86 protein-coding genes and 1 pseudogene (1 of these 87 only partly in view) are annotated in these 97,588 nt (G+C 74.4%); 48 read left to right on the top strand and 39 right to left on the bottom strand.

The features are described from left to right. Nucleotides 1-148: 148 nt before the first annotated feature. Nucleotides 149-829 carry a pyridoxamine 5'-phosphate oxidase family protein gene (locus ACZ4VF_RS16420; RefSeq protein WP_467926527.1) on the bottom strand — a complete coding sequence of 227 codons (681 nt, stop codon included), beginning with the start codon at nucleotides 827-829 and terminating at the stop codon, nucleotides 149-151. 61 nt (nucleotides 830-890) lie between these two features. Here ACZ4VF_RS16420 and ACZ4VF_RS16415 point away from each other — a divergent pair, with 61 nt between their 5' ends. Then, complete coding sequence (locus ACZ4VF_RS16415; RefSeq protein WP_467926526.1) at nucleotides 891-2,222, top strand: aminotransferase class I/II-fold pyridoxal phosphate-dependent enzyme; 1,332 nt, start codon at nucleotides 891-893, stop codon at nucleotides 2,220-2,222. A gap of 25 nt (nucleotides 2,223-2,247) precedes the next feature. On the opposite strand, the pseudogene ACZ4VF_RS16410 reads toward ACZ4VF_RS16415, so the two are convergent. Beyond that, nucleotides 2,248-2,611: pseudogene (locus ACZ4VF_RS16410) on the bottom strand (VOC family protein); the annotation flags it as partial. A gap of 10 nt (nucleotides 2,612-2,621) precedes the next feature. Beyond that, nucleotides 2,622-3,563, bottom strand: a complete 942-nt coding sequence (locus tag ACZ4VF_RS16405) for a DMT family transporter (protein ID WP_467926524.1) — start codon at nucleotides 3,561-3,563, stop codon at nucleotides 2,622-2,624. Between the two features lie 74 nt (nucleotides 3,564-3,637). Here ACZ4VF_RS16405 and ACZ4VF_RS16400 point away from each other — a divergent pair, with 74 nt between their 5' ends. Further along, nucleotides 3,638-4,540 carry a LysR family transcriptional regulator gene (locus tag ACZ4VF_RS16400; protein WP_467926523.1) on the top strand — a complete coding sequence of 301 codons (903 nt, stop codon included), beginning with the start codon at nucleotides 3,638-3,640 and terminating at the stop codon, nucleotides 4,538-4,540. Nucleotides 4,541-4,546: 6 nt separating this feature from the next. Here ACZ4VF_RS16400 and ACZ4VF_RS16395 read toward each other — a convergent pair whose 3' ends face one another. After that, nucleotides 4,547-5,017, bottom strand: a complete 471-nt coding sequence (locus tag ACZ4VF_RS16395) for a pyridoxamine 5'-phosphate oxidase family protein (protein WP_467926522.1) — start codon at nucleotides 5,015-5,017, stop codon at nucleotides 4,547-4,549. Between the two features lie 98 nt (nucleotides 5,018-5,115). Here ACZ4VF_RS16395 and ACZ4VF_RS16390 point away from each other — a divergent pair, with 98 nt between their 5' ends. Next, nucleotides 5,116-5,781, top strand: a complete 666-nt coding sequence (locus ACZ4VF_RS16390; RefSeq protein WP_467926520.1) for a cysteine hydrolase family protein — start codon at nucleotides 5,116-5,118, stop codon at nucleotides 5,779-5,781. On the opposite strand, the gene ACZ4VF_RS16385 is transcribed toward ACZ4VF_RS16390, so the two are convergent. Beyond that, nucleotides 5,768-6,244 (bottom strand): Rieske (2Fe-2S) protein, encoded by a 477-nt coding sequence (locus ACZ4VF_RS16385; protein WP_467926519.1) that lies wholly within the window; start codon nucleotides 6,242-6,244, stop codon nucleotides 5,768-5,770. The genes ACZ4VF_RS16390 and ACZ4VF_RS16385 overlap by 14 nt on opposite strands. Before the next feature lie 680 nt (nucleotides 6,245-6,924). On the opposite strand from ACZ4VF_RS16385, the gene ACZ4VF_RS16380 reads away from it, so the two are divergent. After that, the gene (locus ACZ4VF_RS16380) at nucleotides 6,925-7,530 is read left to right on the top strand and encodes a response regulator transcription factor (protein WP_467926518.1); all 606 of its coding nucleotides are present in this window, start codon (nucleotides 6,925-6,927) and stop codon (nucleotides 7,528-7,530) included. Between the two features lie 64 nt (nucleotides 7,531-7,594). Here the strand turns inward: ACZ4VF_RS16380 and ACZ4VF_RS16375 are convergent, their stop codons facing one another. Next, nucleotides 7,595-8,965: a TrpB-like pyridoxal phosphate-dependent enzyme gene (locus ACZ4VF_RS16375; protein WP_467926516.1), complete on the bottom strand. Its 1,371-nt coding sequence runs from the start codon at nucleotides 8,963-8,965 to the stop codon at nucleotides 7,595-7,597. A gap of 138 nt (nucleotides 8,966-9,103) precedes the next feature. After that, nucleotides 9,104-10,054, bottom strand: coding sequence for a DMT family transporter (locus ACZ4VF_RS16370; RefSeq protein ID WP_467926515.1), 951 nt, complete (start codon nucleotides 10,052-10,054; stop codon nucleotides 9,104-9,106). Nucleotides 10,055-10,306: 252 nt separating this feature from the next. Here ACZ4VF_RS16370 and ACZ4VF_RS16365 point away from each other — a divergent pair, with 252 nt between their 5' ends. The 12 genes from ACZ4VF_RS16365 (at nucleotide 10,307) to ACZ4VF_RS16310 (ending at nucleotide 20,763) form a co-directional block, all read left to right on the top strand. Next, nucleotides 10,307-11,473: an aminotransferase class I/II-fold pyridoxal phosphate-dependent enzyme gene (locus ACZ4VF_RS16365; RefSeq protein WP_467926514.1), complete on the top strand. Its 1,167-nt coding sequence runs from the start codon at nucleotides 10,307-10,309 to the stop codon at nucleotides 11,471-11,473. Beyond that, nucleotides 11,463-12,044, top strand: a complete 582-nt coding sequence (locus ACZ4VF_RS16360) for a DUF6190 family protein (RefSeq protein WP_467926512.1) — start codon at nucleotides 11,463-11,465, stop codon at nucleotides 12,042-12,044. The genes ACZ4VF_RS16365 and ACZ4VF_RS16360 overlap by 11 nt, the downstream gene beginning before the upstream one ends. Further along, a complete protein-coding gene (locus ACZ4VF_RS16355) occupies nucleotides 12,041-12,973 on the top strand; it encodes a dihydrodipicolinate synthase family protein (protein ID WP_467926511.1) in 933 nt (310 codons plus the stop codon). The genes ACZ4VF_RS16360 and ACZ4VF_RS16355 overlap by 4 nt, the downstream gene beginning before the upstream one ends. Further along, nucleotides 12,970-13,833: an iron-containing redox enzyme family protein gene (locus ACZ4VF_RS16350; protein ID WP_467926510.1), complete on the top strand. Its 864-nt coding sequence runs from the start codon at nucleotides 12,970-12,972 to the stop codon at nucleotides 13,831-13,833. Before ACZ4VF_RS16355 ends, ACZ4VF_RS16350 begins: the two co-directional genes overlap by 4 nt. Then, the gene (locus tag ACZ4VF_RS16345) at nucleotides 13,830-14,108 is read left to right on the top strand and encodes a Rieske 2Fe-2S domain-containing protein (RefSeq protein ID WP_467926508.1); all 279 of its coding nucleotides are present in this window, start codon (nucleotides 13,830-13,832) and stop codon (nucleotides 14,106-14,108) included. Before ACZ4VF_RS16350 ends, ACZ4VF_RS16345 begins: the two co-directional genes overlap by 4 nt. A gap of 604 nt (nucleotides 14,109-14,712) precedes the next feature. Beyond that, nucleotides 14,713-15,489 carry a HipA family kinase gene (locus tag ACZ4VF_RS16340; RefSeq protein ID WP_467926507.1) on the top strand — a complete coding sequence of 259 codons (777 nt, stop codon included), beginning with the start codon at nucleotides 14,713-14,715 and terminating at the stop codon, nucleotides 15,487-15,489. Then, a complete protein-coding gene (locus tag ACZ4VF_RS16335; protein WP_392825528.1) occupies nucleotides 15,486-15,935 on the top strand; it encodes a DUF3037 domain-containing protein in 450 nt (149 codons plus the stop codon). The genes ACZ4VF_RS16340 and ACZ4VF_RS16335 overlap by 4 nt, the downstream gene beginning before the upstream one ends. Before the next feature lie 159 nt (nucleotides 15,936-16,094). After that, nucleotides 16,095-16,856, top strand: coding sequence for a 3-oxoacyl-ACP reductase FabG (gene fabG / locus ACZ4VF_RS16330; protein WP_467926506.1), 762 nt, complete (start codon nucleotides 16,095-16,097; stop codon nucleotides 16,854-16,856). Between the two features lie 22 nt (nucleotides 16,857-16,878). Then, nucleotides 16,879-17,640 carry an SDR family oxidoreductase gene (locus ACZ4VF_RS16325; protein ID WP_467926504.1) on the top strand — a complete coding sequence of 254 codons (762 nt, stop codon included), beginning with the start codon at nucleotides 16,879-16,881 and terminating at the stop codon, nucleotides 17,638-17,640. Between the two features lie 194 nt (nucleotides 17,641-17,834). Further along, nucleotides 17,835-19,412 (top strand): ABC transporter substrate-binding protein, encoded by a 1,578-nt coding sequence (locus ACZ4VF_RS16320; protein WP_467926503.1) that lies wholly within the window; start codon nucleotides 17,835-17,837, stop codon nucleotides 19,410-19,412. 96 nt (nucleotides 19,413-19,508) lie between these two features. Continuing rightward, nucleotides 19,509-20,192, top strand: a complete 684-nt coding sequence (gene ung / locus ACZ4VF_RS16315) for a uracil-DNA glycosylase (RefSeq protein WP_467926502.1) — start codon at nucleotides 19,509-19,511, stop codon at nucleotides 20,190-20,192. 97 nt (nucleotides 20,193-20,289) lie between these two features. After that, a complete protein-coding gene (locus ACZ4VF_RS16310; RefSeq protein WP_467926501.1) occupies nucleotides 20,290-20,763 on the top strand; it encodes a hypothetical protein in 474 nt (157 codons plus the stop codon). Between the two features lie 114 nt (nucleotides 20,764-20,877). Here ACZ4VF_RS16310 and ACZ4VF_RS16305 read toward each other — a convergent pair whose 3' ends face one another. Both ACZ4VF_RS16305 and ACZ4VF_RS16300 read right to left on the bottom strand, forming a co-directional pair. Further along, on the bottom strand, nucleotides 20,878-21,339 hold the full coding sequence (locus tag ACZ4VF_RS16305) for a hypothetical protein (protein ID WP_467926499.1): 462 nt from the start codon (nucleotides 21,337-21,339) through the stop codon (nucleotides 20,878-20,880). Nucleotides 21,340-21,453: 114 nt separating this feature from the next. Further along, entirely contained in the window at nucleotides 21,454-22,077 is a 624-nt protein-coding gene (locus ACZ4VF_RS16300; RefSeq protein WP_467926498.1) for a TetR/AcrR family transcriptional regulator, read from the bottom strand. A 75-nt stretch (nucleotides 22,078-22,152) separates the two neighbouring features. On the opposite strand from ACZ4VF_RS16300, the gene ACZ4VF_RS16295 reads away from it, so the two are divergent. Then, nucleotides 22,153-23,331, top strand: coding sequence for an FAD-dependent monooxygenase (locus tag ACZ4VF_RS16295; RefSeq protein ID WP_467926497.1), 1,179 nt, complete (start codon nucleotides 22,153-22,155; stop codon nucleotides 23,329-23,331). A gap of 9 nt (nucleotides 23,332-23,340) precedes the next feature. Then, nucleotides 23,341-24,252: a Gfo/Idh/MocA family protein gene (locus tag ACZ4VF_RS16290; protein WP_467926496.1), complete on the top strand. Its 912-nt coding sequence runs from the start codon at nucleotides 23,341-23,343 to the stop codon at nucleotides 24,250-24,252. On the opposite strand, the gene lnt is transcribed toward ACZ4VF_RS16290, so the two are convergent. Further along, entirely contained in the window at nucleotides 24,170-25,744 is a 1,575-nt protein-coding gene (gene lnt / locus ACZ4VF_RS16285; RefSeq protein ID WP_467926494.1) for an apolipoprotein N-acyltransferase, read from the bottom strand. The genes ACZ4VF_RS16290 and lnt overlap by 83 nt on opposite strands. Nucleotides 25,745-25,805: 61 nt before the next feature. Then, on the bottom strand, nucleotides 25,806-26,300 hold the full coding sequence (locus ACZ4VF_RS16280) for a nuclear transport factor 2 family protein (protein ID WP_467926493.1): 495 nt from the start codon (nucleotides 26,298-26,300) through the stop codon (nucleotides 25,806-25,808). A gap of 95 nt (nucleotides 26,301-26,395) precedes the next feature. On the opposite strand from ACZ4VF_RS16280, the gene ACZ4VF_RS16275 reads away from it, so the two are divergent. Next, entirely contained in the window at nucleotides 26,396-27,007 is a 612-nt protein-coding gene (locus ACZ4VF_RS16275; RefSeq protein ID WP_467926492.1) for a DUF4291 domain-containing protein, read from the top strand. A 20-nt stretch (nucleotides 27,008-27,027) separates the two neighbouring features. On the opposite strand, the gene ACZ4VF_RS16270 is transcribed toward ACZ4VF_RS16275, so the two are convergent. From ACZ4VF_RS16270 to ACZ4VF_RS16260, 3 genes are all read right to left on the bottom strand, one after another. Continuing rightward, entirely contained in the window at nucleotides 27,028-27,207 is a 180-nt protein-coding gene (locus ACZ4VF_RS16270; RefSeq protein WP_467926490.1) for a hypothetical protein, read from the bottom strand. Nucleotides 27,208-27,402: 195 nt separating this feature from the next. Further along, the gene (locus ACZ4VF_RS16265; protein ID WP_467926489.1) at nucleotides 27,403-28,278 is read right to left on the bottom strand and encodes an undecaprenyl-diphosphate phosphatase; all 876 of its coding nucleotides are present in this window, start codon (nucleotides 28,276-28,278) and stop codon (nucleotides 27,403-27,405) included. Nucleotides 28,279-28,417: 139 nt separating this feature from the next. Then, on the bottom strand, nucleotides 28,418-28,888 hold the full coding sequence (locus ACZ4VF_RS16260) for a winged helix-turn-helix transcriptional regulator (protein WP_467926488.1): 471 nt from the start codon (nucleotides 28,886-28,888) through the stop codon (nucleotides 28,418-28,420). A 135-nt stretch (nucleotides 28,889-29,023) separates the two neighbouring features. Between ACZ4VF_RS16260 and ACZ4VF_RS16255 the strand changes: the two genes are divergently transcribed. Next, complete coding sequence (locus ACZ4VF_RS16255; RefSeq protein WP_467926487.1) at nucleotides 29,024-30,193, top strand: thiolase family protein; 1,170 nt, start codon at nucleotides 29,024-29,026, stop codon at nucleotides 30,191-30,193. Nucleotides 30,194-30,219: 26 nt separating this feature from the next. Here ACZ4VF_RS16255 and ACZ4VF_RS16250 read toward each other — a convergent pair whose 3' ends face one another. The 3 genes from ACZ4VF_RS16250 to ACZ4VF_RS16240 all read right to left on the bottom strand — a co-directional run bounded on the left by ACZ4VF_RS16250 (nucleotide 30,220) and on the right by ACZ4VF_RS16240 (nucleotide 32,908). Continuing rightward, nucleotides 30,220-30,825 (bottom strand): protein kilB, encoded by a 606-nt coding sequence (locus tag ACZ4VF_RS16250; protein WP_467926485.1) that lies wholly within the window; start codon nucleotides 30,823-30,825, stop codon nucleotides 30,220-30,222. A 3-nt stretch (nucleotides 30,826-30,828) separates the two neighbouring features. Beyond that, nucleotides 30,829-31,599 carry a TVP38/TMEM64 family protein gene (locus tag ACZ4VF_RS16245; RefSeq protein WP_467926484.1) on the bottom strand — a complete coding sequence of 257 codons (771 nt, stop codon included), beginning with the start codon at nucleotides 31,597-31,599 and terminating at the stop codon, nucleotides 30,829-30,831. A gap of 157 nt (nucleotides 31,600-31,756) precedes the next feature. Beyond that, nucleotides 31,757-32,908: a glutathione-independent formaldehyde dehydrogenase gene (locus tag ACZ4VF_RS16240; protein WP_467926483.1), complete on the bottom strand. Its 1,152-nt coding sequence runs from the start codon at nucleotides 32,906-32,908 to the stop codon at nucleotides 31,757-31,759. A gap of 366 nt (nucleotides 32,909-33,274) precedes the next feature. Between ACZ4VF_RS16240 and tuf the strand changes: the two genes are divergently transcribed. Then, entirely contained in the window at nucleotides 33,275-34,444 is a 1,170-nt protein-coding gene (gene tuf, locus ACZ4VF_RS16235; protein ID WP_467926481.1) for an elongation factor Tu, read from the top strand. 80 nt (nucleotides 34,445-34,524) lie between these two features. Next, nucleotides 34,525-35,370 (top strand): spermidine synthase, encoded by an 846-nt coding sequence (locus ACZ4VF_RS16230; protein ID WP_467926480.1) that lies wholly within the window; start codon nucleotides 34,525-34,527, stop codon nucleotides 35,368-35,370. A gap of 348 nt (nucleotides 35,371-35,718) precedes the next feature. Here ACZ4VF_RS16230 and ACZ4VF_RS16225 read toward each other — a convergent pair whose 3' ends face one another. Together ACZ4VF_RS16225 and ACZ4VF_RS16220 are read right to left on the bottom strand one after the other, a co-directional pair. Next, a complete protein-coding gene (locus ACZ4VF_RS16225) occupies nucleotides 35,719-37,017 on the bottom strand; it encodes an MFS transporter (RefSeq protein WP_467926479.1) in 1,299 nt (432 codons plus the stop codon). A gap of 49 nt (nucleotides 37,018-37,066) precedes the next feature. Beyond that, nucleotides 37,067-38,149, bottom strand: a complete 1,083-nt coding sequence (locus tag ACZ4VF_RS16220) for a DUF8017 domain-containing protein (protein ID WP_467926477.1) — start codon at nucleotides 38,147-38,149, stop codon at nucleotides 37,067-37,069. A 62-nt stretch (nucleotides 38,150-38,211) separates the two neighbouring features. Between ACZ4VF_RS16220 and ACZ4VF_RS16215 the strand changes: the two genes are divergently transcribed. From ACZ4VF_RS16215 to ACZ4VF_RS16180, 8 genes are all read left to right on the top strand, one after another. After that, entirely contained in the window at nucleotides 38,212-38,673 is a 462-nt protein-coding gene (locus ACZ4VF_RS16215; RefSeq protein WP_467926476.1) for a DUF4442 domain-containing protein, read from the top strand. 1,072 nt (nucleotides 38,674-39,745) lie between these two features. Next, nucleotides 39,746-41,704, top strand: a complete 1,959-nt coding sequence (locus ACZ4VF_RS16210; RefSeq protein ID WP_467926475.1) for an RICIN domain-containing protein — start codon at nucleotides 39,746-39,748, stop codon at nucleotides 41,702-41,704. 1,003 nt (nucleotides 41,705-42,707) lie between these two features. Beyond that, complete coding sequence (locus tag ACZ4VF_RS16205; RefSeq protein ID WP_467926473.1) at nucleotides 42,708-50,426, top strand: SDR family oxidoreductase; 7,719 nt, start codon at nucleotides 42,708-42,710, stop codon at nucleotides 50,424-50,426. Between the two features lies 1 nt (nucleotide 50,427). Then, nucleotides 50,428-55,188, top strand: coding sequence for a type I polyketide synthase (locus ACZ4VF_RS16200; RefSeq protein WP_467926472.1), 4,761 nt, complete (start codon nucleotides 50,428-50,430; stop codon nucleotides 55,186-55,188). Further along, complete coding sequence (locus ACZ4VF_RS16195; RefSeq protein WP_467926471.1) at nucleotides 55,185-55,505, top strand: acyl carrier protein; 321 nt, start codon at nucleotides 55,185-55,187, stop codon at nucleotides 55,503-55,505. Before ACZ4VF_RS16200 ends, ACZ4VF_RS16195 begins: the two co-directional genes overlap by 4 nt. Before the next feature lie 3 nt (nucleotides 55,506-55,508). Next, on the top strand, nucleotides 55,509-56,309 hold the full coding sequence (locus ACZ4VF_RS16190) for an alpha/beta fold hydrolase (RefSeq protein WP_467926470.1): 801 nt from the start codon (nucleotides 55,509-55,511) through the stop codon (nucleotides 56,307-56,309). Continuing rightward, nucleotides 56,306-57,487: a glycosyltransferase gene (locus tag ACZ4VF_RS16185; protein WP_467926468.1), complete on the top strand. Its 1,182-nt coding sequence runs from the start codon at nucleotides 56,306-56,308 to the stop codon at nucleotides 57,485-57,487. The genes ACZ4VF_RS16190 and ACZ4VF_RS16185 overlap by 4 nt, the downstream gene beginning before the upstream one ends. Then, the gene (locus tag ACZ4VF_RS16180) at nucleotides 57,484-58,566 is read left to right on the top strand and encodes a class I SAM-dependent methyltransferase (RefSeq protein WP_467926467.1); all 1,083 of its coding nucleotides are present in this window, start codon (nucleotides 57,484-57,486) and stop codon (nucleotides 58,564-58,566) included. Before ACZ4VF_RS16185 ends, ACZ4VF_RS16180 begins: the two co-directional genes overlap by 4 nt. A 22-nt stretch (nucleotides 58,567-58,588) precedes the next feature. Here the strand turns inward: ACZ4VF_RS16180 and ACZ4VF_RS16175 are convergent, their stop codons facing one another. After that, the gene (locus tag ACZ4VF_RS16175) at nucleotides 58,589-59,629 is read right to left on the bottom strand and encodes a lysylphosphatidylglycerol synthase transmembrane domain-containing protein (RefSeq protein ID WP_467926588.1); all 1,041 of its coding nucleotides are present in this window, start codon (nucleotides 59,627-59,629) and stop codon (nucleotides 58,589-58,591) included. 285 nt (nucleotides 59,630-59,914) lie between these two features. Between ACZ4VF_RS16175 and ACZ4VF_RS16170 the strand changes: the two genes are divergently transcribed. Beyond that, entirely contained in the window at nucleotides 59,915-60,559 is a 645-nt protein-coding gene (locus tag ACZ4VF_RS16170) for a DedA family protein (protein WP_467926466.1), read from the top strand. Between the two features lie 17 nt (nucleotides 60,560-60,576). On the opposite strand, the gene ACZ4VF_RS16165 is transcribed toward ACZ4VF_RS16170, so the two are convergent. After that, nucleotides 60,577-61,104 carry a gamma carbonic anhydrase family protein gene (locus ACZ4VF_RS16165; protein ID WP_467926464.1) on the bottom strand — a complete coding sequence of 176 codons (528 nt, stop codon included), beginning with the start codon at nucleotides 61,102-61,104 and terminating at the stop codon, nucleotides 60,577-60,579. 109 nt (nucleotides 61,105-61,213) lie between these two features. On the opposite strand from ACZ4VF_RS16165, the gene ACZ4VF_RS16160 reads away from it, so the two are divergent. Further along, entirely contained in the window at nucleotides 61,214-61,978 is a 765-nt protein-coding gene (locus tag ACZ4VF_RS16160) for an acyltransferase (RefSeq protein ID WP_467926463.1), read from the top strand. A gap of 329 nt (nucleotides 61,979-62,307) precedes the next feature. Here ACZ4VF_RS16160 and ACZ4VF_RS16155 read toward each other — a convergent pair whose 3' ends face one another. Further along, nucleotides 62,308-63,165, bottom strand: coding sequence for an EamA family transporter (locus ACZ4VF_RS16155; RefSeq protein WP_467926462.1), 858 nt, complete (start codon nucleotides 63,163-63,165; stop codon nucleotides 62,308-62,310). Between the two features lie 109 nt (nucleotides 63,166-63,274). On the opposite strand from ACZ4VF_RS16155, the gene ACZ4VF_RS16150 reads away from it, so the two are divergent. Further along, nucleotides 63,275-63,847, top strand: coding sequence for a helix-turn-helix domain-containing protein (locus tag ACZ4VF_RS16150; protein WP_467926461.1), 573 nt, complete (start codon nucleotides 63,275-63,277; stop codon nucleotides 63,845-63,847). A gap of 43 nt (nucleotides 63,848-63,890) precedes the next feature. After that, complete coding sequence (locus tag ACZ4VF_RS16145; protein WP_467926459.1) at nucleotides 63,891-64,451, top strand: YbaK/EbsC family protein; 561 nt, start codon at nucleotides 63,891-63,893, stop codon at nucleotides 64,449-64,451. A gap of 130 nt (nucleotides 64,452-64,581) precedes the next feature. On the opposite strand, the gene ACZ4VF_RS16140 is transcribed toward ACZ4VF_RS16145, so the two are convergent. Beyond that, complete coding sequence (locus tag ACZ4VF_RS16140) at nucleotides 64,582-65,637, bottom strand: cation diffusion facilitator family transporter (protein ID WP_467926458.1); 1,056 nt, start codon at nucleotides 65,635-65,637, stop codon at nucleotides 64,582-64,584. A gap of 61 nt (nucleotides 65,638-65,698) precedes the next feature. Between ACZ4VF_RS16140 and ACZ4VF_RS16135 the strand changes: the two genes are divergently transcribed. Then, on the top strand, nucleotides 65,699-66,064 hold the full coding sequence (locus tag ACZ4VF_RS16135; RefSeq protein WP_467926456.1) for an ArsR/SmtB family transcription factor: 366 nt from the start codon (nucleotides 65,699-65,701) through the stop codon (nucleotides 66,062-66,064). Between the two features lie 5 nt (nucleotides 66,065-66,069). Here the strand turns inward: ACZ4VF_RS16135 and ACZ4VF_RS16130 are convergent, their stop codons facing one another. The 3 genes from ACZ4VF_RS16130 to ACZ4VF_RS16120 form a co-directional block, all read right to left on the bottom strand. Further along, nucleotides 66,070-67,290, bottom strand: coding sequence for a 4-hydroxybenzoate 3-monooxygenase (locus ACZ4VF_RS16130; RefSeq protein WP_467926455.1), 1,221 nt, complete (start codon nucleotides 67,288-67,290; stop codon nucleotides 66,070-66,072). A gap of 66 nt (nucleotides 67,291-67,356) precedes the next feature. Then, on the bottom strand, nucleotides 67,357-68,991 hold the full coding sequence (locus ACZ4VF_RS16125; protein ID WP_467926454.1) for an APC family permease: 1,635 nt from the start codon (nucleotides 68,989-68,991) through the stop codon (nucleotides 67,357-67,359). A gap of 226 nt (nucleotides 68,992-69,217) precedes the next feature. Next, nucleotides 69,218-69,625 carry a CoA-binding protein gene (locus tag ACZ4VF_RS16120; RefSeq protein WP_467926453.1) on the bottom strand — a complete coding sequence of 136 codons (408 nt, stop codon included), beginning with the start codon at nucleotides 69,623-69,625 and terminating at the stop codon, nucleotides 69,218-69,220. Nucleotides 69,626-69,766: 141 nt separating this feature from the next. Here ACZ4VF_RS16120 and ACZ4VF_RS16115 point away from each other — a divergent pair, with 141 nt between their 5' ends. From ACZ4VF_RS16115 to ACZ4VF_RS16095, 5 genes are all read left to right on the top strand, one after another. Beyond that, nucleotides 69,767-70,768 carry a hypothetical protein gene (locus ACZ4VF_RS16115; RefSeq protein WP_467926451.1) on the top strand — a complete coding sequence of 334 codons (1,002 nt, stop codon included), beginning with the start codon at nucleotides 69,767-69,769 and terminating at the stop codon, nucleotides 70,766-70,768. After that, nucleotides 70,765-71,310 carry a SixA phosphatase family protein gene (locus ACZ4VF_RS16110; RefSeq protein WP_467926450.1) on the top strand — a complete coding sequence of 182 codons (546 nt, stop codon included), beginning with the start codon at nucleotides 70,765-70,767 and terminating at the stop codon, nucleotides 71,308-71,310. Before ACZ4VF_RS16115 ends, ACZ4VF_RS16110 begins: the two co-directional genes overlap by 4 nt. A gap of 34 nt (nucleotides 71,311-71,344) precedes the next feature. After that, the gene (locus ACZ4VF_RS16105; RefSeq protein WP_467926449.1) at nucleotides 71,345-71,974 is read left to right on the top strand and encodes a YigZ family protein; all 630 of its coding nucleotides are present in this window, start codon (nucleotides 71,345-71,347) and stop codon (nucleotides 71,972-71,974) included. Between the two features lie 104 nt (nucleotides 71,975-72,078). Further along, nucleotides 72,079-73,242: an exonuclease SbcCD subunit D gene (locus ACZ4VF_RS16100; protein WP_467926447.1), complete on the top strand. Its 1,164-nt coding sequence runs from the start codon at nucleotides 72,079-72,081 to the stop codon at nucleotides 73,240-73,242. Beyond that, entirely contained in the window at nucleotides 73,239-76,232 is a 2,994-nt protein-coding gene (locus ACZ4VF_RS16095; protein ID WP_467926446.1) for an AAA family ATPase, read from the top strand. Before ACZ4VF_RS16100 ends, ACZ4VF_RS16095 begins: the two co-directional genes overlap by 4 nt. A gap of 58 nt (nucleotides 76,233-76,290) precedes the next feature. Here ACZ4VF_RS16095 and ACZ4VF_RS16090 read toward each other — a convergent pair whose 3' ends face one another. Together ACZ4VF_RS16090 and ACZ4VF_RS16085 are read right to left on the bottom strand one after the other, a co-directional pair. Next, nucleotides 76,291-77,028 carry an alpha/beta fold hydrolase gene (locus ACZ4VF_RS16090; protein WP_467926445.1) on the bottom strand — a complete coding sequence of 246 codons (738 nt, stop codon included), beginning with the start codon at nucleotides 77,026-77,028 and terminating at the stop codon, nucleotides 76,291-76,293. A 117-nt stretch (nucleotides 77,029-77,145) separates the two neighbouring features. Beyond that, nucleotides 77,146-77,592, bottom strand: a complete 447-nt coding sequence (locus ACZ4VF_RS16085; protein WP_467926443.1) for an Lrp/AsnC family transcriptional regulator — start codon at nucleotides 77,590-77,592, stop codon at nucleotides 77,146-77,148. A 94-nt stretch (nucleotides 77,593-77,686) separates the two neighbouring features. On the opposite strand from ACZ4VF_RS16085, the gene ACZ4VF_RS16080 reads away from it, so the two are divergent. The 5 genes from ACZ4VF_RS16080 to ACZ4VF_RS16060 all read left to right on the top strand — a co-directional run bounded on the left by ACZ4VF_RS16080 (nucleotide 77,687) and on the right by ACZ4VF_RS16060 (nucleotide 81,363). Beyond that, complete coding sequence (locus ACZ4VF_RS16080) at nucleotides 77,687-78,163, top strand: rhodanese-like domain-containing protein (RefSeq protein WP_467926442.1); 477 nt, start codon at nucleotides 77,687-77,689, stop codon at nucleotides 78,161-78,163. Nucleotides 78,164-78,243: 80 nt separating this feature from the next. Next, entirely contained in the window at nucleotides 78,244-78,780 is a 537-nt protein-coding gene (locus tag ACZ4VF_RS16075) for a GNAT family N-acetyltransferase (RefSeq protein WP_467926441.1), read from the top strand. Nucleotides 78,781-78,862: 82 nt separating this feature from the next. Beyond that, the gene (locus ACZ4VF_RS16070; protein ID WP_467926439.1) at nucleotides 78,863-79,507 is read left to right on the top strand and encodes a histidine phosphatase family protein; all 645 of its coding nucleotides are present in this window, start codon (nucleotides 78,863-78,865) and stop codon (nucleotides 79,505-79,507) included. Nucleotides 79,508-79,612: 105 nt separating this feature from the next. Then, nucleotides 79,613-80,266 carry a response regulator gene (locus tag ACZ4VF_RS16065; RefSeq protein WP_467926438.1) on the top strand — a complete coding sequence of 218 codons (654 nt, stop codon included), beginning with the start codon at nucleotides 79,613-79,615 and terminating at the stop codon, nucleotides 80,264-80,266. Next, entirely contained in the window at nucleotides 80,263-81,363 is a 1,101-nt protein-coding gene (locus ACZ4VF_RS16060; protein WP_467926437.1) for a sensor histidine kinase, read from the top strand. Before ACZ4VF_RS16065 ends, ACZ4VF_RS16060 begins: the two co-directional genes overlap by 4 nt. A gap of 86 nt (nucleotides 81,364-81,449) precedes the next feature. Here the strand turns inward: ACZ4VF_RS16060 and ACZ4VF_RS16055 are convergent, their stop codons facing one another. The 6 genes from ACZ4VF_RS16055 to ACZ4VF_RS16030 all read right to left on the bottom strand — a co-directional run bounded on the left by ACZ4VF_RS16055 (nucleotide 81,450) and on the right by ACZ4VF_RS16030 (nucleotide 87,641). Beyond that, nucleotides 81,450-82,685 (bottom strand): cytochrome P450, encoded by a 1,236-nt coding sequence (locus ACZ4VF_RS16055; RefSeq protein ID WP_467926436.1) that lies wholly within the window; start codon nucleotides 82,683-82,685, stop codon nucleotides 81,450-81,452. Nucleotides 82,686-82,721: 36 nt separating this feature from the next. Next, on the bottom strand, nucleotides 82,722-84,113 hold the full coding sequence (locus ACZ4VF_RS16050) for an NAD(P)/FAD-dependent oxidoreductase (RefSeq protein WP_467926434.1): 1,392 nt from the start codon (nucleotides 84,111-84,113) through the stop codon (nucleotides 82,722-82,724). Then, nucleotides 84,103-84,333 carry a ferredoxin gene (locus tag ACZ4VF_RS16045; protein WP_388328053.1) on the bottom strand — a complete coding sequence of 77 codons (231 nt, stop codon included), beginning with the start codon at nucleotides 84,331-84,333 and terminating at the stop codon, nucleotides 84,103-84,105. Before ACZ4VF_RS16045 ends, ACZ4VF_RS16050 begins: the two co-directional genes overlap by 11 nt. Before the next feature lie 154 nt (nucleotides 84,334-84,487). Then, on the bottom strand, nucleotides 84,488-85,231 hold the full coding sequence (locus ACZ4VF_RS16040) for a hypothetical protein (RefSeq protein WP_467926433.1): 744 nt from the start codon (nucleotides 85,229-85,231) through the stop codon (nucleotides 84,488-84,490). Between the two features lie 179 nt (nucleotides 85,232-85,410). Next, nucleotides 85,411-87,102 (bottom strand): DUF885 domain-containing protein, encoded by a 1,692-nt coding sequence (locus ACZ4VF_RS16035; RefSeq protein WP_467926432.1) that lies wholly within the window; start codon nucleotides 87,100-87,102, stop codon nucleotides 85,411-85,413. A 53-nt stretch (nucleotides 87,103-87,155) separates the two neighbouring features. Continuing rightward, nucleotides 87,156-87,641 carry an Lrp/AsnC family transcriptional regulator gene (locus ACZ4VF_RS16030; protein ID WP_467926430.1) on the bottom strand — a complete coding sequence of 162 codons (486 nt, stop codon included), beginning with the start codon at nucleotides 87,639-87,641 and terminating at the stop codon, nucleotides 87,156-87,158. 59 nt (nucleotides 87,642-87,700) lie between these two features. Here ACZ4VF_RS16030 and ACZ4VF_RS16025 point away from each other — a divergent pair, with 59 nt between their 5' ends. Next, complete coding sequence (locus tag ACZ4VF_RS16025) at nucleotides 87,701-88,903, top strand: trans-sulfuration enzyme family protein (protein WP_467926429.1); 1,203 nt, start codon at nucleotides 87,701-87,703, stop codon at nucleotides 88,901-88,903. 735 nt (nucleotides 88,904-89,638) lie between these two features. Here ACZ4VF_RS16025 and ACZ4VF_RS16020 read toward each other — a convergent pair. The 4 genes from ACZ4VF_RS16020 to ACZ4VF_RS16005 all read right to left on the bottom strand — a co-directional run bounded on the left by ACZ4VF_RS16020 (nucleotide 89,639) and on the right by ACZ4VF_RS16005 (nucleotide 94,661). Further along, complete coding sequence (locus tag ACZ4VF_RS16020) at nucleotides 89,639-91,066, bottom strand: GNAT family N-acetyltransferase (RefSeq protein ID WP_467926428.1); 1,428 nt, start codon at nucleotides 91,064-91,066, stop codon at nucleotides 89,639-89,641. A 123-nt stretch (nucleotides 91,067-91,189) separates the two neighbouring features. Next, nucleotides 91,190-92,776: an alkaline phosphatase D family protein gene (locus ACZ4VF_RS16015; RefSeq protein WP_467926426.1), complete on the bottom strand. Its 1,587-nt coding sequence runs from the start codon at nucleotides 92,774-92,776 to the stop codon at nucleotides 91,190-91,192. Between the two features lie 299 nt (nucleotides 92,777-93,075). Continuing rightward, entirely contained in the window at nucleotides 93,076-93,906 is an 831-nt protein-coding gene (locus ACZ4VF_RS16010) for an alpha/beta fold hydrolase (protein WP_467926425.1), read from the bottom strand. Nucleotides 93,907-94,007: 101 nt separating this feature from the next. Next, nucleotides 94,008-94,661, bottom strand: coding sequence for an NADPH-dependent F420 reductase (locus ACZ4VF_RS16005; RefSeq protein ID WP_467926424.1), 654 nt, complete (start codon nucleotides 94,659-94,661; stop codon nucleotides 94,008-94,010). A 121-nt stretch (nucleotides 94,662-94,782) separates the two neighbouring features. Between ACZ4VF_RS16005 and ACZ4VF_RS16000 the strand changes: the two genes are divergently transcribed. Next, nucleotides 94,783-95,679, top strand: a complete 897-nt coding sequence (locus ACZ4VF_RS16000) for an RNA polymerase sigma-70 factor (protein ID WP_467926423.1) — start codon at nucleotides 94,783-94,785, stop codon at nucleotides 95,677-95,679. Nucleotides 95,680-95,990: 311 nt separating this feature from the next. Then, nucleotides 95,991-96,752, top strand: coding sequence for a GntR family transcriptional regulator (locus tag ACZ4VF_RS15995; protein WP_467926421.1), 762 nt, complete (start codon nucleotides 95,991-95,993; stop codon nucleotides 96,750-96,752). 87 nt (nucleotides 96,753-96,839) lie between these two features. Here the strand turns inward: ACZ4VF_RS15995 and ACZ4VF_RS15990 are convergent, their stop codons facing one another. Continuing rightward, a protein-coding gene (locus ACZ4VF_RS15990; RefSeq protein WP_467926420.1) for an ROK family transcriptional regulator crosses the window boundary here: on the bottom strand, nucleotides 96,840-97,588 show its 3' portion. 409 nt of this gene lie beyond the right edge of the window; 749 of the gene's 1,158 nt are visible here — the last part of the coding sequence; the start codon falls outside the window, past its right edge; its stop codon occupies nucleotides 96,840-96,842.

Genomic DNA, 97,588 nt, shown 5'->3' with positions numbered 1-97,588 from the left:
CCTCCCCCCCCCACCCCCCTCCCCCCCCCCCCCCCCCCTCCCCCTCCCCCTCCCCCCCCCCCCCCCCCCCCCCCCCCCCCCCCCCCCCCCCCCCCCCCCCCCGCCGGCCGGCGGGAGACGGTTCCCGTGTGAGGGGTGACGCGTGCTGTCACCGCGCCGCCAGGTAGTCCGGCAGCTCGATGCCGGGCGTCAGATCGGCGTTGGGGACCGGGGTGTCGTACCCCTTGCGGAGCGGGACGACCCCGGCCCAGTGCGGCAGCGAGAGGTCGTCCGGCTCGTCGTTGGCGCCGCCGGTGCGGACCTTGGCCGAGACCTCCTCCAGGTCCAGGCGGATGACGGCGGTGGCGGCCAGCTCCTTCCTGTTCGCCGGCCGGGAGTCGGCGGCCCGGCCAGGGACGACGTGGTCGACCAGCGCGTCCAGGGCCAGGCGCCGCTCCTCGGGGTCGGTGACCTGGTGCGCGACGCCGTGCACCACGACCGAGCGGTAGTTGATCGAGTGGTGGAAGGCGGAGCGGGCCAGCACCAGACCGTCGACGTGGGTGACCGTCAGGCACACCGGCAGACCGGGGTCGGCCTGGCCGGTCATCCGCAGCGGGCGCGAACCGGTGGACCCGTGGACGTACAGCCGCTCGCCGACCCGGCCGTACAGCGTCGGCAGCACCACCGGGGCGCCGTCCCGGACGAAGCCCAGGTGACAGACGTACCCCTCGTCCAATATGGCGTGCACCAGCTCCTTGTCGTACGACGCCCGGTCGGCGGAGCGCGTGGGCACGGTGCGGTCGGTCGGCTGGTAGGCGGTGGCCCGGGTGTCCTCGGTCGTGCCCTGCATGGTGGTCCCCTCGATGACGGCGGGCGTGCGACCCGCTTTGTACTAGTGCATAATATCTTTTGTGCTAGGAGAATATCGGATCAGCGGGCGGGGCGCAGCCGAGATCGCCGCCAGTGTCGAGCGGGCGGTCGGTGCGGGGGAGTTGCGGCCCGGCCAGGTGCTGCCGCCCATGCGGGAGTTGGCGGAGCGGCTGGGGGTGAACCCGAACACGGTCGCGGCCGCGTACCGCACACTGCGCGAACGCGGGGTGATCGAGACGGCCGGGCGCCGGGGGAGCCGTGTCCGCCCCCGGCCGGCCACCACCGGCCGGGAGCAACTGCGGGTGGAGGTGCCGCCCGGCGGGCGCGACCTCTCCACCGGCAACCCGGACCCGGCCCTGCTGCCCCGCCTGGCCCCGGCCCTCGCGGCGGCGGCCGAGTCGGGCGACGGCCGGGCCGTCCTCTACGGCGACGACCCCGTGGACGCCGGTCTCGCCCGCGTCGCCCGCGCCGAACTGGACGCCGACGGCATCCCCGCCGGCCCCCTGGCCGTGACGTCCGGCTCCCTGGACGCCGTCGAACGCCTCCTCGCCGCGCACCTCCGCCCCGGCGACACGGTCGCCGTCGAGGACCCCGGCTGGGGAAGCCTCCTCGACCTCGTCCCCGCCCTCGGCCTGCACACGGCCCCGGTCGGCGTGGACGACGACGGACCCCGCCCGGACGATCTGCGCCGCGCCCTGGAGTCCGGGGCCCGTGCCGTGATCGTCACCGACCGGGCCCAGAACCCGACCGGCGCCTCGGTGACCGCCACGCGCGCGCGTGCCCTGCGCGCCGTGCTGTGCGACCGCCCGGAGACCCTGCTCGTCGAGGACGACCACGGCCACGGCATCGTCGACCTGCCCCTGCATCCCCTCGCGGGCACCACTCGGTACTGGGCCTTCGCCCGCTCCGCCGCCAAGGCCTACGGTCCCGACCTGCGGCTCGCCGTCCTCACCGGGGACCCCGTCACCGTCGACCGGGTCCGGGGACGCCAGCGCCTCGGCCCCGGCTGGGTGAGCCTGCTGCTGCAGCGGACCGTGGCCCACCTGTGGACGCGCGGCGCGGTGGACCGGGCGGCGGTGGCGGAGTCGTACCGGGCCCGCAGGGCCGGTCTGGTCGACGCGCTGGCGGAGCGGGGCGTCGTCGCCCACGGCCGCAGCGGCATGAACGTCTGGGTGCCGGTCCCCGACGAGACGGCCGCGGTGGCCCGACTCGTCCAGGCGGGCTGGGCGGTGGCCCCGGGGGCCCGCTTCCGCCTGGCCTCCCCCCAGGGCGTCCGCGTCACGGTCTCACCGCTCACCGCGGAGGACATCGCCCCGCTCGCCGACGCGGTGGCGGCGGCCGTACGGCCGTCTCCGGCCCGCGCGTACGGCTAGTGGGCACGGCCGGTACGTACGGCCGGAGGGGCGGGAGCCTCGTGCGCAGGAGGCGGAACTCGTCGCCCTCTGGGCCGGCCAGGACGTGCCGGTCCCCGGTGCCGGTCCGGCCGATGCCGGCGCGCCCGGCGCCGAGGGCGAGCCGCCGCTCCGGCTCGGCGTCCTGGTCGCGGTCGGTGGCGTCGGCCTCGATGTGCAGCCGGAGCTTGCCCGTCCGAGGCTCGCTGCCGGGGATGGACACGAGGACGGGCTGCGGGCCGCCGAAGCCGGCGTCGGCCGGCCCGATTCCGAGGACCCCGTCCCCCCCGGCCGATCTCCACGTGTCCGAGGACCTCGCCCCGGAACGCGGCGAGGCTCTCGCCGAGAGCGGAGGCGGAGGAGCCGGTCACGGCTTCCGCGTCACGCGCTCCTGCCGCGCACCTGGGTGAGCGCCGCTCCCGCGAGCACGATCACCGCTCCCACCGGCGTGGTCCACCGCAGCGACTCCCCGAGGATCGCCACCCCCGCGGCCGTGGCGATGACGGGAATGAAGTACGTGACCATCTGGGCGGTGGTGGGCCCGACCTCCGCGACCAGCCCGTACTGGAGCAGCACCGCCAGCCCGGTCCCCAGCGCCCCCAGCGCCGCCACGGCCAGCAGCGGGACCAGGGAGAAGTGGTCGGGCGCGCTGGTGAACAGCGGGGTCACCACGGCCAGTTGCACGGTGGCCAGCAGCAGCTGGCCCCCGGTCATCGACAGGTGGGAGTTGCCGGTGCCGGCCAGGGTGCGCCGGACGTAGATCCACCCCACCGGGTAGCTCAGCGAGGCCAGCAGCGCCATCGCGGTGCCCGTGGCGTCCAGGCCGTGGAAGCCCTGCCAGGCGCCGAGCACGGTGAGGACGCCCAGGAAGCCCAGCCCGAGGCCGGCGACGCGCACCCGGGTGGGGCGGTCCTCGGACAGGGCGACCAGGGAGAGGGCCATGCCCCACAGCGGGGAGGTCGCGTTGCAGATGCCGGCCAGGGTGGACGGGATCGTCAGCTCGGAGTAGGCGAAGAGGGAGAACGGCAGGGCGTTCAGCAGGAGCGCGGCGACCGCCATGTGCCCCCACAGCCGGGCCCCGCGCGGCAGCCGCTCCCGCTTCACCGCCATCGCCGCGCCCAGCACCGCCGTACCGAACAGCAGCCGGCCCAGGGTGACCTGGAAGGGCGCGTACCCCTCGGTCCCCACCTTGATCAACAGGAAGCTGAAGCCCCAGATCAGGGACAGGGCGCCGAAGCGGAGCCGCCAGTCGAGGCGGGGGCGGGGGCCGGTGGCGGCGGGGGAGGAGGACCGGGTGCGGGACGCGGGGGTGACCGTGCTCATGGGCTCCAGGATGCGGGAGGTGATGTCGTAGCACAATCGAGAATTCTCACCTGGTACCTCTTAGAATCACTTACATGTTGAATCTGGAGCGCCTGCGCACCCTCGACGCCCTGGCCCGGCACGGCTCGGTCAGTGCCGCCGCCGAGGCGCTGCACGTCACCACCTCCGCGGTCTCGCAGCAGCTGGGCAAGCTGGAGCGGGAGATCGGCCAGCAGCTCCTCGCCAAGAACGGCCGGGGTGTCCGGCTCACCGACGCCGGCCGGCTGCTGTCGGAGCACGCGGCCCGCATCCTGTCGCAGGTCGAGCTGGCCGAGTCGGACCTGGAGGCACACCGCGGCCAGGTCGTCGGCGAGCTGCGGCTGTCGGCCTTCCCCACGGCCGCCCGCGGCCTCTTCCCCGCCGCGCTCGGCGCGCTGCGCGGCGCGCACCCGGGTCTGCGCGTGCGCTCCAGCGAGCTGGAGCCGGAGAACGGCATCGCCGGGGTGGTCCGCGGCGATCTCGACCTGGCCGTGGTGCTGGACTGGTACAACAAGCCGATGCCCGTCCCCGACGGCCTGGTCAAGGCGCCCCTGCTGGACGATCCGGCCGAGGTCGCCATGCCCGTCGGGCACCGGCTCGCGGACCGGGACGAGGTGGACCTCACCGAGTTCGCCGAGGACGAGTGGATCACCTGGGGCGAGGGGGAGTTCTGTCACGAGTGGCTGATGTTCACCCTCAGGTCCAAGGGCGTCGAGCCGATCGTCGGCCACCGCGCGGGCGAGACCCACACCCAACTGGGGCTCGTGGCCGCCGGACTCGGGGTGTGCATCGCGCCGCTGCTGGGCCGGCACCCGGTGCCGGACGGCGTGGTCCTGGTACCGCTCAGGCAGCACGTGCGCCGGCACGTGTACGTGGTCTGGCGGGCGGACGCCGACCGGCGGCCCTCGATCCGCGCGGCCGTGGACGCCCTGCGCACGGCCGCGCGGAAGCTCGGCTGACCGCTCTCACGCCCCGCCCAGCTTCCGGAAGTCCCAGGAGACGATCTTCTCCGGGGTCAGCCGGGCCCACGCGTGCCGGCCGTCGTGCGGCATCTCGTCCAGCCCGAAGTTCTTACGGGCGAACAGCGTCTCCGCCGTGTCCAGTTCGGCGCACAGCTCGCCCGTGCGCGGCACCTCGCCCACGAACTCCACCCGGCCCGACAGCTCGACCCCGCGCAACTGGTCGTACTCCTCACCGGAGTCGACCACCACGGCCACCCGCGGATCCCGGCTCAGCTGGGTCCACCGGCGGCTGCGCACCACCGAGTACAGCCACAGCGAGGTGCCGTCCCAGGCGAACCACAGCGCGCTCACGTGCGGTGTTCCGTCGGCCGAGACGGTCGCGACCCGGCAGGTGCGCTGATCGGTGAGGAACGCGTCCAGCTCGCCGGGCGTCATCATGATCTTCCGGCCCCGGCGCTGCTGAGTGACGGTCATGCGGCCCCCTCTTCTCCCACGTCGTGTCAGAAAACTATGGTGATCCTCTGACATCACGTCAGAAAAGAGAAGCCGTCGTCTTCAAGGGGGCGCGTGCCATGCCGTCGTACGAGCGACTCGACGACCTCCTCGATCCCGGGAGCACCGTCCTGCTCACGGTGGAGTGCCAGCAGGGGGTCGTCGGCCCGGACAGCGCCCTGCCCGAACTCGCCCGCGCGGCGCGTTCGTCCGGGGCCCTGCTCAATGTGGCCCGGCTGGTCGCCACCGCCCACGAGACCGGGGTGCAGGTGATCCACGCGATCGCCGAGCGCCGTCCCGACGGCCGGGGCGCCGGCCGCAACGCCCGCCTGTTCCGGGCCGCCGAACGGCTCCCCGTGCAGCAGCTCAGCGGCAGTACGGCGGTCCGGGTGGCGCCCCCGATCGAGGTCGCCGAGGAGGACATCGTCGTACGGCGGCTGCACGGGCTGTCCCCGGTCCACGGCACCGGCGTCGACGCCCTGCTGCGCAACCTCGGCTGCCGCACGCTGGTCGTCACCGGGGTCTCGGCCAACGTGGCCGTCCCCAACGCGGTGTTCGACGCCGTCAACCTGGGCTACACCGCGGTGGTCCCGTCCGACGCCGTCGCGGGGGTGCCCGCCGAGTACACCCGGGCGGTGCTCCGCAACACCCTCGCGCTGGTGTCCACGATCGCGACCACCGACGAGGTGATCGGCTGCCTCGGCCGGGCGCACGCACGGCGCCGGGGGCGCATCAGGCCAACGTGATCTCGTCGCCGGAGACGGTGATCTCCGCCGCCGCCAGCGCCTTCGTCGCCGGTCCCTTCTTCACGCTGCCGTCCGTCACGGAGAACTCGCTGTGGTGGCAGGGGCAGACGATCACGCCGTTCGCCACGCTGCCCACCGCACAGCCCTGGTGGGTGCACTTGGACGAGAACGCCTTGTAGGTGCCCGCCGTCGGCTGCGTGACCACGACACCGTGGTCCTTGAAGATCTTGCCGCCGCCCTCGGGGATGTCCGCGGTCTTCGCGAGGGCGGTGCCGCCGCCGGCCGCGGTGCCGCTGCCGTCCTGCGCGGACCCGGCGGAACCGGCCCCGGTGTCGGCGCCGGCGGACGAGTCGTCGTCCGAACCGCAGGCGGTCAGCGCGGCGGCGAGCCCCGCCGCTCCGGCCGCCGCCATGACGGTACGGCGGGCCGGTCCCGCCGCGGGGTGGAGGGATGGGCTGGTCATGTGAGGTCCCCTTCCGCGGAACGTGTCGTGGTCCGTCAGGGGGTACGGCCCGGGGACAGCGGCCGTTCAGACGGGCGACCAGATCCTTCCCGCCCGGAGGGCTCGTGACGATTCCCGGCCGCGCCCGGGGGCGACCGCCACCGGGCACGGCCGGGGACGACCGGCGGGAAAGGTTCGACGACCCGCCCGGCACGGCGCTGCCGCGACCGGTCGGCGCGACTGGATTCCGCCAGCTTTCGGCGGTGTTCCGGACAAAGTGGTGCGGTATCCGGCATTCAGGCCAACTTCACGGGGCGTCCGGAACGTCGGTACGGGGAGGTGCGCCGGGCGGCCGGCCACGGATCCGGGAGCGGATCCGGGCGCGCGGTCCGCGGTCTCGCGGTCGAAGGCCCCGTGAATTCTCGCGCGTCGGTTACGGGCAAACCGGCCGCACCCGGAGTTTGCGGGACCGTTTACCGACTCCCCGGTGGGATTCGGCGGCTTGTCGTCTATCCTTCGACCTCGGGGTTCCGGCACCAATGCGCTTTCGACCGCGTTCGTACAGGTGAAGATCCACTTCTGCGAAAAGACGGGGGAATCGGCACGTGGAGAACTTAAAGTCGCAACGATCTCCGGAGATCACTGTTATTCGCGTCCTCATTCTGGACGCTTCGCCCATCACACGCAGCGGCCTGGGGGCGGTGCTGCGCTGCAAGTCCGGCATCGACGTCGTGGCCGAGGCGTGCGACCACCACGAGGCGGTGACGCTCATGGCCGAGACCAAGCCGCACGTCGTCGTCCACACCGTCGAGAGCCCCAACGGCTCCTCGGCGACGCTGCGGCAGGCCAAGGACTGGCAGGGCAAGGTGCTGGCACTGGTCAGCGACTCCCTGTGCGACTCCGCGACGATCGGCCTCATCGGGAAGGACGCCGACGGAACGCTGCTGCGCAGCGCGCAGGTCGACGACCTGGTGGCCGCGCTGCACATGCTCGTCGCCGGCTACTCCCTCTTCCCGGCACCGGTGGCCGCGGCCGGGCCGGCCGAGCGCCGGCTCACGTCGGCTGCCCTCTCCCCGTCCGCGGTGCCGAGGCCGGCCTCCGCCGCCACGCCCTACCCGCTGACACCCCGCGAGCACGACGTGCTGCGCCTGCTCGGACGGGGCCGGACCAACGCCGAGATCTCCGCGCACCTCACGCTCAGCGAGAGCACCGTGAAGTCCCACGTGCAGAACCTGCTGGCGAAGCTGGGGTCGCGCAACCGCGTCGAAGCGGCGCTGTACGCCGTCGAGGCCGGGCTGGTCGACTGACCGCGTCCGCGCCCGGGCACCGGGCCGCGCACCTGAGGACGGGTGCGCGGCCCGGTGCCCTGCCTCAGGCCGGGATCTTCGCCGAGGGCAGTTCACCGAGGGCCCGCTCGATGTCCGCCTGGTCCGGCTCGTGGTCGGTCAAGGTGTGGGCCAGGTAGGAGTCGTAGGCCGCCATGTCGAAGTTGCCGTGCCCGGAGACGTGGACGAGGATCGCCCGCGCTTCGCCCGCCTCCCGTGCGGCCAGTGCCTCGTCGATCGCCCCGCGCACACCGTGGGCGGACTCCGGAGCCATCACGAAGCCCTCGTTGCGCGCGAAGAGCACGGCCGCGCTGAAGATGTCGGTCTGCGAGACCGAGCGCGCCTGCACGTGACCGTGCTGCACCAGCGTGCCCATGGTCGGGGAACTGCCGTGATGGCGCAGGCCGCCGGCGTGGATGGGGGCGGGCATGAAGTTGTGCCCGAGGGTGAACATGGGCAGCACCGGGCCGAGCGAGGCGGTGTCGGGATAGTCGTAGGCGTAGGTGCCCCGGGTGAGGCTGGGGCAGGCGTCCGGCTCGACCGCGACGAAGCGGGTGCCCGAGCGCTTGCCGGTCAGGGTGTCGTACAGGAACGGGTAGGACAGGCCCGCGTAGCCGGAGCCGCCGCCGACGCAGCCCACCACCACGTCGGGGTAGTCGTCCGCGATCTCGAGCTGCTTCTTGGCCTCCAGCCCGATCACCGACTGGTGGATCAGTACGTTGTTGGAGATCGAGCCGAGCGCGAAGCGGGTGTCCTCGCGGCTGAGCGCGTCCTGCACGGCCTCGCTGATGGCGATGCCGATCGATCCCGGGGAGTCGGGCGTCTGCTCCAGCACCGCGCGCCCGGCGTCGGTGCGCGGGCTGGGCGACGGGTGCACCTCGGCACCCCAGGTCTCCATCAGGATGCGCCGGTAGGGCTTCTGCTGGAACGAGGAGCGGACCATGTAGACGGTGACGTCCAGCCCGAACAGCGAGCCCGCGAAGGACAGTGCCGATCCCCACTGGCCGGCCCCGGTCTCGCTGGTCAGCCGGCGTACACCGTCCTCGGCCGCGTAGAAGGCCTGCGCGATGGCGGTGTTGGGCTTGTGGGACCCCGCCGGTGAGACGCCCTCGTACTTGAAGTAGATGCGGGCCGGGGTGTCCAGCGCGCGCTCCAGTCGCGTCGCCCGGTGCAGCGGCGACGGCCGCCAGATCTGGTACAGCTCGCGCACCCGGTCCGGGATCTCGATCCAGCGCTCCTCGGAGAACTCCTGCTCGATGACGCCCTGCGGCAGCAGCCCTGAGAGGTCCTCGGGACGCAGCGGCTCCAGCGTCTGCGGGTGCAGCGCGGGCGGCGGGCTCGCCGGCAGGTCGGGAACGATGTTGTACCAGTGGTCCGGAAGGTCTGCGGCGCTCAGGACGACATGCGTGGTGGTCATGGATTTCGCATCCTCACGGGAGGGGAAAGAGATGCGGCGCGGTGGCGCCGAGATGCCGGGTGCGGTCCTGCGGGAGACCTGGCCCCCTCATGCTAGAAATGCCGTCCGTGGCCCGCTACCAGGCGAAATGACGAAAGTTCACCCGTCGTCATCCGCCGTCGGTACCGGCACTTTCGGATCTGCCGAACCGCTTTCCGGCCGTTCGGACGCGGCCGTCCCGGACGCGGGGGCGGCGTCCCGGGCCGGCGCGGACAGGCCCGCGCTGAGTCCCGTACCGACCAGGATGCTGCCGGTGACCTGGGCCGCGCCCAGCGTGCCGCTGCCGACGATCGGTGCGGTGAACGCCGCCGCGACCGGGATGAGCCCGGCGAACAGGCTCGTCGCCTCCGGGCCGAGGGTGCGCAGGCCGAGGTAGTAGAAGATGAACGCCGCTGCGGTCACCGCCACCGCTAGGTAGCACAGGGCGCCCAGTTCGCGCGCGTCCGGCCAGCGCAGGTCCCCGCCGGGCAGTTCGACCGCCGCGGTCAGGACACCCATCTCGACCGTGGCCAGGACGCAGACGTACGTCGCCACCGGGATCGCCCCCAGCCGGGGCAGCAGCGGCACCGCCAGCAGCGTGAAGGAGACCTCGCCCAGGAGGGCCAGCAGGGAGAACCCGAAGCCGCCCGCGCTGCCGCGCCCGAAGCCGATGAGCAGCGCGGCACCGGCGACGACCAGGGCGGCCGAGGCGATCAGGCGCCCCGATATCCGGCGCCGGCTCAGCAGGGGACCGGCGATCGCCACCAGGAGCGGGGTGGCACCGACGATCACACCGAGGACGGCGGGTTCGGCGGAACTCAGTGCGGCCAGGCAGGCCAGGTTGAAGCCGACCAGGCCGGTTCCGGCCAGCAGCGCCAGCAGCGCCCACTCGGTTCCGGTCGGCCGCGGCCAGGGCGCGCGCCCGACGACGGACAGCAGCGACAGGCTCAGGGCGCCCAGAGCGAACCGCAGGGTCTGGCCGCTCAGGAAGGGGTAGTGCGTCAGCAGGCTCGTGGCCACGAAGGAGGTGCCTGCCAGCGCGGTGCCGAGCGCCGCGTAAACCGCCCCCACGGTCCGAGAAGGCCCCGTTCCCGCCGCCGGCCGTCCGGCCCCGCCCGATTCACTTGAGGTCATGCGGGCAGGTTATTGGCGGAACACGGTATTCCACCAGCGTACTTTCGGATAGCCCGCCGTTTGACTCCGCCAATGGTTCCTCATCATTTCTGGCGTGGCCCCGGCCGCTCGCGCTCCCTACCATTCCAGGCGTCATCAGCGTCATCAGCGTCATCAGCATACGAATGCCGTCCTGTGCGAGGAGCGGATATGTCAGCCCAGGATTTGATCGACCTGACCCAGCACGAGATCAAGGCACTGCGCACTCGGTACAACCTGGCCGACGCGCACACGCATCAGCGGCAGTCCGGCAGCCAGGACAAGATCGTCTCGCGGCTGCCCGCGCTGTGGTACGAATCGGAGGACCGGCAGCAGGCCCATTTCGAGCGGCAGTTCACCGAGGCGTTCTTCCGCCTGCACGGCCAGACGACCGCGCCCGGCCTGGGCCGCACCCTGCTGTCGTACGCGGCCAGCGTGTCCACCATGGTCGCGGCGATGTACCTGCGCCGGCACGACCACACCGTCTCCCTGGTGGAACCCTGCTTCGACAACCTGGTGGACCTCCTCAAGTACCTGGGGGCGCCGCCCGCCGCCCTGCCCGAGGAGGCGCTGGCGGACCCGGACACCGTGTACGGGGAGCTGACCCGCCTCGTCGGGACGGACGCGCTGTACCTGGTCGACCCCAACAACCCCACCGGATTCACGCTGTTCACCGACGGCGGCCGTGGGTTCCAGGAGGTCCTGCGGTTCTGCCGTGACCAGCGCAAGCTGCTCATACTCGACTTCTGCTTCGCCTCCTTCGCCCTGCACAACGGCCTGGCCCAGCGCCCTGACGTGTACCGGATGCTGGAGGAGTCCGGCGTCAGCTACCTCGCCATCGAGGACACCGGGAAGACATGGCCGGTCCAGGACGCCAAGTGCGCCCTGCTGACGGCGAGCGCGGACATCTACGAGGAGGTGTACAACCTGCACACCTCCGTACTGCTCAACGTCTCCCCCTTCGTGCTGAACTTCCTCACCCACTACGTCGAGGACTCCGTCGCGGACTCCTTCGCCTCGGTGCGCGAGGTGATCGACACCAACCGGGCCACGCTGCGCCGCGAACTGCCCGGCTCGGTCCTGGAACTGCTGGACGCGCGGGTGGACACCAGCGTCGCCTGGCTGCGCATCCTGCCCACCGGACTCACCGCGCACGACGTCCACGCGCGGCTTCTCCAGGCCGAGGTCTACGTGCTGCCGGGGAACTACTTCTACTGGGACGACCCGGTGCGGGGCGAGCGCTACGTGAGGATCGCGCTGGCGCGCCCGCCGGAGCAGTTCGCCGCCGCCGTACGGGTCATCCGCGAGACGCTGGGCGCCGCCTCCCATGAGCGGTGAGGCCGGCGCCCCGCTCCCGGGGGCGGTCCCGGGCCTCGGGACGCTCGTCGACGCCTCGATGTTCATGGGCATGCACAGCGCCGACGACAGGGTCAGGACCGCCTGCAAGAACTTCTTCGTCCGGCACCTGGCGGCGCGCCGCCCGCTGGCCATGACGCTGGAGCAGGTGGGGCTGTGCGACGACCTGATCTGGCGGCGGCCGCGCGACGAACAGGACGCCTACTACCCCTTCATGGACAACCTCCACAGCGAACTGCGGATCGCCCGCTTCGGCCTGCGGCGAGACGACGTGCGCACCGCGCTGGAGGCCGACGCGCTCGAGGGCCTGCCGATCGCCGACGCACTGGCGCTGGCTCCGGCCGTGCACCGGGGCGGCCGGCTGCACAGCGTGTCGCCGCGCCTGCGGGAACGCCCCGGCGCCGGAGCGCTGCTGAGCGCGCCCCCGGACGGTCCGGAGGAGGCGTTCCCCCCGCGGATGGAGGAGCTGTACCGCAGGTCGCTGGCCTTGCGCGTCGACCTGGCCGCGCTGGACCGCATTTCCCGTCCCGACGACGAGGTGGACTCACCATGACGAACGCTGAGACCCCGCGGAGGTCCCCGGCGCGGCCGAGCTCCGGCGTCACCCGGGAAGCCGGTGCGGTCCGGGCCGCCGCCGCGGACTCCGCCCGCCCGCACACCACGGGCGCCCCCCTCTCCGGCGTGGTCGTCCCGCTGGTCACCCCGCTCGACCGGCAGGGCCGCGTCCCCGCGGACGACGTGGCACGGCTGATCGACTCGGTCCGCGCCGAGGTGACCGCCCTGATGCCGACCCTCAGCTCGGGCGAGGGCTGGCTGCTGACCGAGACGCAGTGGCGCGACATGGTGGCGGCCACCGTGCACTGTGCCGACGGCCTGCCGGTCATCGCCGGTGTCCAACTGCCGGACACCGAGGCCGTGGTGGCCCGGACCCGGATCGCCGCCGAGCTGGGTGCCGACGCGGTGGCGGTCACCACGCCCTTCGGCGCGGGTGTCGGGCAGGAGGACATCGTCACCCACTACGAGCGGGTGCTCGACGCGGGGTCGCCGGTGCTCGTGTACAACGAGGAGGCCCTGTCCGGCAACCGCATCGAGTCCGGGACGCTCGCACGCGTCTGCCGGCTCCCGGGTGTGATCGGGGTGAAGGAGTCCAGCGGCGACCCGGCGTTCACCCGGCAGCTGGTGGCGGCCGGCCTGGGAGTGCCGGTCTTCGAGGGCTGGGAGAACCTGCTGTTCCAGGTCCCCGGCGTCGCGGGGTTCATCGGCCCGCTGGCCAATCTGGAGCCGGCGCTGTGCGCGGCACTGCTGAGCCACCCGACTCCGGCGCTCCAGGCAGAGGTCGACACGGCGTGCGAGACGTACGGCATCCTGCGCGACGACTGGTACCTGCACGTCAAGCGCGCCCTGGTGGCGCGAGGCGTCATCGGCACGGACACCACGGCCCAGGACGTCCGCACGGCCGCGGCGGCGGAGGCGGCGCCGTGATCACGAGGACGGGCGGTGCCCCGGCGCTGCCGCGGTCGGCCACCGTGCAGCAACGGCTGTACTGGCACAACCGCACCGTGCCCGACGCCGCCGGGTATGCCGAACTGCTCGCGCTGGAGGCAGCCTGGCCGCGCGCCGAGGCGGACGCGCTGGCGGACGCGGCGCCCGCCTTCGGCTCGCTGGACGACCTCCTCGACGCGCTGGAACAGCGCCTGCGCCGCGAGGAGAACGACCCCTCGCCCAGCGAGCGGTACCTGGCCGAGCGGGCGACGGCGGCCGAGTTCGCCTGCGTCGCGGGGCAGTTCGCCGTGGACGGTCTGGTCGAGTCGCAGTCGCACCTGGGCGTGCTGCCGCGGCTGACGCCCCGGGCCCGCATGGCGGTGATGCGGGTGCTCATCGACGAGTTCGGGTGTGGCAACGAGGCACAGGAGCACGCCCGGCTGTACGAGCGGCTGATGGTGGAGCTGGGACTGTCCACCGACCCCTTCCACCACGCCGCCCGGGCCTGCGAGGAGACGCTCGCCTACGTCAACCTCTTCCACTGGCTGGCCTCCCGGGCCCCCACCCCCGACTACTTCCTGGGCGCCTACGCGTACTTCGAGTCCAGTGTGCTCTACGGCTTCCGCTGCTACGCCGAGGCCTGCGCCCGGCTGGGCATCGCCAACGGCCAGTACTACGACGAGCACCTGCACATCGACGCGTTCCACAGCCGCGAGATGCTGGCCGCGCTGCGCGCCTGGGACCGGGAGCACGGCGCGGACCTGGCACGGGTGTGGGCCGGTGTCGAACTGACCAGTGCGACCATCGCCCGCGCCACCGAGGCGGCGGTACGCCGGGCCCGCGCGGAGACCGGCCGGTGAGCGGCTCGGAGCGGGCGGCCGGGCGGCCCCGGGTGCGCCAACTGGACGCCGACACGGTGGCCGTGGAGTGGCAGGGCCCCGACGGTCCGGACGGCGTGCTGGTCGAGGCGCGCTGCCCGCACCGGGGCGGCCTGCTGCGGCACGCCCACGTGAACGCCGCGGCGACCCGCCTGGTGTGCCCCCTGCACCACTCGGCCTTCGACCTGACCGACGACGGCACGCAGACCTCCGGTCCGGCGTGCCGGGCACTGCTCGTCCGCCCTCTGCCGCAGTGAGCCGGGTGACGGGCCCCGACGCGTCCGGATCACCGGGTCGCGCCTTCCCCGGGGCCGAGGGGGCGGCCGGGGCGGGGGCCGGGGCCCCGCCGGCCGCACGCGAGCGGACCTGAGGGCGCCGCCACCTCGCGTACGTCCTGGACGCCCGCCCCCGCCGGAATGGCTCGGTCCGGCGGGGACGGGCCGTGCGGGACGTGGCCGGCGGCAGAACCCGCGCCGGCGGCTGCACCCGCGCGGCCGTCCACCGGACGATGACCGCCGGCCCCCGCGCTGTGGCCGCGCCCACCGGGGACCGGGTCGTGTCCCTCGTGCCGCGGCCGCTGCTCCGCCTCCCTCCGCATGCGGTTCCTCACCCCCGCGCGCCCTGGAGGGGCGGCTTCCGCGTGCCGCGGCACCCCGGGCACGCCGGGGCGGGATACCGCCCGCCGGTGATCACCCTCGGTTACTATGCTCACTTCATGTCCGAGGCCGGAACCAAGGGGCGGACGGCCTGGACGGCTGCTCGCGGATCCTCCCGGAGCCGCCGACGGGCGAGTCCCGCTGCAGCGCCCCGTCGAGACCGATCGTGCTGGTGCAAGGCTGAAGAGATGGACGGCCCGGAAAAATGCTGAAAGAGGTCACCGCGACCCGCTACATCACGCCCCTGCGTGAGGGCGGCTCGCTGCCGGGGCTCGTCGAGGCCGACGACTTCGGGACCTACGTCATGAAGTTCACCGGCGCCGGACAGGGCCGCAAGACCCTGGTCGCCGAGGTGGTGTGCGGCGAACTCGCCCGGCGCCTGGGCTTCCGCATGCCCCGGCTGGTCACCCTCCGGCTGGACCCCGTCCTCGGGCTCGGCGAGCCCGAACAGCAGGTGCAGGACCTGCTCCGGGGCAGCGGCGGCACCAACCTCGGCATGGACTTCCTGTCCGGCGCCCTCGGCTACGACCCGCTCGCCTTCCCGGTGAGCCCCGAGGAGGCCGGCCGGATCGTCTGGTTCGACGCGCTCGTCAACAACGTCGACCGTTCCTGGCGCAACCCCAACCTGCTGGTGCACCGGGGCGAGCTGTGGCTCATCGACCACGGCGCCACCATGATCTGGCACCACAACTGGCCCGCCGCCGACGCCTCGGCGGCCCGCCCCTACGACGCCTCCGACCACGCCCTCGCCCGCTTCGCCCCGGACGTCGCCACCGCCGCGGCCGAGCTGGCGCCGCGGGTCACCGAGGACCTGCTCGACGAGGTCACCGCCGAGATCCCGGACGCCTGGCTCGCCGACGAGCCAGGTTTCGGCACCCCGGACGAGCTGCGCCGGGCCTACGCACGGCCGCTGCTCGCGCGGGCGGCCGTCGTCGCCGGGCGGATCACCGGTCTCGGCACCGGACAGGAGGAGGGCAAGTGAGCGAGCGCCACATCCACATGGCCGGTCATGTGACCGAGCGGCACATCACCCGGGCGGGCCAGGGCGGGGACCGGGACGTGTTCGAGTACGCGCTGCTGCGGGTCGTACCCCGGGTGGAGCGCGGGGAGTGCATCAACGCGGGCGTGGTCGTGTACTGCCGCGCCCGCGGCTACGTCGGCGCCCGCACCCATCTGGACGAGGCCCGGCTGCTGGCGCTGGACCCGGCCGCCGACGTCGCCGGGGTGCGCGCCGCGCTCGGTGCGGTCGAGCGCCACTGCGCGGGCGGCGAGCAGGCCGGGCAGGCGGCCGGCGACGACGCGGGGCGCCGCTACCGCTGGCTGGTGGCCCCCCGCTCCACCGTGGTCCAGCCCGGTCCGGTGCACACCGGTCTGACCGCCGACCCGGCCGCCGAGACGGAACGGTTGCTGGACCTCCTGGTGAGGTAATGGATCACACCGGCCGGATGTGCCGTTGACACCGCGTGCCAGGGCTTCTAGCGTCACGGGTGCTGAAGGTACTAAGCGGTCGCTCACCGCACCAGGGGTCCTCCCGGAGGGCCCGACAGGTCTCTCAAGACGTTCTCTCAAGGGCGAGGAGAAACAGCAATGCCCACCACTGAACAGCGGGTCGCGGTCGTCACCGGCGCGGCACGCGGCATCGGCGCCGCCACCGCCGTACGACTGGCCGCCGAGGGTCACGCGGTCGCCGTGATCGACCTGGACGAGGCCGCCTGCAAGGACACCGTCGAGAAGATCACCGCGGCCGGCGGCAAGGCCGTCGCGGTCGGCGCGGACGTGTCCGACGAGGCGCAGGTCGAGGCGGCTGTCGCCCGGATCGTGGAGGAGCTGGGCGCCCCGACGATCCTGGTCAACAACGCGGGCGTGCTGCGCGACAACCTGCTGTTCAAGATGAGCGTCTCCGACTGGGACACCGTCCTGAACGTGCACCTGCGCGGCTCGTTCCTGATGACCAAGGCCGTCCAGAAGCACATGGTGGACGCCGGCTGGGGCCGGATCGTCAACCTCTCCTCGTCGTCGGCGCTCGGCAACCGCGGTCAGGCCAACTACTCGGCCGCCAAGGCGGGCCTGCAGGGCTTCACCAAGACCCTCGCCATCGAGCTGGGCAAGTTCGGCATCACCGCCAACGCCGTCGCCCCCGGCTTCATCGCCACCGAGATGACCAAGGCCACCGCCGACCGCGTCGGCATGGGCTTCGAGGACTTCAAGAAGGCCGCCGCCACCCAGATCCCCGTCCAGCGCGTCGGCGAGCCCGAGGACATCGCCAACGCCATCGCCTTCTTCACCGGCGAGGCGGCCGGCTTCGTCTCCGGCCAGGTGCTGTACGTCGCCGGCGGACCGCTCGACTAAGGGATCCAGGAGAACCACGGACATGACTGAACTCCCGGAGCTGTCCGGCAAGGTCGCGATCGTCACCGGCGCCAGCCGGGGCATCGGCTACGGCGTCGCCGAGGCACTGGTCGCGCGCGGCGACCGCGTGTGCATCACCGGCCGCGGCGAGGACGCCCTGAAGGAGGCCGTCGAGCAGCTCGGCGCCGAACGGGTCATCGCCGTCGCCGGCAAGGCGCACGACCTGGACCACCAGACCGAGGTCGTCGAGCGCACCATGGCGGCCTTCGGCCGGGTCGACTACCTGGTCAACAACGCGGGCACCAACCCCGTGTTCGGCCCGATCGCGGACCTCGACCTGAACGTCGCCCGCAAGGTCTTCGAGACCAACGTGATCTCGGCGCTCGGCTTCGCCCAGAAGACCTGGCACGCCTGGCAGAAGGACAACGGCGGCGCGATCGTCAACATCGCCTCGGTCGCCGGCCTCGCGCCCTCGCCCTTCATCGGCGCCTACGGCGTCAGCAAGGCCGCGATGATCAACCTGACCCAGCAGCTGGCCCACGAGTTCGCGCCCCGGGTCCGGGTCAACGCGATCGCCCCGGCCGTGATCAAGACGAAGTTCGCGCAGGCCCTGTACGAGGGCCGGGAGGAGGAGGCGGCCGCCGCCTACCCGCTCGGCCGGCTCGGTGTGCCCTCCGACATCGGCGGGGCCGCCTCCTTCCTCACCTCCGAGCAGTCCGACTGGATCACCGGCCAGACGCTCGTCGTGGACGGCGGCATCTTCCTCAACGCCGGCGTCGGCTGAGGCGGAACATCTCTTCCGGGCGTCGATTTCCGGACGGATCGACGCCCGGAAGGGGACGCCGGAACCGCTCAGCGGAATGACAACGTCGTCATCGCCCAGTCGATCAAGACGGGCCGTTTCCGGGCAGGTTCAGGGCCCCGGACGCTGCGGTATGGTCTGCCGACCCTTGGTGCGGCAGATCGAGGAGCGTGCGCGTGTTCAACCGGAACCGATTCCTGCGGAAAGTCGCGGCGATCGCGTCCCTGTCCCTGGTGGCCGGATGCAGTCTGTTGTCCGACGGCGATCCCGACAGCCAGGGCCCCATCGTCGTGGGCACCACCAGCGCCCCCAGCACGCTGGACCCGGCCGGTGCCTGGGACGGCTCCTGGGAGCTGTACCGGAACATCTTCCAGACGCTCCTCGCCTACCCCAGCGGCGCCACCACCCCCCAGCCCGACGCCGCCGAGAGCTGTTCGTTCACCGACTCCGGCAGCCGCACCTACCGCTGCAGGCTGCGGGCCGGGCTGAAGTTCGCCGACGGTGACCCGCTGACCGCCGAGGCCGTCCGGCACTCGATCGAGCGCATCCGTACCATCGACGCCCCCGGCGGCCCCGCCGGCCTGCTCGGCAGCCTCGACAAGGTGGAGACCTCCGGCGACCGGGAGATCACCTTCCACCTCAACCAGCCCGACGCCACCTTCCCGTTCGTGCTGGCCACTCCGGCGATGTCGATCGTCGACCCGGACGACTACCCCGCGACCTCCCTGCGCAAGGACACCTCGGTCCACGGCTCGGGGCCGTACGAGCTGCAGTCCTACGAGGAGGGCTCCGAGGCGGTCCTGGTCCGCAACGACGCCTACAAGGGCTTCGCCGAGCGGAAGAACGACGCGGTGACCATCCGCTACTTCAAGGACTCCGCCGGCATGGTCGAGGCCCTGAGGGACAAGCGGATCGACGTCACCTACCGAGGCCTCGCCGCCGACGACATCCTCGCCCTGCAGGAGCACGACAACGAGGACCTGCAACTGGTCGACGGCACCGGCACCGACATCAGCTACCTGGTGTTCAACCCCAAGGGCCCCTGGGCCAAGCAGCCCGCCGTCCGCAAGGCCATCGCCCAGATCGTGGACCGGGGGGCGATCGCGCACAAGATATACAAGGACACCGTCGACCCGCTGTACTCGATGGTCCCCAAGGGCCTGACCGGCCACGCCACGCCCTTCTTCGACGACTACGGCGAGCCGAGCGTCCCCAAGGCCCGCAGCATCCTCTCCGACGCCGGCATCACCAAGCCCGTCCCGCTCACCCTCTGGTACACCACCGACCGCTACGGTTCCGAGACCGCCCTGATGTTCCGGGAGCTGAAGCGGCAGCTGGACGGCTCCGGCCTGTTCACCATCACGCTCAGGAGCCGCCCCTGGAAGAGCTACGTGGCCGGCTACCAGAAGGGCGAGTACCCGGTGTTCGGACGCGGCTGGTTCCCGGACTTCCCCGACGCGGACAACTTCATCGCGCCGTTCGTCGGCCTGCACAACGCCCTCGGCACGCCCTACCCGGCCAAGGAGATCACCGGCCGGCTGCTGCCCCACGCGCGCTCAGAGAGCGACCGCGCCCGGACCGTCAAGGACGTGGAGGAGGCCCAGCGGATCCTGGTGAACGACGCCCGGCTGATCCCGCTGTGGCAGGGCCGGCAGTTCGTGGCGGCCAGCGTCGACATCTCCGGCGGCGAGCAGGCCCTCGACCCGTCGACGATCATGATGATGTGGACGCTGCACCGCAAGACCAGCTGGTGAAACGCCCTCGCGGCAACGGTTGTCAGTGGTCGCCTGTAGGTTCTGGATCCTGGAAGTGACCGCACGCCGTAGTCGATAGACCGTGAGGACGTTGACGTGACCGACATCGCCATGCTGCCCGAGTCCTGGCGCGGGGTTCTGGGCGACGAACTGCAGCAGCCCTACTTCAAGGAGCTGACCGAGTTCGTCGAGGAGGAGCGGGCGAAGGGCCCCGTCTACCCGCCGCGCGAGGAGGTCTTCGCCGCGCTGGACGCGACGCCGTACGAGCAGGTGAAGGTCCTCATCCTCGGCCAGGACCCGTACCACGGCGAGGGACAGGGCCACGGCCTGTGCTTCTCGGTCCGCCCCGGCGTCCGCACCCCGCCCTCCCTGCGGAACATCTACAAGGAGATGCAGGAGGAGCTGGGCCTGCCCGTCCCGGACAACGGCTATCTGATGCCGTGGGCCCGGCAGGGCGTGCTGCTGCTCAACGCGGTCCTCACGGTCCGGGCCGGCGAGGCCAACTCGCACAAGGGCAAGGGCTGGGAGAAGTTCACGGACGCGGTGATCCGCGCGGTCGTCTCCCGCCCCGACCCGGCGGTCTTCGTGCTGTGGGGCAACTACGCGCAGAAGAAGCTGCCGCTGATCGACGAGACCCGGCACGCGGTGGTCAAGGGCGCGCACCCCTCCCCGCTGTCCGCGAAGAAGTTCTTCGGCTCCCGCCCGTTCACTCAGATCAACGAGGCGATCGCCGCCCAGGGCCACGAGCCGATCGACTGGCGCATCCCGGACCTGGGCTGAGGCCCGCCCCGGGGGGCCACGGCGCCGCCTGTCCGGGAATCCGCCGCACGCCGGTTAGCGTCGGGACCGACCCATTGCCGACGGCCGGAGGGCACCCGTGGTGGAGCGACAGGAGCAGGCGGCGCCGGACGCCGTGCTGACGCGGATCGGACAGGTCGTCATGCTGCACCACGGGGGCGACCGCGAGGAGGCCCGCAGCCGCTTCCTGGACCTGTGGGTGGAGATCGGCGAGGAGGGTGACCCGCTGCACCGCTGCACCCTGGCCCACTACCTGGCCGACACCCAGGACGACCCGGCGGACGAACTCGCCTGGGACCTGCGGGCGCTGTCGGCGGCGGAGGAAGTGGCCGACGGCCGTGCGGGCGGCGACCCGGCGAGCGTGCAGGGCTTCTTCCCCTCCCTGCACCTCAACCTGGCCGCGGACTACGTGAAACTGGGCCGCGCCGAGGCCGCCCGCAGCCACCTGCGCCGGGCCCGCACGGCCGCGGGCGCCCTGGCCGACGACGGCTACGGCGCGGGGGTGCGGTCCGCGATCAGCCGGCTGGCGGTGCGGCTGGGGGAGGGCGGATAGCTCCGCCGGCGGGCGCGGGACGGGACGCCGGCCGGGTGCGGCGCCGTCCGCCGGGCCGCGCCCACGCGCCGGAACCGCACCCGGCACGGCCCCGCGGCGTTGACGGAGCGCGGGTCAGCGGTCGTACGTCCGCGCGCAGATCCTCGCCTCGGGGCCGTCCTCCCGCCAGCCGCCGTACCTCGTGCCCAGGGCGCAGACGTCCGGGCCCGGTGCGAGGCGTGGGGTCGGTGAGGTGGGGCGGGGTGGTCCGGTGCGGGCCGGGCGCGGGGGACCGAGGTCGGGCGGGGCCGGTGGCCGGTGCGCGGACCCGGGTGCGGGCTGGGCGCGGGGCCGGACGGGGGGCCCGGGACGCGCCGGGTGCCGGGAGGGGCCGGCCCTCTCCAGTGCCTCGCGGGCCGGTGCCTGGACCACCCGGGGTTCGGCGCCGCCGGCCGGGCGGGACGCGGCCGGCCGGGAGGGCGCGGTGTCCGGCGGTGCCGCCGGTGCCGTCGCCGGGTGCCGTACCGTCACACAGCCGGAGAGGGCCGAGACGGCCACGGTGACCAGAAGCGCTGCGGTCGTCGTCGCTCGATACACCCGCGCCACTCTGCTGGCTCGGCCCCGGCCCGGCACCGGTCTGCCGAGCCGGATGCGCCCGTACGGGTGATCGCATGCCCCGTGCGGAGGGTGCCGCGGTGCCGGAGCTGACGTTCAGGCCCCGGCGACGCCGTCGAGCCCGGCCCCCAGCAGGCCCCTGAACAGTTCGCGCAGCCCGGTGCGGATCTCCTCCAGGTCGGGTGTCCGGCTGCTGAACGAACCGGCCGCGCAGGAGAACAGCAGCCCGTCCGCCCAGGCGGCCAGGGACAGCACATGCCGGTCCGGGTCGGCCGATCCCACCGCGGTGAGCATCCCGGTCAGCTGTTCCCGGAAGACGGCGCCGGTCCGGTCGTAGAAGGCGCGCAGTTCGGGACGGCGGGTGGCCTCCAGGGCCAGTTCGTACCGGGCGATCAGCAGGTGGCGGTGGCGGGTCAGCAAGCGGTGCACCGCGGACGCCAGCCCGTCCGCGAGCGCCGCGGGTCCGCCGCCGGGGTCCGGCATCTCCTCCAGCGCCAGCACCCGGGCCTCGCGTTCCGCGTGCCGGCGTACCGCGAGTTCCAGCAGGGCCTGCCGGGTGCGCGCCACGTTCGACGTCGAGCCCGGGGGCAGCCCGGCCGCCTCGTCCACCGCCCGGTGGGTCAGTCCGCGCATGCCGCGCTCCGCGAGCAGGGCGAGGGAGGTGTCGGCGACCAGATCGGCGCGGGAGGTGCCGGGGCTGCTGGGACGGGCTGCGGACATGGGGCGACCCTATCCCGCTCACTACGGCTGTAGTACAGTCGCTGTGTACTACAGGTGTAGTCACAAGGAGGGGTCATGACTCGGTCGGCACGCGCCGTCGTCATCGGTGGCGGAATCGGAGGGCTGGCCGCGGCGGCCGCCCTGCACCTCCAGGGCTGGTCCGTGACCGTGCTGGAGCGGGCGCCCGCCCTCGCCCCCGTCGGCGCGGCCATCTCCCTCGCCCCGAACGCCCTGCGCGCCCTGGACGTCCTCGGCATCGGCGAGGAGATCCGCGACCTGGCCGCCTGGCAGGGCGACGGGGGACTGCGCACCCCCCGCGGGCGCTGGCTCTCCCGGTCCAGCGCCGAGGCCGCCGCCGCCCGCTTCGGCGGCCCCCTGGTCATGCTGCCCCGGGCCACCCTCGTCGACCGGCTCGCCGCCCTGCTCCCGCCCGGAGCCGTCCGCACCGGGGCGGCCGCGTCCCTGGCCGACCCCGGCGACCGGACCCGGCCCGCCCGCGTGACCGCCGGCGAGGAGGAACTGGAGGCCGACCTGGTCGTCGGCGCCGACGGCATCAACTCCCGGGTCCGCGCCGCCCTCTTCCCCGACCGTCCCGGAGCCGTGTACGCGGGATTCACCACCTGGCGGCTGCTGATCCCGGTGCCCGGCGCGGAGTTCGCCTCGCACGAGACCTGGGGCCGCGGCCGCATCTGGGGCACCCACCCCCTCAAGGACGGCCAGGTCTACGCCTACGCGGCGGCCACCGCGCGGGCGGGGGAGCGGGCCCCGGACGACGAGAGGGCCGAACTCCTGCGCCGCTTCGGCGACTGGCACCACCCGGTCCCCGCCGTGCTCGCCGCCGCCCGCCCCGAGGACGTGCTCCGGCACGACGTCCGCCATCTCGCCCAGCCCCTGCCGGCCTACCACTCGGGCCGGACCGTCCTCCTCGGCGACGCCGCCCACGCCATGCCCCCGACCCTCGGCCAGGGCGGCAACCAGGCCGTCGAGGACGCCGTCGTCCTCGCCCACCACGGCCCGGACCTCGCCGCCTACACCGCCGACCGCCTCCCCCGGACGACCGCGATCGCCCGCCAGGCCGTCCGGGTCGCCCGCCTCAACATGACCGGCAACCGGGCCGTCATGGCCGTACGGAACACGGCCCTCGCGACCCTGTCGCAGGCCGGTCCCGCGCTCCTCCTGCGGAGCTTCGACGGCATCGCCGACTGGCGCCCCCCGTATGCTGCTTCCGGCAGGCACCACGCAGGCACGCGGTAGGGAGAACACGTGAAGGTCGGCTGCATCGGACTCGGGGACATCGCGCAGAAGGCCTACCTGCCGGTGCTCGGCACGCAGCCGGGAGTCGAACTGCACCTGCAGACCCGTACGCCCGCCACCCTGGACCGGGTCGCCGACACCCTGCACCTGCCGCGCGAGCAGCGGCACACCACCCTGGACTCGCTGCTCGGCGCCGGCCTCGACGCGGCCTTCGTGCACGCGCCGACCGCCGTGCACCCCGAGATCGTCACCCGGCTGCTGGAGGCCGGCGTGCCGACGTACGTGGACAAGCCGCTCGCCTACCAAGTCGCCGACTCCGAGCGGCTGGTCGGCCTGGCCGAGCGGCGCGGCGTCTCGCTGTTCGTCGGCTTCAACCGCCGGTACGCCCCCGGGTACCTCCAGTGCCTGGACCACCCGCGCGAGCTGATCCTCATGCAGAAGAACCGGATCGGGCTGCCGGAGGAACCCCGCTCGATGGTCCTGGACGACTTCGTCCACGTCGTCGACACCCTGCGCTTCCTGGTGCCGGGCCCCGTCGAGGACGTGACCGTCCGGGCCCGCGTGGAGGACGGCCTGGTCCACCACCTCGTGCTCCAGCTCGCCGGTGACGGCTTCACCGCCATCGGGATGATGAACCGGCTCAACGGCTCCACCGAGGAGATCCTGGAGGTGTCCGGGCAGGACACCAAGCGCCAGGTGGTCAACCTCGCGGAGATGATCGACCACAAGGGGCAGCCCACGGTGCGCCGGCGCGGCGACTGGGTGCCGGTGGCCCGGCAGCGCGGCATCGAGCAGGTGGTCCTCGCCTTCCTCGACGCCGTACGGGCCGGCCAGGTGCTCAGCGCGAAGGACGCGCTGGCGACTCATGAGCTGTGCGAGCGGGTGGTGCGAGCGGTTCAGGAGCGCCGCGGCGCGGCCTGAGCGCCCGCGCCCCCTCGGTCACGCCCCACACGGCCAGCACCAGCAGTGCGGCGTGCACCGGCCAGTCGCCGTGGCGGGCGTACGGCGTGACGCCGTGCGCGAGCGGTACGTCGTACACCCGCGCGGTGCTCGCGCCGGTGCCGAGCCACGGGCCGAGGCGCCGCCCGTCCGGGCCGTACACCGCCGAGACGCCGGTGAGCGTGGCGTGCACCACCGGCCGGCCGGTCTCGGCGGCCCGCAGCGCGGCCAGTGAGGCGTGCTGCTCCGGTGCCCAGCTGTGCTGGAAGGACGAGGTGGAGGACTGGCCGAGGAGGACGTCCGCGCCGTCCTCGGCGAGGTGCCGGCTCATGTCGGGGAACGCGGTCTCGAAGCAGATCAGCGGGCCGACGCGCAGCCCGTGCCCGACGTCCATCAGGGTCTGCGCGGTGCCGCGCCGCCGGTCCTCGCCGGCGGCCCGGCCCACCGAGGTGGCCCAGCCGAGCAGCGAACGGGCCGGTATGTACTCGCCGAACGGCACCAGCCGCATCTTGTCGTACCGGTCGCCGGTCAGACCGTGGGGGCCGACCAGTACCGAACTCTTGTAGATGCCGGGCCGGTCGGAGCGGCGGGCGTCCACGTTCACCAGCACGTCGGCCCCGGTCTCGCGGGACAGCGCGGTCAGCCGCCGGGCCAGGTCGGGGCGGTCGTCCAGGTCGAAGCCGACGCTGGACTCGCCCCACACGACCAGGTCGACGTCCTGTCCGGCGAGCCGCCGGGTCAGCCGCTCCTCCCGGTCGAACCGCTTGTCGCCGCTGTCCTGCCCGGCCACGATCCCCGGCTGGACGACGGCGATCCGCACCCGCTGGCCGACGTCCGGGCGCGGCGCCCACGCCCACGTGGCCGAGGCCGCGGCGGCCGTGGCGACCAGCGAGGCCACGGCCGGCACCCGTGACTCGCGGACGGCGAGCAGCACGGCCACGGCGACGTTGACGGCCACCACCAGGAAGCTGAGCAGCCACACCCCGCCGACCGAGGCCAGCCGCAGCGCCGGTTCCACCTGCCACTGGCTGGCACCGAGCATCCCCCACGGCCCGCCGAGGCCCTGCCAGGAGCGGACCAGCTCCACCGCGAGCCAGGCCGACGGCAGCACCAGCAGCGCGACGGCCGCCCGTCCCGGGGACGGCACCCCGCCCAGATACCGGCTGACCAGCCAGCCCCAGGGCGCCCAGAGCAGGCCCAGCAGCGCGGCGATCAGGAAGATGAACACGTGCAGGCTGGGCAGCAGCCAGTGGTGCACCGCCACCAGGAAGCCGATGCCGCCCCACCAGCCGTCGTACAGGGCCCGCCGCCCGGTCGGCGCCGAGCGGGCCAGCAGGATCCACGGCACCAGGGCGACGTAGGCGAACCACCACAGGGAGGGAGCGGGGAACGCGAGCACGGGAAGGGCGCCGGCCAGGGCCGCGGCGGCCGAGCGGCGCCACGGGGAGGTCAGCCAGTGGTCGATCATCCTCATAGGAAGCCTCCCTACCCAGCGAGGGCTCCAGTGTGCGCACGGATGCGGAGCGGTGCGCGTTTCAGCCCGGGTGGGGCGGCCGGAGGCGGGGCGTCCGGCGCCACTTCTCGTGGACGACGACCTCGCTCAGCCGCCAGCCCTCCGGTGTGCGCAGGAGTCCGAACTCGTACCGTCCGCCGCACTCCAGGTCCGGGGCGGCGGAGCCGTCGGCGGCGCTCGGGTGCGGGGGGCCGAGGCGCATGGGGTTGAGGTAGTCGGCGCGCACGCGGGCGGTGTCGCCGGTGTCGTGGTCCAGGACGGCGAAGCGCACCTGGCGGTTGACGATCAGGTGCTGGCGCATGGCGAACCGGGCCAGGCTCTCGGCGAGCCAGGCGGCGACCCGGCCCGCGTCGCCCTCGATACCGCCGGCCGAGCGGTAGTCGGCCCGGCCGTCCGCCGTGAACAGGTCCCGGTACGCCGCCCAGTCGCCGTCGTCCACCGCCACCGCGTACGCGGTGACCAGGTCGTCCACGGCCAGCCGGTCCCTCACGGTCGCGAACTCCGCACGCTGCGTCATCGGCCAAGTGTTGGGCACGCCGGGGCCGGAGCCAAGAGGTGTGCGGGGTGAATATTCGGTGGTGCGGGACGTGTGCGGCGGCCGACGCTGTCCCCGTGAACGACGAAACGACCGCGACCGAGCCCACGTTCCGTATCCGTGCCAGGTACACCGACACCACGGTCACCGTGTACCAGGCCTACCGCCCGGGGATCGGCCGTCCGGCCGCCCGCACCGGGCGCTTCCCGTCCGCCTGGAAGCGGGACCGGATGACCTGGATCAAGCCGTCCTTCCTCTGGATGATGTACCGCTGCGGCTGGGGCACCAAGGAGGGCCAGGAGACCGTCCTCGCCGTCGACATCAGCCGCGAGGGCTTCGAGTGGGCGCTGCGCCACTCCTGCCTGTCCCACTACGTGCCCGCGCTCCACACGGACCAGGACGCCTGGAAACGGCGGTTGCGGAGCAGCCCGGCCCGGGTGCAGTGGGACCCGGAGCGGGACCTGCACCTCAACCCGCTGCCGTACCGCTCCCTGCAGCTGGGCCTGTCCGGGGAGGCGGCGGCCCGGTACGCCGACGAGTGGATCGTCGGCATCGAGGACGTCACCCCGCTGGCCGCGGAGATCCACGCCCTGGTGCGGGCGGGCGAACCGGAGCGGGCGAGCGGGCTGCTGCCGCGGGAGACGCCGTATCCGGCACCCGACGAGGCGCTGGCGCACCTGCGGGCGTAGCCGCACGGCGCCCGCGGCCGTCAGGCCGCCTCGATGACCTGTCCGCGGATCGCCGCGGCCCACTCGATCACCAACAGCTCGTACTCCGCGCGCTCCTGGGCCGACAGGGTGCCGCCCGCACGCAGCCACAGCGCCCGGATCTGCTCGTTCACCTCGGCGGCAGACCGCACGGAACCAGGGGGCGGGGATTCGGGGGACATGCGGACCAGCCTAGGGGCAGGCACTGACAGCCCGCTACCGCGCGGCTACGCAGAAGGTATGGGGTTGGTCACCGCCGCCGCCCGGTGGCGCTTCGCCGGCCCCGGACTGCCCGGCGTCACCCGCGCGCCGCCCAGGTCGCGGGCAGGTCGCGGCCGTACGGAAGATGTCCGAAACAGGGGCGGTGGGGCGGGCCGTCAGCCCGCCGACTCCGCCGCGTGCGGGCTCAGGACGCCCGCGCCGACCAGCGCGATGATCGCGATGCCGAGGGCGACGCGGTACCAGACGAACGGCATGAAGCTCTTGTTGGAGATCCACTTCATGAACCAGGCGATGACCGCGTAGCCGGAGGCGAAGGCGATCACCGTGGCGAAGAGGGTCGGCGGCCAGTCCACGTGGCCCTCGCCGAGGGAGTCCTTCACCTCGAAGGCGCCGGAGGCGAGGACGGCGGGGATGGCGAGGAGGAAGGAGTAGCGGGCCGCGGCCTCGCGCTTGTAGCCCATGAACAGGCCGCCGCTGATGGTCGCGCCGGAGCGGGAGACGCCGGGGATGAGGGCGCAGGCCTGGCAGAGGCCGAAGACCAGGCCGTCCTTGATCCCCAGGTTCTCCAGTGTCTTGCGCTGCTTGGGCGCCCGGTGCCGGCGGCCGGTCTCGTCGCGGGCCGCCATCCGGTCGGCGATGCCGATGACCAGGCCGACGACGATGAGCATGGTGGCGGTGACCCGCAGATCACGGAACGGCCCCTCGATCTGGTCCTTCAGCGTCACGCCCAGCACCCCGATCGGGATGGAGCCCACGATCACCAGCCAGCCCATCTGCGCGTCGTGGTCGTGCCGCATCGCCTTGTCGAACAGCGAGCGGAACCAGGACGAGACGATCCGCCCGATGTCCTTGCGGAAGTAGATGAGGACCGCGGTCTCCGTGCCGATCTGCGTGATGGCGGTGAAGGCCGCGCCCGGGTCCTTCCAGCCCGAGAACGCCGCGGTCAGCCGCAGGTGCGCGCTGGAGGAGACGGGCAGGAACTCGGTCAGCCCCTGGACGAGTCCGAGGACGAGGGATTCGAACCAAGACATGAAGGTATGACGTCCAAGCGCTGTTTGAAGACGAGGTGATCATGTGACGGACGAAGCGTAGCGGGCCCGTCCGGCAGCGCGGCAACAGGGGCCGGACAGGCCTCTCCGGTCCCTCCCGGGCGTGTGCGGCGGGGACCGGCTAGGCCGCCGTGGGGCCGGCCAGGTTCCAGCCCGGGGCCTGCGGACGTGCCGTCAGGTCCTCGTGACGCACCGGGTCCCCGCAGGCCTGGCACGTGACCACCGGGACCAGTTCCTCGCCACAGGAGTGCTCGACGACCATCGGCAGGTCGGCGCCCTTGCGGAGATGCCGGTCGCCCCACTCCTTGAGGGTCATCAGGACCGGCTCCAGCTCCAGTCCCGCCTGCGTGGGCCGGTACTCGAACCGCTGGGGGCGCTCGCTGTAGAGGCGCTTGGTGAGGATTCCGGCCTCCACGAGCCGGCGCAGCCGGGCGGACAGGATGTCGCGCGGGGCGCCGGTGTTGCGGACGAGCTGGTCGAAGCGGCCGTTGCCGAGGCACACCTCGCGCAGGACGAGCAGGGAGTACTTCTCGCCGACCAGTGCGAGGGCGTCGGCGATGGAGCAGGGGCGCGGGTCCTTCGTGGCGGCCATGCGGCCAGTCTAGACGAGGGTTTGATTTTCCAACTCAAAGAGTTATGGTGAGTTCGGATTTCCTACTCACCGGTATTCGCTGGTAGCCCTTGCGATCACCGCACGTCCGGTCAGGTCACGTTGGAGGCCCGCCCCATGCGAGACGCAGTCGTCGTCGAAGCCGTTCGCACCCCCGTCGGCAAGGGCAAGCCGAACGGCTCCCTCGCCCACGTCCACCCCGTGCAGCTCCTCGCGCACACCCTGCGCACCCTGGTCGAGCGCTCCGGCGTCGACCCGGTGCTGATCGACGACGTGATCGGCGGCACCGTCGACCAGGTCGGCGAGCAGGCCATGAACACCACCCGGTACGCCGTGCTCGCCGCCGGCCTGCCCGAGTCGGTCCCGGCGACCACCGTGGACCGCCAGTGCGGCTCCTCCCAGCAGGCCGTGCACTTCGCCGCGCAGGGAGTGATCTCGGGGGCGTACGACCTCGTGGTCGCCTGTGGTGTGGAGTCGATGAGCCGGGTGCCCATGTGGTCCAACGTGCCCCCGGGCAAGGACCCGTTCGGGCCCGGTGTCGCCGAGCGCTACCCGGAGGGCCTGGTACCGCAGGGGATCAGCGCCGAACTCATCGCCGCCAAGTGGTCCCTCACCCGGGCCCGGATGGACGAGTTCGCGGTCTCCTCGCACCGCAAGGCCGCCGCCGCGTGGCGGTCCGGGCTCTTCGACGCGGAGATCGCGCCGCTCGACGGTGTCGCCCGCGACGAGTGCGTCCGCCCGGACACCACCCCGGACATCCTCGCCGGACTCAAGCCCGCCTACCACGACCCCGCTTTCGCCGAGCGTTTCCCGCAGATCGAGTGGAACGTCACGGCGGGCAACGCGAGCCCGGTCAACGACGGTGCCGCCGCCGTCCTGATCACCTCCGGCGAGACCGCCGCCCGGCTCGGCCTGCGCCCGCTGGCCCGTCTGCACAGCTTCGCCGTGACCGGTTCCGACCCGCTGCTCATGCTCACCGGGGTCGTCCCGGCCACCGAGAAGGTGCTGCGCCGGGCGGGTCTGAGCCTGGCCGACATCGATCTGTTCGAGGTCAACGAGGCCTTCTCCAGCGTGGTGCTCGCCTGGCAGCAGGAGACCGGCGCCGACCTCGCCAAGGTCAACGTGCACGGCGGCGCGATCGCCCTCGGCCACCCGCTCGGCGCGAGCGGCACCCGGCTGACCACGACCCTGGTCCACGCGATGCGCGAACGCGGCGCCCGCTACGCCCTGCAGACCATGTGCGAGGCGGGCGGCCTCGCCAACGCGATGATCCTGGAAAGGGTCTGAGCGAGGGATCCGTCGCGTTCCCGCCGTCAGCGGGGCCGTACCGCCGGCCGCCGGGGCTCCCGTCGGCGCGGGGCGGTGGCGCGGCGGGCTCGTGTGCCGGTCGCCCGGGGTCCCGTCGGCACCGGGGCGGCGGGGCAGCGGGCCCGTGGTGCCGCTCGGCCGGGTTCTCGGTGTCCGGTGGCCGTCACCAGGACAAGGCCCGGCCCGCCGCCGCCACCAACCAGTTCGTCCGTCGCCGTGATGGCGGCCTCGCGGCGGGTGGCCAGGGTGGTGAGGTCGGGGGCGTCCCGCAGGGCGAACGCGGCCAGAGCCGCTCTGCGGGCCGGTTCCGTGAGGGCGGGTTGGAGGACGCAGACCGCGACCAGGGGGGCGGTCACGGCGGAGCGGGTGGCGTGGGTCGCCGCGCGCGCCGCCTCGACGGCCTCCGGGGCCGCGCCGTTCAGCCGCAGGTCCTCACGGTGCCACAGGGCCCGCCGGTGGTCGCCGAGGGCCGCCACCAGTTCCCCCAGCGCCACGCGCAGCGCCTCCGCCCGCCGTTCGGCGCGGGCGGACCGTTCACGCCGGGACTGGAGCAGCGCGGTGAACGCCCCGCCGAGCAGCGTGCCGGCCACGGCGATGATGCTGGACCACATCGCTCACCGGCCGCGCAGCTGGTGACGCTTGCGCCAGGCCAGCACCGTGCCCGCCAGCGCCGGCAGGGCGATACAGGCCATCGCGATCAGGAAGGCGGGGGAGGTCGGTGCCGAGGCGCGGGCGCCGGCGACGGCGTAGGCGGCCGTGTTCGGGATCGAGCCGAGCCCGGTGGCCAGCAGGAAGGGCAGCCAGCCCATGCGGGAGACGGCCGCGCAGTAGTTGGCCGCCCAGAACGGCACCCCGGGGAAGAGCCGCAGGGCCAGCATGGAGCGGAACCCGTGCCGGCTGAGCTGCCCGTCGGCCGCCCGCAGCCAGCGGCCCCGCAGCAGCGGGCGCAGCGCGTCCTGCCCGAGCAGCCGGCCCAGCCCGAACGCCACCCCGGCACCGAGCACCGTGCCCGCGAGCGCCGTCACCAGTCCCAGCTGCGAGCCGAACAGCGCGCCCGCGGCCAGGTTCAGCAAGGGGCGCGGGACGAACGCCACCGTGCACAGTCCGTACGCGGCTCCGAACACCACGGCCGCCGCGGCGCCGCCGAGCTGTGGCGGCCAGCCGTGCGTCAGCAGCCGCTGCGGCTCGAACAGCAGCACGCAGGCGGCCGCGCCGGCCAGCAGCGCGAGCAGCAGGGAGAGCCGGGCGTAGGGGGAGAACAGCACCCGGGTGCAGGCGGCGACGAGGCCCCCGCGGCGCAGCGGGGGCGGGACGGGGACGGCAAGCTCCGTGGCGGCGGCCCGGGGAGAGGCCGTGGCGGTGCCAGAGCGGTTGGCATCGAGCATCCGACGACACTAACCGACGAAGTGTGTGATCGCCGTCAAGTAGCGGACGGGGCAAGGGCGGGGGCGGGAGGAGGGCCGGAGGGCGGGGGGAGGCCCGCTGGACGAGGAAGGGTCCGGGCGTCGCTGGCGCCCGGACCCGTGAGCCGTTGTCCGTGACTCATGCGGCGAGAGCGTGACCGGGGTGCAGGACCACCTTGGTGTAGCCCTCGACCCGCTTGTCGAACTTCTCGTACGCCTGCGGTGCCTGGTCCAGCGGCAGCTCGTGGGAGACCACGAAGCTGGGCTTGGCGCGCCCGGCGATGATCAGGTCGCGCAGCTGGCGGTTGTACCGCTTGACGTTGCACTGACCCGTGCCCATCTGCTGGCCCTTCTCGAACATCCGGCCGATGGAGACCAGCAACTGGCCGTGCCGGGCGTGCTCGTCCGGCCCGCCGGGGTCCGAGGGCACGTACAGGCCCGGTATGCCGAGCATGCCCGTCGGCCGTACCGTCTCGACCAGTTCGTTGAGGACGATGGCGGGTTCCTCGTGGCTGGTGTCGTGTGCCTGGGCCTGGTAGCCGACGGCGTCGACACCCTTGTCGGTTCCCTCACCTCCGGTCTGTTCCTTGATCTGCTCGGCCGGGTCGCCCTTGGTGAAGTCGATGGGGATGGCCCCTATCTCCTCGGCCTTGGCGAGCCGTTCCGGCACGCGGTCGACGGAGAAGACCTTCGACGCACCGCGCAGCAGCGCCGAGTAGGCGGCCATCAGGCCCACCGGTCCGGCGCCGTAGACGGCCACGGACTCCCCGGGGGTCACCTGGGCGAGCTCGCACCCGTGGTAGCCGGTCGGGAAGATGTCGGCGAGCAGGACGAAGTCGGTCTCGAACTCCTCTCCCGGTGGCAGCTTGAGGCAGTTGAAGTCGGCGTAGGGCACCCGCAGCCGTTCGGCCTGGCCGCCGATGAACGGGCCCATCGCCACATAGCCGTAGGCGCCGCCGGCGAATCCCGGGTTGACCGTCAGGCAGAACCCGGTCTTCCCGGCGAGGCAGTTCTTGCAGAAGCCGCAGGCGACGTTGAAGGGCATCACGACGCGGTCACCCTCGGACAGGGAGGTCACACCGCTGCCGACCTCCTCGACGATGCCGAGGTTCTCGTGTCCGAAGACGATGCCCGACTCGGCCGCGGTGCGGCCCTCGTACATGTGCAGGTCCGAGCCGCATATCGCGGTCGACGTGACGCGCACGATCACGTCGTTCGGGTGCTGGATGCCGGGGTCCTGGACGTCCTTCACCACCACGCTGAACGGCTCTTCGTAGACGACGGCTTTCACGTCTGTCACCTCCACGTCGGGCGCCACCCCTGTGATTCCAGGTAACGCCGGTGCGGAGGGGGGTGCAAGCCCCGCCGGGGCCCGTTCCCCGCCCTCAATTCCGAATGTGTGTGCGATTACCGAAAACCACTCGACTCCGTACGAACCGTCGGCAATGATCGACGCATGTTCCGGTACGCCTTCCTTCTCGCCGCATCCGCCGTCGCGGACGCGCCGAAGGCTGCCGTTCCGCTTCTCGTGGCCGCTGTCGACGGCGCCCGAAGCTGACCCTCTCCGGATCGTCCGGCGGACCCCGCAGGGGGAGGGTCGGGCGGTCCCCGGGGTCCCGCATCCTTCGTCACGGCTGAGAGGCTCCGAGGTACAGCCATGTCCAAAACGGCCTACGTGCGCACCAAGCCGCACCTGAACATCGGCACCATGGGTCACGTCGACCACGGCAAGACGACCCTGACCGCCGCCATCACCAAGATCCTCGCCGAGCGCGGCACCGGCACCTTCGTGCCGTCCCACCGCATCGACCGCGCCCCGGAGGAGGCCGCCCGCGGCATCACCATCAACATCGCCCACGTCGAGTACGAGACCGACACCCGGCACTACGCCCACGTCGACATGCCGGGCCACGCCGACTACGTCAAGAACATGGTCACCGGCGCCGCCCAGCTCGACGGGGCGATCCTCGTCGTCTCCGCGCTCGACGGGATCATGCCGCAGACCGCCGAGCACGTGCTGCTCGCCCGGCAGGTGGGCGTCGACCACATCGTGGTCGCGCTGAACAAGGCCGACGCCGGGGACGAGGAACTCGCCGACCTGGTCGAGCTGGAGGTCCGCGACCTGCTCACCGCCCAGGGCTACCCCGGTGACGCGGTACCCGTCGTACGGGTCTCCGGGCTGCGGGCGCTGGAGGGCGACCCGCGCTGGACGGCGTCGATCGAGGCGCTGCTCGACGCGGTGGACACGTACGTGCCGTTGCCGGAGCGGTGTCCGGACGCGCCGTTCCTGCTGCCCGTCGAGAACGTGCTGACCATCACCGGGCGCGGGACCGTCGTGACCGGTGCGGTCGAACGCGGGACGCTCCGGCCGGGGGACCGCGTGGCGGTGCCGGGCGCGGACGTGGAGACCGTGGTCACCGGGATCGAGACCTTCGGCAAGCCGATGGAGGAGGCGCGGGCCGGGGACAACGTGGCGTTGCTGCTGCGGGGTGTGCCACGGGACGCGGTCCGGCGCGGGCACGTGGTGGCGGCGCCGGGGAGCGTGGTGCCGAGCCGCCGCTTCACGGCCCGGGTCCATGTGCTCTCCGGGCGGGAGGGGGGCCGTACGACACCGGTCTCCAGCGGGTACCGGCCGCAGTTCCACATCCGGACCGCGGATGTGGTGGGGGTCGTGGACCTGGGGGAGACGGGGGTCGTACGGCCCGGGGAGACGGTGGAGATGAGCGTGGAGCTGGGGCGGGAGGTGCCCCTGGAGCCCGGGCTCGGGTTCGCCGTCCGGGAGGGCGGCAGGACCGTGGGCGCGGGGACGGTCGTCGCCGTGGAATGAGGTGCCAGGAGGAAAGGTGGTCCGCTCGCCGGGGTGGGCCGGCGGGACGGGCCACGGGGTGAGCGCGTCACAATGAACGGGTGACAGAGCAGATACCCGTCTCCCGGAGCACCGACCACGGCACCGCCAAGCTGATGCCGGACGTCGACCGGGAGCGGGCCTGGCTGCTCACGGTCGACGGGGCGCCGCAGTCGTACGTCGATCTCGACGACCCGGAGCACCTGGAGTTCGAGTACGCGCGGCGGCTGGGGATCGTGCTGGACACCGTCTCCGCGGAGGCGGTGCCGCTGGACGTGGTGCACCTCGGCGGGGGCGCGCTGACGCTGCCCCGGTATGTGGCGGCCACCCGGCCCGGCTCACGGCAGGACGTCGTCGAGGCGGACCGGGGGCTGCTGGAGCTGGTCACCGAGCACGTGCCGCTGCCGGCGGGCTCGGGTGTCGCGCTGCACGCGGCCGACGCCCGGGCCTGGCTGGAGGACGCGCCGGACGATCACGCCGACGTGCTGATCGCCGACGTGTTCGGCGGGTCCCGAGTACCCGCGCACCTGACCACGCTCGCCTACGTCCGTACCGCCGAGCGGGTGCTGCGGCCGGACGGGGTCTATCTGGCCAACCTCGCCGACGCGGCGCCGTTCGGCTTTCTGCGCTCCCAACTGGCCACGCTGGCGGCGGTGTTCGAGGAGCTGGCGCTCATCGCCGAGCCGGCGGTGCTGCGTGGCCGGCGGTTCGGCAACGCGGTGGTCGCGGCCTCGCACCGTCCGCTGGACATCGCCGCGATGGCCCGCCGCAGCGCCGCGGACGCGTTTCCCGCCCGGGTCGAACACGGCGCGTCCGTGCGCGAGTTCACCGGCTCGGCCAGACCGGTCGAGGACGCCGACGCGGTGCCCTCCCCCGAGCCTCCCGGCGGGGCGTTCGGCATCGGCTGACGTGGGGTGGCGGTGGCCGCGTGTGTGTTTCCGGTGTGAGGTGGGGGCGTTGGGGTGGTTGCGGGGGTTCTTCGGTTCGTGTGGTGAGCGTGTCGGGGTGGTGCGGGGCTCAGCGGCTGGCGTGGTGGGGGTGAGGGCGTCGACGCGGTGTTCTCGGCCGGGCCTTGTGGTGGGGGGTTCGGTGTCGGCTGACGTCGGGGTGGTGGTGGCCGCGTGCGTGTTTCCGGTGTGAGGTGGGGGCGTCGGGGTGGTTGCGGGGGGTTCTTCGGTTCGTGTGGTGAGCGTGTCGGGGTGGTGCGGGGGCTCTTCGGTTGGCGTGGCCGGGGTGAGGGCGTCGACGCGGTGCCCTCAGCCGGTTCTTCCGGCGGCACTTCCGGTGTCGGCCCTGTCCGGGGCGGCCGTGACCGGGCGGGTGCGGCGGGTCAGGGTGCGGACGCCCGGGACCAGCAGGACCGGGGCGGTGACCAGGACGACCAGGGCGGCGCAGCCCCACAGCGCGGCGGTGCGGCCGACGGCGGTCTCGGCCGGGCCGGCCAGGGCCGTGGCGAGCGGCATGAGGGAGACCGAGCCGAACCAGTCGTAGGCCGAGACCCGGGAGAGCATGTCCTCGGGGATCTCCTGGTGCAGCGCGGTCATCCAGGAGACGCCGAACACCTCCACCGTCGTCCCCGCGACGAACATCACCCCGTACAGCGCGCCCGCCGGTACCGGCACGGCCAGTGCGGCAGCGGGCAGCGCCAGCGGGAAGACGCACAGGGTGCCGGCCAGCAGCAGGCGGCGGGGTTTCCAGCGGGTCATCAGCAGGGCGCCGGCCACCGTGCCCACGCCGAACGCGCCCAGGGCCAGGCCCCAGGGCCCCGCGCCGCCCAGGCTGTCCCGGGCGACGAGCGGGCCGTAGACCGCCTCGGCCGCGCCGACCACCGCGTTGGCGACGGAGAACTGGACGACGATGCTCCACAGCCAGGGCCGGCCGGTGAACTCCCGCCAGCCCTCCCGGAGATCGGCCAGCATGCCCTCGCCCGGCGCGCGCGGCGGGAGGTGGCCGACGTCGAGGAAGGAGCGCAGTGCCGCGGCGACGGCGAAGGCCGCCGCGTCGGCGGCGAGCACCCAGCCGGGGCCGACCGCCGCGACCAGGGCGCCGCCGAGCGCCGCCCCGCCGAGGGCCGCGCCCTGGGTGGCCATGCGGAAGAAGGCGAACGCCCGGCCCGCCTGTTCGCCCTCCACACAGGACAGCAGCATGCCCTCGGCGGCCGGGCCGAAGAACGCCTGCCCAGTGCCGCCGAGCGCGGTGAGCAGCATCATCTGCCACAGCCGGGGCTCACCGGTGAGCACGAGGGCCGCGAAGGCCGCCTGGGAGAGGCAGTTGAGGGCATTGGCGGCGACCATCACCCGGTGCCGGGGCATCCGGTCGGCGACGGCGCCGCCGATGAGCAGGAACACCACCAGCGGCAGGGTGCGGGCGGCGGCCACCAGGCCGACGTCCCCGCCGTCGCCGCCCGCCTCCAGCACGGCGAACGCGGCGGCGATGAGCGAGCCGTTCGCGCCCAGACCGGTCACGACGGCGGCCGCGGTCAGCAGGGAGTAGGTGCGTCCCGCCCAGGCGGGTCTGCGCAGGCGGGCGGGCGAGGAGCCGGAGGCGGGGGTCACCGGCCGACTGTCGCCGCCCGGCCGCCGCCCGGGCAAGTGGTTTTGCCGGTCACTGCGTGGTGGGGTCGCCGTGCAGCCGTACCGTGCCGAGGATCTTGTCGACGGTCGCGTCCGGCACCTCGTCCTTGACGCCCTTGATGCCGTGGAAGGTCCAGGAGACGAAGTCGCCCGCCGAGTTCTTGAAGGCGAACGTGGTGGCCTTGCCGTCGGTGTCGCACTTGTTCTTCTTCGGGACGCCGACGACGTACGACGTCGCGACGCTGCCCTTGACGCCCGACGCCGTCGTGAAGGGCTTCGCCTTGCCGATCCGCAGGTACTTCTTGGCGGCCTCCGACTGGTCGGTGTACCCGCCGAACGCGAAGGCGGCCGCGTCGCCGCGGGCGATGCTCGCGGTGTCCTTGCCGCCGTTCTCGCCCTTGGTTCCGCTGCCCGCGAGCGCGTGCGACGCCTTGTAGCCGCCGGCGTCGGAGGTGCAGTAGTCCGGCTTCAGGAACGAGGCGCCGGAGAAACCGATGTACGCGGAGCCGTCGCCCTTCTGCTCGTCCTCGAAGAAGGAGAAGACGCCGGGCCGCTCCACCTCCCAGTCCCCGGGCACCTCGAAGGCCGTGCCGTACTTGGGGTTGACGACGACCTTCCAGCCCGCGACGGTCGGCTTCTCCGTCTCGTTGGAGCGGGGGTTGTCGGTCGTGGACGACGTGGGCGAGGCGGAGGAGGTGGCGGTCGGCGAGGCGCTCACGGTCTCTGTGCCCTTGCCGTCGGCCTTCTCGTCGTCGGAGCCGCTTAGCACCAGGTACCCGGTCACGGCGGCGGTGACCACCACGGCCGTGGCCGCGATGATCGCGATCAGTTTCGTACGGCCGCCGCCGCCCCCCGGCGGCTCGGTCGCGGGCACGGGCACGGTGGGGGGCTGCCCCCACTGCTGCTGTCCGTAAGGGCCGGACGGTGCCTGCTGTCCGTACGGGCCGGCCTGCGGGTACTGCTGGTACCCGGGCTGCTGGTACGGGTTCGCCTGCTGCCGGTCCGGCTGCTGGTACGGGTTCGGCTGTGGGTGACCCGGCTGCTGGTACGGGTTCTGCTGCGGGTTGCCCTGCGGGTTCTGCGCGCCCCCTGGCGGCTGCTGATCTGGCCACATGGCCAGTAACCCTAGTGCGCCCCACTGGTCAGCCTTCGCTACTCGTGAGTAACATGACAGCCATGAGCGCAGACCAGATGTCGATCGGCGAGATGCTCGCCGCCACCGTGCCCATGGCCCGGACGCTGAACCTCGAGTTCCTGGAGACCACGCCCGACAGGGCCGTGGTGTCCCTGCCGGACCAGGGCGCGTACCACAACCACGTGGGCGGCCCGCACGCCGGTGCGATGTTCACCCTCGGGGAGTCGGCCAGCGGCGCCATCGTGCTGGCCGCCTTCGGGGACCAGCTCTCGCGCGCCGTGCCGCTCGCCGTGCGGGCCGAGATCGCCTACAAGAAGCTGGCGATGGGCGCGGTCACCGCGACCGCCACGCTGGGCCGCCCGGCCGCCGAGGTCGTCGCCGAACTGGACGCGGGGCAGCGCCCCGAGTTCCCGGTGGCGATCGAGATCCGGCGCGCGGACGGCGCCGTCACCGGCGAGATGAGCGTCCTGTGGACCCTCCGCCCGGCCGACCAGGGGAAGTGAGCCGCAGAACCGCGGTCAGTCGCCACGGCCGGAGCAGCGCGAGACCGCGCCGCTCCGGCCGACTCCGTTGAGGAACCGGCCCGTTGCTCGGGACGGGCCGGTTTGTACCTGTCGGTCCTGCGCGTGCGCGCCCTCGCCCTGCTCACCCCTGCGCCTGCTCTTCACCGCCACGGCCCGGCCGTCCCCGATCGCCTTCGCCGTCGTCCACGGTCTCGTCGACGTCGCGACCGTCCACCCGGTCATCGCCCTGTGCCGGCGGACCCGCGACGACGACGGCCCGATCGTCTTCGGCTGGACCGACTCCGCCCACCGACTGGGCTCCGGCGTCTCGGCGTTCGTCGGCGCACCGCACGGGACGCCTTCGGTGCCTACGACACGGTCTAAGTCCCCCTCGGCGCGGTCTGCCTGGCGGACGCCCCCTGGCCATGGTGGTCCGCGTGTCCCCCCCGCGAGCACCGGCCGGCCTGAGGCCGGCTCCGCCTCGGGCCGCCCGCCGCTGTCCCGACCCGCCCGGCGGTCCGGCCGTGAACGCCCGCACTCAGGTGGTGGAGCCGGGGCCCGGGCGGGCGCAGGCCGGGCGGACCACCGTACGCGGACACCGGACTCGTCCCCGGTGGCGTACCGCAGCCGTCGACGAGCAGCCCGCGCACGGTGCCGCCGGACGCCGGCTCCCGCAGGGCACCGGTGAGCCGGATCTCGCCACCGCGACCCGGCGCGCTGTGCACTCGCCGAAGGCTTTGGAGGAGGGTGCGAACCGGCTGAGGGACGTGCCGGGAAGGCGGAGTTTTTGTGTGCCATCGTGCTTTTCCCGTACGGGAGTTGACCGCCGTTCAGCCGCCCCGCCGACGATACCGGCGGTAACCATTGGTCAATTCCCCGGCCACGCCACCGGGGGCATTCGCGCTTCTTGTTTCCGGTGAGCCGTGTGTGTCAAGGTGAGCCTCCCCACGGGAGGGCAAAGGCCGACGTCGACGTCGAGACCGAACCCTTTAGGTATGCACCAATCAGGCACTGCTTTCCGACAGGACGCCCTTGCGCATGCCCGTCCTGCGGCTGGAAAGGAAATGGTTCCGTGCAGTCCCCTTACCCCCCACGCCCACCCTATCCGCCCCTGCCCGCCCCGATCGGCCAGTCCGACCGCGAGCTCGTCGCCCGGCTGAGCGGCCCGGAGGACGGCCACCACCACGCCGTCGCGCTGCTGCTCGCCCGGCACTGGCGGGCCACCCGCGACTACGCCGTGGTCTGCCTGGCCGCGGCCGGCCCCACCGCGCAACTGCTGGCCACCGCGGCCTTCCACCAGGTGCTCGGCCGTACGGCGGGCGGAGCGGCCGTCGGCGCCCTGCGTCCGCGCCTGCTGGTCGCCGTACGCGACCTCCTCCGCGCCTGGGCCGTGGACGACGCGGCCTGTATCGCCCTGCCGGAATTGCGCAAAACCACCGGCGGCCGCGGGCTGCGCGCCACGAAGCCCGGACCGCCGGAAAACAGGCAGCTCGCCGCCCATGCATTCCGGGCGCTACCGGGCGCCTCCCAATGCCTTCTCTGGCACACCGAGGTCGAGGCCGAGCCCATAAACATACCGGCTGGTCTGCTGGGCATCGACACGGTCACCGCGACGGACGCCCTGGAGCAGGCCCGCGAGCAATTCCGCGCCGGCTGCGTCCGCGCCCACCACGAACTCGCGCCCACCACGGAATGCCGTTTTCACAACCGGCTCCTCGACGTCCCCCTCCGCCGCGGCGGCACCCTGCTGCCGGACGTGCGCCGGCATCTGACGGTCTGCGCCCACTGCCGGCACGCCGCCGAACAACTCGGCCTCTTCGACGGCGGCCTGCCCCTGCTGCTCGCCGAGACCGTGCTCGGCTGGGGCGCCCGCCGTTACCTCGACTCGCGGCCCGGACGCGCCGTCCCCGAGGCGTGGCCGGCCCCGCCGCCGTCGGCAGCGCCGGCCGCGGACCCCGGCACCGGCGGCCGGCACCGCACCGCGGCGGAGCCCGGCCACCGCAAGGCCGTCGCCCTCGGCGTCGGACTCGTCTCCCTCGCCCTGCTCGCCACCGTCCTCGTGGCCAGAAGCTGGTCCGATGACAACGGTGTCCCCACCCCCGGCGCCACCTGGGGAGCCCCCTCCTCAGGCGCCACAGGGCCGGACGGGGGAGGCGCCCGACCCGCGGCCTCCCCGTCCACCGCCTCCGTCGGCGCACCCGTCGAGGTCGCCCACGGCACCCTGCGCGGCCTCGCCTCCGGGCTGTGCCTGGACGTGCGCGGCGACCGGGTGGCCGCGGGCGCGGACGTCCGGCTGGCACCCTGCTCGACGGCCCTCGCGCAGCAGTGGTCGTACCGGGACGACGGCCTGCTGCGCAGCGCCGCCGACCCCGCCCTCTGCCTCGCCGCCGACCCCCGCACCCGGACCGTCGCGCTGGCCGACTGCCTCGCACCCCCCGGAGAGGTGTCGTACGACGTCACCGTGCGCGGCGAGATCCTGCTCCGCCGGCACCACGGCCTGGCCCTCGCTCCCGGCTCCCGCCGGTCCGGCGCCCGGGTCGAGATGGCGGAACGCGACGGCTCGGCCGGTCAGCGCTGGGCGCTGGAGCCGGCGGCGGTCGGCGGACGGCCGCGGTCCGGCACGGTGCCGGACGGGCGGGCGGAGCCGGACACGCGCGGTGGACGCGCCGGCGCCCCTGCCGGGCGGTCTCCCGGCCACGAGGAGGACACGGGCGGCTCACGCGGCGAACCGGGCCGCACCGGCCAGGACGTCGGCCGGCGGAGCGCGACTCCGCGTGCCGCACAGATCCGCGCCGCCCGGACGGATCGGCCGGCCGGAGGCTCCCCCCGGGCAGCGGGGAAGGCGGGCGACCTCGTGGCGCCGGTCGTGGACAGGCTCGGCGGCCTCGGACGGCCCGGCGCCCTCGGCACGACGGGCGCGCTCGGGACGCTCGGCATTCCGCGTCCGCCCGGCGCGTTGATTGCGCCGGTCATCGGGAAGGCCGCCGGTCGCGGTTCCGTGGCGGGGGCTGTGCGGGGTCCGTTCGGCTGACGTGCGAGGGGGCCGTTCCGTGTGGGGCGGTCCTGTGTGTACGGCGGGGTGGGCTCCGTGTCGGCGGCTTCGGCGCGGCGGGCGTGCTGGGGGTGCTCGGCGCTCCGTGTTCGCCTGGCTGTGCGGGGTTCGTTCGGCTGACGTGCGAGGGGGCCGTTCCGTGTGGGGCGGTCCTGTGTGTACGGCGGGGGGGGGGCTCCGTGTCGGCGGCTTCGGCGCGGCGGGCGTGCTGGGGGTGCTCGGCGCTCCGTGTCCGCTTGGCGTGTTGATTGCGCCGGTCATCGGGAAGGCCGCCGGTCGCGGTTCCGTGGCGGGGGCCGTGCGGGGTCCGTTCGGCTGACGTGCGAGGGGGCCGTTCCGTGTGGGGCGGTCCTGTGTGTACGGCGGGGGGGGGCTCCGTGTCGGCGGCTTCGGCGCGGCGGGCGTGCTGGGGGTGCTCGGCGCTCCGTGTCCGCCTGGCGCGTTGATTGCGCCGGTCATTGGGAAGGTTGCCGGTCGCGGTCCTGTGGTGGGGGCTGTGCGGGGTTCGTTCGGCTGATGTGGGAGGGGGCCGTTCCGTGTGGGGCGGTCCTGTGTGTACGGCGGGGTGGGCTCCGCGCCGCCGTGTCCGGTTCCCGTCGGCCCGGTTCGAGCCACCGGGCCGGCGGCGAACGGAATGCACAGGACCCCGCCGAATGTCCCGCGCACGGCGCCGAGGCGGGCGGGCGGTGAAGCGGCGGGCGCTGTGCCGGGCCCGGACCGGTGTGCCGCGCAGGACCGGACGGCCCCGGCGCCACGCGCCGGACGCCCCGCACCGGAAGCAAATCGCTGGATTTACCGTCCCTTGCGGGGAATTCGGCGGGCTGGCCGAATCGGCGCCACCGCACAGGGAATGGCTGCGGCGTTATTGACCCGCGAGTAATGACCTCGCTAGTTTCCGTTGCCCTCGCACCAGAGCGTCTCGCCAGTGTCTCGCCGCGCGTACCCCCCACCGTGCTGTCCCCGCCGATCGTGCCGGAGCATCATGACCTCCCCTGTGCGTGCCCACGACCTGATCCTGTGCCTCACCCCGTTCGGAGAACCCGACGCCGGGCTGGCCACCGCCGCCACGGCGGCCGGCGCCCTCGGCATCCTCGACCTGGGCACCGGTGACCGAAGATCCCGCGAACAGCTGTCCCGGCTGAGAAGAGCCGCGCCGGGCCCCTTCGGTCTGCGCGTGACCCGGCGCTGCACCCTCACCCCCGCCGACGTCGGCGACGCCGTCGGCGCCGCGGACACCGTGGTCCTGACCCCGGACGCCCCCTGGTCGGCAGCCGGACTTCCCTCCACCGTCCGGGTACTGGCCGAGGTGACCGACCTCGGGCAGGCCCGTACGGCCGTCCGCGCCGGAGCGCGCGGGCTGATCGCCCGGGGCGGCGAGAGCGGCGGCCGGGTCGGTGAGCTGAGCACCTTCGTCCTGCTGCAACAGCTCCTGTCCGACACCGACGTGGCGGACCGTGCCCTGCCCGTCTGGGCCTGCGGGGGCATCGGCCCGCGCACGGCGGCGGCAGCCGTGGCGGGCGGGGCCGCCGGTGTCGTCCTCGACAGCCAACTGGCGCTGCTGGCCGAGTCGGAGCTGCCCGAGGCGGTCCGGGCGGTGCTGCGCACCCTGGACGGCTCGGAGACCGTCGTGCTGGGCGGACACCGGGTACTGCGGCGACGGGGCCCGGACACGCCCCAGTCTCCCCCCGACGATCCCGACGCGGTCGCGGCCCTGCTGAGCGCCCACGACCCCCGAGGCCGACTGCTCCCGGTGGGTCAGGACGGCTACCTCGCCGCCCGCTTCGCCGATCGGTGGCACGACGTGCGCGGCGTCGTCCGCGCGCTGTCGACGGCGGTGCGGGAGGTGACGGAGGCGCCGGAGGTGACGGAGGTGACGCCGACGTCCCTGTCTTCGACGGTGCCGGAGGTGACGGTGGCGCCGGCGGCGACGTACGTGCGGCCCGGGACCGCCACGGTGCCTCCGGCGGCCGCCGCCCTGCGGGCCGGGTCTGCCATGAGCCGGGCGCTGGGGACGCGGCTGCCGGTGGCGCAGGGGCCCATGACGCGCGTCAGTGACCAGGCCGGGTTCGCCGTGGCCGTGGCCGAGGACGGGGCGTTGCCCTTCCTCGCGCTGGCCCTGGCCGACGGTGAGCGGACCCGGGAGATGCTCACCGGGGCGCGGGCCGTGCTGGACGGCCGGCCGTGGGGCGTGGGCGTGCTCGGCTTCGCGCCAGAGGACATCCGGGGCGCCCAGCTGGACGCCGTACGCGAGCTGCGGCCCACCCACGCGATCATCGCGGGCGGCCGGCCCGCCCAGGCCGAGACGCTGGAGCGGGCCGGGATCCACGCCTTCCTGCACGTGCCCTCGCCGGGGCTGCTGCGGCAGTTCCTGGACGCGGGCGTGCGCAGGTTCGTGTTCGAGGGCGCCGAGTGCGGCGGACATGTCGGACCCCGGGCTTCCTTCCCGCTCTGGGAGGCACAAGTCGCCGTCCTGGAGGACTTCCTGGCGGACCGAGGGGACGAGACGGCACGGCGGCTGGAGCTGTTCTTCGCGGGTGGCGTCCACGACGAGCGGTCGGCGGCCATGGTCGCCGCCCTGGCCGCCCCGCTCACCGCACGGGGCGCCGCCGTCGGCCTCCTCATGGGCACCGCCTACCTCTTCACCGAGGAGGCCGTCACCCACGGCGCCGTTCGGCCGCTCTTCCAGCGGCAGGTCCTCACCGCCACGGCGACCGCCCTGCTGCAGACCGCCCCCGGACACGCCACCCGCTGCGTCCCGAGTCCCTTCACCCGCGACTACCGCGAGCGGGAAGCCGCGTTACGCGCCCGGGGCGTGCCGGAACGGGAGGTCTGGGAGCGGCTGGAACGCCTCAACGTCGGCCGGTTGCGCATCGCCAGCAAGGGCCTGACCCGCACCGACGACGGCGCCCTGCGGACCGTCGACGAGGAACTCCAGCTCGACGAGGGGCTGTTCATGGCCGGCCAGGTCGCCGTCCTGCGCTCGGCCCCGACCACCATGGCCGCCCTGCACCACGCGGTGACCGACGGCGCCGCCGACTTCCTCGCCGCACGAGCCGCCGCGATGGCAGGGACGGCGGGGACGGCAGGAGCAGCGGGAGCGGCAGGGGCGGTACGGGCGGCAACGCCCGGGCAGGACCGCGTGACTGAACCGCCGCCACCGCCACCGCTCGACATCGCGATCGTCGGTATGGCGTGCATGTTCCCGCAGGCCCCCGACCTCGCCACATTCTGGTCGAACATCGTCGCCGGCCGCGACGCCGTCACCGAGGTCCCGCCCGACCGCTGGGACCCCGCCGTCCACCACACCACCGGCGGCACCGCCTCGAAGTGGGGCGGCTTCCTGCCGCCCATCCCCTTCGACCCGCTGCGCTACGGCATCCCGCCCGCCTCCCTCGGCAGCGTCGAACCCGTCCAGCTGTTGTCCCTGGAGGCGGCCCGCAGAGCGCTGGACGACGCCGGATACGGCGAGCGGGGACGGGAGTTCGACCGCTCCCGCACCTCCGTCGTCTTCGGCGCCGAGGCCGGCAGCGACCTGTCCAACGCCGTCACCCTGCGCGCCGTCCTCCCGTCGTACTACGGCAAGGTCCCCGACGGCCTGGAGGAGCAGCTGCCCCGGCTCACCGAGGACTCCTTCCCCGGCATGCTGGCCAACGTCATCTCCGGCCGGATCGCCAACCGCCTCGACCTCGGCGGCGCCAACTACACCGTCGACGCGGCGTGCGCCTCCTCCCTCGCCGCGCTGGACGTCGCCTGCAAGGAACTCGTCTGCGGCACCAGCGACCTCGTGCTGTGCGGCGGCGCCGACCTGCACAACGGCATCAACGACTACGTCCTGTTCTCCTCCGTCCACGCGCTCTCCCCGACCGGCCGGTCCCGCGCCTTCGACGCCTCCGCCGACGGCATCGCCCTCGGCGAGGGCGTGGCCTGCGTGGTCCTGAAACGGCTCGCGGACGCCGAACGCGACGGCGACCGGATCTACGGCGTGGTCAAGGGCCTCGGCTCCGCCAGCGACGGCCGCGCCCGCGGCCTGACCGCGCCCCGCCCCGAGGGCCAGCGGGCCGCGCTCCAGCGGGCGTACCGCAACGCGGGTGTCCCGCCCGCCGCGGTCGGTCTGGTGGAGGCGCACGGCACCGGGACCGTCGTCGGCGACCGCACCGAACTCACGGTGCTGGGCGAGGTGTTCACCGAGGCCGGGGCCGCGACGGGCGGCTGCGCCCTCGGCTCGGTCAAGTCACAGATCGGGCACACCAAGTGCGCCGCCGGACTCGCCGGCCTCATCAAGACCACGCTCGCGCTGTACACCGGCGTCAAGCCGCCCACCCTCCACGTCGACCGCCCCAATCCGGCCTGGGACGAGGCCGACAGCCCGTTCGTGTTCCACACCCGCGCCCAGCCCTGGGCGGCGCCGGCCGGCGAACGCTTCGCCGGGGTCAGCGCGTTCGGCTTCGGCGGCACCAACTTCCACGCCGTGCTGGCCGCGTACGGCGACGCGCCACCGCCCCGGCAGACTCTGGACGCCTGGCCCGCCGAGCTGTTCCTCTTCCGGGGCCGGGACATGGCGGCGGCCCGCCGGGAGGCCGAGGAGATCCTCCGGGCCGCCGAGTCGGAGGCCGGCACCTGGCGGCTCCGCGACCTCGCCCTGGCCGCGGCCCGCCGCGCCGACATCTCCCACGAGCCGGTACAGGCCGCCCTGGTGGCCCGGGACATCGGGGAACTGACGGAGAAGGTACGGCGGTTCCTGGCGGGGCGCGCCGATCAGGAGACCGGGGTGCACCTCGCGGCCGCGGGTGGCGGGGAGCCGCGCGCGGAGGCGAGGGACGGGGCCGGCCGTACCGTCGTGGCAGGCGGACACGGCCCGGACGGTGGGGCTGGTGGGGCCGGTGGGGCGGGTGGGGCGGATGGGCCGAGCCGTGCCGTCTCGGCAGGCGGGACCGGTTCTGCCGACGGGGCCGACGGAGCTGACGGGACCGGCGGGGTCGGCAGGGCCGGCGAGGTCCGCGAGGTCCGCGAGGTCGGCAGTGCCGGCGAGGTCGGCGATCCGAGGCGCCCGGAGGAGGCCGGCGCGCCCGGCCCTGCCGACGTCGCCGGCGCGCCCGGCCCTGCCGACGTCGCCGGCGTCTCCGGCCGTGTCGACGTCGCCGGCGTGTCCGGTCGTACCGATGCGGCCGACAGCAGGGGCGGCACCCAGCCGATCGCGGCGGGCCGGCTCGCCGACCCCGGCCCGGGGCGCACGGACGGCCCCCCTCCCTCCGGCCCCGGCCGGGGCCGCGCGCACGGCTCCCCGGACCCGGCCGCCGGCCTGGTCGCCTTCCTCTTCCCCGGTCAGGGCAGTCAGCGCCCCGGTATGCTCGGCGACCTCCTGGTCACCCTGCCCGAGCTGCGGCACTACCTGCACCTCGGGCGCGACCACGCCGACCGGCTCTTCCCGCCGGCCGCCTTCGACGACGCCGCCCGCGAGCGCCGCCGCGCCGCGCTCACCGACACCCGGGCCGCCCAGCCCGCCCTCGGCATCACGGGCCTCGCCGCCCATGCCTTCCTCACCTCGGCTGGCGTCCACCCCGACCTCGCCGCCGGGCACAGCTACGGCGAACTGGCCGCCCTCGCCGCGGCCGGCGCCCTCGACCCGGAGACCCTGCTGGAGCTGAGCGCGGAACGGGCCGCGGCGATCCTGGCGGCGGCCGGGGACGAGCCCGGCACCATGGCCGCCGTGGGCGCCCCCGCCGACACCGTCGCGGACGCCCTGCGCGCCGCCGGGGCACCCGGGTCGGTCGTCGTCGCCAACGTCAACTCGCCCGAGCAGACGGTGATCTCCGGACCCACGGCGGATGTCGGCACCGCCGTACGGGCGCTGCGCACCGCAGGCCTCGGCGCCCGCCCCATCCCGGTGGCCTGCGCCTTCCACAGCCCGGTGGTGGCCGCCGCGGGGGAGGCGTTCGCCAAGGTCCTCGCCGACAAGCCGGTCCGGGCCCCCGAGTTCCCCGTCTGGTCCAACCGCACCGCCGCGCCGTACCCGCCCGACCCCGACGCCGTGCGTGCCGGACTCGCCGCGCAGATCGGGGCGCCGGTCGCGTTCGCCGCGCAGATCGAGGCGATGTACGAGGCAGGGGCGCGGATCTTCGTCGAGGCGGGCCCGGGTACCGTCCTCACCCGGCTCGTCGGCCGGATCCTCGGCGACCGCCCGCACCGTACGGTCGCCTGCGAACCGCGGGCCGACAGCGGCCTGGCCGGCTGGCTCGACGCCCTCGCCCGGCTCGCCGTCGCCGGGCAACCGGTGCGCACCGCCTGGCTCTTCCGGGGCCGCGACGCCGTCGACGCGCTGCGCACCCCGGCGCCGAAGCGGCCCGGCTGGACGGTCGACGGACACCTCGTCCGCACCGCCGACGGAGCCCTCCTGCCCGGCGCGCTCGCGCCGGCCCGACGCGTCGTGGAGACCACAGTGACGACCGACCAGCCGAACGGCGTCCCCACCGACCGGGACGCGCTGATCTCCGAGTTCCTGCGCACCAGCCGGGACATGATCGCCGCGCAGAGGGACGTCCTGCTGACCTACTTCGGCGCCACACCCATGGCACCGGCACCGGCGCCGATATCGATACCGGTACCCGCCCCGGTCGCGGCCGTCGCGCCGGTGCCGGAACCGGTCGTACAGGCCGACACCGCCGCGGCCCTGGCGGACGTCGTGGACGTGGTGGACACGGCGGCATCGGCGGACGACGTCGAACGGGTCGTACGCGAGATCATCAGCGAACGGACCGGCTACCCCGTCGACATGATCGAACCCGACCTGGACCTGGAAGCCGACCTCAGCATCGACTCGATCAAGCGGGCCGAGATCGCGGGCGAACTCGCCCAGCGCCTGGGCATCGCGGGCGGTGCGCAGCACCTGGCCGACGAGGAGCTGGAGGAACTGGCCAAGGCCCGCACCGCGGCGGCGGTCACGGCCTGGCTGACGACACGGACGGGGACGGGCGCCGGGGAAGGACAGCCGTCCTCCGATCCGGCCGGCGGCGCGTCCCCTGCCCCCGCCGGCATCCCGCCGGGCGTGGCCCCCCGGGCGGACGCGGGCGGTGACGTCCCCGGCTCCGCGGCCCCCGTCCGGCAGGGCGCGGGCCCCCGGGCCGACACACCCGCCGGCGCGTCCACCTCCGCCACCGGCACCCTTCAGGGCACCGCGCCCCGACAGGACCCACCCGGCCCCGCCCCCGGCCTCCCCCGCGGCACCGCCCCCCAGCGCTGCGAGCTGCGGCCGGTCCCGCTGCCGGATCCGGGTCCGGGCCGTGCCGTCGATTTGTCCGGCAAGCGGTTCGTCCTCCTCGGCGGAGCCGACGCCGTGGCGGGCGAGACAGCCGGGCGGCTCGGCGCGTGCGGGGCCGGCGTGGTGCCGTTCGACCGTGGTCATCTGCTCGGCGCGGCCGACGGACCGGTCGACGGCGTCCTGTACTTGGGGGCGCTCGCCGGGCCCGGTCACCCGGTGCTGCCGGACGCCTTCCCGGTGCTCCGGGCGGCGCTGGCCCGCGGCCCCCGCGTGCTGCTGGCGGTGCGTGCCGCCGACGGCGCCGGAGCGCTGCGGTCGGCGGGCCTGGACGGGTTGATCCGCAGCGTCGGCCGCGAGTATCCCGGCCTCCTGGCCCGGGTGCTGGCGGTCGGCGACACGGGGCCGGCGGCCGTCGCCGACGCCGTCCTCGCCGAACTGCGCGCCCCCGAACCGGCCCCCGTGGTCCTGCGCACGGCCACCGGAGACCGCCGGGGCCTGGACCTCGTGCCCGTGCCCCTCGGCCCGCTCGGCAGCACCGGTGCCGGACCCGCCGGGGACGGTGCCGCCGAGGCCGCCGCCCTCGGACTCGACCGGGACTCCGTGGTCCTGCTGGCCGGCGGCGCCCGGGGCATCACCGCACGGTTCGCCGCCACCCTGGCCGCCGCCTGCCGCTGCCGGATCGAGCTGCTGGGCCGTACCCCCGCGCCCACCGCACCCGAGGCCGCGCACACCGCCGCCGCCCGCACCGCCGTCGAGCTGCGCGCCGCGCTCGCCGCGGGCCCGGGCGCACCGAGGCCCGCCGAGATCAACCGGGCCGCCGGACTCGTCCTCGCGCAACGGGAGATCACCACCACGCTCGCCGAGCTCGCCGAGCTCGCCGCGCTCGGCAGCACGGCCCGCTACCGTTCGGTGGACTTCCGGGAACGCGACGCCGTCCTCCAGGCCGTCAAGGAGATCCACGCCGAACACGGCCGGCTCGACGGTGTGGTCTTCGCCGCCGGGGTCGTCGAGGACCGGCTGATCGCCGAGAAGACCCCCGAGTCCTTCCAGCGCGTCTACGGCACCAAGACGGCCGGGGCCGGCGCCCTGTTCACCGCGCTGGACGACCTGCCCTCCGCACCGGTGTTCACCGTGCTGTTCGGCAGCATCGCCGCCGTCCTCGGCAATCGGGGCCAGGCCGACTACGCCGCCGCCAACGACGCCCTGGAGGCGCTCGGCACCGACTGGGCCGCCCGGAGCGGCCGGCGCGCGCTGACCGTCCACTGGGGCCCCTGGGCGCCCTCCGGCCACCACCCCGGCATGGTCGACGCGGAACTCGGACGCGCGTACGCCCGGCGCGGGGTCGCGCTGATCGACCCGGAGGAGGGCACCGCCGCGCTGCTGCGCGAACTCGCCTGGGGCGACCCGGCGACCCGGGCCGTCGTCTACACCGCGTCGGGCTGGTGACATGACCGGACCGCGGAAGGGGCCCGGTGCGGAACCCCAGACGCCCGTCGCCATCACCGGGATGGCGGTGCTGCTGCCCGGCGCCCGCGACCTGGACGCCTACTGGAGCAATCTGCGCAGCGGCACCGACGCCATCACCGAGGTCCCCCCGGACCGCTGGGACGCCGACTACTACCGTCCAGGCTCGGCCTCCGGACCCGCCGTCGCGGGCCAGGTGTACTGCCGGCGCGGCGGATTCGTGGACGGCCCGCCCGAGGTGGAGGTCACCCGGTACGGCATCATGCCCGCCTCGGTGCCCGGCACCGAACCCGACCAGCTGATCGCCCTCGACGTCGCCGCGGCCGCGCTCGCCGACGCGGGCGGCACCGACCGGCTGCCCGACCGGCACCGGGTCGGCGTCGTCCTCGGCCGCGGCGGCTACCTCACCCCCGGCCTCGCCCGGCTGGACCAGCGGGTGCGCACCGCCCACCAGCTCACCCGCACCCTCGGCGAGCTGCTCCCCGACCTGGAACCCGGCCGACTCGACCGCATCCGGGCCGCGTTCACCGAACGCCTCGGCACCGACAGCCCCGACGCCGCGATCGGCCTCGTCCCCAACCTCGCCGCCTCCCGCATCGCCAACCGCCTCGACCTGCGCGGCCCCGCCTACACCGTCGACGCCGCCTGCGCCTCCTCCCTGGTCGCCGTCGACCAGGCGGTCACCGCACTCACCACCGGACGCTGCGACCTGATGCTGGCCGGGGGAGTGCACCACTGCCACGACATCACCCTGTGGAGCGTCTTCTCCCAGCTCCGCGCGCTCTCCCCGACGGAACGCAGCCGCCCCTTCCACCGCGACGCCGACGGCATCCTCATCGGCGAGGGCACCGGCGTCGTCGTACTCAAACGGCTCGCGGACGCCGAACGCGACGGCGACCGCGTCTACGCCGTGGTCCGCGGCACGGGCGTGGCCGGTGACGGCCGTACGGCCGGGCTCGTCACGCCCGATCCGGGCGGGCAGACCCGGGCCGTGCGCCAGGCCTGGCGGGCCGCCGGACTCGACCCCGCCGCACCGGACTCGATCGGCCTGCTGGAGGCGCACGGCACCGCCACGCCCGCCGGGGACACGGCCGAACTCACCACGCTGGCCGAGGTGTTCGGCCCGGGCGCGGACCACGGTCCGGACGCGGACCGGCCGGTGCTCGGCTCGGTGAAGTCGATGATCGGCCACACCATGCCGGCGGCCGGAGTGGCCGGCCTGGTCAAGGCCGCGCTCGCCCTCCACCACCGCACCCTCCTGCCCACCCTCCACTGCGACGACCCCCACCCCGGCCTGGCCGCCACCCGGTTCCGCACCCTGGACCGGTCCCGGCCCTGGGAGGCGGGCGGACACCGGGCGCCCCGGCGGGCCGCGGTGAACGCCTTCGGGTTCGGCGGCATCAACGCGCACGTGGTCCTGGAGGAGGCCCCGGGTCGGCGACCCGGGGCCGCCGTGCCCCTTCCCGCCGCGGACGCCCGGAGCGCCGCCCGGGTCACCGAACCCGAGCGCGTCCTCCTGCTCTCGGCCGGCGACGGGGACGCTCTCGCCGCTCTCCTCCGCGCCGACGACACGGCCGTGCTCGCCGCCGGCCTCGACCCGGCCCGCCCGCACACCGACGCCGGCCCGGTCCGGCTCGGAGTCGTGGACCCGACCGCCAGACGGCTCGCTCTGGCCCGTCGCGCGGTCGCCAGGGGAGACGCCTGGCACGGGCGCGGCGACGTGTGGTTCCGGCCGGGTCCGCTGCTCGGCCGGGCCGGCGGCAAGGTGGCGTTCGTCTTCCCCGGCCTGGAGGCGGACTTCACCTCCCGCACCGACGACATCGCCGCCCACTTCGGTCTTCCCCCGGCCGCCGGCGCCGGCCAGGACGTCCGGGTCGGCGACATCGGCCGGCACGGCCTGGGCGTCGTCGGTGTGGGCCGCCTGCTCGACCAGGCCCTGCGCCGGATGGGTGTCGTACCGGACGCGGTCGCCGGGCACAGCGTCGGCGAGTGGACCGCCATGGCCGCGGCCGGGCTGTACTCGGCGGCCGAAGTGGACGCGTTCATGGCCCGGTTCGACCCGGACACGGTCACCGTCCCCGGTCTCGTCTTCGCCGCCGTCGGCACCTCCGCCGCGCAGGTGCGTGCCGCGCTCGCCACCGCCCCGGCGGACTCGCGGATCGTGCTCTCCCACGACAACGCGCCCCGCCAGTCCATGGTGTGCGGTCCCGGACCGGCGGTGGCGGAGTTCGTCCGGGTGCTGCGCGCGGAGGGCGTGATCTGCCAGGTGCTGCCGTTCCGCTCCGGCTTCCACACACCGATGCTCGAACCGTTCCTGGCCCCCATCAAGGAGGCCGCCGACCGCTTCCGGATCCACCCGCCCGCCGTGCCGGTGTGGTCCGGGACGACCGCGGCGCCCTTCCCCCGGGACGAGCCGGCCGTCCGCGAGCTGTTCGTACGGCACCTGCTGGAGCCCGTCCGGTTCCGCGAGCTGACCGAGGCCCTGTACGCCGCCGGCCACCGCGTCTTCGTGCAGACCGGGCCCGGCCGGCTGCCCTCCCTCATCGATGACACCCTCGGCGACCGCGACCACCTCGCCGTCGCCGCCCACTCGCCCCACCACGGCGGCCTCGCCCAACTGCGGCGCGTGGCCACCGCCCTGTGGGCAGCGGGTGCCGCCGTGGCACCGAGCGTGCCGTCCCGGGCCCCGGCGGCCCGCCCCGCCGGCGCCCGCCCGCCCGTCCGTCTCGCCCTCGGCAGCGCGCTGGTCTCCCTGGACGGTCCCACCCGCGAGGCCCTGCGCACGGACCTGCGGCCGGCGCCCGGCGGGGAGGCGCCCGTCCCCGGTCACGCCCCGGCCGGCGCCCCCGCGCTGGACGACCTCGCCCGGCACCACCCGGCCGCCGCCGAACTCACCGCCCTCCTCAGGGACACCGCGACCGCCGCGGCCGAGCTGATGGCGGCGGCCCGCCGGCCCGGCGGCGGAGCGCCCCTCCCGCCCACCACGCCCCCCGCCCCCGCCAGGGCCCCCGCAGGGCCCCCCGCTCCCGCCCGGGCCCCGGCGGCAGCCACCGCCCCCACCCCCAGCGAGCCCCCCACCCCCGGCGAGCCCCCCACTGCCCCGAGACCCCCCACCACCACGCCCACCCACACAGCCATCCCCACCTCCATCGCCGCCCCCGTCACCACGACCCTCCACATCTCGCCCCGCACCATGCCCCACCTCCTGGACCACTGCTTCTTCCCCCAACGCCCCGGCTGGCCCGACCTGGAGGACCGCTGGCCGGTGGTCCCCGCCACCACGATCGTCCGGCACATGACGGACGCGGCGGAGCGGGCGGCCCCCGGTCTGCGCGCCGTCGCCGTGCTCGGGGCCCGGTTCGACCGGTGGCTCACCGCCGTACCCCCCGTCGACGTCCCCGTCACCGTCACCCCGGACCCCGGCCGTCCGGACCGGGTCACGGTCACCTTCGGGCCCACCGCCCGCGCCGTGGTCGAACTCGCCCCGCACCACCCCGCGCCGCCCGCGCCCCGTACCCTCCCGGACGCGCCCGAGCGCCTCCCCGAGCACACCGCCGCCCAGCTCTACCGCGACCGATGGATGTTCCACGGCCCGCGGTTCCAGGGGCTGACCGAGCTGACCGCGCTCGGCGAGCGGCACATCCGCGGGGTGATCACCGTGCCCCCGGCCCCCGGCGCCCTGCTCGACAACGTGGGCCAGCTGCTCGGCTACTGGATCATGGCGACCCGGACCGAGCGGACGGTCGTCTTCCCGGTGCGTCTGGGGGAGGCGCGGTTCCACGGACCGGACCCCGAACCCGGCACCGAGGTCCACTGCCTGCTGAGGATCACCTCCGTCACCGACACCGTGCTGGAGGCGGACGCGGAGCTGACCGTCGGCGGCCGGGTGTGGGCCCGGCTGGCCGGCTGGCAGGACCGCCGTTTCGACAACGACCCCACCACCCGGCCCGTCGAACGCTTCCCCGAGCGCCACACCCTGTCCACGGCCCTGCCCGGCGGCTGGACCCTGGTGCACGAGCGGTGGCCGGACCTCGCCTCCCGCGAGCTGATCATGCGCAACTCGCTGGGGAGCGCGGAACGCGAGGCGTACGCGGCCCGCCCGCCACGGGGGCGCCGGCAGTGGCTGCTCGGCAGAATCGCGGTCAAGGACGCCGTACGGCACTGGCTCTGGCAGCACGGCGAAGGACCGGTCTTCCCGGCGGAGATCCGGGTCGGCAACGACGGACTCGGCCGCCCGTACGCCACCGGGGTCCACGGCCGCGAGCTGCCCCCGCTGGACGTCTCGCTCGCCCACCGGGCCGAGGCGGGCGTGGCCATCGTCCGGCCGCACCGGCCACAGCCCGGCCCGGGCATCGACATCGAGGAGGTGGCCGACCGCGACCCGACGACGCTGAGCACCGCGCTCGGCCCGGCCGAACTGCGGCTCCTGCGCGCCCGGTGCGCGGACGGCGGCGCCCCGGAAGCCGTGTGGTTCACGCGGTTCTGGGCCGCCAAGGAGGCCGTCGCCAAGGCCGAGGGCGCCGGATTCGACGGCCGCCCCCGGGACTTCGCCGTCCTGGAGGCCGCCCCCGACGGCGGACGGCTCCTCGTCTCCGGCCGCCTGGAACGCGCCTACACCGTGCACTGCGCACCCGTGGCCAACCCGCCGGGCCTGCCTCGGCGCGCCTACGTGGTGGCCTGGACGACCGGCCCCGGAACCGACGCCGACCCCCCCGACCCCGCAGCCGAGGAGTACCCCCGATGAACCCCACCCCGCCGGCCCCGGCACAGCCCACCGCCGACAGCGTGCTCGCCGAGGTCGACGGCATGCTGCGCACGGTCCTCGCGGAGTACGGCGACGACGACGTGGTGATCGGCATGTCCACCACCTTCAACCGCGACCTGGAGCTGGAGAGCATCGACCTGGTCACCCTGGCCGGGCTGCTGGAGGAGCGGTACGGACAGCGCGTCAACCTCGCCGAGTTCCTGGCCGGGATGGACTTCGACGAGATCGTCGGCCTGACCGTCGGCCGGCTCGTGGAGCACGTGGTGTGGTGCCTGAAGACCACCCAGGCGGGCTGAGCCATGACCATGGTCGACGCCGGCGGCGTCCGGCTGCACGTCCAGCGCACCGGCCCCACGGACGGCCGCACCGCGCACGCCACGGTCGTCCTCGTGCACGGACTGCTCACCGACAGCCTGGCCAGCTACTACTTCACCGTCGCCCCCGCGTTCGCGGCGGCCGGACTCGACGTCGTCATGTACGACCTGCGCGGCCACGGCCGCAGCGAGCGCCCGCCGCGCGGCTACACCCTCGACCACAACATCGCGGACCTGGAGGCGCTCCTCGGCCGGCTGGCCGTCACCGGACCCGTGCACCTCGTCGGCAACTCCTACGGCGGCACCATCGCCTTCGGCTACGCGGCCCGCCACCCCGGCCGCGTGGCCACCCTGACCCTGATCGAGTCCGAGCCGGCGACGGCCGCCTGGGCCGCGAAACTCGGCCGCATCCTGCGCCGGGTGACCACCGAACTCGCGCACAACGAGCGGGACGCGCTCGCCTGGATCACCACCCACCGCGGACACAACACCGCCCGTCTCGCCCGGGGCGCGGCCCGGCTGGCCCGCGACACCACCCTGGGCCGGGACATCCCCGCCAGCCGGGTCCTCACCGAGGCCCAGATCAGGGCCGTACGCTGCCCGGTCCTCGGCGTGTACGGCGGCGACTCCGACCTGGCGGATCTGGTGCCGGAGCAGCGGCGGCTGCTGACGGACTTCCGGGCCGTCGTCCTGCCCGGGCACGAGCACTCGGTGCTGGTCGAGGCGCCCGGCACCGTCGGCGGGCACATCCTGGACCTGGTCGGCGCGCGGGCGGTCGTCCGGTGAGCGGCTTCCTCTTCGTCGTGCCACCGCTGACCGGGCACATCAACCCCGCCGTCGGTGTCGCCGCACGGCTCGCCGCGCACGGACACCGGGTCGCCTGGGTGTGTGCCGCCCCGGCGCTGGTGCGGCGGCTCGCGGGCGCGGACGCCGTCGTGTTCGACTGCGCGGGACCGGTGCCGGGCGCCCCGGGCGCCGTACGACCGCCCGGGCTGCGGGGCGCGGAGGCGCTGCGGTTCCTGTGGGAGGGGTACCTGCTGCCGCTCGCCGACGCGATGGCACCCGGGGTCGCCGCGGCCGTCACCGCGTTCCGCCCCGACGCGGTCGTCGCCGACCAGCAGGCCTTCGCCGGCGCCCTGGTGGCCGAGCGCCTCGGTCTGCCCTGGGCCACCTCGGCGACCACGTCCGCCGAGTTCAGCGGCGCCTACGACGGCCTGCCCAGGGTCGCCGCCTGGCTCCGCGAGCGCCTGGCCGGGCTGCGCGCACGGGTCGGCGACCCCTCCGGCACCGCCGACCCGCGCTCCTCACCCCACCTGATGCTGGTGTTCAGCACCCCCGAACTCATCGGCCCCCACGCGCCCTTGGCCCCGCACGTGCACTACGTCGGCCCGTCGCTCGCCGGCCGCCCGGCCGGACCGGACTTCCCCTGGGAACGGCTGGACCACGGGCGGACCAAGGTCCTGGTGACCCTCGGCACGGCCAACGCGGACGCCGGCGGCCGGTTCCTCACCGAGGCCCTGGCCGCGCTGCGGGACCGCGCCGACCGGATCCAGGCGGTGATCGCCGACCCGGCCGGAACCCTGTCCGCGGCGCCCGACGACAAGGACGTCCTGCTCCTGCCGTCCGTGCCCCAGCTCCCCCTGCTGGAGCGGATGGACGCCGTCGTCTGCCACGCCGGGCACAACACCGTGTGCGAGGCCCTGTGGTACGGCGTCCCGCTCGTCGTCGCGCCCATCCGGGACGACCAGCCGGTGGTGGCGGGGCAGGTCGTCGACTCCGGCGCGGGCGTCCGGGTCCGCTTCGGCCGGGTCACCGCTGCCCGCCTGGGCGACGCCCTCGACACCGTCCTGCACGACTCCGCCCACCGGGCCGCCGCCGCCCGGATCAGCGCCGCGTTCCGCGCGGCGGGCGGCGCCCCGGCCGCGGCGGCCCACCTCGAACGACTGGCAGGGGAGAGCCGATGAGAGACGCCCGTCAGCACGGTCCCGGTGACAGGGCGGCCCGTGTCGCCGCCCTGCGCCCCGCCTACCGGGCCGACCTGGACGCCGGCACCGACCGCTTCCTCGCCCCCCGGCGCACCACCTGCCCCTGGTGCGCGTCCTCCCGCCTGACCCCCCGCCTGCACACCACCGACCTGCTCCAGCACAAGCCCGGCCGCTTCACCCTGGACCGCTGTGCCGACTGCGGCCACGTCTTCCAGAACCCCCGGCTGACCGCCGGGGGGCTGGAGTTCTACTACCGGGACTTCTACGACGGCCTCGGCGAGCAGCGGATGAGCGGCACCTTCGGCGGGCGCGGCGCGATGTACCGGGGCCGGGCCGAGGCCATGCTGCCGTACGATCCCGCCCCGAAGACCTGGCTGGACGTCGGCACCGGCCACGGCCACTTCTGCGCGGCGGCCCGCGCCGTGCTGCCCGGAACGTCGTTCGACGGGCTCGACTTCACCGACGGCGTCGACATCGCAGCCCGCGAGGGCCGCGTGGACCACGCCCACCGCGGCGCCCTGCCCGACCTGGCCCCCGGGCTCACCGCCCGCTACGACGTGCTGAGCATGTTCCACTACCTGGAGCACAGCACCGACCCCGACCGCGAACTCCGCGCCGCCCACCGGGTCGTACGCCCCGGAGGCCACCTCCTCGTCGAGGTGCCGGACCCGGAGAGCCGCTACGCCCGGCTCCTCGGCCGCTGGTGGCTGCCCTGGCTCCAGCCGCAGCACCTGCACCTCATGCCGGTCGCCAACCTGCGCCGCCGGCTCACCGACCTCGGGTTCACGGTGGTCGCGGAACAGCACGCCGAGCCCCACGACCCGGTCGACCTGCTGGCCGCCGTCTGGCTGGCGCTCGACCACACCGCCCCGCGCGAGGACGCGCCCTGGCTCCCCGAACCTCCCGGCCCCCTGCGCCGCGCCACCCGCACCGCGCTGCTCCTGGCCGGCGTCCCCGCGCTCCTGACCGCCACGCTCCTGGACCGCCTGGCGCTCCGCCCCCTGGCCCACCGCCTGGGCCTGGCCAACGCCTACCGCCTGGTGGCCCGCCGGACCTGACCCCCCAGGGCCCCCGAACGCGTCACAGCACCCTCCTCCGGATCAGCGCCGACAGCACCACCGCCCCCGGTACCAGCGGCAGCCAGTCCAGCAGCACCCGGTACCCGATGACGGTCGCGGTGGCCGCCGTCGGTGAGGAGCCGAAGGCGACCAGGGTCCACACCAGCGCCGCGTCGACCGCGAGTCCGCCGGGCGCGGGCACCGCCCCGACCGCCGTGCCCGCCGCCAGGTGGGCGAGCACGGCCTGCCGCCAGGGCAGCCCCAGCCCGAGCGAGGCCCCCACACAGGCCAGGACGCCCGCCTGCGCCAGCGGCATCGCCGCCGCCCCGCCCCACAGGGCGAGCACCCGGCGGGGCCGGCGGTGCACCACCCGCGCGTCGGCGAGGGCGGAGCGCACAAGGCCGGCCACCGGCCGCCGCAGCGGTCGTACGACCGTGAGGAGCACCCCCGCCACCGCGACCGCCCCGGCCGCCACGGCGGCGAGCGGCAGCAGCAGACGCCCGTCCGGCACCAGGTCCCGCAGCATCCGCCGGTCCGGCGACGCGGCCAGGAACGCCAGCAGTACCAGCGTCTTCGCCGAGGACCGGGCGAGTGAGTACAGCCCGATCGACGCGGTCGCCCGCGCCGGCGGCACGCCCCGGCCGCGCAGGAAGCGCAGCGTGACCGCGTGGGCGCCGAGCCCGCCGGGCAGCACGTGGTTGGCCGCGCCGGCGGCGAACTGCGAGGCCAGCAGCGGGCCCGGCGGCAGCGGGTCGGGCAGCGCGCCCTGCCGGGCGCAGGAGGCGGCCACCCAGGTCAGACAGGTGAAACCGGCTCCGGCCAGCAGCCACCAGGGGTCGGCGGCCACCAGCCGCCGTACCCCTTCGTCCAGCACGGGCCGGTTGGCCACGGCCCAGACCGCGGCGAGCAGGAGGGGCGCCAGGGACAGGGCCAGCCGGACCGGCCGGGCCGGCCGGCGGGGCCCCGGGCGGGCCGCCGACCCGGCGGACACGGACCGCGGACCGGTGGGCGAGGGGGACGACGGGGAGACCGGGGAGACCGGGGAGACCGGAGAGGGGGACAGCGGGGTGGGCGGGGGCGGTGGGGGCACGGGGACGTCGTCCTTCCGCGGCGGGCCCCACGCGGGGGCCTCGGGGAGGCGGGCGGGCGGAACCGCGGAGAGCCTTCCCCTCCCGCGTGACACCGGGATGGCCGGAATCGTAAGGGGCGGAGGCGGGACGGTGCCGCCGGGGCGGGCGCGCGCGGGCAGCCGTTCGGCGCCGACCAGGTAGCCTTCCCTTGGGGCGCCCTTTACATGCGGCGGCCCGGAAAGCCGGAGAGCGGCACAGCGACAGGGGAGGTACCGGCGGTGCACGTCCAGGAGTGGCTCGACTCGGTTCCGGCGGCCGCCGTGTACGCCGTGGTGGCCCTGGTGATCGGTCTGGAGAGCCTGGGCATCCCGCTGCCGGGGGAGATCATCCTGGTCTCCGCGGCGCTGATGTCGTCCCAGCACACGGGCGTCAACCCGGTCGTCCTGGGCGCCTGCGCGACCGCGGGTGCGGTGATCGGCGACTCCATCGGCTACGCCATCGGCCGCAAGGGCGGACGCCCGCTGCTGGCCTGGCTCGGCAGCAGGTTCCCGCGCCACTTCAGCGCCGGCCATGTGGCCACCGCCGAGCGGTCCTTCGAGAAGTGGGGCATGTGGGCGGTCTTCTTCGGCCGTTTCGTCGCCCTGCTGCGCATCTTCGCCGGCCCCCTCGCGGGCGTCCTGCACATGCCGTACTGGAAGTTCCTGATCGCCAACGTCCTCGGCGGCGTCTGCTGGGCCGGCGGCACCACGGCCGTCATCTACTACGTCGGCGTCGTCGCCGAGGACTGGCTGAAGCGCTTCTCCTACGTGGGCCTGGGCGTGGCGGTCCTGATCGGCGCGGCCTCGATGCTGGTCCTGAAGCGCAAGGCGAAGAAGGCGCAGCCGGCCGAGCGGGAAGCGGAACCGGTGAACGCGGGGGACTGAGGCGCCCCCCACGCTTCCTACTGGTGCACCTCCTTGTGCGCCTTGCCCAGCTCGGCGTACAAGGTGCCGTTGAGGGTGACCCCCTCCCTCTCCTCCGCGGAGAGCGGCCGCTTCACCTTGGCCGGCACGCCCGCCACCAGCGACCCCGCCGGCACCACCATCCCCTGCGGTACCAGGGCCTGGGCCGCGACCAGGGACCCGGCGCCGATCACCGCTCCGTTCAGCACGGTCGCGCCCATCCCGATGAGGCAGTCGTCCTCCACGGTCGCCCCGTGCACCACCGCGTTGTGCCCGATGGACACCCGCTCCCCGACGGTCACCGGGAACCCGGGGTCGGCGTGCAGGGTGACGTTGTCCTGCACGTTCGCCTGCGCGCCCACGGTGATCCGCTCCACGTCACCGCGCACGACGGCCCCGTACCAGACGCTGGCCCCCGCGTGCAGCGTGACGTCCCCGATCACGGACGCCGTGGGCGCCACGAACGCCTCCGGGTCGATCCGCGGCTCCTTGCCCCCGATACCCACGACCAGCGCCTGCTGCGTCATCACCGTCTCCTCGTGTCGGCCGTACACGGCACGGTACGACACCGGGTGGGGCAAAGATCACAGCGGTCCGCCCTCTGCGCGGAAGGCGACCGGTGAGTAACGTGACCTCGTGCCGAAGCGCAAGAACACGTTCTCATCCTGGCGGCAGGGCCTGGCCCAGCGAGCCGTCCACGCGGCCTGGTCCTGGGTGCAGCGCAGCGGCTCGGTCACGGCCGACCACCCCGCGGGGTACCGCTTCGGCTCGATCGGCGAAGCCACCCGTCTGGCCTTCCCCCTCGGCACGATCTTCGGCGAGCCCTGGATCTGGATCGGCTCCTGCTGCATCATCGCCGAGCAGGTCACCCTCACCGCCGGCCTCATGCCCGACCTGGACCTCGGCCCGGACCCGATCCTGCGCATCGGCGACGGCGTGGTCCTCGGCCGCGGCAGCCATGTCATCGCGGACACGACGGTCACCATCGGCAGCGACTGCTACTTCGGCCCGTACGTCTACGTCACCTCCACCAACCACTCCTACGACGACCCGCACGAGCCCATCGGCAGGCAGTGGCCGCGGATGGAGCCGGTGGAGATCGGCCCGGGCTGCTGGATCGGCACCGGAGCGGTGATCCTGCCGGGCGCGCGGATCGGCCGGAACGTGGTCGTGGCGGCCGGTGCGGTGGTCCGGGGCACGGTGCCCGACCACGCGGTGGTGGCGGGGGCGCCCGCCAGGGTCGTCCGGCGCTGGACACCCGAGGACGGCTGGCAGCCGCCACTGCGGACGCCCGCCCCGGTGCCGATACCGGACGGCATGACGCCGGGGCAGCTGCGGGCGCTGGCGGAGCTGGACGAGGAGGCGGTGGCACGGCTGGCCGCGCTGGAGCCGGAGGGCTGACCGGGAGACCGCCCGCCTGACCCGGTCGCTCCGTGTCCCGGGGCGGGCGGTGGTCCCGGCTCCCGACGGGGCTGGTGCGCATGGCCGGCCGACCTGCTCGGCGGCCGTCCGCGCCCGGGGTCCGAACGCCCTGTCCGTGGCGGAAGCCGCCCCGTCCGCCTGGGACGGCCTCGCCGGCATCGACACCGTCGCGCGCGCCGTGGGGACCGGTCGGTGCCTGCCTCACCGGCGTGATCAGTCGGGAGCCCGCGAACCCGCGGACCGGGCGTGACACGGGCCTGTCCCGGCGCGACCGGCAGCGCGCCTGCGGTCCGCTCCGGCCGGCCGGATCAGCCGGTCGCCAGCAGCAGCGTGCCCAGCAGGGCGAGACCGGCCCCCGCCGCCTGGATCGCGCGGAGCCGCTCGCTGAGGAAGCCGCGGGCGGCGAGCGCGGTGACCACCGGATACAGCGAGGCGAGCACCGCAGCGACGGTGACCGGGCCGCTCCGGGCGGCGATCGCGTAGGTGCCGTTGGCCGCCACGTCGGCCAGCCCCACGAAGGCCAGCGCGGGCAGCGAGGTCCAGGGGAAGCCATCCTCCGGCAGGGCGGCACGACCGCGCCGGACGGAGACGGCGAGCGCCGCGCCGCCCACCGCGATGTTCGTCAGCCGCTGCACGAAGAGGGCGAGGAACAGACCGGTGACGTCGGTCGAGGCCTCCGAGATCAGGGCGAACACCGTGCCGAAGCCGAGCGCCGCGACGAGGGTGAGCAGGACCGTCCGCCGCTGCACGGCCGCGCCCCCCGTCCGGGGTCCGCCGGCGAGGACGATCCCCGTGACGGCGACCGCGATCCCGGTGACCTGGAGCAGCCCGGGCCGTTCGCCGAGGACGAGCCCGACGCCGACCGGCACGGCCACGCTGAGGGTGGCCAGGGGCGAGACGACGCCCATGGGGCCGAGGGCGAGGGCCTGGTAGAAGGAGAGCAGGGCCACCGGTCCGACCACGCCCGCCGCGACCGCGAACCACAGCCGGGGCCCGGTTTCGCTCCAGCCGCCGGTGGCGACCACGATCGCGCCCAGGACGGCCGCCGCGACGGCCTGTGAGACGACCACGACGGTCAGCGCCGGGGTACGTCGGGTCAGCAGTCCGCCGCCGAAGTCGGCCAGCCCCCAGAGCAGGCTGGTGGTCAGGGCGAAGAATGCTGTCACGGCCGGCCTCGCAGTACAGTTCGGTGAACACTCGGGTGCACCGAACCGTAGTTCAGTGAGATGGACTGCGCCATCCAGAATATTGACCTTCCCGGATATTGGACACAACGTGTCGGACCTCGACCTCCTGACCCAGTCCCTGGCGCGCAACGTCAGGCACTGGCGCTCGGTGCGCGGCTTCACGCTCGACGTGCTCGCCGCCCGGGCGGGCGTCAGCCGCGGCATGCTCATCCAGATCGAGCAGGCCCGCACCAACCCCAGCATCGGCACGGTCGTCAAGATCGGTGACGCACTCGGTGTCAGCATCACCACGCTCCTCGACTACGAGCAGGGGCCGAAGGTCCGCGTGGTCCCCGCCGAGCGCGCCGTACGGCTGTGGCACACGGAGGCCGGCAGCTACAACCGGCTGCTCGCCGGCACCGAGGCGCCCGGACCGCTGGAGATGTGGGACTGGCGGCTGATGCCGGGGGAGACCAGCCCCTCCGAGCCGCACCCCTCCGGAACGGTGGAACTGGTCCACGTCACCGCGGGCGAGCTGACGCTCACCGTCGAGGGCGAGGAGTACCGCGTCCCGGCGGGCGCGAGCGTCTCCTTCGAGGCCAACGTCCCGCACCGGTACGGCAACCAGGGCGCTGAGCCGATGGAGATGATCATGGCCGTCTCCGTGCCGCCCGTCCCCTGAGACCCCGGTACGGCGGGCGGGCGCGCCTTGCTAGCGTGCGGCCATGCGCGCACCCATCGGAGACTTCGACACCGCGACCCCCGCACCGGACTGCCTGGACGAACTGACCGCTCCGGTCGCCGACGCCGTACGCGACTGGCGGGGTGCGGTCCCGGCCGACCGGATCCTGTACGTCGACACCGAGCCGCAGTGGGCCGACACGGACGTCTTCGTGGAGCACTACGGCCGGGACCTGCTGGAGCGGTCGGCGAACTGCGTGGTGGTCGCGGCCAAGCGGGGCGGAGGGACGACCCTGGCAGCGTGCGTGGTGCCGTCCGCCGGCCGGGTCGACGTCAACGGGGCCGTACGCCGTCAACTGGGCGCCCGCAAGGCCTCGTTCGCCTCGATGGAGACGGCGACCGGCGAGACCGGCATGGAGTACGGCGGCATCACCCCGATCGGCCTGCCCACCTCCTGGCCGGTCCTGCTGGACCCGGCCGTCGTGGACCTTCCTTACGTCCTGATCGGCAGCGGCCGCCGTCGCGGCAAGCTCCTCGTCCCCGGCGAGGCCCTCACCGAACTCCTCGGCGCGGTGGTCGTGGAGGGCCTGGGCGTACCCGCCTGACCCGGCCCGCCCCGGCTCGTCCGGGTGGCTGCTCCGCTCGTCCCTCCCGTCGGGCCCGGCGGGCCGGAGGACCCGCCCGTCGGACGTCAGGTCCCGTCCGGCCGTACACCGCCGCGCATCCCGGTCGCGCTCACCTCACCCCGTGGTGGGCCAGCGGCAGGTGGGGGTCCGCCTCTCCCGGGGCCGGTGCCGGGTCCGCGTGGACCAGGGCCGCCGTGAGGCGGGGCACGGCGTGGAGCAGGGCGTGTTCCGCCTCGACGGCGACGGCGTGGGCCTGGCGCAGCGTCGCCTCGCCGTCCACCACCACCGTGAGTTCGGCACGCAGCCGGTGTCCGATCCAGCGCAGCCGCAGCTCACCCACCCCCCGGACCCCCGGCACCGCGCGTACCGCGTGCTCGGCCCGGTCCACCAACGCCGGGTCGACGGCGTCCAGGATCCGCCGGAACACCTCCCGCGCCGCGTCCCTGAGCACCAGCGCGATCGCGGCCGTGATCACCAGGCCGACGACCGGATCGGCCAGGTCCCAGCCCAGCGCCGAGCCGCCCGCGCCGAGCAGGACCGCCAGCGAGGTGTAGCCGTCGGTACGGGCGTGCAGGCCGTCGGCGACCAGCGCGGCGGAGCCGATCTCCCGGCCCACCCGGATCCGGTACCGGGCCACCCACTCGTTCCCGGCGAATCCGAGCAGCGCCGCCAGCGCGACCGCCGGCAGCTGTGTGACCGGGCGCGGGTCCAGCAGCCGGCCGACGGCCGCCCAGGCGGCGAAGGCCGCGGAGGCCGCGATGGTCAGCACGATCGCCAGACCCGCGAGGTCCTCGGCACGGCCGTACCCGTAGGTGAACCGCCGGGTCGCCGCCCGCCGGCCCAGCACGAAGGCGATGCCGAGGGGGACGGCGGTCAGCGCGTCCGCCGCGTTGTGCACCGCGTCGCCGAGCAGCGCCACGGACCCGGAGGCGGCCACCACGGCCGCCTGCGCCAGCGCCGTCGTCCCCAGCACCGCCAGCGACACCCACAGCGCCCGGACACCGCGCGCCGAGGACTCCAGGGCCGGGTCGAGTTTCCCGGCGGTCTCGTGGGAGTGCGGGGTGAGCAGGTGGGCCAGGCGGTGCCGCAGGCCGGGCGAGCGGTGCGGACGCGGGTGGGTGTGGTGGTGCGGATGCGCGTGGGTGTGGTGGTGCCGGTCGCTCACGTCCGTCCCCTTCCGGTGTGCGGGAGTGGACGCTCGGCGCCCACGGAGTCATTATGTGCGTATGAGCGCACGCATGCACCTGTCACCTGCGCACCATGCGCACGAGCGCAGCCCGGGCGAGGAGCACTTCGCCCTCGCCGCCGACCTCCTCGCCCTGCTCGGCGACCGCACCCGCCTCGCCCTGCTGCACGCCCTGACCGCCGGCGAGGCCGACGTCACCACCCTCACCGAGGCGTGCGGAGCCGCCCGCCCGGCCGTCAGCCAGCACCTGGCCCGGCTGCGGCTGGCCGGCCTGGTGGACACCCGCAAGGAGGGCCGCCGGGTGATCTACTCACTGCGCCACGGACATGTGCGACGGCTGGTGGAGGAGGCCCTGAAGACGGCGGACCACCGCCTCGCCGACGGCGGCGGCCGGGCGGAGCGGTAGGCGGGTCAGAACGCGCCGGCCGTGCCCAGGTACTGCTCGGCGAAGGCGGCCGCCGCCGCGGGCGAGGTGAACAGCCGGCGCAGGCGGGCCAGCGTGGTGCCGGCCCGGTAGGGGTCACCGCTGGAGACGCCGTGGTAGATCTCGGAGAGCCACTGCGAGAACTCCTGGTACTCCCACACCCGGCGCAGGCAGGCGTCCGAGTAGCCGTCCAGGCCCGCGGAGTCGCCCGTCACCAGCTGCGCGACCAGTGCGTCGCCGAGCAGGAACGCGTCGCTGAGCGCCAGGTTCATGCCCTTCGCGGCGATCGGCGCCACGAGGTGCGCGGCGTCGCCGGCCAGGAAGAGGCGGCCGGACGCCATGGGTTCGACGACGTAGTTGTGCATGTCCAGCACCCGCTTCTCCAGCAGCCGCCCCTCCTTCAGGGGAGGGCGGTCCGCCGCGCCGAGACGTCGCTGCAGCTCGTCCCAGACGCGCGCGTCCGACCAGGCGTCCGGGTCGTCGCCGGGCGGGCACTGGAGGTAGTAACGGGTCATCTCCGGACTGCGGGGCATGTGCCCGGCGAACCCGTCGGCGTGCATGCCGAACAGCACGCGGTCGGCGGACGGCGGCGCCTCGGCCAGCAGCGCCAGCCAGCCGATGCCGTAGTCGTACCGGGAGATCCGCGTCCGCCCCGGCAGCGCGGCCCGGCTCACCCCCCGGGCCCCGTCGCAGCCGGCGACGAACGCGCAGTGCACCCACTGCCGTTCCCCGCTGTCCGGGTCGGTGTAGGAGACGGCGGGCCGGTCCGAGTCCAGGTCGTGCAGCCGTACGTCCCGCACGCCGAAGCGGATCTCCCCGCCGCGCACGTCGGCGTACTCGCGGACCAGGTCGGTCACGAGCAGCGGCTGCGGGTACACCCAGTGGTGACGTCCCGTCAGCTCCGTGTAGCCGAAGCGGTGTCCGTGCCCGTCGAAGCGGAACTCGCACGCGGAGTGCCGCTCCGCGCGGTCCGGCAGACCGGCGGCCAGGCCGCGTCGCTCCAGGGCGCGTACGGCCCACTCCTCGAGGACGCCGGCGCGGGGCCGCTGTTCGATGAACGCCCTGCTCCCGGTCTCCAGGACCAGGCAGTCGAGGCCGGCGGCCCGCAGGATGTTCCCGACGGTCAGGCCGGCCGGTCCGGCGCCCACGACCACGACCGGGAAACGGGTGGCGGCAGGGGAGTCGAGGTGGGGGGAGGGAGACGTCACGCGGGCAATTATGACGGTGTCCCGTCAGCCGAGCCGACGGGACACCGTGGTGCGGGACGGGCGGGGTCAGTGCGCGGGCGCGTCCGTGACCACGACCTCGTCGATGCTCCGCTCGATCGCCTCGGGCCGCGACGCGGTGGCCTTGGCCCAGTAGTAGATGACCAGGGAGAACGCCGCGACGACCAGGATGTCCCACCACAGCGGGATGGTGCCCCGGCCGCCGAAGCCGCCCAGCCAGGAGATCACGCCGAGACCGGCCAGGTAGGCGGGCAGCCACTGCGCGGCCCTGAAGTCCAGCCGGGGCGCGTCGGGCAGCCGCTTGCTGGTGGCGTACCAGGCGTAGGAGCCCAGCAGCACGTAGCCGAGCAGGATCGCGAAGCCCAGCCGCCACAGGGTGTCCCAGCCGGCCCAGTAGATGATCAGGTTGGCGACCACGAACGACAGCGGGGAGATGATCTTGCCGCCGGGCAGCCGGTAGGGGCGCTCGAAGTGCGGCAGCCGGTCGGCGAACACGCCGTAGGCCAGCGGCGCGCCCGCGTACATCAGCACGCTCGCCGAGGTGATGAAGCCGACCAGCTCCTGCCAGCTCGGGAACGGCAGGAAGCAGACCACGCCGGTGACGAACGACATCAGCAGGCCGAACCACGGCACACCGCGCTTGTCGGTCTTCGCGAAGGCCTTCGGCGCGTAGCCGTTCTTGGCCAGGCCGAAGGAGACGCGCGAGGTGGCGGTGGTGTAGATCAGGCCGGTGCCGCCGGGGGAGATGATCGCGTCCACGTAGAGCACCCAGCCCAGCCAGCCCAGGCCCACGAGGGTCGCCAGGCCCGCCCAGGGGCCGCTGATGCCGGCGAAGTCGAGCTTGGCCCAGCCGTGGGCGAAGGAGGTGTGCGGCAGCGCGGCGATGAAGACGACCTGCAGCAGGATGTAGATCACGGCGCCGATCGCCACCGAGCCGAGGGTCGCCCGCGGCAGGTCGCGCTTCGGGTTGCGGCTCTCGCCCGCCAGCTGGATCGCCTGCTCGAAGCCGAGCAGCGCGAAGATGATGCCGCTGGAGCTGATGGCGCCGAGGACGCCCTTGGCGCCGAAGGGCGCGAAGCCCTCCGAGGTGAAGTTGCTCGCGTGGAAGTTGCCCGCCGCGATGACGAAGATCGCCCCGAGCGGGACGGCGATCTTCCACCAGGTGGCGGCGCTGTTGGTGTGTGCCAGGGCCCGGACGCCGAAGAAGTTGACGCCGACGAAGACCGCCATCAGGGCCACGGCGGTGAGGAAGCCGCTGGTCGTGAGGGTTCCGTCGGTGTGCTGCAGGCTCTGGGCCCACTTCCAGTGACCGGCGTAGCCGATCATGGCCTCGACCTCGATCGGGGCCACGGTGGCGGCCTGCAGCCAGGCGAACCAGCCGAAGGACATCCCGGCCAGGCCGCCGAACGCGTAGTGCGGGTAGCGTGCCGTGCCGCCCGCCACCGGGAACATGCCGCCCAGTTCGGCGTGGACGAGGGCCAGCAGCACGATCGCGACCGCGCCGATCACCCACGAGATGATCGCCGCCGGGCCGGCCACGACGACCGCCTTCTCGGCGCCGTAGAGCCAGCCGGAGCCGATGATGGAGCCCACGGAGGCCCACATCAGGCCGATCAGTCCGACGTCGCGGCGCAGACCGCCGGACTCCGTCGTGGCCTGTGGCAAGGCGTCGACTTTCGCCATGTCAAGTGGCCTCTCAGTTCATGAACGCAGAATCAACGAGCAAGGAGGCCACAGGCTAGGAAGGCTTTCCGCATCGGCAAAAGACTGTTTTACAAAACTTGACCCAGGATCTTGTCTGTCTTGGAGACAGCGGTGAGTGCTCTTTCCGTCACAGTCTTTGCACAGCTCAGGCGGCTGGTCGGAATGTCAATATTCATCGAGGAATTGTGAGAAGAAAGTGAGACAGCTAGTCCAGCAGGGGAATTTCGATCGCCGGGCACCGGTCCATGACCATCTCCAGGCCCGCCGCCCGGGTCCGTTCGTACGCGGCCTTGTCGACCACGCCCAGCTGGAACCACACCGCCCGCGCGCCCTTCGTCACGGCCTCGTCCGCCACCGCACCGGCGAGCTCGCCGTTCACGAAGACGTCGACCACGTCCACGTCGAAGGGGATGTCCGCGAGGGAGGCGTAGCCGCGCTCCCCGTGCACCGTCTCGGCCTTCGGGTGCACCGGCACGATCCGCTTGCCGAACCGCTGCAGCACCCGCGCCACCCCGTAGGCGGCCCGGCGCTGGTTCGAGGACAGGCCGACCACCGCCCAGGTGTCGCCCAGCTCGGTCAGAATCCTGCGGACAGTCGCCTCGTCGCCGTACATCGGCCGCCTCCTCGGGCTGCGGGGAACAGGGTGTCGGGGCAACGTCGTCCCGACGGGTCCGGATTCCCGCCGTACCCGGCACGCTGTCCGGAATCGGCGCAAGCCGCTGCATACGGCCGTCCGTCCGCCTACGCTCACCCCGTGCTGCGCATCCTCGACGCCAGAACCGGTGAGCCCGTACCCGCCGCGCCCGCCCGCCGCGGCCTGACCCGCATCGAGGCCCATGCCCTGGGCCTGGACCCGACGGGCCTGCGCGTGCTGCTCACCGCCGACCTGCTCGTCCGCGCCCTGGAACTGGGCGGCACGCCGGTCTGGACGATCCTCACCGCCCCCCGCGACCGGCCCGAGCTGCGCGCCGCCGCCACCCGCCTCGCCGTCCGCCCCTTCGAGCACGACCGCGACCTCGCCTCCGGACTGGGCGAGGCCCAGCTCCTCCACGTGGCCCAGCGCGGCGCCGAGAGGGAGCTCGGGGAGGGGCCGGTGGTGTCGGTGGCTCCGGTGGAGTGGGCCGCGGAAGGCGAGCGGAGCGAGGCGGGAGGCCGGGGCGGCGGCGGGGAGGCGGAGGGATCCGCCGGTGCCGACGGGACGGCGGAGGACGCGTCCGGTGCGGAGGCGCCTGAGGGAGCCGGTGCCCGCGCGGATGGGGTGCCGCCGGGGCGGGCCGGGGCCGACGGCGACGCGGGGGATGCCGATGCCGATGGTGCTGGTACTGGTGCTGGTTCCGGTGAGCGGTCCGGTCCCGGTGTCGTCCCCGACGGGACCGCCGATCCCGCTCCCCCCTCCGCCCTCCCGCTGCTCCTGTCCGACCCCTCCGCCCTCCGTCTCGCCCTCCTCGCCGTCCCGCGGAGCGAACCCGCGCGGCTGGGCCCGGCCGCCCTCGACGACGCCGCGCGGAGCCTCGCCCGATGGCGGCGGGCCGTCGCCGGCTGGGCCCGGCGGCCCTCCCGGCCGGTGCCCGCCGAGGTGCGGGACCGGCTCCGCGCCGCCTGGGAGGACGACCTGGACCTGCCCGCGGTGCTCGGTGTCCTGCGCGACGTGGAGAGCGCGCCCGGGATCCCGGACGGCGCCCGCTTCGAGACGTACGCCTACGCCGACCGCCTGCTCGCCCTCGACCTCGCGCGCGACATCGGGGGCCCGGCGTGAACCGGCCCGCGGGGGCCGGTCCGCCGCGCCGGCTGGTGGTGCTGCGGCACGCGAAGTCCGCCTGGCCCGAGGGGGTCGCGGACCACGACAGGCCCCTCGCGCCGCGCGGGCTGCGCGACGCCCCGGCCGCCGGACGCGCCCTCGCCGCCGGCACCCTGCCCGCCCTCGCCCTGTGCTCCACCGCCGTCCGCGCCCGCCGCACCTGGGAGCTGGCCTCCGCCGCATGGGCCACCCCGCCGCCGGTGCGCTACGACCGGCGGCTGTACGCGGCGGGCGCGCGGCAGCTGCTTGAGGTGGTGCGCGAGGTGCCGGCCGAGGTGCGGACACTGCTGCTGGCCGGGCACAACCCGGGTCTGGAGGAACTGGTGCGGGCACTGGCCGCGGACGGCCTCGACGACACACTGCAAAGGGTCCGCGCCAGGTTCCCCACCGCCGCGATCGCCGTGCTCGCCTGGCACGGCACCGACTGGGCGGACCTCGCCCCGGGCGGCGCCCTGCTCACCCGGTTCACGGTGGCGCGCGGGGCGAGGAAGAACGGCTGACCGGGGGCTTCCGCCGCTCGCATAGGCTGGCGGGATGCAGGACGAGTACCGCACAGTCGCCCGCGCGGGCGTGCACGAGACCGAGATCAACCGTTCCCGCTTCCTGTGCGCCCTCGCCCCGGCCGCCACCGAGCGGGAGGCCCAGGACTTCGTCGCCGCCGTGCGCAGGGAGCACGCCGACGCCACGCACAACTGCTGGGCCTACGTCATCGGCGCCGACGCCTCCGTGCAGAAGGCCAGCGACGACGGCGAACCGGGCGGCACCGCCGGCGTGCCCATGCTGCAGATGCTGCTGCGCCGCGACATGCGGTACGTCGTCGCCGTCGTCACCCGCTACTACGGCGGCGTCAAGCTCGGCGCCGGCGGACTGATCCGCGCCTACGGCGGTTCCGTGGGCGAGGCCCTCGACGCGCTCGGCACGATCACCCGGCGCCGCTTCCGGCTCGCCACGGTGACCGTCGACCACCAGCGCGCGGGGAAGGTGCAGAACGACCTGCGCGCCACCGGCCGCGAGGTGCGGGACGTCCGCTACGGCGAGGCCGTCACCATCGAGATCGGCCTGCCGGACGCCGACGTGGACGCCTTCCGCGGCTGGCTGGCCGATGTGACGGCGGGCACGGCCGGCTTCGAACTCGGCGGCGAAGCCTACGGCGACGCACGATAATTGACGCTAAACGGACATAACGCCTCTGTGGAGGTGGGGTGATGCCGGCCTGGTGCGGGCGGGACCGCCCGTGATGTCCGACCCGGCCGTTAGTCTCGGGGCTCATGAGACTCCTGCACACGTCCGACTGGCATCTCGGCCGGGCCTTCCACCGGGTGAACCTGCTCGGGGCGCAGGCCGAGTTCATCGGTCACCTCGTCACCACCGTGCGTGAGCGCGAGGTGGACGCGGTGGTCGTGTCGGGCGACGTGTACGACCGCGCGGTGCCGCCGCTCGCCGCGGTCGAGCTGTTCGACACCGCCCTGCACCGCCTCGCCGACCTCGGCGTGCCCACGGTGATGATCTCCGGCAACCACGACTCGGCCCGCCGCCTCGGCGTCGGCGCCGGACTCATCGGCCGCGCGGGCATCCACCTGCGCACCGAGCCCGCCGCCGCCGGCACCCCGGTGATCCTGGCGGACGCCCACGGCGAGGTCGCCTTCTACGGCCTGCCGTACCTCGAACCGGCCCTGGTGAAGGACGAGTTCGGCGTCGACAGGGCCGGTCACGAGGCCGTGCTCGGCGCCGCCATGGACCGCGTCCGCGCCGACCTCGCCACGCGCGCGCGGGGCACGCGTTCCGTCGTCCTCGCCCACGCCTTCGTCACCGGCGGCCAGGCCAGCGACAGCGAGCGGGACATCACCGTCGGAGGAGTGGCCGCCGTACCGGCCGGAGTCTTCGACGGCGTCGACTACGTGGCGCTCGGCCACCTGCACGGCTGCCAGACCCTCACCGAGCGCGTGCGCTACTCCGGCTCGCCGCTCGCCTACTCCTTCTCCGAGGCCGGCCACCGCAAGAGCATGTGGCTGGTCGACCTGGACGCGGACGGCTCCGTCACCGCCGAACGCGTCGACTGCCCGGTGCCCCGCCCGCTCGCCCGCCTCCGCGGCACCCTGGACGGCCTCCTCGCCGACCCGGCGCTGACCCGCCACGAGGACGCCTGGGTCGAGGCCACCCTCACCGACCCGGTCCGCCCGGCCGACCCCATGGCCCGGCTCACCGAACGCTTCCCGCACACCCTCAGCCTGGTCTTCGCCCCCGAACGCGCCCCCGAGGAGGCCGGGGTGTCGTACGCCCGGCGCCTCGCGGGCCGCAGCGACCAGCAGATCGCCCAGGACTTCGTCACCCATGTGCGCGGCGCCGCACCCGACGAGCGGGAGGCGGCCGTGCTGCGCGAGGCGTTCGACGCCGTACGCGCCGACCACACCGTGCGGGAGGTGGCCCGGTGAGGCTGCACCGGCTCGACGTCACCGCCTTCGGGCCTTTCGGCAGCGCCCAGACCGTCGACTTCGACGCGCTGTCCGCCGCCGGCCTGTTCCTGCTGCACGGCCCCACCGGCGCCGGCAAGACCTCCGTCCTGGACGCCGTCGCCTACGCCCTCTACGGCACCGTCCCCGGCGCCCGGCAGAGCGGCCAGGGCATGAACCTGCGCAGCGACCACGCCCAGCCGGGCACCCGTACCGAGGTCCGCCTCGAACTCACCGTCGCCGGACGCCGGCTGGAGATCACCCGCCAGCCCCCGTGGGAGCGGCCCAAGCTGCGCGGCACGGGCCTGACGGTCGACAAGGCCCAGACCTGGCTGCGCGAGTACGACGCCCAGGCCGGCACCTGGAAGGACCTCAGCCGCTCCCACCAGGAGATCGGCACCGAGGTCGAGCAGCTGCTCGGCATGAGCCGCGAACAGTTCTGCCAGGTCGTCCTGCTGCCCCAGGGCGACTTCGCCCGCTTCCTGCGCGCCGACGCCGAGGCCCGGAGCAAGCTGCTCGGCCGCCTCTTCGACACCCGGCGCTTCGCCGACGTCGAGAAACGCCTCGCCGAACGCCGCCGCGCCACCGAGGCACGCGTGCGCGAGGGCGACACCGCCCTGCTCGCCGACGCCCACCGCATGCAGCAGGAGGCCGGCGACGCCATGGAGCTGCCCGAGCTCGCGGCCGGCGACCCGGGCGTGGCCGAAGCCGTCCTCGGCGCCGCCGCGATCGCCCGCAGCACCGCCCGGGAACGCCTCGCCGTCGCCCACTGCCGGCTCTCCGCCGCCGAGTCCGCCCACGCCGCGGCCCGCCGCGCCCTGGAGGAGACCCGCGAACTCGCCCGGCTGCAGAGCAGGTTCGCCGAGGCCGGGCAGCGCGCCGAGCGCCTGCGGGAACGGGCCGGCGCCCACCGCGAGAACCAGGAACGCATGGAGCGGGCCCGCAAGGCGGAGGCGGTCGCACCCGCCCTGGAGCTGCGCGAGGAGACCGAGAGGGAACACCGCCGGGCCGCGGCGGCCGAGGCGCACGCGCGTGCGCTGCTCCCGGACGCCCACGCCGACGCCGGCGCGAGTTCACTCGCCGCGGCCGCCCGCCGGGCCGCCGAGGAACTGGGCGGACTGGACGCGGCCCGGCGGGCGGAGCGGCGGCTCGCGGAACTCGCCGAGGAACGCGCCGGACTCGACCGTCAGGAACGCGCCGACGACGACGTGCTGCGCGAGGCCGAGGCCTGGCTCGCCGACTGGGACACCGCCCGGGCCGCCCTCCAGACCCGCCTGGACTGCGCCCAGGAGGCCGCCACCCGTGCCGAACAGCTCGCCGTCCAGCGCGAACCCATGCGGCGGCGGCTCGACGCGGCCCGCACCCGCGACCGGCTCGCCGCCGACCTCGACCGGGCCGGGCAGCGCGCACAGGCCTCCCGGCAGCGCGCCCTCGACGCCCGCACCCACTGGCTCGACCTCAAGGAACAGCGGCTGAACGGCATCGCCGCCGAACTGGCCGCCCACCTCACCGACGGCGAGCCCTGCGCGGTCTGCGGGGCCACCGATCACCCCGCCCCCGCCCGCAAGGTCGCCGGACACGTCGACCGCGAGACCGAGGACCGCGCCCTCGCCGCCCACCAGCGGGCCGAGGAAGAGCACACCGAGGACGAGCGGCACCTCGGCGCGGTCCGCGAGGCCCTCGCCGCCGCCACCGCCGAGGCCGGTGACACCCCCACCGACCGGCTCGCCGCGGAGGCGGAGCGGCTGGAGCAGGAGTACGCCCTCGCCCGCCGGGAGGCCTCCGCGCTGCACGCCGTCCAGCAGGAGCTGCGACGGGCCGAGCAGGAGCGCGAGCAGCGGCTCGCCGACCGCCAGCAGGCCGCCGTACGGGCCGCCTCCCGGCTCACCCGGCGGGAGACCCTGGAGAGCGAACAGGCTCTGCTCGAAGCGGAGTTGGAGCAGGCCCGAGGCGGCGCCGACAGCGTGGCAGCGCGCGCCGCGCAGCTGGAGCGGCGGGCGGCACGGCTCACCGACGCCGCCGACGCCGTGCGCGCCGCGGAGGACGCCGCCCAGCGGCTGAAGGACGCCGACGCCCGGCTCGCCGACGCCGCCTACCGGGCCGGCTTCGACACCCCGCAGGCCGCGGCGGCGGCCCTCCTGGACCCCGCCGCCCACCGCGAGCTGCAGCACCGCCTCGACGCCTGGCAGCAGGAGGAGGCCGCCGTCCGCGCGGTCCTCGCCGAGCCCGGCACCGCCGCGGCCGCGCAGCAGCCGCCCGCCGACCCGGCCGAGGCCGAGCGCACGGCGGCCGCCGCGGAACGCCGGCTGCGCGAGGCCGCCTCCGCGCGCGACGCCGCCGCCCGCTGCTGCACCGAGCTGGACCGCCTCTCCGCCCGCGCCGCCGAGGCCGTACGCCGGCTCGGCCCGCTGCGCGAGGAGTACGACCGGGTGGCCCGGCTCGCCGCCCTGACGGCGGGCACCTCCGCCGACAACGAACGCCGGATGCGCCTGGAGTCGTACGTCCTCGCGGCCCGGCTCGAGCAGGTCGCCGCCGCCGCGACCGTCCGCCTCCAGCGCATGTCCTCCGGCCGCTACACCCTGGTCCACTCCGACGACCGCACCGGGCGCGGACGCAGCGGGCTCGGGCTGCACGTGGTGGACGCCTGGACCGGGCGGGAGCGGGACACCGCCACCCTGTCCGGCGGCGAGACCTTCTTCGCCTCCCTCGCCCTGGCCCTCGGCCTCGCCGACGTCGTCACCGACGAGACGGGCGGCGTCCGGCTGGACACCCTCTTCATCGACGAGGGCTTCGGCAGCCTGGACGACCAGACCCTGGACGAGGTCCTGGACGTCCTCGACAGCCTGCGGGAACGGGACCGCAGCGTCGGCATCGTCAGCCACGTCCCCGACCTGCGCCGCCGGATCCACGCCCAGCTGGAGGTGGTGAAGGACAGATCGGGCTCGACGCTGCGGCACCGGGGCGTGGCGTGAGGCCGGTCGGGGCCGGTTTTCGAGGCGGTCCGACGCGCTCCGGACGGGTGCGAACCGGTCAGCGGGCGATCTCGTCCAGCAGCGATGCCAGTTCGACCGGCCGGGAGAACATCGGCCAGTGCCCGGTCGGCAGGTGGCGCAGGTCCATCGCGGCCATCGGGGCGAAGACCGGGTTGCCGGTGCCGGCGAGCATGCGCACCTGTTCGGGGGTGAACGTCGAGGCGATCACCGTGCAGCGCGCGTCCGGCGGCACCGCGGGCCGGTCCAGGGGGCGAGTGGCGGTCGCGAAGGGCTGGGGCGTGGCCAGCCTGGCCATGCGCGCCAGGTGTGCGTCGCTGATCCCCGCCAGGTTGTCCGGGTCCGCCGCACGGTCGAACGGCGGTACCGGCAGCTGCCAGCCGTCCCCCTGCTCCGCGACCTGCCTGCGCCACTCCTCCTGCGTCCCGGGCGGATTGAAGTCGATCACAGCCATGCCGCCGGGCAGTGGGCCGGCGTCCACGTACACGATCCGTGCGATCCGCTCCGGGATCCGGTCCGCGGCACCCGTGACCGGCAGGTTCGCTCCGCTGTGCCCGACCAGCACCACGTCCCTCAGGTCGTGGTCGTGGAGGAGACGGACGATGTCGTCCACGTGGGTGCGGACGTCCACGTCGGGGGTGGCCTCGGCCGCCCGGTCGCCCAGGCCGGTCAGCGTGAGCGGGTGGACGTCGTGTCCCGCCGCCTCCAGCTCCGGTGTCACTTCGTCCCACGCCCACGCCCCGAGCCAGAACCCGGGAACCAGAACGATCGATGCCATGGCCACTCTCCTGCGTGCTCGCCCTGCTGTGTCGCATGCACGGTAGGCGCGAAAGCGGACAGTTTCTGTCCTAATTCGCGAGCGGCCCGGCGGCCCGGCGGCCCGGGACCCGGCGCTCTAGCGGCCCAGCGGACGGCGGGCCAGCGGGGACGAGTACACCACGCTGGTGGTCACGGAGCCCAGCGCGCCGATCCTCCCCGAGACCTCCTCCAGGTGGGACATCGACCGCGCGGTGACCTTGATGACGAAGCAGTCGTCGCCCGTGACGTGGTGCGCCTCCAGGATCTCCGGCGTCGCCGCGACCAGGTCGTGGAACGGCTTGTAGTTGCCGTTCGGGTAGCGCAGCCGCACGAACGCCAGGATCGGCAGGCCCAGCCGCTCCGGATCGACCACCGCCGCGTACCCCTGGATGACGCCGGCCTCCTCCAGCCGTCGGACGCGTTCGGTGACGGCGCTCGGCGACATGGACACGGCGCGCGCCAGCTCGGCGTAGCTGGCCCGTCCGTCGCGCTGGAGGACTTCGAGGATGCGCCAGTCGGTGGCGTCCGGGGAATGCACGGTCATCCCGGATGGATAGCAGGGCAATCCCCGGTCCGGCAAGGGAAAGCCCGGGGATCCCTGCTTCTGGGAGCGGTCCGTGGGCCGTAGATTCTCCGTCATGATCAACACGGCTTCCGAGAACCCCGTCCTGCGTGTCGCACCCGCCGCTCCCGCCGAGGCCGCGGCCTACTTCCGCGCGAGCCTCGCCTTCCACGCCGACGTCTCCGACGTAGCCGCCGCGCTCGCGGCCGGCGGCGACCCCGGGTTCGCCGTGGTCGACTCCCGCTCCACCGAGTCCTGGGACCAGGGCCACGTCCCCGGCGCGGTCCACCTGCCCACCGCGCTCATCCCCGAACAGGCCGGACAGCTCCTCGACCGGAGCGTGCCGGTGGTGACGTACTGCTGGGGCCCCGGCTGCAACGGCGCCACCCGGGCCGCCCTCGCCCTCGCCGAACTCGGCTACCAGGTGAAGGAGATGCTCGGCGGCTTCGAGTACTGGGCGCGTGAGGGTTTCCCCTACGAGACCTGGCAGGGCCCGGCCCGCCGGGAGGCCGACCCCCTGACCGCGCCGGTCGACGGCGACTGCGGCTGCTGACCCGCATACCCGGCGCGCGGCACTCGGTCGCCCGGGGGAACCCAGGTGGGGTCGGCGCCCCGGCCGGGTACAGTCGGGCAGTGCCCGAGCTGAAACGGCTGCACGCCAGCCACGCCCCCGCGGTCCTGGACTTCGAGCGGTCGAACCGCGCGTACTTCGCCGCCTCCGTGCCCGACCGCGGCGACGCGTACTTCGACGAGTTCACCGACCGGTACAAGGCCCTGCTGGCCGAGCAGGAGGCCGGCGTCTGCGCCTTCTACCTCCTCCTCGCCGAGGACGGCTCGGTGCACGGCCGGTTCAACCTGGTCAACATCGAGCACGAGACGGCGGAACTCGGCTACCGGGTCGCCCAGCACGTCACCGGCCGCGGGGTGGCCACCGAGGCCGTCCGGGAGCTGTGCCGCCTGGCCGCGCAGCGGCACGGACTGCGGGCCCTGCGGGCGGCCACCACCCACCGCAACGCCGCCTCCCACCGCGTGCTGACCAAGTCCGGCTTCGTCCCGATCGGGCCGGCCGACCCCGCCGACCTCGGCGGTGAGCCGGGCACCTGGTACCAGTGCGACCTGGCCATGCTCCGGCCCCGCACCGATGAGGAACCCGCCGACCGGCGGGGGTGATCCGGCCACCTGCCGGAGGTTGAACAGGCACCTTCCCTGGGATGTGGTGTGCAGGGGAAAACCTCGGAGAAGGAGGTCGACGGTGACGGTGCGACTGACGATGCTCTGCGCGACCGCCGCGGACAGCGGCCCTGACCGGGTCTTCGGCGACGGCGCCCTGACCGACGGCCGCCGGCGCGAGCTGGCAGCCGTGAAAGCGACCCTCCCGCCGTACCCGCCGGCGCTCCGGGGCCCCTCCGTCCGCTGCGCCCAGACCGCGGCGGCTCTCGGGATCGAGGCCCTGCCCGAGCACGCCCTGCGCGACCTGGACCTCGGCAGCTGGGACGGCCGCTCCGTCGAGGACGTCGCGGCCGACGACCCCCACGGCCTCTCCGCCTGGCTGACGGATCCCGACGCCGCACCGCACGGCGGCGAGTCCGTGCGCGCGCTGTGCCGTCGTACGGCCGCCTGGCTGGACGCGCTGCCCGCCGGTCCCGTCCCCGTCCTCACGATCACCGAGGCGTCCGTGATCAGAGCCGCGCTGGTCCACGCCCTGTCCCTGCCCGCCCGCGCGCACCGGCAGCTGGAGGTGCCGCCGTCCTGCCTGGTCACGCTGACCCTGCGCGACGGCCTGTGGAGCACCCGGTTCGGCCGGTTCACCGTCCCGCAGCGCCGGCAGCCGTCCGACGGGCCGGCGACCGTCGCGGTACTGACCCTGCCGGCCACCCGGCGGCCCGCCATCGCCTGATCGCGGACCCGGGCCGCCGCGCGCCTGTCCGTACCGCGCCCGGCGGCGAAGCGGCCCCGGGCGTGGTACGAATCGGACAGTGGTGCCGTAGAGGCTGGAGCGCACGTGATCCGGGTACTGGTGGTCGACGACGAAGCCCTGATCCGCACGGGCTTCCAGCGCATCCTCTCCGCCGCCGACGGCATCGAGGTCGTCGGGGCGGTGTCCGGCGGCCAGGCCCTGCGGGCGGTGCGCGAGCAGCGCCCCGACGTGGTCCTGCTGGACATCAGGATGCCGGACGTCGACGGGCTCACCGTCCTCGGCGACATCCGCCGGCTCGCGGAACCTCCCGTGGTGGCCATGCTGACCACCTTCGACATGGACGAGTACGTGGAGACGGCACTGCGCTCGGGCGCCGCCGGATTCCTCCTGAAGGACACCGACCCCGAGGCGCTGCCGCCGGCCGTGCAGAGCCTGGCCCGCGGCGGCACCGTGCTGGCGCCCAAGGTCACGCGCACCGTCGTGGACGGCTACCTGAGTGCCGGGGGGCAGGAGCGCCCGCCCAAGGCCCTCGACCGGCTGACCGGCCGGGAGCGCGAGGTGCTCGTCCTCATCGCCGAGGGCCTGTCCAACACCGACATCGCCTCCCGGATGCACCTGAGCACCGGCACGGTCAAGGACCACGTCAGCGCGATCCTCACCAAGCTCGAGGTCAGCGGCAGGGTGCAGGCCGCCCTCTTCGCCCAGCGGGCCGGGCTCCTCACGGAGGGGACCGGATGACCCGCCGCCCGACCCCGCTGGTGCTGGACGGCGTGGCGGTGACCATGGCCCTGCTCGACGTGTGGGCCCACTGGGACATCGACGAGCCGCTGCGGATGGCCTGCGCCCTGGCCGCCGCCGTCGCCCTGCTGCTGCGCCGCCGGCTGCCGCTGCTCACCTTCCTCCTCGCCCTGCCCGCCGTCCTGCTCTCCGACGCGGTCGTCGCCTGCCTGGCCGCGCTGTACACGCTCGCCTCCCTCAGCCGGCCGGGGACCCTGCTGGTCCTGTGCGTCCCGGCCTTCGCGCTCAGCGACACGCTGTCCCTGCCCTCGCCCGCCTTCGATCCGAGCAGCACCCGGACGCTGATCGCGTTCGGCTACAGCGCCGCCACGGCGGCCGCCGCCGTCTTCCTCGGACAACTCGTGCGGACCCGGCGCGCCCTCTCCCTGCGGCTGACCGAGATCTCCGAGGCCCGGGACCACCAGCAGCTGCTGACGGCCCAGGCCGTCCTGGCCAGGGAGCGTGCCCAGCTGGCGCGGGAGATGCACGACGTCGTCTCGCACCAGGTCAGCCTGATCGCGGTACGCGCCGGAGCGCTCCAGGTCGGGGCGCCCGACGCGGAGACCAAGGAGGCCGCGGCGACGATCCGGCGGCTGAGCGTGCAGACGCTGGACGAGCTGCGCCACATGGTCGGGGTCCTGCGTGCCTCCGGCGGCCAGCCCACGGAACTGACCCCGCAGCCGGCGCTCAACGACATCCGCAGGCTCGCCGACGGCTGCGGCATCGAGACCGAACTGCGGATGGACCTGCCCGAAGGCCTCCCGGCCACCGTCCAGCGCGCTGTCTACCGCACGGTCCAGGAGGCCCTGACCAACACGCGCAAGCACGCCCCCGGCGCGACCGCGCGCATCGACGTGCTGCACACCGACGGTTCCGTCCGCGTCCGGATCACCAACACCGCGCCGACCCAGCCGCCCCTCCCGCTGCCCGGCGCACACCACGGACTGATCGGTCTGCGCCAGCGCGCGGAACTCCTCGGCGGCACCATGACCTCGGGCCCGACACCCGACGGCGGGTACGAGGTCTGCGTGGTGCTGCCGGCGGAGGTCAGCAAATGACACGGGCCACGGACCGACGCGGGACGCGGTCCGCGCACTGACCGACGGCACAGGTCACGGACGGACGCAGCGCGCGGACCGCGGGCTCAGCGCAGTCCCTCGAAGGCGATGCCCAGGTGCCGGGGGCCGCGCAGCACCGCGTTCTGCCGGTAGGGCGGCGGATCCTCGACCAGGCGGGGGCTCTCCAGCCGCCGGGCCAGTTCGGACAGCGCGATCTGCGTCTCCAGCCGGGCCAGGGGAGCGCCGAAGCAGCTGTGGATGCCGCTGCCGAAACCGAGGTGCTGGATGTCCCCGCGGTCCGGGTCGAACCGCTCGGGATCCTTGAAGCGCTCCGGGTCACGGTTGCCCGCTGCCAGCACCAGCCAGATCCGGGAGCCCTTGGGGATCGTCACCCCGCGCACCTCGATGTCGCTGATGCAGGTGCGCTGCGGCACGAGCTGCACCGGCGGCTCGTACCGCAGCAGCTCCTCCACGATGTCGACCGACAGCCCCGGGTCCTCCCGCAGCCGCTCCAGGTACTGCGGGTGGCGCAGCAGGGTGAGCATGCCGTTGGTGATCAGGTTGACCGTCGTCTCGTGCCCGGCGATCAGCAGCAGCACCGAGGTGCTGAGCACCTCCATCATCGTCATGGCGCCGTCCGGGCCCCGGCTGTTCACCAGGTCGGACAGCATGTCGTCCCGAGGCTCCCTGGCCCGCTCCTCGACCAGCCCCGCCAGGTACATGCCGAGCTGCATGCGGGCTTCCAGCGCATTCTTCCGCTGGTCGGCCTCCTCCTCCTGGCCGCCGGCGGGATCGAGGCTCGCCACCAGCGGATCGACCCAGGTACGGAACTTCGGCTCGTCCTCCCGGGGCACCCCGAGCAGCCGGCAGATCACCGTCACCGGGAAGGGGTAGGCGAACTGGTCGACCAGGTCGATCTGGGCGTCGCCGAAACCGTCGATCAGCCCGGTGACGATGTCCCGCATCTGGCCCCGCATGCTCTCGACCCGCCGCGGCCGGTGCGGCGGCCCGAACGCGCCGTTGGCGATCCGCCGCAGCCGGTCGTGCTCCGGCGGGTCGAGGCGCAGGAAGGACGGCGGCAGCCCGCCCGTCTCCTCCGCCTGGTCCAGCGCGTCGTCCCCGGCGGCGGCCAGGTTCGCGGCGTCGGAGCTGATCCGCGGATCGTGGAGGAGCGCCTTGATGTCGTAGTAGGAACTGATGAGGTACGGGCCGTCCTCCTCCTCGTGGAGCACCGGTGTCCTGCGGAGTTCCTCGTACAGCGGATAGGGGTTGGCGCGGTTCGCGAAGTCGGTGATCTGGCGCATCATCGAGGCGTGCGGCATGGCGGGTCCTTGGGGCGTCGAGGCCGTCGGCGGCGGTCAGTGGCGGGCGGGGTGGAAGACCAGCTGCTGGTCGGCCGGCGAGTAACCGCTGAGGGTCACCATGGGGCCGTGGGTCGGCAGGGACGGATCCGGGAACCGGGCGTCCACCGGCTGCCGGCCCTCGGGCCGCCGGTCCATCGTCGGGTGTTCCACCGGGAACGGCGCGCCGCGCTCGATCTGCCGCTGGTAGAACTCCAGCCACCGTGTGTTGTCGAAGGTCACGGCGGCCACGATCCGGTCCTGGTGCCCGTAGACGGCGGCGAACCGGCGCTCGGCCAGCGAGCCCTGCGTGACCATGAGCTGCTCGCCCATGGGCGGCACCCCGACCGACTTGATGTTCACACCGAACATCGAGGACCAGAAGGCGGGCATCCACAGGTGCGGGCGCCGGTCGGCGCCGTGGCAGATCATGTTGTGCGCGGCGGTCTCCGCCTGCGCGACGGCGTTGCCCCAGTGCTCCAGCGAGAGGAACTGGTAGCCGAAGAGCGCGTGCGGGGAGCGCGCGACGTCGCCCGCCACGAACACGTCGTCCGTGACGATGCCCCGGAAGTCGAAGGCCCGGCAGCCCGCGTCACAGGCGACGCCCCGGGGTCCGGCGCCCAGCCCCGACCCCTCCAGCCACTCGGTGTTCCGCAGCGAGCCCAGCGAGACCACGACCACGTCCGCCTCGACCACGCTCTCGTCGGACAGATGGACCGCCTGCACCCGGCCGGCCGAGTCGCCCTCCAGCGCGGTCACCGTGACATGGGTGCGCAGATCCACCCCGTTCTCCGTCTGCAGGTCGGCGGCGACCGCGCCGACGACCCCGCCGAGCGCGCCCACCAGCGGGGCGCCCGCGCGTTCGGCGACGGTGACCGGCAGGTTCATCTCCCGGCACGCGGAGGCCACCTCCGAACCTGCGAACCCGGCGCCGATGACGAACACCCGGCGCGGCCCCGCCTTCAGCCGCCGGTACAGGTCGGCCGCGTCCTCCCGGGTGCGCAGCAGGCAGACGCCGTCCAGCCGGGCCTCCTCCGGCTTCGGCCACGGCCGGGCGCGCACCCCGGTCGCGATGAGCAGCCGGTCGTACTCCACCTCGTCCCCGTCGGCCAGCCGCACCCGCTTGGCGGTCAGATCCAGACCGGTCGCCGCGACACCGAGGCGCCACTTGGCGTCGGTCTCCCGGCGGTGGGGCAGCTCGGTCTGGTGCGGGGACGCCATGCCCAGCAGCACGGACTTGGACAGCGGCGGCCGGTCGTACGGCTCGTACGGCTCGTCCCCGATCAGGGTCAGTTCACCGGTGAAGCCCTCGGCGCGCAGCGTCTCGGCGGCCCGCAGGCCGGCCAGCGAGGCGCCGACGATCACGACCCGGCCCTCACGCCTGAGCCACTCGACGTAGTCAGCGGCCATCGGACGCCTCCCGGACCTCGCCCACGCGGTCCAGTCCGTCGGCGGTGATCGCCTGCACCGGGCACGCGGCGACGGCACGCGCCAGCCGCTCCCGCTGCTCCTCGTCCGCGCGGGGGTTGTAGATCAGCGACTCCTCGCCGTGCATGGCGAAGACGTCGGGCGCGAGGAACGCGCACTGCGCGTACCCCTGACACTTGTTGAGATCGACGACGAGCCGCATCGACGCTCCGCCCTTTCCGATGGCCAGGTCCGCCCGTCCCACGCGGCTCGCGCGGGCGGCTGCGGACGGCGGTCGTCCCCCCGCACGCCAGCATGCGAGCCGAGGCGGGGCGTGCGCGCGCCGGGCACGCCGATCGAGTGAGCGGCCGGCGGCCCTACACGGGATCCGTACGGGTCCGGGCGCCCCGGCCCGCCGCCAGGATGTGCACGCTGAGCAGCAGCGACCACGCGGGGAAGACGAGTTCCGCCCAGGGCACGTTCGAGGAGGCGAACAGCAGCGTCAGGGCGGTGAGGAGGCCGAGGACGGTGAGCCAGCGGGGCAGGATCCTGAGGCGGCGGCCCATGACCGACATGGAGGACACGAAGACGGCCGCCATCCGCATGGCGTACTCCGTCATCAAGGTGTACGCGAAGTGGCGGCCGAAGTCCCAGGTGCCGGGCACCGGCGGCAGGCCGGCGGGGTGGTCCACGACGAGTACGGCGCTCGCCGCGGCGGCGGCGGCGAACAGCGTGGCGGTGAACACCAGCCCGCTGCCGAGGAAGACGGTGGCGAGGAACCTGTCCTCGCCCGCGCCGACGTGCGCGCGGATCACGCCGATGAACCACAGGAAGAAGATCCCGGCGAACGGTACGAGCGCGAGGGCCGCCCGCAGCGCGTCCCGCCGCGCCGGGTCCGTGAACCCGGTCGCGGCGGCCGCGTCGGCGCCCTCCGGGATCCCCAGCCTGACCAGGACCATCGCCGCCGCCAGGAGCAGCGCGAAGACCACTCCGGCCAGCCCCGCGGCCCACGGTGTCCGCGGCCCGGTCCCCGTCTCCTCCCGCCGCCCCGGCCCCTTCTCCTCCCGCCGCCCCGGCCCCTTCTCTTCCCGCCGCCCCGGCCCCGTACCTGTCTCCTCCATGTCCGGCCCGCCTTCCGCATCGGCCCCCGGCACCAGCTAGCCGCCTGCCCCACGCCCGCGCCAGCGGAGGACGCCCGTTCGGCCGAGCACCGTTCCCCGGCACCGGGTACGCCACCGGCGGGGACCACGCGGCCACGGCCGCGTGGTCCCCGCCGGGATGCGGCCGAGGTGCCGCGCCGTCAGAGGCGGGACAGCTCGTCCACCAGGTCGTCCAGGCCCAGCGAGCCCTGCGACAGGGCCGCCATGTGCCAGGCCTTCAGGTCGAAGGCGTCGCCGTGCCGCTCCCGGGCCTTCTCCCGGCCCAGCAGCCACGCCCGCTCGCCGAGCTTGTAGCCGATCGCCTGGCCCGGGATCGTCAGGTACCGGGTCAGCTCGCTCTCCACGTAGTCCGCCGGCCGGCTGCTGTGCAGGCCGAAGAACTCCTCGGCCAGCTCCGGCGTCCACCGCTCACCGGGGTGGAACGGCGAGTCCGCCGGGATCTCCAGCTCCAGGTGCATGCCGATGTCCACGATCACCCGGGCCGCCCGCATCATCTGCGCGTCCAGGTAGCCGAGCCGCTCCTCCGGGTCCGTGAGGTACCCCAGCTCGTCCATCAGCCGCTCCGCGTACAGCGCCCAGCCCTCCGCGTTGGCGCTGACCCCGCCGATCGTCGCCTGGTAGCGGGAGAGGTCCTCGGCCACGTGCGCCCACTGCGCGAGCTGGAGGTGATGGCCGGGCACGCCCTCGTGGTACCAGGTCGACACGAGGTCGTAGACGGGGAAGCGGGTCAGGCCCATCGTGGGCAGCCAGGTGCGGCCCGGCCGGGAGAAGTCCTCCGACGGCGCCGTGTAGTAGGGGGCCGCCGCGCCACCGGGCGGGGCGATGCAGGACTCCACCCTCCGCACCCGCTCGGCGAGGTCGAAGTGGGTGCCGTCCAGTTCCGCGATCGCCCTGTCCATCAGGCCCTGGAGCCACTCCCGGACCTCGTCCACGCCCTCGATGTGCCGGCCGTGCTCGTCCAGGTGGGCGAGTGCCGCCCACGGCGTCGCGGCGTCGGGCAGGATCTTCTCCGCCTCCTTCCGCATCTCGCCGAGGATGCGGTGGAACTCCGCCCAGCCGTACGCGTACGCCTCGTCCAGGTCGAGGTCCGTGCCGTTGAAGTAGCGGGCCCAGCGCGCGTACCGCTCCCGGCCGACCACGTTCGGCGCGCCCTCGATCGCCGGCGCGTACACGTCCCGCAGCCAGTTCCGCAGCTCCACCAGGGCGGCGGTCGCGGTCCGCGCGGCCTCGTCCAGCTCGGCGCGCAGCGCCTCCGGGCCCGCGGCGGCGAAGTCCTCGTACCAGCCGCGCCCCTCGCCGTCCGTGCCCGTCCACTCGGTGAGCTGGCCGATGAAGGTCGCCGTCGGCCGGGGCGCGGCGAACAGCTTGCGCTCCAGGCCGAGTTCCAGGGACGCGCGGTAGCCCGCGAGCGCGCCCGGGACCGCGCGCAGACGCCGCGCGATCGCCGCCCAGTCCTCCTCCGTCTCCGCCGGGGTGACCGTGAAGATCTCCCGGACCGCGTGGCCGGGCGTGTCCATGTTGCCGATCCGGCGCAGGTGTTCCTCCGCGTCGTGCACGGCGAGTTCGGCGGTCAGCCGCTCCCGCAGCAGCCGTCCGCAGCGCCGCTCCACGTCGCTGTCCGCACCGGGTTGCCGTTCCGCCTCGTCCAGCCTGGCGAGCGTGGCCCGCGCCAGCTCCGCCAGGGCCTCCTGACCGGCCGGCGAGTAGTCGGGGAGCCTGCTCGAACTCTCCTTCACACCGAGGTACGTACCGGTGACCGGGTCGAGGGCGATGAGGTCGTCGACGTAGGCGTCGGCGACCTGGCGGGGCAGGGGAATCTGGGTCTCAGACATGCGGCCCATCCTCGTACGCGGAGGATCACCGCGTCACCCGCGTTTGCCGGGATTCAGCTCTGGGCGTGGCCGGGCGGCAGCAGCGGCCCGCACTCCCACTGCTGGAAGATCAGCCGGGTCTCCACCCGGGCCACCTCGCGCCGCGCGGTGAACTCGTCCAGCACCAGCCGCTGGAGGTCGGCCATGTCCGCGACGGCGACATGCACCAGGTAGTCGTCGGGACCGGTCAGATGGAACACCGTCCGTGCCTCCGGCAGCGCCCGGATCCGCTCCACGAACGGGCCCACCAGCTCCCGCCGGTGCGGTCGTACCTGCACCGACAGCAGCGCCTGCAGGCCCCGCCCGAGCCTGGCGGGATCCAGCCGCAGCCGGTGGCCGAGGATCACGCCCGACCGGCGCAACCGGGTCACCCGGTCCAGGCAGGTCGACGGCGCCACGCCCACCTGGGCGGCGAGGTCGCGGTAGGTGATCCGGGCGTCGTTCTGCAACAGCCGCAACAGATGCAGATCGACCGGATCCAGTACGACGGATTCGGCCACCGGCCGAACGTAGCACGGTGTTCGATCCCAGAGAACCGTTCGATGTTCACCCTCCCGCCATGGACACATCGAGCCTGAGTGACTACGACGGAGTAGGCACCGCACCGAGAGCGCTGGCCACCGAGGCCGTGCACGCCGGCCGTGACGACCTCGCCCGCCAGGGCCTGCACGCCCCGCCGATCGACCTGTCCACCACCTACCCCTCCTACGACAGCCGCGCCGAGGCCGCCCGCATCGACGCCTTCGCCACCGACGGCGCCGACCCGGTGGGACCGCCGGTCTACGGCCGCCTCGGCAACCCGACCGTCGCCCGCTTCGAGACCGCGCTCGCCCGTCTGGAGGGCACCGAGTCCGCCGTCGCCTTCGCCAGTGGCATGGCCGCCCTCAGCGCCGTCCTCCTCGCCCGGTCCGCCATGGGCCTGCGCCATGTGGTCGCGGTACGGCCGCTGTACGGCTGCAGCGACCACCTGCTCACCGCGGGGCTGCTCGGCACGGAGGTCACCTGGACCGACCCGGCCGGCATCGGCGACGCGCTGCGCCCGGACACCGGCCTGGTGATGGTCGAGTCCCCGGCCAACCCGACCCTCGCCGAACTCGACCTGCGGGCGATCGCCCACGCCTGCGGTTCGGTGCCGCTGCTCGCCGACAACACCTTCGCCACGCCCGTGCTCCAGCGTCCGGCCGAGCAGGGCGCCCGGATGGTGCTGCACAGCGCCACCAAGTACCTCGGCGGGCACGGCGACGTGCTGGCCGGGGTGGTCGCCTGTGACGAGGAGTTCGCGGGCCGGCTGCGGCAGATACGGTTCGCCACCGGGGGAGTCCTGCATCCACTGGCCGGCTACCTGCTGCTGCGCGGGCTGTCCACGCTCCCGGTCCGGGTGCGGGCCGCCTCCGCGAACGCCGCCGTGCTGGCCCGCCGGCTGGCCGCCGATCCGCGCGTGGCCCGGGTCCGCTATCCGCGGCTGGGCGGCGCGATGATCGCCTTCGAGGTGCACGGCGACCCGCACGAGGTGATCTCCCGGGTCCGTCTCGTCACCCCCGCGGTGAGCCTGGGCAGCGTCGACACGCTCATCCAGCACCCCGCGTCCATCAGCCACCGCATCGTGGACGCCGACGACCGGCGCGGGGCGGGCGTGAGCGACCGTCTGCTGCGGCTGTCGGTGGGCCTGGAGGACGTGGACGACCTCTGGGCGGACCTGGACCAGGCCCTGGGGGGTGTGCGGGACCGGCAGGTGACACCGCTGCGGGAGGCGGTGCGCTGAGGGGCGGGGCCCCGGGTGACGGCCGCACGGAGCCCGGGGCACGGCCGCGTGGGGTCCGGCGGGACGGTCGTGGCGGGGTCCGGCGGGACGGTGGCGTGGGGTCCGGCGGGGCGGTCGTGGCGGGGTCCGGCGGGACGGTGGCGTGGGGTCCGGCGGGGCGGTCGTCGCGGGGTCCGGCGGGACGGTGGCGTGGGGTCAGGCGGGGCGGTCGTCGCGGGGTCCGGGGCACGGTCGCGCGGGGTCCGGCGGGACGGTGGCGCGGAACCCGGCGGGACGGTCGCGTGGGGTCAGGCGGGGCGGTCGCGTGGGGTCAGGCGGGACGGCCGCGCGGGGTCCGGGGCACGGCCGCACGCAGCCCCGGGCACGGCCGCACGGAGCCCCGGGCACGGCCGCACGGAGCCCCGGGCACGGCCGCGCGGGGTCCGGTGGGACGGTCGAAGCGGGGCCCGCGGCACGGCCGCGTGGCGTCCGGCGGTACGGTCGCGCGGGGCCCGGCGGGACGGTTGCGCGGGGATCCGTCGCGCGGGGGACCGCCGGTGCGTCGGCCGGAGGGCGCGGTGCCGTCTCCGTGCGGGGGCAGTCCCGTGCGGGGGCAGTCCCGTGAGGTGGCCCAGTGCGGTGGCCCCAGTGCGGTGACCTCAGGCCGTGCGGCCCCCGCCGCGGCCTAAGGCCCTGCTGCGGCCTGAGGCCCCGCCGCGGCCTGAGGCCCCGCCGTGGCGTCAGGCTCCGCGGCGGCTACAGGCCGGGCGCCGAGCGGCCTGAGGCCGGGCGGGGCATCGGGGTCGCCGGTGTCGTGTCCAGGCGGGCCGTGATCACCAGCGTGCCCTCCTCCACCTGGTAGTCCAGGGGCAGGCCCAGGCCGCGCATCGCGGCGACCATGCCGGTGTTGGACGCCTTGGTCACGGCGTACACGCTCGCGCAGCCGGCGTCCGCCGCCATCGCCACCAGCCGGCCGAGCAGCTCGCCGCCCACGCCCCGCCGCTGCCACTCGTCCTCGACCAGCAGCGCGACCTCGGTCTCGTCGCTGTCCCACAGCAGATGCCCGAGGCCGACGATCCTTCCCGAGGCGGTCTGCGCGGCCAGCGTCCGGCCGAAACGGGGGCTGAGCAGGTGGTTCAGATAGCGGTCCGCGTCACCGACCGGGCCGTGGTAGCGCATGCCGAGGGTGTGCGGCGAGCACCGGTCGTGCATCGCCCGGGCCGCGGCCAGGTCCCCGGTGTCCACCCGGCGCACGGTGATGTCGTTGCCCTCGGGCAGGGTCAGCACGTCCTGGCCGTCGGGGATCCGCGGCCCGAGCCGGCCGTCCAGCTCCACCAGCGCCCGGGCGCGGGCGAACTCGGCGGGGGTGAAGGGGAGGTACGGCCGCTCCACGGTGAGCACGCCGCCCTCGGGCGCCGGCAGCCGCATCACGGTGTCCTCCAGCACACCCTCGACCGGCACCGGCGCCGGACCACGGCCGCCGCCGGCCGGTGCGCCGGGCAGCGAACGGATCGTGCAGCGTCCCAGCAACTGGCGCAGAGCCAAAGGGAGTTCGGAGGTGTCCAGGGCGGTGCGGGCGGCCAGGCCGAGCACCCGGGTGGGCACGTCGACCAGGTCGTGGGCGTCGGCCCGCTCGATCCAGGTGGCCGTACCCCCGGCCGAGGCGACCGCCCGGGTGATCCCGGCCGCCGAGAGCGCACCCGGCGCCCGCAGCAGGAACTCGTCCACCGTGCCGTCGGCCAGCGGGTGCGTCTGCAGGCTCAGGATGTCCACCCGCTGCCCGGCGAGCGCCGCGCACAGGGCGGCCAGCGAACCCGGCTCGTCCTTCACCGTCGTCCGCATCCGCCACAGCGTGCCGGGGTCCTCGCAGGTGCCGGCCTCCCCGTCGGCGGGCTGCCCGGACGGCCGCGTCTCGGCGGCCGGCCGGGCACCGGTATCGCTCACCGGCGGGGCGTGTCCGTGGCGGCGTGACCACCACACGTGGAATCCCGCCGTCGCGGCCAGTACGACGGCCGAGATCACCAGCAGGGCCGGGCCGTCCGGCCCGTGCCCGATCAGGTTCGCCACCGCGTCCGCGACGGCCACGGCGGTGAAGAGCGCGGCGAGTTCGACGACGTCCCGCCGCCAGTGGTGCACGGGCCGCCCGTGCCTGGCCCGGGTCACATCAGGCATTTCTGGAGTCATGCAACCACTGTGGAGGAACGGTGTTGCGTGATCACGAACTGATTGTGACCGATGGGTTAAGCATGCTCCGCCCCTTTTGCTGTCCTTTTGTTGCCCTTTCCATGGTTGAGCTCGTGGCCGGCCCTACTGACCGACGCGGCCCGGCTGCAGGGTCCGCGTGAACAGCACGGTGCCGTCCTGCTCCCGCAGCCGTACCGTCAGCTCCCCGCTCTCCCCGTCGATGTCGACCTCGCCGAAGAACTGGTAGCCGCCCGCGGGCGAGACGTTCGGCGTGGCCGGCGCCTTCACGAACACCCGCTCCGGGCCGAAGGTGCCGTCCAGCGCGCTCGCCGGGAAGGCACCCGCGTTCAGCGGGCCGGAGACGAACTCCCAGAACGGCTCGAAGTCGGTGAACGCGGCCCGGGACGGCTGGTAGTGCTGGGCGGAGGTGTGGTGCACGTCCGCCGTCAGCCACAGCGTGCCGGTGATCCGCCGGTGCTTGACGAACCGCAGCAGCTCGGCGATCTGCAGCTCCCGGCCGAGCGGCGCCCCCGGATCGCCCTGCGCCACCGCCTCGAAGTTCGGCCTGCCCTCCGTCGGGTCCGGTACGACGAGACCGAGCGGCATGTCGGCGGCGATCACCTTCCACACCGCGCGTGACCGGGCCAGCTCCCGTTTGAGCCACTCCAGCTGCTCCCGGCCGAGGATGCCCTGCGGGTCGGTCGTCCGGTCGTCGGGGGAGTTGGCGTCGCGGTAGGTGCGCATGTCGAGCACGAAGACGTCCAGCAGGGGGCCCTGGCGCAGCACCCGGTAGACCCGGCCCTCCCGCGCGCCCGGACGCAGGGTGGACAGCGGGACGTACTCGCTGAACGCCCGCCGGGCGCGCGCCGCGAGGACGTCGACGCTCTTCTCGGTGTAGCGGGTGTCGGTCGAGGCGATCACCTCGCCCGGGTACCAGTTGTTGCGGACCTCGTGGTCGTCCCACTGGACGACCGAGGGCACCTGGGCGTTGAACCGGCGGAGGTTGGCGTCGAGCAGGTTGTAGCAGAAGTTGCCCCGGTACTCGGCGAGGGTCTCGGCGACCTTCGACTTCTCCTCGGTGGTGATGTTCCGCCAGGTACCGCCGTCGGGCAGCGCCTGGGCGGCGCTGATGGGGCCGTCGGCGTAGATGGTGTCGCCGCTGCACAGGAAGAAGTCCGGGTCCAGCTTCGCCATGGCGTCGTAGATGCGGTAGCCGCCGAGGTCCGGGTTGATGCCCCAGCCCTGTCCGGCCAGGTCGCCCGACCACAGGAACCGCACGCCGTCCCGGCGGCGCCGCGAGACGGTGCGGAAGGTGCCGGTCACGGGCTCGCCCGTGCGGCGCGGGTCGTCCGGGTCGGCGAGCAGCACCCGGTAGTGGATCTGCTCGCCGGAGGGCAGGCCGTGCAGCCGGGTGGTGCCGGTGAAGTCCGTGCCGACGCCGAGCAGCGGGCCGTGCAGGCGGCGCGGGTTGCGGAAGGACTCGGTGGCCGAGGTCTCCACGATCATCCGGGCCGGCCGGTCCGAACGCACCCACACCAGAGCGGAGTCGGCGGTCACGTCACCGGTCTGCACGCCCCAGCCCGCCTCCGGGCGTCCGGAGCGGGCGAACGCCGGGGCCGCTCCGGCGCCCACGGGCAGGGTCAGGGCCGCCGACGCGGCGAGGGAGCCGCGCAGGACGCTGCGGCGGCCGGGGAAGGGACGGTGGGACATGGCTGCGCCTCCAGGGACGGGATCCGGCCAGTGTGCGGAGCCACACCTACTGGGGCACCGAGGCGCGCACGCGAACCGGAGGTGAACTCCGGTCGGCTGGGCGGCAGTCAGGGGCGGTGGGGAGCGGTCACGGGTGGTCGGAGGCGGTCGGAGGCGGTCGGAGGAGGCGCGAGGAGGCCGGAGTGGCCGGGGCGGGCCGGGGGAGGCAGGGCCGGCGTGCCGCGACCCGCACGGACTTCCCCAAGACCCTCCCGAGCCGGCCGGGCGGGAGGCGCCGGCGCGGAGGCGCCCGGAGGACGTCAGCGGCTGCCGTCCAGGATGACGCGCGCGACCAGGGCCGGGTCGTCGTTCATCGGGCAGTGGCCGCAGCCGGGCAGCCGGACCAGCCGGGCGTGCGGGATCAGCTGCTTGGCGCGTACGCCCTGGCGGCGCACCAGGATCCGGTCCCGGGTGCCCCAGGCCACCGTGACCGGCAGGCCCGGCAGGCCGTCGGTGAAGCGGACGGCGGCGCCCGCCCGCAGGGTCGCCCCGAACCCGTCGGCCCCGACGAGCGCGAGCGTCTCGGCGACCACCGCCTCAGGGGAACGGCGCCCGGGGCGGGCGTAGATGGTGCTGGTCAGCGCCGTACGGCCGGCCGCCGTACGGGACAGCCGCTGCACCAGGGGCAGCGGCAGCCGCCGGGCGATCCCGCGCATCGCGAGCAGCACCGCGAAGGCGTACCGCCGCTCGGCCTCCGACCAGAAACCGGCCGGGGACAGGGCGGTCACGGACCGTACGAGCTTCTCCCGGCCCAGCTCCAGGGCGAGCAGCCCGCCCAGCGAGTTGCCGGCGACGTGCGGACGGTCCAGCTCCAGCGCCTCGAACAGGGCGCCGAGGACGGCGTTGGTGGTGGGCAGGTCGTAGGCCAGGCCGTCCGGCAGCGCCGGGGACGCGCCGAAGCCCGGCAGGTCCACGGCGATCACCTCGCGCTCGGTGGCCAGGATGTCCACGACCGGGTCCCAGGCCTGCCGGTGATGGCCGATGCCGTGCAGCAGGACCAGCGGTTCGCCGCGGCCCACGCGCGCGTAGGACACGGTGACGTCACCGGGGCCGTGCGGGGCGGGGACCGTGAAGGAGACGGTGGCGGACATGGGGGTGCTCCTCGTCTGGGCTGCTGACGGACGCCGTAGACAGCTTGTCAGCAATTACTACCGACGGGTAGCCCCCGGGGTGCGAACGCCCGGTCCGCCCCTCAACGCGCCCGGCGCACCTCGATGTTGAAGTCGGCGTCCCCGAAGCGGCGGAACAGGGTGAGCCACAGCGGCAGATACATCTCCACCGCCCGCGCCGACCGGATCCCACCGAGGTCCAGCACCCGCCCGGCCGGCCAGCCGAACTCCCCGAGCAGCGCCGTCACCTGCTCCTTCGCCCCGGTGTCGTCCCCGCACACGAACAGCTGGTGCTCGCCCGGCACCCGTCCCGGATCCACCATCACCCGGCAGTTGACCGTGTTCAGCGCCTTCACCACGCGCGCGTGCGGGAACGCCCGCTGGATCCGCTCGCCCACGCTGTCCGACTCCACCGGGTCCAGCCGCGGCTGCCCGTCCTCGAACGACAGCGGATTGGAGACGTCCACCAGCACCTTGCCGTCCAGGCGCTCCGCGCCCGCCGCCCGCAGCGCGTCCAGCGCCACCCGGCCGCCCACCGCGCTCACCACCACCTCGCCCGCGGCCGCCGCGTCCGCGAACGTCCCCGCGTGGGCCCGCCCGGCCTCGGCCGTCGCCCACTCCACGGCCACCGGGTTGTCCCGGGTGCGCGAACCGAGGGTCACCTCGTGGCCCAGCTCCAGCAGCCGGCCGGCCAGGGTGCGGCCCACCTCGCCCGTGCCCAGCACCCCGTACCGCATCGCCCACCTCACGGTCGCCGGCCGCCGCCCGCCGGCGGCCCGCGGTCATTGTGATCCGTACCGCCCCTGGAGCCGGGCATTCCGGGTGGACAGCGGAGGGCGTGTCGGATGGGATGGACCCGTGACCGCAGACCCAGCCGCCGACCCGGCCACCGACGTCTTCGAAGAGCACCGGCCCCTGCTCACGGGAGTCGCCTACCGCATGCTCGGCCGGGTCGCCGACGCCGAGGACGTGGTCCAGGAGGCCTGGCTGCGCTGGTACCGGGCCGACCGGGGCGAGGTCCGCGAACCGCGCGCCTACCTGGTGCGCATCACCACCCGGTTGGCCATCGACCGGCTCCGCCAGGTGCAGTCGCGCGGCGAGGCGTACGTCGGGCCGTGGCTGCCCGAGCCGTACCTCACCGAATTCGCCGACACCGCTCCCGACTCCGCGGACCGCGCCGTGCTCGCCGACACGGTCTCCCTGGCCGTCCTGGTCGTCCTGGAGTCCCTGTCCCCGCTGGAGCGGGCCGTGTTCGTGCTCCGGGAGGCCTTCGGCTACCCGTACGCCGAGATCGCCGCGCTCCTCGGCCGCGCCGAGCCCGCGGTACGGCAGCTCGCCGGACGGGCCCGCCGGCACGTGGCCGAACGGCGCCCGCGGTACGAGGTCGACCCCGCCCGGCGCCGTGACCTGACCGAGCGTTTCCTCGCCGCCGCGGCCGAGGGCGACCTGGCCGGGCTGATGTCCCTGCTCGCCCCGGACGTCCGCCTGGTCGGCGACAGCGGCGGCAAGGCCAAGGCGCCGCTGCGCACCCTGCACACCGCCGACAAGGTCGCCCGCTTCCTCATCGGCGCCGCGCGCAAGCTCCCGGCCGGACTGTCCGTCCGGCCCCTGGAGGTCAACGGCGGCCCCGCCGCGCTGGTCCTGGTCGACGACAAGCCCGACAGCCTGTTCCAGGTGGACATCGCCGACGGCCGTGTCACCGCCGTCTACGTGGTCCGCAACCCGGACAAGCTCCGGCACCTCACCGGCGGCTGATCAGGCGAGGGGGCGCCACCGCCCCCGCGCGCCCGCTCCGGCCCCCCGCGCGCCCGGTCCGGCCCCCCGCGCGCTCGGCCCGTCCGCAGGCCCCCGTCGTGTGACGGGGGCTTTGCCGTGCCGTCACCCGCCGCGCCGCCTGCGAACGCCTCATGAACGCTCCGTGGCAGGGCGCCCGTGCGTTCGGGCGGGGATCGACGATTGGTCTTGACCAAGGGTGACGGCCGCCCTATGGTCGCAGAGAAGTGCAACAACCTTTAATAAACAAGGGCGCCAAAAACCGCCGGACCACGGCTCTTGCGGAGGACAGGGTGGGGACCACGCAGCTGGAATCGGTACCGGAACCGAAGTACTGGCATCTGAAGACCGTGCTCACCGAGGCACTGGACTCCGAATTCTCGGTCGGTGAGATCCTGCCCAACGAGCGTGACCTCGCGGCCCGTTTCGGCGTGGCCCGCGCCACGCTCCGGCAGGCCCTCGAACAGCTGGAGCTGGAGGGCCGGCTGCAGCGCCGCCGCGGGGTCGGCACGACCGTGGCGCCGCCGCGTGTCGGCGTGTCCGTCGGCACCGAACAGCACGCCTGGCCCGGCACCGCCGGAGACGCCTGGCAGCCCGTCGACAGCGACCAGGCGACACCGCCCGCGGCCGTCGCCGCCGCCCTGGAGACCGCCCCGGACGAGACCGTCCACACCGTCCGCCGCACCCGCATGTCCCACGGCCAGCAGGTCGCCACGGAACTGCTCTACATCCCGGCGGCCTCGGTGCCCGGCCTCACCGCGATCGACACCCCGTCCGGCGCGGCACGCGCGCGTGCGGTGCTGCGTGAATTGCAGCACCTGCCGCTGGAGGGCGAGGACCGCGCCGTCGAACTCGGCTCCGCCCGCGCGGACGACGCCAGGGAACTCGACCGGCTCCCCGGCTCGCCCGTCCTCGTCGTCACTACCCGCTTCTTCGCCCAGGGCCGCACGGCGGCACTCTCGGTGGCGACGTACCGGGCCGACACCTGCCGGCTGACCTTCGGTGAATCGGCGGGAGTGGAGATACACCACGACCCGGAGCGGCGCGCTTCCTGAAGACCGCGGCACCCCGCCGCTCCGGACGGGACGGCGGGGCGACGCCCCTCTGTCCCGTCACCGAACGGCCCGTCACCGAACGGCCCGTCACCGACGGCCCGTCACCGAGCCCTCCACGGCGAACAGCTGCTCCTCCACATGGTCCAGCGCCAGCCGCAGCGCCCCCGTCGCCACGGCCGCCTCGCCCAGCACGGACAGCGCCACCCGCGGCGGCCGCAGGCAGTACCGGGCCAGTTCCTGCCGCAGCGGCTCCAGGACGCCGTCCAGGCCCGCCGCCCAGCCCCCGACGACCACCAGCTCCGGGTCGAGCGCCAGCACCAGCGCGGCGACGTCGTGCACGAGCCGCTGGATGAACCGCTCGACGGCCGCCCGGGCCCTGCGGTCGCCCTTGCGTGCCAGCGCGAACACCTCGGCGACCGCCTGCTCGTCCAGCGGGTGCAGCGGCTCGTCGGTGGTGGACAGCAGTGCCTCCGGCGTGGCCTCCCGGCCCAGCAGATGCAGCGCGCCGATCTCGCCGGCCGCCCCGCCGTAGCCCCGGTGCAGCCGCCCCCCGATCAGTGAACCGGCCCCCGGGCTCAGCCCGGCCAGGACGAACACCACGTCGTCCGTCTCGGTCGCCGCGCCCTTCCAGTGCTCCGCCACGGCCGCCGCGTTCGCGTCGTTCTCCACCAGCACCGGACAGCGGAAGGAACGGCTCAGCCGCTCCCCGAGCCGCAGCCCGGTCCACTGCGGCAGGGCCGTGCTCAGCCGTACCGTGCCGTCGGCCTCCACGATGCCCGGTGTCCCCACGCCCACCGCCCGCAACGAGCCGCGTGCCACCCCGGCCCGGCGCAGCA

Source organism: Streptomyces sp. NPDC029151 (genome assembly GCF_055564315.1).
This window is presented reverse-complemented; position numbering and strand designations above follow the sequence as displayed.

What these genes read in the sequence shown, in the direction of transcription:
- ACZ4VF_RS16340 (WP_467926507.1), top strand. Translation starts at nt 14,713, where the DNA reads ATGCTGAAAGAGGTCACCGCGACCCGCTACATCACGCCCCTGCGTGAG.
- ACZ4VF_RS16100 (WP_467926447.1), top strand. Translation starts at nt 72,079, where the DNA reads ATGAGACTCCTGCACACGTCCGACTGGCATCTCGGCCGGGCCTTCCAC.
- ACZ4VF_RS16395 (WP_467926522.1), bottom strand. Translation starts at nt 5,017, where the DNA reads ATGACCGTCACTCAGCAGCGCCGGGGCCGGAAGATCATGATGACGCCC.
- ACZ4VF_RS16265 (WP_467926489.1), bottom strand. Translation starts at nt 28,278, where the DNA reads ATGTCTTGGTTCGAATCCCTCGTCCTCGGACTCGTCCAGGGGCTGACC.
- ACZ4VF_RS16405 (WP_467926524.1), bottom strand. Translation starts at nt 3,563, where the DNA reads ATGAGCACGGTCACCCCCGCGTCCCGCACCCGGTCCTCCTCCCCCGCC.
- ACZ4VF_RS16120 (WP_467926453.1), bottom strand. Translation starts at nt 69,625, where the DNA reads ATGTACGGCGACGAGGCGACTGTCCGCAGGATTCTGACCGAGCTGGGC.
- ACZ4VF_RS16005 (WP_467926424.1), bottom strand. Translation starts at nt 94,661, where the DNA reads ATGCGGTACGGGGTGCTGGGCACGGGCGAGGTGGGCCGCACCCTGGCC.
- ACZ4VF_RS16035 (WP_467926432.1), bottom strand. Translation starts at nt 87,102, where the DNA reads ATGTCTGAGACCCAGATTCCCCTGCCCCGCCAGGTCGCCGACGCCTAC.
- ACZ4VF_RS16255 (WP_467926487.1), top strand. Translation starts at nt 29,024, where the DNA reads ATGCGAGACGCAGTCGTCGTCGAAGCCGTTCGCACCCCCGTCGGCAAG.
- ACZ4VF_RS16390 (WP_467926520.1), top strand. Translation starts at nt 5,116, where the DNA reads ATGCCGTCGTACGAGCGACTCGACGACCTCCTCGATCCCGGGAGCACC.
- ACZ4VF_RS16080 (WP_467926442.1), top strand. Translation starts at nt 77,687, where the DNA reads ATGATCAACACGGCTTCCGAGAACCCCGTCCTGCGTGTCGCACCCGCC.
- ACZ4VF_RS16260 (WP_467926488.1), bottom strand. Translation starts at nt 28,888, where the DNA reads ATGGCCGCCACGAAGGACCCGCGCCCCTGCTCCATCGCCGACGCCCTC.
- ACZ4VF_RS16215 (WP_467926476.1), top strand. Translation starts at nt 38,212, where the DNA reads ATGAGCGCAGACCAGATGTCGATCGGCGAGATGCTCGCCGCCACCGTG.
- ACZ4VF_RS16360 (WP_467926512.1), top strand. Translation starts at nt 11,463, where the DNA reads ATGAGCGGTGAGGCCGGCGCCCCGCTCCCGGGGGCGGTCCCGGGCCTC.
- ACZ4VF_RS16355 (WP_467926511.1), top strand. Translation starts at nt 12,041, where the DNA reads ATGACGAACGCTGAGACCCCGCGGAGGTCCCCGGCGCGGCCGAGCTCC.
- ACZ4VF_RS16280 (WP_467926493.1), bottom strand. Translation starts at nt 26,300, where the DNA reads ATGACGCAGCGTGCGGAGTTCGCGACCGTGAGGGACCGGCTGGCCGTG.
- ACZ4VF_RS16045 (WP_388328053.1), bottom strand. Translation starts at nt 84,333, where the DNA reads ATGCGGCTCGTCGTCGATCTCAACAAGTGTCAGGGGTACGCGCAGTGC.
- ACZ4VF_RS16220 (WP_467926477.1), bottom strand. Translation starts at nt 38,149, where the DNA reads ATGTGGCCAGATCAGCAGCCGCCAGGGGGCGCGCAGAACCCGCAGGGC.
- ACZ4VF_RS16040 (WP_467926433.1), bottom strand. Translation starts at nt 85,231, where the DNA reads ATGGAGGAGACAGGTACGGGGCCGGGGCGGCGGGAAGAGAAGGGGCCG.
- ACZ4VF_RS16050 (WP_467926434.1), bottom strand. Translation starts at nt 84,113, where the DNA reads ATGGCCGCTGACTACGTCGAGTGGCTCAGGCGTGAGGGCCGGGTCGTG.
- ACZ4VF_RS16085 (WP_467926443.1), bottom strand. Translation starts at nt 77,592, where the DNA reads ATGACCGTGCATTCCCCGGACGCCACCGACTGGCGCATCCTCGAAGTC.
- tuf (WP_467926481.1), top strand. Translation starts at nt 33,275, where the DNA reads ATGTCCAAAACGGCCTACGTGCGCACCAAGCCGCACCTGAACATCGGC.
- ACZ4VF_RS16020 (WP_467926428.1), bottom strand. Translation starts at nt 91,066, where the DNA reads ATGACTCCAGAAATGCCTGATGTGACCCGGGCCAGGCACGGGCGGCCC.
- ACZ4VF_RS16365 (WP_467926514.1), top strand. Translation starts at nt 10,307, where the DNA reads ATGTCAGCCCAGGATTTGATCGACCTGACCCAGCACGAGATCAAGGCA.
- ACZ4VF_RS16190 (WP_467926470.1), top strand. Translation starts at nt 55,509, where the DNA reads ATGACCATGGTCGACGCCGGCGGCGTCCGGCTGCACGTCCAGCGCACC.
- ACZ4VF_RS16180 (WP_467926467.1), top strand. Translation starts at nt 57,484, where the DNA reads ATGAGAGACGCCCGTCAGCACGGTCCCGGTGACAGGGCGGCCCGTGTC.
- ACZ4VF_RS16200 (WP_467926472.1), top strand. Translation starts at nt 50,428, where the DNA reads ATGACCGGACCGCGGAAGGGGCCCGGTGCGGAACCCCAGACGCCCGTC.
- ACZ4VF_RS16125 (WP_467926454.1), bottom strand. Translation starts at nt 68,991, where the DNA reads ATGGCGAAAGTCGACGCCTTGCCACAGGCCACGACGGAGTCCGGCGGT.
- ACZ4VF_RS16375 (WP_467926516.1), bottom strand. Translation starts at nt 8,965, where the DNA reads ATGACCACCACGCATGTCGTCCTGAGCGCCGCAGACCTTCCGGACCAC.
- lnt (WP_467926494.1), bottom strand. Translation starts at nt 25,744, where the DNA reads ATGAGGATGATCGACCACTGGCTGACCTCCCCGTGGCGCCGCTCGGCC.
- ACZ4VF_RS16420 (WP_467926527.1), bottom strand. Translation starts at nt 829, where the DNA reads ATGCAGGGCACGACCGAGGACACCCGGGCCACCGCCTACCAGCCGACC.
- ACZ4VF_RS16205 (WP_467926473.1), top strand. Translation starts at nt 42,708, where the DNA reads ATGACCTCCCCTGTGCGTGCCCACGACCTGATCCTGTGCCTCACCCCG.
- ACZ4VF_RS16165 (WP_467926464.1), bottom strand. Translation starts at nt 61,104, where the DNA reads ATGACGCAGCAGGCGCTGGTCGTGGGTATCGGGGGCAAGGAGCCGCGG.
- ACZ4VF_RS16300 (WP_467926498.1), bottom strand. Translation starts at nt 22,077, where the DNA reads ATGTCCGCAGCCCGTCCCAGCAGCCCCGGCACCTCCCGCGCCGATCTG.
- ACZ4VF_RS16245 (WP_467926484.1), bottom strand. Translation starts at nt 31,599, where the DNA reads ATGCTCGATGCCAACCGCTCTGGCACCGCCACGGCCTCTCCCCGGGCC.
- ACZ4VF_RS16010 (WP_467926425.1), bottom strand. Translation starts at nt 93,906, where the DNA reads ATGTCCGCCACCGTCTCCTTCACGGTCCCCGCCCCGCACGGCCCCGGT.
- ACZ4VF_RS16145 (WP_467926459.1), top strand. Translation starts at nt 63,891, where the DNA reads ATGCGCGCACCCATCGGAGACTTCGACACCGCGACCCCCGCACCGGAC.
- ACZ4VF_RS16015 (WP_467926426.1), bottom strand. Translation starts at nt 92,776, where the DNA reads ATGTCCCACCGTCCCTTCCCCGGCCGCCGCAGCGTCCTGCGCGGCTCC.
- ACZ4VF_RS16250 (WP_467926485.1), bottom strand. Translation starts at nt 30,825, where the DNA reads ATGTGGTCCAGCATCATCGCCGTGGCCGGCACGCTGCTCGGCGGGGCG.
- ACZ4VF_RS16270 (WP_467926490.1), bottom strand. Translation starts at nt 27,207, where the DNA reads ATGTCCCCCGAATCCCCGCCCCCTGGTTCCGTGCGGTCTGCCGCCGAG.
- ACZ4VF_RS16025 (WP_467926429.1), top strand. Translation starts at nt 87,701, where the DNA reads ATGGACACATCGAGCCTGAGTGACTACGACGGAGTAGGCACCGCACCG.
- ACZ4VF_RS16195 (WP_467926471.1), top strand. Translation starts at nt 55,185, where the DNA reads ATGAACCCCACCCCGCCGGCCCCGGCACAGCCCACCGCCGACAGCGTG.
- ACZ4VF_RS16400 (WP_467926523.1), top strand. Translation starts at nt 3,638, where the DNA reads ATGTTGAATCTGGAGCGCCTGCGCACCCTCGACGCCCTGGCCCGGCAC.
- ACZ4VF_RS16060 (WP_467926437.1), top strand. Translation starts at nt 80,263, where the DNA reads ATGACCCGCCGCCCGACCCCGCTGGTGCTGGACGGCGTGGCGGTGACC.
- ACZ4VF_RS16105 (WP_467926449.1), top strand. Translation starts at nt 71,345, where the DNA reads ATGCAGGACGAGTACCGCACAGTCGCCCGCGCGGGCGTGCACGAGACC.
- ACZ4VF_RS16135 (WP_467926456.1), top strand. Translation starts at nt 65,699, where the DNA reads ATGAGCGCACGCATGCACCTGTCACCTGCGCACCATGCGCACGAGCGC.
- ACZ4VF_RS16090 (WP_467926445.1), bottom strand. Translation starts at nt 77,028, where the DNA reads ATGGCATCGATCGTTCTGGTTCCCGGGTTCTGGCTCGGGGCGTGGGCG.
- fabG (WP_467926506.1), top strand. Translation starts at nt 16,095, where the DNA reads ATGCCCACCACTGAACAGCGGGTCGCGGTCGTCACCGGCGCGGCACGC.
- ACZ4VF_RS16385 (WP_467926519.1), bottom strand. Translation starts at nt 6,244, where the DNA reads ATGACCAGCCCATCCCTCCACCCCGCGGCGGGACCGGCCCGCCGTACC.
- ACZ4VF_RS16325 (WP_467926504.1), top strand. Translation starts at nt 16,879, where the DNA reads ATGACTGAACTCCCGGAGCTGTCCGGCAAGGTCGCGATCGTCACCGGC.
- ACZ4VF_RS16055 (WP_467926436.1), bottom strand. Translation starts at nt 82,685, where the DNA reads ATGCCGCACGCCTCGATGATGCGCCAGATCACCGACTTCGCGAACCGC.
- ACZ4VF_RS16295 (WP_467926497.1), top strand. Translation starts at nt 22,153, where the DNA reads ATGACTCGGTCGGCACGCGCCGTCGTCATCGGTGGCGGAATCGGAGGG.